Origin of the sequence: Actinomadura sp. 3N508, from assembly GCF_044326375.1 — a bacterium.
Taxonomy (GTDB): Bacteria; Actinomycetota; Actinomycetes; order Streptosporangiales; family Streptosporangiaceae; genus Spirillospora.
This window is the reverse complement of record NZ_JBIRAX010000007.1, coordinates 57,672-171,683: the sequence shown is the minus strand read 5'-3', so window position 1 is coordinate 171,683 and position 114,012 is coordinate 57,672. Positions and strand designations below refer to the sequence as shown.

The following is a 114,012-nucleotide window of genomic DNA, read 5'->3' as shown; positions in this document are numbered from 1 at the left end:
CTCCGTAGCCGGTGCGTTCGTGACCGCGGTCGGTGCCGGCCTCACCGCGGCCGGCGGCATCGGGTTGATCGGAGATATCGCCGCACTGGCCCAGAACGTCGGTGGCTCAGGAGGCTCCGGGGCGGACAACTCCGGTAACAGCGGGGGGCAGCCCGAGCCCCGAACGCCCTCCGGCAGCGAAGGCGGGCCCGGCGAGTGGGTTCAGACTCAGCGCGGCGTGAACCCCACCAACTGGCGTCAGAAGGTCGCCTACCGGTATCAACAGCAGGTCACCAAGGTGAAGGCAGGCTACGAGTTCCGGCTCACGCTCCGCAACCCCAAGACCGGCCGCCCGATCGATATGGATGGCTACGACCCGACACGTCGCGTGCTGCAGGACGCCAAGATGGGTTACGGTGGCGAGCGCTGGATCAACCCCACTACCGGAAAGCTGACCAAGGCGGCCAAGGACAAGTTCAAAGAGCAGGCACAGCGCCAGTCCGAGGCCGCCGGTGGCACAAAGATTGAATGGGTCTTCTCGAACAAACAGGTCGCTGATCTGGTCAGTAAATTCTTCGATAAGGAAGGCATCAAGATCTCCGTCCGTTATCAGAAGTACGTGACGAAATGAGGTGATCCTACTGGAAGACGAGATCGTGGTCCGGAGCTTCTGGGGCCCGCGCGAGGAATCGGTGGAGGCTGCCGTGGAACGGTGGGTCGAACTGTCTGGGCGGCTGACCGGCATCGGGGGGACGGTGTTCTCATCGTGGACGAATGCGGATGATGAACCGCAACCGCTGGAGTTCAGTGTGGAGGGTCTTCAGCGGGAGTTGGCTCATCGTGAAGAGAAGTTCGGTCCTCGCGGTCGATTGGGATTTTCGATGTCCGCACATATCGACGATGGTGACCTGCCTCGGGTGTCCCTCTCGTCTACGGTCGGCGCATGTGGGTCATATGTGGGCAACAGCCTGGTTCTGACGCTTTACGTCTGGGAGCAGAAGCAGGGGGGCCTGTGGACGCCGATGGCGGGCGACCTGTTGCGGGCGGTGGCCGAAGCGTGCGAGCCCGACTGGGGGGAGGTGCGCAATGACGCACTCGCCGATGCCCAGAACGAGAACCCGCAGATCACCGTTGGGACGCCGCGAGCGGGGTACGTTACGTACCTGTCGTCGAACCGCCGTGCGCGGGTATCCGGTGAGGTGCCCGGACGTACGCGGCAAGCAACCGATGGCGGCTTGCTGATCGACATGACCGAGGACGGCCGGTTCCCGGAACTGGATGCCGTGGCGGAGCTCGACCGGCGGCTTCGAGACTCGGGCGCGTTGGTCGAAATCCCGGAATCCCAGGAACGGCTGTGATGCCCGATGGAGCCGACGCTCGTCATGGCCCTCTGCCGGGGAACGCCCCGCAGTTCCCCGTGGGCATCGTCCAAGCCACTCGCGGGGTCGACCGGACCACTCGCTGAGCGGACTGGATCACGTGGACGGCGGCGTCCCGGTTTCGCTGAGAGACCGGAGACATAACGGAGGTTGGTGCAGTGGATCTCTCATTGAAGTACGAGCCGGTGCCGGCCAACGCGTCCCGTTTCGCCGTCGACATCGTGCAATCCGCCTCTGACATTTCCGGTGTGCGGTTGGACTACACGGTGGCGAGCTTGGACGCGGTCGATGGCATCGTCCAGGAGATCCGGCAGGACGGGTCTCCCGTGGAGGCGGTCGCCGAGACCCTCTTCGGGTTCGGCTGCTACGTGGGGGAGGTTCTTGTCAGGGAGGGCGGTGGCCATTGGGTCGCGCCCGATGAGCGCGAGGCCGAACTGGTCGCCTTCCCCTTCGTCGTCAGCTTCCGTGACGGCCGGTGGGCCAACCCGCTCGGCAAGGTCTTCAAGCGCTTCGAGGAGGGCGCGGATCACAACGTTCGCTACTTCGCCACCGTCATGCTGGACTCCAACGCCTGACGTGCCTGGTCAGCCCCTCGCGGTGGCGCCGCTGAGCTGGCGGACTGGCTGAGTGCCCGGGGTGCCGTGTCGGCGGACCGCCGGGGCTGACCGCTCCCGGGCCGGGATGGGCGGATAGCCTGCGGCCGGGCCATCGAGCCCAAATGGAGCATCGCGTGCCGGACGATGGTGAACTCCGCGGCGACCGGGACGACCTCGCCGTTGGGGTGGGTGGTCGCTATTCGCCAGCGACCTCGTGGTCGCCTTAGAAGTTGCCCAGGTTGCAGAGCTGTCGTACGTCGGGCACGGCGACGCTGGGTCACATCCGGGACACCACGGCCGCGGGCGGGTCGAGGGAGGTGATGCCGTCGTGCCGGGCGACTCGATGCTGTCGCTTCATAAAGCTGTTGGGTTCGCGTCAAGTACGTCGTGGCCTCCGGTGGTTGTTCAAGGCAGCTGATGGCAGCGGCGTTGCGAGTGGCTACTTCCAGCTCAGAAGTGACTCCGGCGTTGGCCCCGAACTGACATCGTAAAATCGAGTCAGTCAGATCAAGGGGTGGCGGATGAGCCAATACACCTCCGACCCGGAACACTGCACGCGCCCCACGCTCCAGCTCCGCCTGCTCAGCCACGGTCACTGAAAACGGCGCCTTCGGCTGCCCTGCCCTGGCCATCCATCCAGCCCGGACTTACAAAAGGCATTTCAGGCGCAGAACACTAGGGCTCCTCGTTCACTATTCCCAACCAACGGGCGGCTTCCGCGTACCTGCCCGTGTCGTTAAGAAGGACCCCCAGTGCGGCGATCGCAGGCTGGGATCCCCGGTGAGCGCCGTGGAGGAGGTGGCCGGGCAGCGCGCGGAGCACCTCCGCGAGGAGCGCCGGTTGGCTGGCGACGCCCTGGCGGAGGCGGAGCGGGAGCTCGACGCGACCACCCGAGACCATCCGGCCGTCCGGCAGGCGCGGGGCGCGGTCCACGCTGCCCTGGGGAGCCGCGACGCGCTCCGGCCCGCCGTCCAGAAGGGGGCGCGCGAGGCGCGGCTTGCGACGGCGACGGTGAAGGCGCCGCCGCCCGTCCGCGAGGACGCCGGTGCCGATGCCCTCGAACGGGACGCGAAGGCCCTGCTCGGCTGGCTGCGCGCGAACCTCGGGCCGCTGCGCGGGCGGGCCGCGCTGCTCGCTGAGTGGCGCGCCGACGTCGCGCGGGAGGCCGAGCCGCTGTCGTCCGAGCTGGTCCGCTACGCCGACGTCGTCGCCGCGACCTGCATCCCCCTACAGGGCGCAGGCGCGGCAGATCGCGCGGAGCGTGGCGCGCGGCATCGGCGTTACCGAGAAGGCCGCGCTGAACGTTGGCACCGTCGACTCGTTTCAGGGCGGTGAGCGCGAGGTGATCCTCTACGGGTTCACCCGGAGCAACGACGCCGGACGCGTCGGCTTCCTCAGGGAGCTTCGCCGTGCCAACGTCGCCTTTACCCGCGCGCAGTTCCAACTCGTCCTCGTCGGCGACCTGACCACCCTGACCACGACCGGAGCTTCCGGGAGCTGGCCGTCGCGCTGCGCGCGCACGGCCCGGCACAGCGAGATCCTGCAGTACCGGGACGTCCACGCCCAGGTCACCAGGCTCAATGAAGAGGAGGGCCGGGCATGACCGGCAAGTGGCTCATCCCCTACCCGGAGGAGCGCGCCCTGGAGGACGCCGCGTACGCGCGCGGCGAAAGGCCCACTCGCATTTGCCACCTGCTGCTTCCGGTGTGGCTTGTCGAGATCCGGGGGACGGTCACCGAGGCCGAGCCGTACGACCTGATCGACTCTACCTCGAACGCGGCATCCGGGACTGCGCCCTCGACACCACGGTCGAGCTGGCGGACTTCTTCTCCTGGACGAGACGCTCGTCGACCGGGCGCTGCGCGTGCTGGCGTGGATCGGCCACGTACGCGACGACGGCCGCGGCCGGGACGCGCTCACCGAAATCGGGCTGCGGTCCGTGCAGGACAGGTGGCGCTACACCGTCGTGAGCCGGGACCGCCGCGAGCTGTACTTCGACGGCCTCGGCTCGCAGCCGCTCCCGCGCGCGTACTACGACCCCTCCACCGTCACATTGCTCGCCGGGGAGGATCTGACGGACGTGGTGAACCGGCGCACCGGCGGCCCGGCGTTCCGGCCGGTCGTCAGCCAGCGGATGTTCCGCGACGAGGCGCTGGCCGAGCTGGCGGCGCGCCGCGACCGAGACCGGTTCAACCTGCCTGCCCGGATCGATGCACCGGAGCGCGTCGCGCCGCCCGTCCCCCTTCTATATGCCCCGCCTATATGCCCCGCCTATCTGGTGCGGACGGTCGCGCCCGATGGCAGCCCGCGGCTGCTCGCCTACACCCAGGCGGGCGACACGGCCGACGAGGACGTTACGGCGGGGCTGACCTCGCCGTGCTGATCGAGAACGAGGAGTCCGCCGCTCGGGACGGCCGCGACGAGACCCGGGCGCGCGACTGGCTGCGCGACCGCGGCCTGGACGCCGTCCACCCGCGGCGACAGCCGGACGGCATGCTCCGCGTCACCCTCCCCGCGTCGGCGTTCGAAAGCAGCGACCCGGTGCCGCTGTACAAGCTCGGGTCGTTCGTCGTGGGGCACCGACTTCTTCCAGGTCTGGTGCGAGGACGAGACGGTCCGCCGGGCGCTGCTGTACCGGATCGAGTCCTACAGCCGGCCGAACATCAGGCGCGCCGACCTCGACCAACGGATCGCCAGGATTGGTCGTCAGGTCGGGCTCGACGAGGTCGACCTCGCCGAGCTGCGCCGAATGGCGGTGCGCGGGGAAACGCGACCTGGTGTCCCTCCTCGACGAAAATCGGCGAGCGCCCATGACCGCCGCGCACGGGCGCTCCGGGCCGCGCCGCCGCCGGACGATCGACGGCGCGACGGTCTCCCGACTGTTCTTCGGGCTGCCGTGGTTCCTGACGAGCCTGGTCGTCGTCCTGGCTGGTGGTGCTCGGCTGGCTCGGGTCCGGCGCGGTCGTCTTCTGGGGCCGTGCCGAGTCCCGGTTCGCCCGTCAGTGCTGCGCTGCCGTCCTTCGACCGAGGAGGAGCGTGACCGGTTCGCGCCGGTCTGGGACGAGGTCCCCCGCCGCGCGGGCCTTGATGGGTCGCGGTACTCGCTGTGGAGCGAGCCGGCCGCTGGGATGAGCGCGCAGGCGGGCGCGGGGCAGGTCGTCGCGGTCACCGACTGAACGCTCCGCACCCAGCACCCGCGCGTCCTCCAGGTGCCGCCTTACTAGCGGTGGCCTAGGCCCGTCAAGGGATCTGCTGGACATTTTCCGCCACAACGATTATGTTGTGTACATGCTTCCCCCGTTGACATCCGCAGGCGTCCTGCCGTCTGGGGTGCACGAGGCCTCATGGGATGAGGTGGTGCGGCGCTTCGGCGGTTCTCCGCGGCGCGAGTGGCTACTTGTTGGGCTGCTTGCGGCCGCCAAGAGTCTCAGGGCGGCCAAGATCGACCGCATGTGGTTGGGGGGGAGCTTTGTGACCGCCAAGGAGGACCCGACGGACTGGGACGGCGCTTGGGATCCGGTGGGCGCCGATCTGACCAAGATCGATCCCGTTTTCATCGACCTCGCCGACCTTCAGAATGGACGGTACCGGCAGAAGGCCAAGTACGGCGGCGAGTTGCTTGCGGGGTTTGAACTCGCAAGCGGGTTGTCGTTTTGTGAGTTTTTCCAGCACGACGAGAACGGTGATTCGAAGGGAATCGTGCTGCTTGACCTAAGGACACTCCCATGATCCGCAATGAGCGTCAGTATCGCGCGACGATGCGCCAGCGAAATTTGCTGGCCCAATCCCTCGACGAACTCATCAACCGCAACGCCGCCTTGGCTCTTGACGTCCAGCCCGATCCGAACGCCTCGGGTGCCCAGGTCCTTGAGCTTCAGCGTGCTTCCATCGCGGGGCAGCTCGCCGACTTGGACAGTCAGCTCATGCAGTACCAGCAGCTACAGGAGGGGCAAGTCGCGGCAACTGGTGTCTCGTCTCTTGAGGAACTGCCCGATGCACTGATCCGTGCACGTATCGCAGCGGGGATGTCTCAGCGCGATCTGGCTGAACGGCTCGGCATGAAGGAGCAGCAGATCCAGCGATACGAAGCTGAGCGGTACGCCAGTGCTTCGCTGACCCGGTTGCGGGAGATTACGGCGGCGCTTGGTGTCGAATTTGTGGGAGATCTGCAGCTGCCGGTCAACGAGGCGCCTGTGGCTCGACTGCGCAAACGCTTGCTCTCGTTGGGCTTCGACCGACGCGTGGTCGATCGCCGGTTGCTGCGAGACGTGCCTGGAGGCGCCGGGCCGGCCAAGGTGTTGGCGGCTGCTGAGCGCGCAGCTCGTCTGCTCAACATTCCAGTAGAGCAGCTCCTTTCATCTGGACCGGCGCCCGCACTTGCGACTACGGGGCGATTCAACGCCCCTCGCAACGCTGCTCATGGTTCGTTGGACGCCTACACCCGCTACGCCGAGAGCCTGGCCGACCTCGTGCTGCGGGCGACCGAGCACCTGTCACGGCCACACCTTCCGGGTGACGCGCAATCCGTTCGCGCTGCGATCGACGCCATCGCCGCCGCTACGCGGCCCGACACGGTGACGGTGCCGCCCGATTCCCAGGAACTCTTCCTGGCGACCTTGCGCTACGCGGCTGACATCGGCGTTCCTGTGTTGGCGTTGCGGGATCCCGGCGCGTTTCACGGCGCTTGCTTCAGCCGGGAGGGGCGCAGCGTCATCGTCGTCAAGCACAGCAGCGATTCGGTGGCGCGATGGCTGGCACTCCTGCTGCACGAGCTCTGCCATCTGGCCGATCGCACCCGTGGCGAGCTGAGGACTTGGGTCGAGCTGGGAGACATCGATACCTGGAGCGACAATCCTGAGGAGCAGCGCGCACACGCATTCGCAGCCGATGTGCTGCTGTTCGGGCGTGGCGACGCAGTCCTTGCCCAGGCTGTACAGGCGGCGGAAGGATCCGTCGAACGCCTCAAGGCTGTCGTCCCGGCGGTCGCCGACAACGCCGAGGTTCCGGTAGACATCCTCGCCAATTACCTAGCCTTCCAACTCGGTCGGCGTGGGATCAACTGGTGGGGTACGGCCAGCACCTTCCAGATCCAGCGCAACCCATGGCGAAATGTCACCGACCAGCTACTGACCCAGCTCGATTTCAACGCCCTCGATTCCGTTGATCGCTCAGCGCTCTTTGACGCCTTGGCGTCATAGGGGCACATTCACGGAAAGCTCGCGCCGGCTAAAGACCGACGCCTCATCGTCTGAGGGAGGTGCCCGATGACCGGCCACCACGATGACACCGGCCGACCCCGCACAGCCGCGAATCCGCCAGACAGCCTGCCTTTCCCCACCAAACCCCTTCCCGAGCTCCCGCCCAAATGGAGCGCCTCGGCCGCCGACGCCTCTCCCGAGGGCGTATGGCGCGACTTCGACAAGGTCAAGATCCGCTGCACCATGACCTCGTGCGGCCACGGCCTGCACTGCTATCGGCTGACCAAGAAGCTGGCTCGCCTGCTCGGACCTGGCGCTTGCCGCGAATGTCATCAGCCCCTCGTGTCGCTGGAGCGCACCGGCCAGCGCGACATGGCCGACATCGACCACACGTTCGCCGCACTGCAAACCGAGGCGATCCGCCACTACTTCTGGCACGTCCCATTCGGACAGAAGGCCCTTGACTACGCCTACCGGGCCGGCAGCCGAGAACTTCACGCCAGGATCCCTAGATTCGTTCGTAGCCGGATCGGCAAGGCCGAGCCCTTCCGAGATGGCACACAAACTCCGACGTCGCGAGAGAAGGCCAACGCGATCGACTACGCGCTGCACGCCGTCGCCGCCTGTTGCCGAACATGCGCGCAGTATTGGCACGGCATCGGCAAGGGCCGCCCCCTCACCGATGCTGAAATCTCCTACCTGTCTGAGCTCGCCCGCCGCTACCTCAACGCACGACTCCCTGACCTGCCCGAGGATGGGCGGTACATCCCGCCACGTCGTCGCACAGCCGCAAATGCGCACAGCAACCTGCGCATGCTCCCCACAGGGCCGGTGCTCAACATGAAGGTCACCGACCTCGTCCACCCCCATGCCTCGTAATCATGCGCGACCCTGACACGTTCGCTGAGCGACTGCGCGAGGCCGCTATCGACCCCAGCCGCCGCCGACTCCTGGTATCCGTCCTCGCCAACTCCGACCAAGAGCCCGACCTTTCCGAAGCGGTGGTCTGCGAAGGACTCGGCCGCATCCGCCATTTCCGCCAAGCCACCTCAACCGGCTGGCCCAACAATCCTTTGCCCATCGCACCGGCGGCGCAAAAGCTCGGCTTACCCCGGCCACCCCAGATGATGCCCGCGCTCGTATACCAGAACGCGGTCTGCAACTGGCGATGCTGGTACTGCTTCGTGCCATTCAATCTGCTGGCCGGACATCGGGACCACTCCCGCTGGGTTACCGCTGAGCACCTGGTCGCTCTGTTCCAGCAGCTACCCGCAAACCACAGGCCTGCGATCATCGATCTGTCCGGCGGTCAACCCGACCTAGTTCCCGAATGGACCGTCTGGATGCTCGATGCACTAAACGACGCAGGACTCGCCACTCAGGTCTACCTCTGGAGTGACGATAACCTCAGTAACGACTACCTGTTCCGCTACCTGCGCGACGAAGAGATCAGCAGGCTCTCAAACACTGCGAACTACGGCCGCGTATGCTGCCTGAAAGGATTCGACCACGACTCGTTTGCGTTCAACTCCGGAGCGCCCACCAAACATTTTGACCGGCAATTCGGGCTTCTGCGCCGCCTAGTGCGAACTGGAATGGACCTCTACTGCTACGTCACGCTTACTACCCCAACACCGCCGGTAGCGCCACTCGATGTGATGCGGCGGTTCGTCGATCGTCTGCAAGACATCGACGAGTACCTTCCCTGGCGGGTGGTCCCTCTTCAAATCACCGTCTTCGGTCCGGTTGGGCCACGGATGCGCGCACCCCATGAGGAAGCGCTAGGTGTCCAGGACCAGATGGTCGATGCGTGGAACACCGTCCTTGCTGAGCGATCCCACGGCCCGGCCTACACCTCCATCGTCAACGTCCCCCTTGGGGACAAGCCACAAGGCAGGTAACTCGACAATGACCATCGTCCCGGCCGTCGCCTATGACCGGTTCGCCGAAATGCGTGACCGCCGGGTCGCGGTTGCGGCCGCGACCATTGGCATCTCCGCTGGCAGCGTTCCTTCCGAAGAACAACTCGCCCACCTCGCCTGGCACGTTGGGGTAGTGGAGCCCAGCCAGTTGGCTCCGCTGTTGTCCCGCTATCCCATTCCTGTGACCACCGCGCGTTGCACAGCCGCTCACCGCCAAGTACCAGATCCGCTCCAGGAGCTCCTTCCGCTGCCGCATCCACTGGACTACGAGTGGCGGTTCGAACCACGTACACGCGCTCTTCTCGCCGACCGTTGCCACGACTTCGCCGGCGACAGCGGCGCAATCGCTTTGCTGGGAACTCCCACCCTTGTCCCACACTTTCGCGGTCGTACCAGGGACCTGCTCCTCGTTGACTCGAATGCTGGCGTCATGTCAGCGCTCGACAGAGCTGACCTACTCGGCACAGTCGAGCGATCATTGGCCGACCTACGAAGCTGGAGTCCGCCACGAGCGTGGGCTCACCGAGCAGACGTTGTGATCGGCGATCCGCCCTGGTATCCCGGCGGCTTCGCCACATTCGTCCACACAGCCGCTCTACTGGTCCGTCCTGGCGGCACAGTTCTGCTTTGCGTCCCCGACGTGCTCACCAGACCATCCGCCGCTCCCGAACTCCAGGATGTCCAAGCCCTCGCCGAACGTGTTGGCCTGAGTCTGCAGCAAGTTCAGCCTCGTAGCTTGCGTTACCGGACACCGTTCTTTGAGTACCGAGCCCTACACGCTGCCGGTGTCACGCTGGTCCCTCATGACTGGCGCGCTGGCACCCTATGGCAACTGACTAAGCGGCCCGTTGTGGCAGCGCCTGAACCTCACGCGGACTCACTTTCCGCCCCATCATCACTGACCTGTGCCGAGAATACCGAGGTGGCCCTCGGTAATGTGCGCCTGCGCGTGCTCGACCTTCCTAGTCGAGCTTCGGGCAACCTGGCATTTAACACACTCGTACCAGGCGACACGCTCCGTAGCGTCAGTCGGCGCCACTCAGTTCGCGCACGGGCCAATGTATGGACGTCAGGCAACTCTGTGCTTACATGCCCCGACTCTCGCCTCGCCGCCACGTTCCTGTACCAACTCGGTGCCCGTACCTTTCCGCTCACACTACGAGACGCCACAGACACGATCGTCGAGTTTGGCATTCGCCATCACATTCCTCTGGAAGACATGCGCCAGGCGATCACCAAGATCGACGAAATCGTTACAGCCGAGCAAGCCGCCTACCAGACATACTGCTCGGGCATCTAAGCGACACACCCTCAAGATCCTTGCCCTGCGGCACAGGACTGACAGGGTGTGGCCATGCACCCGCCACCCGCCCCCTCGATCGGTCTCAACGAGATCGACAAGCTCGCTGCACCAGTCGCTGAGGCCCGCGACAGCCCGGAGTGGCTACACAGGTGGGCACAGGACGTACTAGCCAGCATCGACCGCGGCACGCACCTTGCGGTCATGTCGGGGCCATACCTCGGACTGCTCCTTGATGGCCGCAAAACGATCGAGTCACGCTTTAGCCGGCATCGGGTCGCACCCTTCGGGCAGGTTACAGCAGGAGATGTCATCTTCTTCAAGAAAACAGCAGGCCCGGTCAGTGCAGTCGGCCTCGCCGGTGAAGTCCGCCACATCGAACTCGACAAGACCCCCCTTGAGGAGGTCGCAACCCGGTATGGCGAAGGCATTGCCCCCGCAGATGATGGCTTCTGGGCCGACCGCTCCCGTGCCCGCTACGCCACTCTTATTACCATGGCAAGCATCACCACCATGGAGCCATTCAGCATTCGGAAAAGAGACAGACGTGGCTGGGTCGTCATCGCCGGCTCCGCAACGCCAACAGCTCAGGGGATCCTCTTCTAGGGCTCTGCGAGCAGGGTCGCCAACGCGCTCAGTGCTGGTGTGCTGTCCCCGGTGCCATCGACCAAGAGGTCGGCCATACCACGCAGCTCTGGCAGCTCGCTCTCTGTCGAGTGTGCCATGATCTCATCCAAGCCAGGCTGATCGAAAGCATCGCGCAAGAGTCGGCGACGACGAATTCGCGGTTCAGCGTCCACGAACACGAGTACCGTCTTACGCCCCTGCGCCCGACGAACCAACAAGGCGTACACTTCGATGTGGCGTACGCCATCAACAATTATACGCGGTGCATGCACAACCGGGGAAAGAACCTGTTCACAGAGCCCAACAGGGTCAGACCGCACCCACTCCTCACCGACGTGCTGCCAAGACCTGCGCTCAGCCGGAAGCCCAAGTTCCGCCGCCCGAGACCGCACCACATCCCCGAATCCAACACACACACCCCCAGATCGATCAACCACCCTTCGAGCGAAAGTCGACTTTCCGGAGCGCACCGAGCCGGCAACTATCACCATCCACCGAATATCAGCCACGCCTAGACAATAGACGACGGGAGTAGGCGTTACTGCAGTTATGGCCTCTGGTGGCAGCTTCTCCTCAGAGCCAACTCGGGCTTCCCCTCGTAGCGTGGAGACCTGAACCAGAGAGATGGTTGGTCGTGGGAGACAAGAAAGGCCGGTTCGATCCGAGAGTTCCGCGCGGGAGCGGTACGGATCGTCTAGGAGACCGGTAAGCCTGTTGCGCAGGTCGCGCGGGAGCTGGGGATCAGTCCCTACACGTTGCACAACTGGGTGAAGAACGATCGGGCGCAAAGTGGTGCCGACAGCGGGGAACTGGGCGAGTCCGAGCGCGAGGAACTGGCGCGGTTGCGGGCCGAGCGGGCGGTCTGGGAGAAGGAGAAGGCCGAGCTTGAGGTGGAGCGTGATGTCCTCAAGCGCTCTGTGGTCCTGTGGGTGAAGGACTCGATGAACCGGTGATCGTGGCGGAGTTCATCGCGTCCCAGAGGACCACTTTCGGTATCCCGCATGCGATCGCCTGCCGGGCCTTTGGGGTCTCGCAGTCCTGGTTCTACAAGTGGATCAACCGCGAGCCGACCGCCCGCCGGCAGCGGTGCGCTCGGCTGGATGAGGAGGTCAAGCGCCTGTTCACCGCCTCGGGTGACACATATGGATCCCCGCGGATCACCCGTGACCTGCACGAGGCGGGCTGGAAGGTCTGGTGAACACGGTGGCGGCGCGGATGGCCGGGCTCGGGCTGGCCGGACGTCCGCCCAAGTGGAGATGGTCGCTGACCCGTCCGGGACGCCGGCCAGCCGCGCCCGATCTGGTGCGCCGTAACTTCACCGAGGTGGCGCCGGACGTGCTGTGGTGCGGGGACGTCGCACAGCTCGGCACCGCAGAGGGGCCGATCTACCTGGCCACCGTGGAGGAGTGGTTCTCTCGCCGGATCCTCGGCCACGCCATGTGCGCCCACCACGACGCGGCGTTGGTGGTCGCGTCGCTGCAGATGGCGGCCGCGACACGGGGCGGGGACGTGGACGGGGTCATCTTTCATACCGACCGCGGGTCGGAGTACACCGCTGCCCGCACGGCGGCGGCCTGCCGGGCGCTGGGGGTGGTGCAGTCGATGGGGCGGGTCGGGTGCGCGCTGGACAACGCAGCCGCCGAGGCGTTCAACTCCATGCTCAAGGTCGAGTTCGTCCACCGGCACCACCCTGGCCACCCGGGGTGAGGCGCGCATCAAGGTCACGACCTGGATCACCGACCTCTACAACACCACCAGGAGACACACCGCCAACGATGGGCTCGCCCCGATCGGCTTCGAGGGTCAGATGGCAGAAGCACGGGGAACTTCAACGGCCCATTTCAGGGCCGAAGTGACATAACACCGTCTCCACGCTTTCAGAGGATTGACAACTGGCTCCGGGACGATAACGCACCACTTCCTGGAGCACACCACCGACCCGCCCACCGAACTCGACACCGTCGTCAAGGTGCTGCCGTCCCGGGGGCCACCTGCTAATCGAGTTGCCCGATCCCGAGTCCTGGTTCGGCCGTGCCCTGCGCGGCTTCTGTGCCCCAGGCTCGCGCCCTAGCAGCTGAACACGGTCCCCATCGAGAACCTGCGCGGCGCTGGCACATCGTGGGAGCTTGTAACTTCAGGTGTGGAAAGAACTTGCAGGTAGAAGGCCGGTTTTGGTTTACCTGATGCGTCCTGGATAGGCGACAGCGAGTTCGTTGAGTGCTTCGCGCCAGGGCGTCCGAGCCGTGCCCGGCGGCCCGGTAGGTGACGCCCGGCTTGGTGACCAGCGGCGTCAGCGCCTGCTGGACGGACTGCGCGCGGCGCCGACGAGAGCGGCTCGTTGATCGCGTCGTCGTCGGTGTATCCGTCGATCTTGACCACGGTCGCTTTGGACGAGTTGATCCGCGCCGCCACGTTCGGCAGCGCCGACCGGGCGCGCGGGCTGAGATCGGCCTTGTTGACCGCGAACAGCACGTCCGCCGACAGCCTGACCTCGACCGTCTGGTCGTTCTCGGTCTGCTCGCCGGACCCGTCCAGCGCCTCGGAATGGTCGATGAGCGGGACGATGTCCGGTTCGGCGAGAGTGACCTTCGCCGGGTCCCGCTCCTCCTGCCCGGGCGGCGGTTTCACCGGGCCAGGCCGGTCGGTGATCGGTACGTTGATGAAGCGTGTTCGGCACCATCAGCATCACCTCGCGCACCGGCGGCACGGGAAGCCGGCGAAGCACTCGAAGGTCTCACCCGGTTCCCTAGCGCGCCGGGCTCGTGCGGCGCCTATCCGGTCGATCATTGAGGGGATAATTCGTCAATCCGAAAAACGGTCCTCAGCCTCATTGCCGGGCGGATCATGCGCAGGTTCACGGGCACTGGCGGTGCCCGGCATGGGACTTCTCAGAATGATCAATGGGGTCGGCGTTCACTGGATTTGATCACCAGCGGAACTCGGCGTCGCCGGGCGGTGGTGAATTCTGGCGGCCAGCCTGAACGGGCGGCGGCTTGATCGGTATACTGGAAACGTCGATTGGGCGCTACTTCGCCTGACCCGTGTGGCATTATCTCCGCAGCCCGGAGTGACAAATGCAGCGGGCGGTTTCCATGCGACCGAGTTCCCCCCGAGGAGTCTTTGATGGGTTTCCCCGACGACCGGGCTGCCGGTGAGTTCGTCCGCGGCTTCCGGACGGCGGTGGCGCCGGAGTACCGGAACCGGTCGGGCCTGGCGACCAGCCCGCCGCCGTTCATCCTGCGGGTACCGGAGTCCGCGTACCCGGACGGCGTGGACCGCGTGGTCGGAGCGCTGAACGCGGCGCTCACCGACAACGGCAAGCTCGTGCCGTTCGCCCACCTGCCCGCCGAGGACGACTCCGCCCTGCTGTCCGACACCGCCGGCGTCCAGATGATGATCGGCACACCGGAGCACATGACGCCAGACCGGTATCCGAATTTCCTCGTCATGCGGGACCTCATCAACTATGCCCGGCAAAATCCGGATGCCTGGCAAAGCGGCCCGCAGGCGCGCGAACTGCGGCGGTACGCGAGCGAGCAGCGGGCCCAGCGCGGCGGCCCGCTGAGTTTCACCAGAATGGAGGGCCCGAGTCCGGATGGGCTCATGGGCTTCCTGATGAGGATCAGCTGGCTGTCGTTCGTCCAGCGCCTGCCCAAATGGCTGTGGGCCCGCTGGAGGTCCCGCACGGTGATGCGCCGCTGGCTGGGCGCCGAACCGATCGCCGGAGGAGGCAAGAACCTCTTTCGCGTGATCGACAGCGCCGCCGGACTGTGGAGTTCGCAGCTACGGAACGACCCGGAGCATGAGGAGGCGCTTCAGCAGCTCGACCAGCTGCTGTACCGCGCCCTCCTGGAGGATCTGCGCACCCCGGCCGTCGGCGGCGTCCTGCCCCGCCGGCGGCGCAGGACCGCTCGTCCCGTCGTCCTGGTGGAACTGCCGCCGGCGGGCGAGCGGGGCGCCCGCGCGGCCGAGCGTTTCCTGCGCTCTGCGCATGGCGCGCGAGAAACCGCCCGGCCGCCGGGGCCGCTCATCGTGGCCGTCGGACGGCCGTCCGAGGCCCTGCTCGCCGACCTGGACAGTCCCGCCGAGCTCACGTTCGCACAGGCCAGTGTGCGTCTCGCCGAGAAGGACGGGCCCCCGGTCCTGGTCACCTTCACCGAGGAGGCGTTCCAGAGGCAGGGGCAGGGCCTCGACCTGGACAAGGTCGCGCCGAAGACGTTCAAGCTCAGCTGGACGGTCCCCACCGCGATCACGGCCTGCGTGATCCTCCTGATCCTGCTGGGCAGCGGAGGCACGATCGTTCCGCGGGTCCTCGAAGATCACAGCTGTGTTGGCGGCACCGAGTCCGTCGCCGAGTCCGCGCGGACCGCTCCCGTGCCGACCGATCCCAAGGCCTGGTACGAGGCGGTCGTACGGAAGATCGACGAGCAGAACGCGCAGGCGGAGAACGCGGCCCGCCAGGACAAGCACAAGATCGTCCGGACCGTGGTGGCGTTCGAGTCCAACGTCCCGACGGACAAGGAGAAGACCCGCTTCGACGGCACGATCCCGGAACTGCGCGGCATCGCGCTCTGGCAGAAGAAGCTGCTTGAGGCCGCGGTGTCCGACGACAAGGCCGTCGCGCTCCGGGTCCTCATCCGGCCCACCGGCGAGGAGTTCGCGAACGCCGAGGCGGAGGCGCGGCGGCTCGCTGCGGAGGTGAAGGCGCAGGCCGCTGACGACAACACCCCGGCCTACGCCCGGATCGTCGGCGTCCTCGGCTACGCGCAGAGCCGGAACGAGACCCAGGCCGCGCTGCGGGTCCTCGGCGAAGCGGGAATCCCCACGGTCGGCACCACGGCGACCGCCGACGAGATGCCGACCGGCAAGGCGAACGCCGGCTACTGGCCCTTCACCCCGGCCAACTCGACCGAGGCGCGGATCGAGGCCGACTTCGCGAGCGGCCAGAACATCGTCGTCGACCGCGGCTCCGACGACCACTGCACCCCAGCCCGCCAGGCCCTCATCATCGAAAGCTCCGCCGACCTCTACAGCCGGAGCCTCGCCGACAAGTTCCGCGGCGGGTTCGGGGGCACCTCCCAGGTGTTCAACTTCAACCAGGAAGGCCTCTTCGAGAACGCGCCGCAGACCGTCCCGGCGAGGAACATCTCCAGCGCGGACCAGCTCGCGAGCGCTCTGTGCGACGCGCTCAAGGCCGAACCGGCGTCCGTCGTGTACTGGTCGGCGCGGGCCCGCGACTTCACGGCCTTCATCAACGCCATGGACAGCCAGGGCACCTGCATCGGCCACGACATCACGATCCTCGGCGGAAACGAGCTCACCAACGTCGCCCTCACGGGCGCCTTCAACGACAAGGACTGGCTGCGGCTCTACTACTCCGCGCATCGGCTGCCCGCCACGGACAAGCGGGCCAGTGACAAGACCCGCAAGTTCGTCGACGAGTACAACGCGATGGTGAGGGAGACCACGAAGGGCACCGACCCCTGGGTCCAGGACGGTCATTCCGCCGTCTCCTACGACGCCTTCCATGCCCTGTCACGGGCCGTCGACCAGGCCGGCCGTGTGCTGAACGGGAACGTCACCCCCCAGTCCGTGCTCGTCGCCCTCGGCGGAGGCATCACCTTCGACGGCGCCACCGGGTACGTCTCCTATCGGAAGGACATCAACGCGCCACCCGCCGACAAGACACTCGTTCTGCTCCGGCAGCTTGCGGACCGTCCGGAGGCCGTCGTGGTGTGCGGTGCGTACAAGCCGGGGACGTCGAGCGGCAAGCAGGGACCGCCCTGCGCTCGCTGAGAAGCCGTGTTCCGGACGCGAACCCGGTTTGAGCGCGGAATCGGCACGTTATTGGTTCGGGCAGGATGGTCGGGTGTCCGAGTCCTCGCTGCCTGGTGGTTTGGTGAACGTCAGCGTCCGTGTTGGTGACACGGTGCGGCGACGGCCTGGCACTGACGCGGAGTTCGTCCATCGGCTCCTTGGTCTGTTGGAGCGGGGCGGCTGGGACGGGGCGCCACGGTTCTTGGGAATGGACGAACGAGGCCGGGAAGTGCTCAGCTTTGTCGACGGTCATGTGGCGTGGGAGCCGGTTCAGCCGCCTGAGGTCGACAGTGACGAGAGCTTGATGCGGGTCGCCGAGCTGGTCCGGGAGTTTCACGACCTGACGGCCGCGACGGACCTGGCCAGGGACGAAGAAGTGGTGTGCCACAACGATCTGTCGCCGAAGAACACGGTGTATCGGGATCTGGGCGCGGGATTGCGGCCGGTGGCCTTCATCGACTGGGACCTGGCGACTCCCGGACGCCGAATTCATGACGTCGCGCATGTTTGCTGGCAGTACGTGGGCTTGGGGCCCGGCATCTCCGATGTCGGGGAGACGGCTCGGCGAGTCCGGTTGGTCTGTGACGCCTATGGGCTGATCGACAGGCGCGAACTGATCGATGCGATTCTGTGGTGGCAGGATCGCTGCTGGCGCGGCATCGCCGCCGCCGCAGAAGCCGGTGACGAGGCAATGGTCCGCCTTTGCGAGGCCGGGGTCGTGGGCGAGGTACAGGCCGACTACGCGTGGGTCGAGCAACACCGCGCCGAATTGGCATAAGCCTTGAAGAAGGTGCTCGCCGCAGGTCGGTCGGGGACATCATGGTGCGGGGGCGGCCAGGAGGGAGGTGGCGGACGGTGTCCCAGATCCGGTGGAACGCGGACTCCACCTCGGGGAACGGTCGCCGAGCAGGCGGGCCCACGCCCCCGCGTCCTGGGGCAGGACGCTCGCGCCGCCGAGCAGGCCGGTCGCGGCGATCGTCTCGTGCATCGCGTCGGCGATCTCCCGCGACCGGGGCGGAGGTCAGCGCAAGGTAGTACAGGCCGCGGTCGAAGTCGGCGACCTCGGCGAATCCGAGCGAGAACGGGACGGTCAGCAGAAAGGCGAACAGCACCTGCACCCCGGTGACCGCGACCCGGGCCCCGTGCAGGAGCCCGACGAAATTGCGGTCCGCACGTTCACCGGTGTTCTCCCGCGGCGAACCCGCCGGGACGGGCGTCTGTTCAGCGTTCATCATCGAACTCCTCGGCCGGCGGTCCGGCCGGCCGCGGCGAGCTTGGCGGGCGGGCGGCATTCATGGATGCACCTGGAGGACCGCGATAACCGCTGGCGATGGGCATCACGCACGGCACTTCAGGGGCAGGGCGCCGGACCGCTGATGGCGCGGGCCACCGCGGCCGGCTGCCGGGCGGAGCGAGTCATCCGCGCCCGGCCCGACGTCCGGAGCGTCCGCCCGCACGTCGGCCGGAGCGCCGGCCGTTGCCGCGCCCACTGCCGCGTGAGGTGATGAGGTGGTAGGCGAGCAGGAGAACCGTCGATCCTGCGATGGCGGTGATCCAGGTGGAGAGGTCGAAGGATCCCTGGACGCCGTCGACGTCGAACAATCGGGTGGCGAGGAAGCCTCCGAGCAGTGCTCCGGCGACGCCGATCAGGGTGGTGACGATCAGTCCTTGGGGGTCTTTGCCGGGGATCAGTGCTTTGGCGATGAACCCGGCCACCAGGCCGAGGATGATCCAGGCGATGATGCCCATGACCGAACTCCTGGACGAGCCATGATTCGGCGCCCACATTGCTCTCCTGCTGCTCGGTGAACTTCCAGAACCGGACATCGGGAGATGCTTCCCCGCCGTGCTGAGGCAGATCCCGAAGTCCCCGCGTGGCCGCAAGTAACGCCGCGACCGTATCCGGCAGATGGCTTAGGTCTGTCGCGGCGTTGGCCAGCATCTCCGCACTTTCGTGCAGCCTGTGCAGGTCCTTAGTCGCGTGATATAGCATCTCCGCGCCGCCAGGCAAACGGTCCAGATCCCTGGAGGCGAAATGCGACATCTCCGCGCCGCCCGGCAAGTGATGCAGATCCTTGGAGGCATGGTGCAACATTTCCGCACTCTGAGGCAGCCCGGCGAGGTTCTGGGCGGCGTCGTGGAGCATGCCGATCGATTCAGGGTCCAATCGCGGATAGTGCTCCATCACGCCCCGCAGGAGCTGAGCAAGTTCGGGGAACTTGTCGGTGACAGCGGCCATGTCCGCCCGAATCTCACCCATCGCGTCGTCGAGCATGGTCTCCATGGAGGCTTGATCTAGATCCCGCAGTCCCGCAAGGCTTCCCCGAGGCTTCTTCTCTCGGTTGGCCTTCCACTCCCTCAGAAGGTCGGCATGGTACGTAACGACATCATGATCAACTATATCGTGGCATGGATCGCAAAGCAGGATCAGGTTGGGGAAGGCGTTCCGCTCAGGTATCGACATCGTCTTAATCGCCCGAGGACCGTCGTCCTCAAAAGCATGGATGTGGGCCACTACGACGTTCTTCTTGAGGACCCCATTCCTGAATCTGATCGTTGGCTCGCCACACTCCGGGAAGTAGCAGCCTCCTCCCGAGAGTAGATGGAGGGCTTCGACAACCCCTGCACTGTACCTACGAGTGGCCATCCGCAACCCCTGTCCAGTCGAGCGGAGCGCGCTGACTTTCGATGCTCGGGCCAAACATAACCACGACCCCTGACAGTCCAGCCGGTTTAGATCAGGGTCCACCAGGAGGGCGATGTTGCGGCGTCGCCTGGCGCCTGTCTTGTGGGAGACCGTGAGCTCCCGCAGTGGCTAGGAGCCTGCGGTCCAGGGCATCATCCGGTGATGATCGCGCTTGTCAAACCGGTCAGTCCGGCAAAGGAAGCATAGGCGTGCAGGGCGAAGTGATGCGGCTGGTCCCCAATGCGTCTACGAGCAAATCCAGCAGGCGTCCGGGGGGGGGGTGGGTACCCGTCGGCCTGGGTGATGAGGTAGTCGCGGGCACGATGCTTGCGGGCCTGGGCGGTAAGTGCGTCCCGGTAGGCGGGGTTGGCGTTGATGCGCTGTACCAGGTCGGGGAGGCGCTGTTCGGCGTCGGCGTAGTGACGTTGTTCCGCGACCATCGCCGTCTGGATTGCGCGGTCGGTCGCTCGCCACAGCACGCCCCGCGAATCAGGGGTGCCTGGTCGCGTTCAGTGTGAGGGTCAGATGGGGTCAAACGATCAAGAGGCTGGTTCTCGCCCACGGCACCCGCATCAATCCTCGATCGGTGGATCCGCCACAGCACGAAAACGACGCTCCTATGTTTGGGCAACCGGGGCCATCGTGACCTCCGGACGTGCGGTCACAGTCACGATGGGGGCGGCGGGCGGACGACCTGGCTGATGGTGCGTCGGGAAGCCGGGGCGTATTGCTGCGTGCCGACCCCGCCAAGACGGTGCCCCGTCGGTGGAGACCGGTGTCGTGTTTGGTCAGGTGGGTGGTTGGTAGGTGGCGGCGAGGTGGTCGTGGAGTTCGGCGTGGCGGAACTGGTAGAGGGGGCCGACCGCGCGGAGCAGGCCTAGGCGGTGGCAGTCGTCCAGGAACGGCATCAGCTGGCGCGGCAGCAGGCCTGCCCAGGCCAGCCGCCAAGTTGCGACCAGATACGCTGACCAGGCCCGATGATGACCGCTCAAGAGCCCGCCCGGGAATCCGACCACGAGCCCGGCGAGCCCGCCTGCGATGCCGCCCGCGAATCCGAGCGTGACCCCGCCTGTGAGCCCGAGTATGATCCCGCCCGCCAGGGTGTTGGTGCTGATGCGGACCAGACTCAGGGTCCGGTCGGCGCGCCAGTTGCCTATCGGTGTCGCGGCGTGGTGGGCCTGCGTTGGTGTCTCCGCCCAGTCCACGAACCCGCGCACGATTCCGCCCACGATCCCGGCCGCGAGGATGAGCACGAGCACGGGCGTGAGCCAGTCCGTAAGCCCAAGCACGTACCTGGCCACGAGCCCGTACACGGGTCCGAGGACGGCTGCGGGTCCGAGCACGCCTCCGATACCCAATGCGAGTTTGCGCGCGAGTTCGGCCGAGCGCTGGCGGATGCGCAGGTCGGTGTGCCCCGGTGTGTCCCGCGCCCAAGACCGTGCCGCGTGCCCGACCATGGGCCAGGCTACGGCCCCGTACAGGACCCCGATTCCGAGCCCACCCGCGGGCCCGAACATGAGCCCGGCCGCGAGCCCGGCCATGACGGTGATGAGCAGGGTAAGAGTGAGTGCGGTGGCGCGGAGGATGGTGCGCGTGGTGGTGGCCAGCTGCCACCAGGCGAAGTCACGGGTTCCCCGGTCGCCGTCGGCCGTCGCAGGTTGGCGCGTGAGGTAGCTGGCCAGGTAGCCCAATCGGCGCCGCACCTGGGCAGGGTCGTGGTGCTGGCGAGGCCGAAAGGGTTCGGCCAGGCTGTCGCTTGGCGGGCGGGTGGCGATCAGTGCGGGGATGAGCTGGTCGAACAGGTGTGCCCGTAGCGTGGCGGAGTCGGGAAAGCGGTCGGTGTCGGTCAGTTCGGATGGGTCGGCGCGAGGCGCGGAGTACACCGAGCGGAGCAGCCACAGGCCCAGCGGAGTGGCGGCGATGGCTGCCAGCGCGGCATACGGCCCGCTCGCTGCCGGGCCAGGGGGAGTCTGATCGGCGGGGGGCGTGGAGCGCAGACCGGCCAGAATCAGCTGCCAGCCCGAGCCGGGGCTGGGCGGCAGCCAGCGGGTGAGGTAATCGGCGGCGTCCACGGGAGACAGAGGGCGTGGTTCCAACACGGCGGCGGAGGTCACCACGTCGCCGGCCTGGGTGACAGCGGCGGTGAACTCAATGGTGCGGCTGGTGAGGATGAGCTGGTCGTCACCGCCCAGGGACCAGTTCAGCGCACTAATCACCGTGGCCTGAGCGGCCGGGGGCAGCTCGTCCAGGCCGTCCAGAACCGGCAGGATGTGCCCACGGGCGGTCAGAGCCCGCGCGACCTTGTCGCCCAGGTCGGGCGAGCGCAATGCCGGATAGTCGCGGATGAGTCGGTCGGCCAGCCAGTCGTGCAGCCGAGGGTATTGCTCGGTATCCCAGCCAGCCACCGGCAGCAGCACCGGGACCGGCTCGTCTTGGTGCCGGTGGCGGGTGGACAGCAGGTGCAGGAGGAGTTGCAGCGCTAGGGTGGTCTTGCCCGCCCCGGGCCCGCCCAGGATCACTAGGCGGCTCCGCCGGGTGCGGCGGAACCGGTCGGCCAGCGCGGCGATGTCGGCGCTGGAGGCCGTCCACCACACCCCGCTCTCGCTCGTGGCGGTGGGGTCGATGAGATCGGGATGGTCCATGATCGCGGCGGTGTGCGTGCCCGGCGCGGGGGTGCGCCAGCGCACAGGGATCGGGTCGGGGTCATCCAGCGACCGCCGCCGGGCCTCGTCCTTCCATTGCTCGGCCACTAACTCGGCTAGCAGGTCCTTGGCGCGCGACAGCGCATCGAGACCGGGGACAACATGCACGGACAGCTCGCGAGAGCGGTGCCGCGCCCACCGCAGCGCCAGGATCAACGGCGCTGCGGCGGCCAGCACGAACCCGCCGGTGAGCTGGGCGCGGTTCGCCGAGGTCTGCAACCCGTCCTTGCCGGATAAGGAGGCAAGAGTCCACACGCCCAGGCCCAGCACTCCAGCCAGCGCTGCCAGGACCGCCAGCCATGGCCACCAGGCCCTGCCATTGCGCATACCCGCCATCCTGGACGACTTAGCCTCGCGACGTGGACGGAGTCAAAAAGTGGCCTCCTTGGGCAACTGACTCCCCAGCCCGCATCGCTGGGGGCCCGTCCATCTACCGCCGTCCAGGCTGACCAGCCAATCATCATCCGTGGCCGCTCGCCGTCGTTCCGCCTGTCTGCCTTCCTCCAGATCTCATTGACTGTTAACGATCACCGTTGTGCGAGTGAGGACTCGGTAGATCTCGCGGGCGACGTAGCGCTCTCGGTGGGGCGCGTCCGGGCCTCGGCCTGCTGGCGGGTTGCTGGCGTCAGCCCAGCGCGCAGGTGACGATCGGCCTCCGGGGAGTCAGTCGTTCTCCGTGGCGGGCAGCGCGGAGACGGTGAGGGACTGGGTGGACATGTCCATGTCGATCACCCCGCCGCCCTGTGCACGGAGCTGCCTCCAGGCGGTGTAGCCGGTGAGGATGGCCTTCTCCCAATCGGCGGCGCGGTGGGCGCCGACCTCGACGTCCCGGCTGTCGTCGGCCAGACCGTCGACGAACCGCTGGATGCTGTCGTTGAGGGAATCGTGACCACCGGACCCGGGTACGGGCGTCAGTGGTACGTTCGTGATGATCAGAAGATTGTCGGGCACCGGGTTCCTGCCCGAGGCAGGATCGGCCCAGGCCTCAAGCTCCTCCCGGACCTGGCCCCACAACCAGGAGGCGTTGTCGGCCGGCCGGGGCGCCAAGTCCCTCTTGTGCTTGACCTGGAAGACCGTGTACCCCTCCCAGACCTCACCGGTCCGGTCTTCGGTCTTGTGCCAGATGACCGGGGCCTTGCAGTACAGGTCCCGGCCACCGTCGCGGCCCGCCCCCATCACCTGGACACCGCTGCCGAAGATCTGCACCGATAGCGCCGCTGCGAGATCCTGGAACCCGGTGGGCCCCAACTGCTCCAGGTTGTACGCCACTGAGTCCTTCCCCCTTATCCGGCCCCCTCGTCAGGAGCGAACCCGATCGACCAAACTAGCCTTGTTGCGCGCGAGCCGCCTGAACTGGCGGAATCTGGTCAATGGCCGGAGCCGCCCTCATCGTCTTGCGCTGTATCCCCTCCTCCCGTGCCCGCTCGACGCCGCATCGGGGGGCAGTGCCTCGGGTCATGCTCGCGGGCCGGCTCAACGGCTCGCGGCGGCTGGTGATCGCGTGGACGATCACTTCCAAGGTGACCTCGTGACGCGCTGGTGAAGGCATGCGCGAGGCCGAGCGGCGTCTTGACCTGTTCCGGCCTGTCCGGGGTGTAGGGCGTCCCGAAACCGCCGCGCCGCCCGGAACGAAGACCAACCTGTTCGTCGGCAACAGCAACACCGAGGTCGGGCGCGCCCTCGGCGAGGAGTTCGTCAAGAACGTCCCGCCGGGCACCAAGGGCGAGGTCGTCATCGGCCTCGCGATTCCCGGCCTGCGGCTCCTTGAACAGCGCGTCGAGGGGCTCGTCGCCGTCATCAAGAAGGAACGTCCCGAGCTGACGATCAAAGGCCCGCTGGACATGAAGTCCGAGCCGACCGAGAACTTCAACGCCTGGAACTCGGTCGTCAAGGCGAACCCGAAGGCGATCGCCTACCTTGGGGTCGGCTCGCAGGACGGCGTTTCGCTGCCGCTGATCCAGAAGCAGACCGGGCGCAAGTTCCTCGCGGGCTCCTGCGACCTCGACCCGGCCGCGTTGAAGGCCGTCAAGGACGGGCAGCTGTTCGCCGTCTCCTCGCCCGAGCACTGGCTGAAGGGTTACGTGTCGATCGGGCTGCTGATCCAGAGCAAGCGCGATGGCAGGAAGCTGCCCGAGGGCTGGTGGAACCCCGGCACCCTGATCGTCAACTCCGGCAACATCGACGAGGTCATGAAGCGGCAGGCCAACGAGCAGAGCCGCAACGCCTACTTCAAGGCCCTCGCCGAGAAGCAGGTCGGCAACCCCGGCCAGTACCTCAAGCCGCTGAACCAGGCCAACTGAGAGGGTTGTTTGTAGTGGATTGCCCTGTTGTGGGTTTGGCGGGCTGGTGAGGGCTTGGTTGCCGCCCTGTTGACGCTCGGTCCTTGCCGGGTTGCCGTGGGTGGCATGGGAGTCGAGGGCGAGGGAGCGCGCAAGCCGTATCGCAGTGATCTGTCCGATGAGCGGTGGGCGTTGATCGAGCCGGTCATCGTGGCGTGGAAGGCGCGGCACCCATCGGTGTCGGGCCATGAGGGCCGGTATCGGATGCGGGAGATCGTGAACGCGATCCTGTATCAGGAGCGGACGGGCTGCGGGTGGGAGTACCTGCCGCATGATCTGCCGCCCCGTTCGGCGGTGTACTACTACTTCGCCCGGTGGCGCGATGACGGGCTGGCCCAGACGATCCATGATCTGCTGCGCGGCCGGGTCCGCGAGGTCGCCGGACGGGCGGAGGATCCCTCGGCGGTGGTGATGGATTCGCAGACCGTGCACGCCGCGGCCGGGGTGCCCTCGGCCACGACCGGGCTGGATGTGGGGAAGAAGAGCCGGGGCCGCAAACGCGGGATCGCCACCGATGCGCTGGGCCTGCTGATCGCGGTGGTGGTGACCGCCGCGAGTGTGCACGACAACGCCATCGGGATCGAGCTGTTGGACCGGGTCGCCATCGGCAACCCTTCGGTGCGCTCGGCGTGGGTGGACGCGGGATTCAAGAACGCGGTCGCCGCTCACGGCGCCGGGCTGGGCATCACGGTCACCACGGTGCGGCCCGAACCGGGGATCAGAGGGTTCACCCCGGTGCCCAAGCGGTGGGTGGCCGAGCAGACCTTTCGGCACCACCATGCTGCACCGGCGGCTGGCCCGTGACTACGAGAAGCTGCCCGCCAGCAGCGAGTCCCACCTGTACTGGGCGGCCACCGACCGGATGACGCGCCGGCTGACCGGCACCACCACCCACTGGCGCGACACCCCGCCCCCGCCCGCGGCCCAGGTTCTGGCCGCCGGTGCGGTCGCGTGACCGGCCAGCCGCCCCCGTCGGTCCCCGGACCAGCTCCTGCGCCGCCTGGCCGACGACCGTGACGCGGCCCGCGCCCGTGTCGAGCGACTCACCGCCGAGCTCGCCGACGCCCGCCAGCAGTTGGAACGGCTGGAGGTCACGCACCAGATGCTGCTGGAACTCGCCGGTGCCGCCGGGCCGCCACTCCCGCCGGCCTACCGCGACATTCTCGATCTGCTGACCATGGCCGGCGAGGGGGACCACGATGCCCAGGCGCTGATCGGGCGCGTCCGTCAGCTCTGGGATGACCCGGCCCTGCGGCGCCTGCTGCTCCGAGAGACCGCTGCCGGATGGCCCCCGCACCTAGGGGACACAGGACCCAGACCACCGGCCGGTGACTAACGGTTCCTCGCAGTGGTCGCGGCGGACGAGGCTCGTGCCACGGTGGCCGCCGCGGCGTACATGGAGGCGGCGGACGTGGTGGGCGCGGAGGCGGGCGCCATGGAGATGGCGGCGCGCGGTGTGAAGGCCCCGGTGGACGAAGCGGGTGCCCTGCAGGTAGCGGCGGATGTCGTGGTGCGGACCCCTGCTGGAGGTTGAGCGGGTCTTCACCGTGGCGGGCGGCGATCAGTTCCAGCCCCGTTCGGTGGCCCGTATTCCGGTGCCGGCCGGCCTCGAATACTCGCGGCACCACTCGCCGATGTAGCGGCGACGCACCTCACGGAGGGCAGAGCGGATGTCGGCCACCGATCCGGGCGCACCGTCGCGACTTGTTCATCGCCGAATGCTGGGTCCCCCCGGACTCCACGCGGTACTTCGATACGAAGGGCTGACCGGCTAGCTGATCGCGCGGGTCGGCGGCGTCTCTGGACGATGCCCGCTGCGCGGTCGACGATGCCGAGACGCTTCTGTCCTGATCGGGCCTCCCGCTGGCATGGCGCCGACACGTACTCGAATAGGCGGCGGCGCTGCTGGATGTGTGCCGGTCGGCGCGGTCTTCGGCGGTTGGCGGGGCGGGCTCGCGGCCTGGTCCGTCTTCGCCGCCGCCACGCTGGCGATCTGGCTGCCGCAGACGCGCCGCGCCGCCGTCCCGGCCGAGCCCGGCGCCCGCACGGCGGGCCTGACGCGCAGCCCGGTCGCCTGGGCGGTCACCCCGCTCTTCGCGACGCAGTCCGTGCTCGCCTTCGTCGTCATGGCCTGGCTGCCGACCGTCTATCTCGACGCGGGCTTCGCGCCGGACGAGGCCGGCGCGCTCTTGGCCGCCGCGCTTCTCGTCGGCGTGCCAGTGTACTTCGCCGTCCCGGTCCTGGGAGCGCTCGGCGCGGGAACGACCGTCGCCGAGATCGCCGGCCTGACCGGCCTCCTGCTCCGCCCGGAGACGACGCCCTGGCTTTGGGCCGTGCTCATCGGCATCGGCGGCGGCGCGTTCCCGCTGACCCTGGCCCTGTTCAGCATGCGGACCCGCACTGCGGCCGACACCGCCGCTCTGTCGGCGATGGTCCAGACCGCCGGCTATCTGCTCGTCGCGTCCGGCCCGTTCGCCGTCGGCGTGCTCCGCGACGTCACCGGTTCCTGGACCATGCCGATATCGCTCCTCCTGGCCATCTGCGCCGCGCAAACGGCCCGGTTCTTCAGCGCCGGAAACCACGCTTCGTAGGAGACACCGGCTGAGCGGGACCTTCAGGGGGTTGACGTGGTCAGGGCGGCGGTCGTGCGGCGCAGCCTCGTCCGGACGATCGCGGTCAGCTCCGCATGGGCCACCGAAAGTTCCCGCGACCGGGAGTTCTCCATGCGGCGCCGGATGTTCGCGACGAGTTCTGCGCCGCTCCGTCCTTCGGCCGCGACGAGGTAGGTGAAGCCGAAGTGGTCCCGGTAGGACGCGTTGAGCCGGGCCAGTTCGCGCAGCAGCATCAGCGACGCGGCGAGAGAGGACTGTTCGAGCCGGGAGAAGTTCGCCGCCAGGTCCGCGGTTCCGGTGGTCGCGCCGATCGGCGGGTGCTTATCCACGAGCGTCGTCAGCGAGTCGTCCGGCAATGCCGCGAGGCCCGTGCGGGCCGCCTCGTCCAGCGCGTCCCAGGTGCGGTACGGCCGCCCGGCGACGAGCCGGTCCGCCCACGGCGCCCAGCCGCAGCAGGCGTACGCCAGCTCGGTGGCCCGGCGCATGCCGAGCCCGTCGAAGACCTGCACACCCGCCTCGACGGCGGAGCCGGTCACCTCGACCGGGACGGTGTCCGAACGGCCGCGCAGATCGGCGAGGGCCTTGTCGGTGACCTCGGCCACGCGTTCCGGCTCAAGCCAGCGCGGATACCGCTCGATCTCGGCCACCGCGGCATCGAGGGCACGCCGGACGGACGCCGCCTCCTCGCCGGTGAACGTCTCGCCACGGGACTCCGCCAAAGCCGCGGCCATGTCGTCGGTGCCGAGGCCGTCCCACACCCACTCCAGCCGCGCGCCGACCATTCCGGGAGCGACGCACGACGACGGCGGCGGGAAGGCGTCCGGCCCGCCGCGCAGGACGGCCGCGACGTCGCGCGGCATGTGCCGCAGGTGGGCGTACCGGCCGACGACCGGTTTGAGCGGCGGGACGGGAAGCCCCGACTCCTCGGCCACCGTCCGCGCGAGCCGGGTGAGCGCCGACAGGTCGATGCCGGTGCGCACGCCGTAGAGGGTCTCCAGGGCCAGCACCACCTCCTCCAGCGCGGCGAACCCGCACCGGTACGACACTCCGCCGGCGGCGACGTCCGGAGACGCACCGGCCGACGCGGCCGCGAGGGTGCACGCCGTGGCGAGGCCGAAGTCGTCGTGGGTGTGCATGGTCAGCGGCACGGGCGCCGCCAGCCGGTCGCGGAACTCCCGGACGAAGACCTTCATCGCTTCGGGGCCGAGACTGCTCACCGAGTCCATGAGGTCGATCCGCAGCGCGCCGAGCTCGATCGCCCGGTTGACCGCGGGCACCATCTCGTCGAGGTCGCGCAGGCCGACCTGTGCGACGGTGACGGTGACGCCGACGTCCAGGCTGCGGGCGATCTCGAAGAGCGCCTCCAGTTCGTCGAGCTGGCGCGCCCGGGCGTCGGAGGCGGCGGGGACGATCCCCGGGGCCAGCGTGTCGGCGCCGAGGTCGACCAGCAGTTCGGCCGTTTCGCGCATGCCGACCGCCGTCGCGCGCGTCCCGTCGGTCAGCCGCGTCCCGTCGGACAGCAGGGTGTCGGCGAACACGTTCAGGGTGAACCCGAAGTCGCGGGAGCCGACGGCCCGGACCAGTTCGAGCTGGCGTTCGGGCGGCGTCGTGCCGCCGGTCCAGTCGACGTTCAGGCTTTCGTGCCGCACACCGGCCGACGCGAGTTCCTCGGCGATGCGCAGGAATCCGCCGATGGTGGTGACGGTCCCGGCCGTGAACAGCGTCTTGCGGAGTGTGCTGTCGATGAGGGTGAACGGGTCGGGCCAGTCGTACGCCTCGTGAAGCTCCGGCCGGGTGTTGAAAGGGCTGACCCGGAATTCGCCGTCCACATTCCATCCACGACTGTCGCGCATTTCTGTTTCTCCCGTGCAGGCCGGCCGGAGTCAGGTCACCCGGTTCAGGACCCGGCGCTCCAGCCGGGTCGCCGCGACGAACGCCGCGACCGCGAGTCCCGTGGCGACGACACCGGTTCCCCACGCGCGGGCGTAGTGGGAGTACGACACGGAGTCGACGAACATGAACCCGAGGCCGCTCTTGCCGATGAGGAACTCGGCCAGCATCGCCGACAGGATCGTGCTCGGAGCGGCGATGCGGACGGCCACCAGCGCGTTCGGCGCCGCGTACGGGACGAGCAGCCGGACGAGGATGGCCCGCTTCGACGCGCCGAGCACCGTGAAGACGTCCAGGACGACCGCCGGAGGCGCCCGCAGACCGGACGCGACCAGGCTGAACGCCGGGAAGAACGTCACGACCACGGTGATGGCCACCACCGCGGCCCGGCCGGTGCCGAGCAACCCGATCATGACGGGCACGATCGCCACCACCGGCACCGAGCGCATCAGCACCGCCGCCGGGGTCAGCACCGCCGTCATGATCCGCGAGGACCAGACCAGGACGGCGAGCACGCCGCCGACGAGCGTCCCGGCGGCGAGGCCGGCGAGGGCCGTCCAGGTGGTGGTGAGCGCCGGCCCGAGGTAGGCGCCCGGGTGGCCGGCGATGTCGGCGGCGACGCGCTGCGGCATCGGGGCCACCAGCTCGGTGTATCCGTTCACCTTGACCCACAGCGCCCACCCGCCGACGAGGAGGACGGCCGGCCAGGAGACCTGGAGGCAGCGCTGCAGCATCCGCGGCGTACGGGCGTCGTTCACGAGATCCTCCTCATCAGGTGAACCGGCGGACCGAGGCCCCGCGGACGGCGGTCAGCGTCCCGTACGCGGCCAGGGACACCACCGACAGGCACAGCGCGTGCGCCCACAGCTGGACGATGTCGAAGTTCTGCATCGAGCTCACCAGCAGGACGCCGATACCGCGCGGCGCCCCGAACCACTCGCCCACGACCGCGCCGAGCAGGGCCGCCGGGGCGGCGAGCGCCAGCCCGTCGAAGAGGGCCGGGACGGCGGCCGGGGCGCGCAGCCGCGCCAGGGTGCTCGTCCGGGACGCGCCGAGGACCTGGAACAGGTCGTCCAGGCTCGTCGCCGGACGGGAGAACGCCGAGGACATCGCGACGAAGACCGCGAAGCCCGCGCCGAGCGCCGCGATCACCGCGGGCGTCCGCTCGGCGCCCGCCGTGGTGACGAGGACCGGGCCGAGCGCGATCAGCGGGACGGTGCTGAGCAGGACCGCGAGCTGGCTCATGCCGGCCCGAAGCCACGGGACGACGAGGCCGAGCGCGGCGGCGGCGACACCGGCGAGGGCGCCGCCGAGCAGCCCGGTCGCGGCCTCCGTCACGGTCGCCCCGGCCGCGCGCGCGAGGATCGTCCTGCCCGGCTCCCCGGTGCTGTAGGAGAGGACGGACGACAGCGGCGGCCAGGTGCTGCCGGCCGCCCCGGTCCGGCCGACCACCTCGAACATCGCTAGCAGGACGGCGCCGCCCAGCACGCTGGCGCCCGCCCTCCGCGCCGCGATCACGGCCGGCCGCCGGAGGGATCGTCGAGCAGCGCGATCAGCCGGTCGACGATGTCGTGGAAACCGTGGCCGCGGGTGAAGTCCTCGCCGCGGGGCCGGGGCGCGGGCACGACCTCGACATGCGCCACCGAGCCGGGACGTCCGGTCATCACGGCCACCCGGTCGGCGAGCAGGACGGCCTCGGCCACGTCGTGCGTCACCAGCACGGTGGTGGTGCGCCGCCCCGCCCAGACCGCCCCGAGTTCGAGGTTGAGGCGGCGGCGGGTGACGGCGTCCAGCGCGCCGAACGGCTCGTCGAGCAGCAGCACGTCGGGGTCCAGCGCCATGGACCTCGCGATCGACACCCGCTGCCGCATCCCGCCGGAGAGCTGCTTCGGACGGGCCCGGGCGAAGCCCTCCAGCCCGACCGTCGCGAGCAGCGCGCGGATCCGCTCCGCGGGCACCGCGCGGCCGGCCAGCCGGAAGGGCAGCGCGACGTTGTCCCACGTGCTCGCCCACGGCAGCAGCGCAGAGTCCTGGAACGCGACGCCGAGGCGGTGCCGGGCGATCAGGTCGGACGGCGGGCCGCCCTCCACCCGGACCGAGCCCGAGGTCGGCGTCTCCAGCCCGGTGATCATCCGCAGCACCGTCGACTTGCCGCAGCCCGACGGCCCGAGCAGCGCGACGAACTCGCCGCGCGCGACGGTCAGGTCGACTCCGTCCAGGGCGCACAGCGGCTCGCGCCGCCGCGACAGGGCGAACTCCTTGGCGACTCCGCGAAGCTCCACCATGGCGGTGTCCCCGGCCGGTTCGTCGTGCCCGTCCCTGGACGGGCGGCCGTCGCCGACCACGGTGCCGCTCACAGCTTCGGGCCTTTCGCGTACACCTCGTCGAGGACGGAGGTGTCGACGGCCTTGCCCACGACCGGCAGCCGCGCCGCGCCCGCCAGCCGGAGCCACGGATACATCCGGGACGTCAAGGTCTCCGGGTCGATGCGCAGCATCCCCTTGGACTTGGTCAGCCCGCTCTCGGTCAGCGGTGTCTGGAGCGCGTTCTGCCGGTTCTGCTGCTTCTCGTCGAGGCCGAGGTCGACGCCGTACTTCCGCAGGACGAGCCGGACCGCGGCGCCGGGATCGGCCAGGTTGTCCTGCCAGCCGCGGGCGGACGCCCGCATGAACTTCACGACGACGTCGCGCCGCCGCGCCACCGTGGCGCGCTTGCACGAGATGATGTTGGCGTAGGCCGGGCAGCCCAAGCCGCCGTAGGTCACGACCTCGTAGCCCGAACCGCGCTGCAGCCCGAACTTGGTCTCCAGCGTGATGGGCTGGTTGGTGACGAAGCAGTTGTAGGCGTCGCCCTTGCCCTGGACCAGCGCGCCTGGATCGAACCCGGCCGGGACGAACTGGAAGTCGGGCTTCAGGTTGTTGGCCTTGTACAGGCCCTGCAACAGCGGCTGCGTGCCCTGCTGGCTGAGGATGCGCCGTCCGGGCAGATCGTCCGGCCTGGTCAGCGGGTTCTTGCTCAGCGAGAGCAGGCCGTTCGGGTCGGTCTGGAACTGCGCGCCGAGCAGCACCAGGTCGTTGCCCTTGCCGATCACTTCGAGCACCTGGCGCATGTTGGGGTCGACGGCGAGGTCGACCGCGCCGGAGGCGAGCTGGACGTGCGGCAGCGGCGTGTTCGGCCCGCCGCCCCGGAACACGACGTCGAGGCCCTCGTCGCGGTAGTAGCCCCGGTCGGCGGCCAGCCAGAACCCGGCGAACTCGATGTTCGTCACCCATCCGAGGGCGACCTTGAGCCGGGTCCCCGATCCGGCGCCGGCCGCCGGGCCGCCGCCGCAGGCCGCCGCCGCGGTCCCGGCGCCCGCCAGCAGCGCCCCGGCCGCCACTGCCTTGAGGAGATCGCGGCGGGACCGGGCCGGGCCCCCCTGCGCCGGGCCCGCCGAGCCGGTAATGATCTTGGATTGGTCGATCACGGTGGCACCCTTCATGAGGTGGGGTGGGACGGGCGGGAGCCGGCGCCGAGGCGGACCAGGCCGCGCTCGGACGAGGTGAGCCAGACGGCTCCGGTCGAGGTCACCCGCGCCATGTCACCGGCGCACACGTGCCCGAGGCCCGGCACGGAGTAGTTCGGGTGGACCTCCACCACCATGCCTTCGGCGAACACCGCGTCCGCGAACCGCGGATCGGCCTGGCCGGCGCCGCTGACGGCCCGCATCGCCGGTTCGGAGTAGCTGAGCCCCAGCCCGTGGCAGAACTGGAACCGGAACGGGTCCTCGCCCGCCGGGTAGGGGCACGCGCCGTCGACGAGTTCGGCCGTGCGGGAGGCGGCGTCCGCGAGCGGCACGCCAGGGCGCATCAGCGCGGCGACCTCGTCCTGGACGGCGAGGAGGTGGCGGGCGTGCTCCTCCAGGAGCGGCTGCGGCCGGTCGCCCACCACGGCCATCCGGAGGCTCTGGCCGTAGAAGCCCTCGTGGCGGACGGTGGTCCCGATCTGGAGGCGGTCGCCGTCGGCGAGGACGTCCCGCAGTTCCCGCTGCTCGAAGTAGGTGGTGGGCGGCGCTTCGCCCGTCGCGATCCAGCACCCGGCGGACTCGGCGCCGAGGGAGCGTCCGGTCTGCTCCGCCACGACCATCAGCTCCGCGCCCGAACGGGGACGCGCGGCGGCCTCGGCGAAGACCCGCTCGATCATCGCGTCGGAGATCGCGGCGACCGCCTTCGCCGCGTCCGCGAAGTCGGCGTAGTGGCGCATCCGCATCGCGTGGAGGCAGCCGTCCACCGGGTGCGGCTCGGGCAGCACCCCGCGCAGCGCATCGGCCGGACCGGCGGGCAGTTCCGACAGGCCGGCGACGCAGGTCCGTGATCTCCGGAGGAGGGCCGTGAGCGGCTCGGCGAACGCGGCGGGCCCTGCCAACTGCCGGACGTCCGCCGTGTCGCCGAGACGTGCGCGAAATCCGCGGGCGTCATGCGGCCCGACCGCGAGCACGACCGGCCGCCGGCCGCGGCGGAGCACGACGGCGGCCGGGCTGAAGGGCGGTGCCCAGCCGGTGAGGAACCGCACGTTCCCAGGCGAGTCGGCGGCGGGCCCGAGGCATCCGGGAGCGCCGAAGACCACGACCGCGTCGGCGTCGGCGCGCTGCAGGAGTTCGTCCCAGCGGGCGGACAGCGCCTCGGTCGTCACGCCGGACACGGCACGCCTCCCTCGGTCGCGAGCGAACGCAAGTGCGCGGCGCCGGCCCGGACGAACGCCACCGCGTCGGCGTGCGTGAACGGGCGTCCCGCGAACGCGGACATCGGCTCGGCGGCGCCCTCGGCGACCCGGCGGTCGCCCTCCGCGGCCAGCCGGACGACGGCGGCCAGCTCGGCGGCGGACAGGTCCGGGTGCACGGCGTGCCAGGCCGGGTCGTACAGCTCGATCGTCAGCGGACGCAGGTACGGGTGCAGGCCGTCCGCGCCGCCGCCGGACTCCGCCGCGGAGGTGAGAGTCTCCAGGCTGAGGTTGGGCCGGGCCCCGGCGTCCCGGAGCGCCCGGAGGATCGCCGCCAGGTCGAGCGTCCCGGCGCCCACGGGCCGGAGCTGGTAGCGCAACCCGTCCGCGCCGACGCCGAGGAGGCAGTCCTTGACGTGGGTCTGGCGCACGTGCGGCGCCACCCGCCGCGCGCTCGCCAGCGGGTCCTCGCCGCGCTGCAGGAGGTTGGTGGTGTCGTAGGTGATGCCGAGGACGTCGGGCCCGACGCGCTCGATCAGCCTGACCAGCTCGAACGAGGTGATCTCCTCGTGGGTCTCCAGGTTGAGGTGGACGCCGTGCTCCCGGCACACAGGCGCGAGCAGGTCGAGGAAGCGCGCGGTCTCGTCCAACTGGGCCGGCCAGTCGACATCGCTCCGGAACCGGTCGTAGGCGAACCGTCCCGGGTAGTTCTTGTAGCCACCGGTGACGACCCACAGCTCCCGGCATCCGATCCCGGCCGCCGCCTCGATCGCGCGGCGGAAGCCGAGCACGGTGTCCCCGTCGCCCGCCCGGCGCAGCTGCGGATGCTCGGCCATCGCGTACGGGTTGACGTTCCCGACGCCGGTTTCGAGGTAGAGCCCGAGGGCGTCGGCGCGATGGCGGTACTCGATGAGGTCGCCGGCGGCAAGGGCCGGGTCCATGTCGAAGACGGTGCGGTAGAACACGCCGTCGAGGCCCAGGTCCTTGGCCAGGTCCAGGCGCTCGATGGGCGGGCGTCCCTGGGCGCCGGGCACTTTGCGGCCGTCTATTCCGACGCGCGTTCTCGTGGCGTCCGGTGTCGGAGTCATGCCGGCACCGCCGAGGGACGAGTCGCGGCGGCCACCCGGTCACGGACCTGTGTGACGTGGTCCAGGCTGCGCCGCACGGCCGCCATCGCCTCGGCGTGACCGAAACGGGCCGGTGGCGATGCGGCCCGCGGACGCCGCGACGCGTGGTCGTACACCAGGCCCGTGAACGCGGCGAACTCGGAAATGGTCAGGTCGGAATGCGAGCCGGCGAACTCCGCGTCGCGGATCGGCAGCACCGTGACCGGCGCCGGACCCGGGAAGTCGTCGCGCGACTCCTGGTTCTCGATCGTCAGGTTCACCGCCGGAGCGGTGCGCGCGAGCGTCGCCAGGACGTGCTCGAAGTCGACCAGGCCGTCGCCGCAGGGCGTGAGGTCGAATCGGAGGCCGTCCTCGACCGGGGACAGCGAGCAGTCCTTGAGCTGCGTCTGCCGCACGTACGCGGCGACCCGGTCGGCGGTGGCGTGCGGATGCTCCAGCCGCTGCAGCGGGTTGGCCGTGTCGAAGACGATGCCGTACACGTCCGGGCCCGCCGCCTCGACGAGCTCGACCAGCTCGAACGAGGTGATCTCCTCGTGCGTCTCCAGGTTGACGTGCACGCCGAGGTCGAGGGCGATCGGCCGCAGCCGGCCGAGGAACCGGGCCGTCGCCGCGAGCTGCTCCGTCCAGGTCACGTCGGTGCGGAACCTGTCCCAGACGAACCTGCCGGCGTACCCGGCCTGGTAGCCGGTCGTCGCCGCCCACAACTCGGCGCAGCCGATCCGCGCGCCGGCCTCGATCATCCGGCGGAACCCGAGCAGGATGTCGCCGTCGCCCGCCGCCCGCAGCTCGGGCGTCTCCGGTGTGGCGAACGGGTTGACCTTGCCCAGCCCCGCCTCCAGGTACATGCCGAGGTCGTCGGCGTGCTCGCGGATCTCCCGCAGCTCGCCGGCGTCGAGGGCCGGGCTCATGTCGAGCAGGGTGCGGAAGAAGACGCCCTCGAAGCCCGTGTCGCGGGCACGGTCGAGCGTGTCGTGGCACCCGCCCCGCACGGCGCCCGGGAACTTGCGGCCGTCGACGCCGATCCGAGGCGGCCACGGCGCCTCGGGGGTCTCCGCTGTCTCCGGGACGGGCTTGCTGTCGTGCACTGCTGCGCCCTCTCTGGTATTACCGGTATTACCGGAGACGGAATGTAGCAATGCGTCACGCTCCTGTCCAGGGCTTCCTCGCCGGACGGGGCGGCGGTCCGCGGCGGCCGCGGCCGGCGCGCCCGGTATGTTGCACGTGCGCCACCGGACCGTGGCCCGCGGCGCCCGCCGCGTCCGCGCGGCGGTGCGCGGCCTCCCCTGCCGCAGGGACCGGCGGGCAGCGAACGAAGGAGTCGACCCAGCGATGACGCGGTGCAGCGACGACGGCCGGAACCACCGGTGCGCTCCACCCGGCGCGCACGCACGGGGCCCCGGCGCCCCGCGACCGGACGGCGGTCACCGGTGAGCGCGCGGACGCAGCGCTCACGCGTCGCCGACCAGCTGCTCCAGGACATCAGGGCCCGGCGCTACGGCCCCGGCGAGCGGCTCCCGTCGGAGCGGCGGCTGTCGGAGGCATTCGGCGTCTCGCGGCCCGTCGTCCGCGAGGCGCTCGGCATGCTGAGCTCGCTCGGGCTGGTCGACGTCCAGGTGGGCCGGGGCGCCTTCGTGACCGCGAAGGACGTCGCCCTCCAGTCCCGGGACGTCCAGCGGTCCCTCGTCGAGGTGACCGTCATGCGGGAGGTGCTGGAGTGCGGCGTGCTCGGCGTCTCGTCCCGGCGCGGCCCGGACGCGGCGGAGACCGCCGAGGTCGAGGCGGCGCTGGCCGAACTGGAGCGGTGCGCCGCGGACGGCGCCGAGGCGACGGGCGCGGACCACCGATTCCATCGCGCGATCGTCGCCGCCGCCGGGTCCGCGACCGCCGTCCGCCTGTGGGAGGAATTCACCAGCGAGATCTCGACCGTGATCAAGATCAGCCCGAACGGCAGCACCATGGACGAGGCCACGCTCGAACGGCACCGCGTCCTCGCCGCCGGCGTGCTGGGCGGCGAGTTCGAGCCGGCCCGGCAGGCGTGCCACGACCTGCACGAGGACTACCGGCGGTTCCTGCGCGACCTGCTCGGCTGACCGCGCCGGGCCCTCGGCGGCCGAAACGTCCTTGGCGGCCGCTCCGGCCGCCAAGGGCGTTTTTCATCGGCTGCTACCGACGCATGAGGTCGACGTAGAGATTCCAGAACGCGTCACGATTGATGTCGAAGAGAATGCGGACTTTCTGAGTTCCCGCCGGGAAATTGCCGGGATCGCCGAACGACCGGCGCCGCGATTCGCCGTAGCCGATCGCGCGCCCGTAGTTCGGGCCGAGGTTGTCGTCGATGTCGACGTAGCGTTCCTCGACCTTGGTGGCGATCTCGGGCCGCAGATAGACGGCGGCCGTCAGCGCGTCCCACACGAACGAGCTGGACGCCGGGTTCCGCTCGAAGCGCGGCCCGTGCAGATCCTTGAACATCTTCTTCAAGGGCGTTTCGGGTCCGGCGACGATCCGATCGTATTCCTTCTTGGTGTAGTAGACGCGTTCGGCGATGTCGTTGGGGACGATCGTCTGCCTCTTGAATGGCGTGCGGAGCGCCATTTTGGCGGCCTCGGGATCGAACCACCAGTTGAACTCGGCGGCCGGGGACGTATTGCCGGGAATGTCGATCGCGCCGCCCATGTAGATGATCTCCTTGACCATCGGGACGATCTCCGGATGGGTCTTCACGGCGAGGGCGATGTTGGTGGCCGGTCCGATCGCGAACAGCGTGACCTGCCCCGGATACCTCTTGACCTGCTCGACGATGAAGTCGGCCGCGACCTGCCCGCTGGGCTTGCGCTTGGGATAGCCGCCATAGGGCTCCCGGGCGAGCTTGAGGTAGGACGGCGGCCGCGCGTGGCCGAACGCGCCCATGTACTCGACGTTGCCGAAGAGCTTCTCCTCGGCGGGCAACTGCTGGAGGCGCGCGGAGTTCAGCGGCTCGCCCGCCCCGGGCACGACCGGGATCCGGTGCTCCCCGACGATCTCCAGCTGGCGGAGCGCGTAGGCGGTGCCCTCCTCCGCCCAGCTGTTCCCGGCGACGACCGTCACGCCGAGCAGGTCGGCCCCGATGGCGTTGCGCAGCATGAACATGGTGATCGCGTCGTCGTTGAGCTGTCCCATGTCCGTGTCGATGATCGCTTTGCCGCGGGCCGCGGCGGCCGGCGCGGCGGGCCGTCCCGCGGGCGCCGCGGCCGGCCGCTGCGCCGGGGCGGCGGACGCGGCGACCGGGACGGCGGTGAGGCCGGCCACCAGGACGGCGGCGGCGCCGAGCGTTGTGAGGGGGATCTTCATGGGGGGTTCTCCTTGTCTCCCGTCAGGAGATGCGCTCGGCCAGCCTGCGCCGGTACGCATCGATGACGACGGCGATCATGATCACGCCCCCTGTGATCATGAGGCGTTGGAAGTCGGACACCCCGAGCAGCAGGAGTCCGTTGGTTAGCACGCCGAGCAGGCATGCCCCGAGGAAGGTGCCGACCATCGAGCCGCGGCCGCCGCCAAGGCTGGCGCCGCCGATCACGACGGCGGCGATCGCGTTCAGCTCGTAGCCCTGGCCGAGGATCGGGCTGGCGATGTTGAGCCGCGCCATGTAGGTGAGCGCGGCGACGCCGACGGTGAAGCCGGCGATCACGAAGGCGAGGACCTTGATGACGCCGGTGCGGTGCCCGGACAGCCGGACGGCCTCCTCGTTGTCGCCGACGGCGTAGACGAGGCGTCCGAAGACGGTGCGGGTGAGCACGAACCAGCCGACCGCGGCGAAGATCAGCGCCACCCAGAACACCGCGGGGACCCACAGGATGGTGAGCGTCCCGAAGTCGTTGAACTGCTGGGGAAGGTTGTAGATGGTCTTGGCGTCGGTGAAGTCCTGTGCGGCGCCGCGCGCCACGTACAGCATGCCGAGCGTGATGATGAAGGACGGCACCTTCCACGTCTCGGACACCGCGCCGTTGACCAGCCCGCACGTCGCGCCGATGGCGAGGCTCGCCAGCAGCGCGAGCAGGATGGCGACCGGTGCGGCCAGGTCGGCTTCGGTCATCACGGTGCCGGCGACCACGGCGCACAGCGCGAGGACGGAGCCGACCGACAGGTCGATCCCGCCGACCAGGATCACGAACGTCATCCCCACCGCGAGGATCGTGTTCAGGGTGATCTGGGTCATGATGTTGCGCAGGTTCTGCGTGGTGGCGAAGTCGCCCGCGGTGAGCGCGAAGACGAGCGTCAGCACGACCAGCGCGATGCCGATCCCGGCCTCCCCCATGACCTGCTGTGCGATGCGCGGCGCCCGCGCGGTGGGCTTCGGCTTGACCACCGAGGCGGCGGCGTTCGTCATGGCCGCTCGGCCTCCTTTCCATTGCGTCCGTCTCCGTCGCGTCCGTCGCGTCCGTTGCGGTATCCGGAGTAGGCCAGGGTGAGGATGTGCTCGGCGTCGAACTCCGGCCGGGGCACATCGGCGACGATCCGGCCGCGGGAGAACACGAGGATGCGGTCGCAGACGCCGATCAGCTCCGGCAGGTCCGACGAGACGACCACCAGGGCCCTGCCTTCGTCGGCGAGATCCATCAGCAGCCGGTGGATCTCGTAGCGGGCGCCGACGTCGATGCCGCGGGTGGGCTCGTCGATGATCAGCACGTCGGTGCCCGCGTACAGCCAGCGGGCGAGCACGACCTTCTGCTGGTTGCCGCCGGACAGGGTCCGGACGATCTGCCGGACGCCGGACGACCCGATCCGCAGCCTGTGCGCCAGTTCCTCCGCCGCCCGCGCCTCGGCGCCGGTCCGCAGCAGCCCGGCCCGGGTCACCTTGCGCAGGCTCGCCAGGCTGACGTTCGCGCTGATCGGCAGGCCGAGCGCCAGCCCCTGGGCCTTGCGGTCCTCGGTGAGCAGCCCGATGCCGAGGGCGACGGCGTGCCGCGGGTGACGGATGCGGGCCGGGCGTCCGCGCACCTCGATCCGCCCGCCGACGGCGCGGTCCGCGGCGAACAGCGCCCGCATCGTCTCGCTGCGCCCGGCGCCGACGAGCCCGGCCACGCCGACGATCTCGCCCGCCCGGGCCTCGAACGAGACGCCCGCCGCGGCGCCGCGCACCCGCAGCCCGTCGACCCGCAGCAGCACCTCGCCCGGCACGGCCGGCCCCCGGACGGGGAACTCCTGGCCGAGGTCGCGGCCGACCATCAGCCGGACCAGCTCCGCCGCATCGACCTCGCGCAGCGGCCGCGTCGTCACGTGCCGCCCGTTGCGCAGGACGGTCACCCGGTCGCCGATCTCGTACAGCTCCTCCAGATGGTGCGAGATGTAGATCACCGCGACGCCGCGGCCGGTGAGGCGGCGCAGGATCTCGAACAGCCGCCCGCTCTCCCGGCCGGTCAGCGTGGCGGTGGGCTCGTCCAGGACGAGCAGCCGCGCGTCCCGCGACAGGGCCTTCGCGATCTCCACGAGCTGCGCCTGCGCGATGCCGAGCCGGTCCATCCGGGTACCGCCCGGCACGTCCAGGCCGACCTCGTCGAGCAGGGCGCGGCACCGCCGTTGCAGGCGGCGGCGGTCCACGACGCCGAACCGGCGCGGGAGGCGCTGCAGGAAGAGGTTCTCGGCCACGCTGAGCCCCGGGATCGGCGTCAGTTCCTGGTGGACGACCTGGATCCCGGCGCGCAGCGCGGCGGCGGCGTTCGGCGGAGCGTGCCGGCGGCCGTCGAACGTCATCGTCCCGGCGTCCGGCCGTTCGACGCCGGTCAGGCACTTGACCAGCGTCGACTTGCCCGCGCCGTTCTCGCCGACGAGGACGTGCACCTCGCCCGGCCGGACCTCCAGGTCGACGCCGTCCAGCGCGACGACGCCGGGATAGCGCCTGACCAGGCCCCGGGCCGTCAGGAGCGCGTCCACGGGCACCTCAGCTCTGCCCGGCCGCGGTGATCAGCTTCACCTGGGTCTTCTGCCAGCCGGTGATCCGCTCGCCCTTGATCATCCGCATGGCGTAGTCGATGCCGACCGCGGCCTGGGTGGAGCCGTACTGGTCCACGGTGGCGACGACGCTGCCGTCCTTCAGGCTCGGCTGGATCGCCGGGATGTTGTCGAACGCGGCGATCTTCACCTTGCCGGTCTTGTGCGCGTCCTGGATCGCCTTGAGCGCGCCGAGCGCCATCGCGTCGTTGGCCGCGAGCAGGCCCTGCACGTCCGGGTGCGCGGTCAGCATGTTGCCCGTGATGGTGTGGGCCTCGTCGGTCTCCCAGTGGGCGGTTTTCGAGTCCAGGAGGGTGAGACCGCCCTGGGTGACCGCGTCCTTGAAGCCCTGGGCGCGCTGCTCGGCGTTGGCCGCGCCGGGATTGCCCTCAAGCATCACGACCTTGCCCCCGCGGCCGAGCTTCTTCGCCAGCTCGACGCCCGACTGGCGGGCCCCTTCGCGGTTGTCGGGGCCGACGAACGGGACCTGGAGGCCCGCCCCCTTCAGCGCGTCGTCGTCGAGCTTGACGTCGATGTTGACGACCTTCACGCCGGCGTCCGAGGCCCGCTTGAGCGGGGCGATGAGCGCGCGGGAGTCCGCCGGCGCGATCACGATCGCCGAGACCCGCTGGGTCACGCACTTCTCCACGGCCGCGACCTGGCCGTCGATGTCGGTCTCGTTCTGCGTGCCGACCGCGTCCAGCTCCAGGTCGCCGCGCTTGTTCGCGTGCGCGACCGCTCCGTCGCGCATCTGCTGGAAGAAGTCGTTGGCGAGCGACTTCATGACCAGGCACACCTTGGCCTTCTCGCCCGCCTTCGGCTGCCCGCCGGACGAGCCGCCGCCCTCCCGCCCGCAGGCCGCGGACGACGCGGCGAGGCTGAAGACGGTCAGCCCGATGAGGAGCGTTCGTCTTGCCATGGATCCTTCTCCTTACCGTGGGGGGTGGGCGCGAACGGCACGCCTGCGCGCAGGACGACGTTCGCGTAGGGGGTCGCCTCGCCCGTGCGGACGACCGCACGTGCCTGCGAGGTCAGCTGCTTGAGCCGCGCGTGCGGGACGCGGGCGGTCGGGGTCGCCGCGAGCGCGGCGTCCAGCCCGCGGCGCAGTTCCGGGTCGGCGGCCTCTTCGGCGACGGTCGCGGCCTCGGTGACGAGCTCGGCGAGGACCGTCCGCAGGACGGGCAGGAACCGCGGTTCGCCGGAGCGCCAGACCAGGTCGACCGCCTCCACGCCGGGCGGCACCGGCAGCCCGGGATCGGCCACGACGATGAGGTCGCCGTGACCGGCCGCCGCCACGATCTCCAGGAGGCGCGGGTGCCACAGGCCGTCCGGTCGCATCGTCATCGCCTCCCGGTGGGCTCGGCCGCGAGCAAGGCGTCCACGTCGGAGCGGGCGGGAAGGGAGCGCAGCGCTCCGCGGCGGGTCACGGCGAGGGCGCCGGCGGCGCACGCGCGGCGCGCGGCGTCCCGCAGCGGCAGCCCTTCCGCGACCGCGACGGTCAGCGCGGCGCAGAACGCGTCGCCGGCGCCCACCGCGTCGACGGCGGCGACCGGGAAGGGCGCGACCCGGAACGTTCCATGGTCATCGGCGCCCGCGGCGCCGTCCGCGCCGAGCGTCACCACCACCTGGCGCGGCCCCAGCCGGCGCAGCGCAGCGGCGACGGACGTCCAGTCCCGTTCGCGGGAGCCGTTCGAGCCGTCCGGCGCCGGCTGCAGGGCCGCTGCCTCGATCTCGTTGACGACGAGGACGTCCACCAGGCGCAGCAGGCGCGCCGTCGCGGTGTCCACGACCCGCGGCGCGGGCGCCGCGTTCAGCACGACCGGCATCGCGTGCCGCCGGGCCTCGGCCGCCGCCGCGGCGCACGCGGCGACCGGGATCTCCAGCTGCAGCAGCAGCGCGGACTCCGCGCCGCCGCCAGCCGCGGCCGCGGCGTCGTCCGCCCCGAGTGTCGCGTTGGCGCCGGGCGCGACGGCGATGGCGTTCTCGCCGTCCGGCCGCACCATGATCATCGCCAGCCCGGTCAGCGCCCCGGCGGCGACCCGGACGCCGGTCACGTCGATGCCCTCGGCAGCGACGGCCGCGCGCGCCTCCGCGCCGAACACGTCGTCCCCGACCCGTCCCGCCATCCGGACGGCCGCGCCGAGCCGCCGCGCGGCGACCGCCTGGTTGGCGCCCTTCCCGCCGGGCGAGCGCGCCGCGTCGCCGCCGAGGACGGTCTCGCCGCGCCCGGGCAGGCGCGGCACGCCGACCGCTAGGTCCATGTTGACGCTGCCCACGACGAGCAGCCGCACCGGCTCACTCATCGGCGCCGCTTTCGACCGTCCCGCCCGCGGCGATCTCGTGGTCGCCGCCCACGGGATCGGCGCAGCCGCACGACCCGCGGGCCACCAGTCGCGTCGCGAGGACGATGCGCTCGGGGGCGGCATCCCCGGACGTGCCTCCGGCGGGGTCGCGTCCGGCGAGGAGAAGCTCGACGGCGGTCCGGCCCAGCTCCGCGAACGGCTGGCGCATCGTGCTCAGGGACGGGATCGCATAGGCCGAGGCGGCCACGCCGTCGAAGGCGAACACCGCCAGGTCGCCCGGGACGGCGACGCCGAGCTCGGCGGCGGCGCGCAGCACGCCGATGGCCTGCTCGTCGCTCGTCACGAACAGGGCGTCGACGGCGGGCCGCTGCCGCAGCAGCCGGCGTCCGGCCAGGTAGGCGGCGGCGCGCCCGAACGGCGCATGCGCCACCGGCATCGTCGCCGGATCGAAGCCCGCCTCCGCCAGCGCGCGCCGCCATCCGTTCACCCGGTCCAGCGTCGGGTGGAGGCCGTCGGGCCCGGCGACGCACCCGATCCGGGTCCGGCCGTGGCCGATCAGATGCCGCACCGCCGCCGCCGCGCCGCCCTCGTTGTCGACCAGGATCTGCACGGCGTCGACGCCCTCGATCTCCCGGTCCATCACCAGGCACGGGATGCGGGCGTCCGCCAGCTCCGTCCGCCAGCCGGCCGGGCCGTGCGACGGGATGAGGACCAGGCCGTCGACCTGCCGGTCCAGCAGCGTGCGGACCTGCGCGACCTCCCGCTCGTCGTCGTCCCTGGCGTTGGCGAGCAGCAGCGTGTGGCCGTGCTCGAACGCGACGTCCTCGATCTCCCGCGCCAGCTCGGCGAAGAAGGGGTTCGCGTTGTCCGGGACGACGAGGCCGATCGTGGTCGTGCGGTTGCTGCGCAGCGACCGGGCCACCGCGTTCGGACGGTAGCCGAGCTCGCGGATCGCCTCCAGCACCCGTTCCCGGGTCGCGGGCGCGACATTGCGTGGCCCGTCGTTGAGGACGTAGCTCACCACGGCTTCTGATGTGCCGGCACGTCGCGCGACATCACGGCGGGTGACCATGGGCTCCCTGTTCAACTCGTGTTGGCAACTCGTGTAGATGGAGTTTCCGCGCCATCCCGGCCGATGTCAATGAGCACTTTCAGAGAGCTTGGCCGGCCGAGATCGCGTGCTCGCGCAGCAGACCGGCAGTGGCGTTGTCGATCTCCCCGTCGACGCGCACCACCACGATCCGGCCGCCCGGGCGGGGCTCGGTGCGTACCTTCAACCGCGTCCCAGGCGCGGACGGTGACCGCCCGACGGCATCGTCGCTCACACTGGTCACCTCCGTCGGGGTACCGGCCGATACCCGGCCCCGCCTGCGGGAAACGCGCCGGACCAGTGACGGGCAGACCGACCACGACGCCCCGGGGCTCAAGCGCCGAAGGCGAACCGCTGAGACGGCCGCCACGTTCTGGCCGATTGACGACGGGCGGTGGCGTGTTTCATAGGTGATCGCCTATGAAACACCGCGCAGCAGGTGGAGCGACCTGGCCGGATTTCGTTTCATGAGTCGTTGCACCCGGGTGGCGCTGCAACCACACACATGCTGTGCAAGCCGGAGCCGGTCTGGGTCGAGCTGCCGCATCCTGCGGCCACCGGGGCGGCATCGGCCGGGCATGCGCGGATCGGCTACGCCCGCGCGGTCGTGCACGCAGCGATCGGGTACCGGACCCTTTGGAGGTCCACACCGAGTACCTGAGCCGGCACCAGGCCGCGTAGGACCCTCATCAGGACGCTGTCCGGAAAACGCAGGGCCCCTCACAGCCAGCCCGGGCTGTGTCGTCGTGTTCCGCAGTCGGTGATCATGATGCGGGCGGTCCGGGTCTCGCGATCGTTCTTGTGCTCGTGCGGGTCTGGGCGGTGACGGCCGGTGGGGTGGGGTGGTCGTGGAGGGGGACGGCGATTCGGGGCAGGCCGTCGGGGCCTAGGGTGATGTCGGCGTCGACCTGGTAGACGGTGCGGAGCAGGTCGGTCTCGCTCCAGACCCAGGCGGCCGGGCCGCCCACGGACCGTCGACTCCTTCCGGGCTCTTGTCCCTTCGCCTGGTGCGGAACCTGGTCATGGACCTGGAAAACGCGGGTTGCCGGGCACTGTTCCTGATCTGTGACCGGACGGCAAGTTCCCGGATCTGTTCGACGCCGTCCAGGCCGATGCCGGCATCAGGGTGGTGCTGACCGGGGTGCGGATGCCGAGGATGAACGCGGTGAAGGAGCGGTGGGTGCAGACCAGCCGCCGTGAACTCCTGGACCGCACGCTGATCTGGAACCAGCACCTGCTCCACGCCTCCGCGAGTTCGAGACCTTCTACAACTCACACCGCCCGCACCACGGCATCGCCAACTCACGCCCGTTGAAGCCGCCGCCTCCACCGATCACCGAACCAGACCAGATCGCCCACCTGGACATCCGACGAAGGCAGCGCCTGGGCGGAATCCTCAACGAGTACGAACGTGCTGCTTGACCTGCGCGGACGTAGGTTCCGGCAAGTGCAGGGTTCTCGGGCGGTCGCTGTGGAGCAGGCGCGATGAGCGTCCACCGCCTCGCCTTGGTGAGGTGGGGCTCGTCAGTCGGGCGGCTTGCCCCCGTTCTCGGCGTTCTGGGAGCCGGGGAGCAGGGACGCGTAGACGATGATGTTGTCGTCGTAGTGGCCCCGCTCGCGGTCGAAGTTGCCGCCGCAGGTTACGAGACGCAGTTCCGGCCCGCCTTCGTCTCCGTAGACGCTCTCGGTCGGAAACCTGTCCTTAGAGACGCCCTTGACACCGTCGACGCGGAAGACCGCTGCCGTGCCGTCCTTGCGGACGACTTCGATCCGGCGTCCCTGGCGCAGCGCGCCCAAACTGTAGAAGACACCCGGCCCCTTCTTGGAGTCGACATGGCCGACCAGGACGCTGCGACCGTTCTCGCCCGGCGTCGGCCCGGCCCTGTACCAGCCGACCTCGTCGACGCGGCTTAGCGGTGGTACCCCAAGCGCCCCGTCGGGCTGGACGTCGACCGGGACGACCGGTGCGTCGACCTTGATGGACGGAATCCTGATCTGTTTCGGGACGGATGCGGGAAATGCCTGCTCCGGGTTAGGGGCCGGAGCCTTGGGCATGTCCGCGACCGACGCGGGCGGTTGCGGTGGCCCGTCTGGGCCGGTCGGCCGGAACCCGACGACGCACAGGGCGATGCCCGTCGAGGTGATCACGACGGCCAGCCAGTACCGCAGATGGACCGATCGGCTGCTTGGCTTTGCCTCGCTCATGGGCTCAGCCGAGACCCTTTGTACTGCTGCGGACCCGCCGCCCAGCGCGACGCGGTGTCGGTCCGCTCGCGGCCCCCGCCACCGCGAGCACCGTGCCGGTGCACGTTCTCAACTTCATTTCTCCCCCCGAACTGATGACATCCCTTAACCCGGCAGCACCAAAGAATTCTCACGTTCAATGTAAACTATCCTCCTTAATAGGGGGCCGACAATTCATCTATCTCGAATGCGGCGGAACATAACCGATCCGGGAGGCGGAAGGAGACGGCGGCCGGTGGCCACCTTGGGTGGCCGGCCGACCGCCGAACGGTCCGCTTCGCACCTCAGGCGACGTTCCTCGCCTGGCGGCGCCGCGCGGAGATCGCGATACCCGCGCCAAGGACGAGCGCGCCGATGCCGGCACCGGCCAGCGTCGGGTTCGCCACCACGGAGGTGCCGCCGCCACCGGCGGAGACGCCGCCGACTGGCTTGATCCGCTTCAGGTACTTTGCGAAGACCCAGCCATGGCGCTGCTCCACCGGCACGTCCCCGCGCAGCTCGACCCAGCCGCCGTGGCTCGTCTTGCAGTCCGCGTTGACGTGCGAGCCGAACTTCAGCGCCGGCGGGATCACCTTGCCTCGCGGCGTCTGGTGAACCCTGAGCCCGTGCCGCGCGGTGACCTCGTAACGGCAGATGCTGCCGACAGTGGGCTTCTCCGGCGATGCGGTGGTCGTCGCCGCCAGGGCGGTGGCACCGCCGCTCAGCATGGTCAGGCTGCTCGCCGCCCCGGCCACCGCGACCGCCATGCCGGTACGCGCGCTACTCCTCATTTTTTCTCCCTCGAACAAGTGATCTCGGCGTTTGCCGGAGGTGTCCGGCATCGCCTTTCCTGATCACGCTGCCCGGAGGGATGCCACACATGTCACTCTGGTCGCAAATACTGAGAATAGTGATCGGTAGGAATGGTGAAAGCCCCCGCCCAGGCGGATCTCGAATCGATAAACCGATCATGTAGGGAAACGGCGACATTTCTGGCGCTCCAGCCGTACTTGGGGTTTTCGGCCTGATTGGAGATCGTTCATTCTGAATTTGCTGGTCACGGGGGTGGCCTGGGACGGGTTTGGTGTGATCTGGCTGCTTGATCGCTGTGCTGGCGAGTGATGATCGTTTGCCGGTGGGGTGATTGCGGGAGTTAGCCGCCGGGGGTGTTCAGGTTGACGTAGTGTGCGGACACGCTGGGCCGCGGTGTGGTGGGTGTTCCGGTCGAGGCCATGGTGAGCTGGCCGGACGCCTCTTGCCGGGCTGGGCGGTCACGGTTATCAAGGTGTGGCGGGCCCGGGTGGTGCCGATCGCTCCCCGGGTAAGGCTGCGCCCCAAGGACACGCGCCGGTTCATCGATACGATCCACGCCCAGCTCGGCGGACAACCCCACGAGGAGAACCTCCGCATCACCGATTCCCCCACCGCCGATCGCTACCGGCAGATGTCCAGACTCGCCACCGCCAGCACACGATATGTCCAGATCGTGTGCTGGTGGTGCTCCCACGTACACCGAGTTCGGCGTCAGCCGATACGAGAGGGATGGTCCGATGGGCTGGCACACGGATGGCCCTCTACCAATGTGCCATCGCGGCAGCAGGCGGTCCCGAAGCGGTGCCCAGCGTCTAGTCAAACAGGCTGGCCTCAATGGGCGTCTCGGCCAGGCTAAAGCGCAATAGCCACGCCGTACCCCATCCGTACGATTCCCGAATGCGACATCAGAGCGGCAGGGAGCGCGGATACCTTGCGGCTAAGGTCCCCGGAGCTGCACTGGGCAGGGCGAGCGCGGATCGATGCCGCGCTGGAAGGCACCTCCGAACGCGTTCCAGATCGCCTTTGAGGACCGCCTGGCCCCGATTAGCAAATGACATCTCAACAACCGAGATCAGCCGTTAAGATGACACACCCGGCCGGTCACCTCGGTCACATGGACGCGCACCATGGTCGTCTCTCCGACGCGAGTGTTCCCGCAGTTTGGGCAGATCGCGTCCATGCTCGTCGTCAAGAAGTCGGCGGCCCGCCAAACTCCGAACCGTGACCTGCCGGGTTTGAGTCTATTGAAGTGGGCCTCCACGGCCAGCGTCCTCGTGTTGGCTGGCATCGCCGCAGTGATCAGTTATAAGCACATGTATCAGCTGGTGCTGCGGTACGGAGAGACGTCGTGGACGGCGGCGCTGCTGCCCACCCAGGTTCAGCTGATGGTGGACGTCTCGACGAACTCCGGTTGGCGGCTATGGGGAGAGGCGACCACGTTCGACTCAGAGCCCTGCCGGGAGCCGGTGCGCCTGCTCGGACCGGTGGCGTTGCACGCGGTGCTGGCCGCCGAGGGCTGCTCCGACTTCGACCTCAATGCGCGGCTGTCGATCGTGAAGGCCGACGGCAGCGTCCGGCAACTGACCGAAGGGCGGCTCCGCGCATCGCACCGTGCGCTCGACGAGGGCCGCAGCGAGTCGGCGCCCGGCGGCGAGGTCGTCCTGCCCTGGCACCCGCACGAGGCGGCTGAACCTGTGCCGGATGCTCCTACCGGAGACCGTCCTCCTCCTCCCACACACCGCGATGGCCGGGCCGGAGACGGGCTGAACGTCCGCGCCTTGGCGCCCAGAATGGATTCGCGCTGTTCGCTACTGCCAGAGATCGACTGGCAACGTGACGTAGATCAATCGGTGGAATGATCAACCATTGTTTGGTGCGGAGCGGGATTTTCGGGCGTGTCGTGCGCCGCGTACGGTTGAGGTGTGCGATGGGGGAGGTTAGTGCGATGCCGCAGGTGAGCGGGCATCCTGAGAGGTGGCCGTGCTGGATCGAGCTGGCAACGCCGAACCTGACGGGGTCCCAGCGATTCTACCGGCGCCTGTTCGGCTGGGACTGCTACACCCTCACCCTCACTGGGCAGGGTGAGGTGGAGGTCTTCACCCTGGGGGGCATCCAGGGCCCGGAGGTGGCCAGTGCACGGGTGCTGGCCGACGACACTCAGCCAGCGTCGTGGACCTGCTGGTTCCGCAGCGACGACCTCGAGGGCACGATCGCCGCGGTGCTGGCGGCGGGCGGGCTGGAACTGGCCGAACCCGACGATGTCGCCGACCTGGGCCGCTTCGCGTTGTGCGCCGACTCCCAAGGCGCCGATTTCGCCGTGTGGAGCCCCTACCATCTGGCCGGGGTGGGTGTGGTGGACGAGCCGTCCGCGCCGTGCTGGATCGAGTTGGCCGCTCGCGACGTGGCCGCGGCGCGCCGTTTCTACCAAGCGGTGTTCGGCTGGCGGCCGGTGGATCGCGGCGGTTACACCGAGTTCAAGGTCGGCGAGCAGTCGATGGCAGGCCTGCTGCCCCTAGGCCCGCGGCGCAGGGGACTGTGGCCAAAGAAGCCGTGGGCAAAGGACCAGCAACGGCCATCGCCGCACTGGATGCCGTATTTCGAGGTGGCCGACTGCGACGACGCTGCGGCCCGCGCCGTCGCGCTCGGCGCCACGGTCCAGATCGCGCCGACCGACGTCACAGTTGGACGGTTCGCCATCCTGACCGACCCCGGCGAGGCCCGGCTGGGCCTGATCACACCCAACGACCCCGAGGTCAGAGCCGGTTTTCGCCGACCCATCTGACTCTTCTCTGTTGTGGCCGATCTTAGCCGGGCACACCAACAGTTCCACCCGTGGCCGCGTCGATGCCCTTCTCGTTTCGCGAATCGATCGGGGGCGAGCAGTGAACACATCAGCGGGTCACGCGGTTGGCGTATGTCGGCGCCTGTGAGCTGCTGGTGCGGCAATTCAGGCACACCTCTGTCAGAAAGCCGAGTGCGACAGCACTGACCTCGGTGTCGGCTCCGCGGTGCCACTTAGGGCCTCTGAGAACGCTCAATGCCAGCGATCGCGGATGCCACGGTGTTGGCCCGCGCTCGCGCCGGCTCGTCCTTCTCGACGAGGTCGGGCAGTTGTTCTCCGACTTCGACGAGGAAGTCGTGCGCGAGCTGTCCTAGCAGTTCGAGCAGCACTGCCTCGCGTGATTCGAAGTAGCGCAGCACGTTCGACTTCGCCAGGCCGACGCGGCGGCTGAGCTCGTTGAGGCTCAAGGCGGAGACGGGCATCTCGGTCAGCATCGTCGCCGCGGTCTCCAGGATGGCCTGGCGCCTGATCTCGCGCTGGAAGGTGACCACGGTCCTGGCCCACCTGGCCCACGCTGCCGCGCTCATGCGGAGCATGGCCGAGGCCACCGGAATCCCGGCCGCACTGGGACTGTCCCAACTGGCCGACGGCACCCTCGCCCGACCCGGCGTCCACCCACCCGAAGCGATCATCGACCCGTGCCGATTCTTCACCGACCTGGCCCATCACGCCCCACCGCTCAAGGTGACGACAGAGACCTCCCACGAGCAGCCAGATTCAGGTTGCCGCCCGTCAGCACCCTGAAAGCGGAAGTCCTTTGCAGATCGGGTGATCCGGTGGGTTTCCACGGCCAGCGTCATCGTGCTGGCCGGGATCGCCGCAGTGATCAGCTACAAGCACATGTTCCACCTGGTTCTGCGATACGGAGAATCGTCCTGGACGGCGACGCTGTTGCCGGTGAGTGTGGACGGGATGATCGCGGTGGCCTCGATGTCCCCACCGGTCGGCTCCCGCCGGGGCCACCGCAGCGGGCTGCTGCCGTGGTCGCTGCTGGTGCTGGGTAGCGCCCCCAGCCTGGCCGCCAACGTCGCCGAACCATCGGTGGGCGGATGAGGCAGATCAGATATACCGCTGTGGAGAGTGCCGGGCGCGATGATTGCGCGTTCAAGGCGTTGCTTGTGTGGGCGGCGGCGTGTTCGACATGCCTCCGGAAGGCGACATCATTGTGGGAGATCTTGAGGCGACGACGGCGAGCAAGGCCGGGCAGGGACTCTCTTCGGGCAACCGGGTCAGACAGCTGGCTCGGGTCTTGCCCGCCCGAGTGCGGTGCCGGCCACGTACGCCTTCGGCTGCGCGAGCTCTCCGTGGGGCATGTCCTGGAGGAACCGGCGCTACGCTGTCGATTCAAAGCTTGTGGACATGAGCGAGGGGTTTGCGACATGGCGCCAACTGGCGGGGCGCTCGCGGAGCTGCGACGTACGAACCTGGAGAAGGTCGTTTCCGCACTGCGACAGGGCGGTACGTTGTCGCAGTCCGAGCTTGCGAGGGTGACGGGGCTGTCAGAGGCTACCGTTTCGAATCTTGTCCGTGTACTCGTTCAGGACGATCGAGTCAAACTCTCGAAGGGACGGCGGAACGGCCGGAGCGTCAACCTGGTCGAACTGGACGCGGCCGCCGAGGAACTGGTGCTGGCGGTCACCGTCGGGCGGGAGACGATCACGGCGGCGGCGGTCGACTACGAGGGCGCGATTCTGGTGGAGCGGTCGCGTCCGCGGGTCCCCGAGTCCCCGTACGACGAGGAACGGTGCATCCTCGTGAAGTTGATCGAGGAGCTGCGCGCCGTCGACGGGGTGTCGCCGCGGCCGATCGCCGGCGTGGGGTTGGCGCTGTGCGTCTCGATCGACCCGGTCTCGAACACCGTTCCGGAGGGGTTCGGGCACCGTCTGCCGGCGTTCGACCCTTCGTGGTATGGCGTCGACGTGACGGGTGAGCTGGGCGCTGAGATCGGCCTTCCGGTACGGCTGATTAATGATTGCGACGCCGCGCTGCTGGCCGAGGCACGGTGGGGAGCAGCGCGAGGTTGCCGGGACGCGCTCTACCTGCACCTGAGTTCCGGGGTCGGCGGCGCCATGCTGCTCGGCGGGCTCCTGTACCGCGGGGGGCCGGGCGGGATCGGGGAGCTCGGGCATTCCTCCACCGACACCAGCGGCCTGCTCTGCGTTTGCGGGAACCGTGGCTGTCTGGAGACGAAGGTTGGCGGGCCGACGCTGTTGAGCCACGTCGCGTCCCTTCACGGGGACGACCTCACCCTCGGCCGGCTCGCCGAGCTGGCTCGTTCCGGCGATCCAGGGTGCGTCCGGATCGTCTCGGACGCGGCGCAGGACATCGTCGCCGGGTTGGCGAACGTCGTCGCGGTGCTCGCGCCCCAGCGCTTCATCTTGGGCGGTGAGCTGGCGGACGCCGGGAGCGCGCTCCTGGATCCGGTCAGCCGCGGGATGCAGCGGATGGCGAGCCCGCGCAACTGGCGTGGATGCGTTGCCCTGGCCGAACTCGGCGGGCAGGCCATAGCGCGCGGAGCGGCGCGGTTCGCCTTCGAAAGCTCCGCGAATGTCTTCAGCCTTTGAACTGTAGATCCTGATTTCACTTTTTATTCTTTTAGACCTTGCGGTGGCGGTCAGACCCGTCTTACGGTGTGCGGACGGTAACTGACCTGCAATGAAGTGGCATCGGCCCTGGTTGCGTGTGAGTCGCTACCCCTCGATTGGCTTCAAAGCATGGAGAGATCGTGGTCGACAAGAAGTTCCACCGATCGGCATTGCCGCGCCGTGTCCGCACGGCTTGGATCCTGGGCGTCGCCCTGCTGGGGGCCGCGTTGGCCGCCTGCGGAGGCGGTGGCGCCACGGGCAGGCCCGCGGCGCAGAGTCCCGAGACGCTGACCATCGCGGTCGCGGCGCCGCCGCAGAGTCTGAACCCCGCACTGGCGGGTAACGGCGACCCCCTGATCATCCCGGTGGAACTGGCGTACGACCCGCTGATCTACCTCAAGCCCGACGGAAGCCTCGCCCCCGGACTGGCGACCAAGTGGGGATACGTCGGCTCCGGCAACAAGGTCTTCGACCTGACACTGCGCTCAGGCGTGAAGTTCAGCGACGGATCGAGCTTGACCGCGCAGGGAGTGGCGGACTACTTCGCCTACTTCGCCAAGGCCGGGGGCCTCGGTGCCTCTCGCGTTCAGAACTTCGAGAAGGTCGCCGTCACCGGGCCGCTGAGCCTGCGGATAACGCTGAGATCGGCGAACCCCGAACTGGCGTACATCCTGACCCAGGGCTTCGCCATCGGCGACGTGATCAGCCCGAACGGCCTCAGGGACCCGAACAAGCTCGGCACCTCCACCGCCGGAGCCGGTCAGTACGTGCTGGACGCCGGCGAGAGCGTCACCAACCAGACGTACGTGTTCACCCCGAACCCGAATTACTGGAACCCCAAGGCGATCAACTGGAAGAAGGTCGTCGTCAAGGTCATCACCGACTCCAACGCCGCCCTCGGCGCAATGCGCGCCGGCCAGGTCGACTACATGATCAGCAACAGCAAGGGCGCCGACGCCGCGAAACAGGCGGGCTTCAACGTGAGCACCTGGCCGTACCTGTTCGGTCACATCCAGCTCTTCGACCGCGGCGGAACGCAGGTCAAGGCGCTCGGCGACGTCCGGGTCCGGCAGGCGCTCAACCATGCGATCGACCGGAAGGCGCTGGTCAAGGCGCTTTTCGGAAAGTACGCCTCCCCGAGCGACCAGATCCTCCTGCCCAAGGCGGACGGATACGACGCATCGCTGGACGGCCACTACACCTACGATCCCGCCAAGGCGAAAAGCCTGCTCAAGCAGGCCGGCTACCCCAACGGGTTCTCGCTGGTCATGGCGGCCTACAACCTGCAGCCGGGGGAGACCGACGCTGCCCAGGCCGTCGCCGGCTACTGGTCGAAGATCGGTGTCAACGCCAAGATCGAGGTCCCGGTCAGCATCAGTGCCTACACCAGCGGCCTCACCAGCAAGAAATACCAGGCCCAGATGTTCGAATACGGCGGCCTGCCGATGTATCTCGTGGCCGATCAATTGCTCAGCACCGGAAGCCTGTTCAACCCGTTCAACAACAGCAATCCGGAAATCACGGGGCTGATGCGCGAAGGAGCCGCCGCCGACGACGCGTCGCGCCCGGCGATCTACAAGCGACTGCAGAAGGTCCTCGTGGAACAGGCATGGTTCGTTCCCTTCGCGAGCATCGACAAGGTCACGGTCTCGCGCCCCGGACTCCAAGGCGTCACATCCACGCCGAGGGGCCTCGACCCCAATCCGGTGTTCTTCACCGCGGCCAAGAGCTGAACCCTCTTGCCACGTCATCGCTGAAGGGAGGAATGCCCGATGATACGCATCCTGGTGCGCAGGCTTCTGCTGTCCGTGCCGCTGTTGTTCGTGGTGTCGATCGTGGTCTTCGTCCTGCAGTCGCTGATTCCAGGTGATGCCGCCAGCCAGTTGGCGGGTCTGCAGGCGACGCGGGCGGACGTCCAGCGGCTGCGGGAGCAGCTCAGTCTCGACGAGCCGGTCTGGGTGCAGTACTGGCACTGGCTCGACGGCGTGTTCCACGGCTCGCTCGGCACCTCGCTGACGAACAAGGAGGCGGTGACGGCCGCGCTGGGCACGAGGCTTCCCGTGACGCTTTCCCTCGTGCTCGGCGCGACGCTCCTCGCCACCGTGCTCGGCGTCGTCCTGGGTGTGTTCAGCAGCAGGGCCGGTCCGCTGGCCGGGCGCATGGTCGGCCTGCTCAGCATCGGCGGTCTCGCGGTTCCGAGCTTCTGGCTGGGCCTGCTGCTGATCTCGCTGATGAGCGTCAAGCTCGGACTCCTCCCTGCGACCGGATACGTCAAGTTCGCGGATTCTCCGAGCGGATGGGCGCAATCGCTGCTGCTCCCCGTCGTCGCGCTCGCCCTGGCCGGAGTGACGGCGATCGCGAAGCAGACGAGGGAGGCGATGCTCGACGTGCTGCGCCGCCCCTACATCGACAATCTGCGGGCCAACGGCGTCCCCGAACGGAGCATCGTGTTCAAGCACGCGCTGCGCAGCGCGGCCATCCCGATCTGCACGATGTCGAGCATCCTGCTGGTCGGCGCGCTCGGCGGATCGATCGTGATCGAGCAGGTCTTCGGGCTCCCCGGGCTGGGCAGCCTGGCGGTCAGCGCGACCGGTTCGAAGGACATTCCGGTCATCCAAGGTGTCGCCGTGTACTTCACGCTGCTGGTCGTCGCCGCCAACCTCCTGACCGACATCGCGTACCTGCTGATCGACCCCCGGGTGCGAGCCTCATGACCGCCATCACCAGGACGGAGCCCGCCACCAGCGCCCCATCCGGGCGCCCGGGCCTGGCGCGCCGCCTGCTTCGCCGTCCGCTCGCGGCGGGCGCGCTCCTCTACCTGGTCGCCGTCGTCGTCCTCGCGGTCTGCGCGCCGATCCTCGCCCCGCACGGGCCTCAGGAAGGCGATCTCGCCCACGTCCTCGCGACGCCGTCGGCCGACCACTGGCTCGGCACGGACTCGCTGGGACGGGACATCACCTCCCGCCTGATGTACGGAGCGCGTCCGGCACTGGTCGGCGTTCTCGTGACCGTCCTGGTCGCGGCCGCCATCGCGGTCCCGGTCGGGCTGGCGGCGGCGCTGGCCGGCGTCGCGGACCGGACCGTGTCGCCGCTGGTGGACCTGCTCATGTCGATCCCGGCGATCGTGGTGCTGCTGATGGTGCTGGCGACCTTCGACCAGAGCCTCGTCGCCGCCATGGCCGCGCTCGGCGTGCTCACCGCGCCCGGCCTCGTCCGCGTCGTCCGCGCCGCCGCGCTGACCGTGGCCGGGGAGCCGTACGTCGCCGCCGCCCGCGTGTACGGGTTCGGCTGGTTCACCATCGCGCTCCGTCACGTGCTGCCGCGCATCGCCGGCCCCGTTCTGGTCAACCTGTCGCTCGTTGCCGCGACCGCACTGCTCACCGAGACCGGGTTGAACTTCCTCGGCCTGGGAGTGCACCTGCCGGAGGCGAGCTGGGGCGGCATGGTCGCCGACGCCTCGGCGGTGATGAGCCAGCAGAACTGGATGCTGGTCCCGACCGGCGCGGTCGTCGCTTGCACGGTGATCGCACTGGTGCTGCTCGGTGACGGCATCAGGGACGCGACGGCGGAGGGCTGGGCGCGTCCGGCCGCCCGCGCACGGACCAAGGCGTCCCGCGACGCCGTGCGGGGAGGGAGGTCCGATCGGCCGGAGGGCGGCGTCGCACCGGCGGACCGGCCGCCGATCCTGCTGCGCGTCGACGGCCTGACCGTCGCGTTCCCCGGAGCCGACGGGCGGCCGGTGCCGGTGATCGAGGACGTGTCGTTCGAACTGGGCGCCGGGGAGACGCTGGGCATCGTCGGCGAGTCGGGATGCGGAAAGACGATGACGGGGCGCGCCGTCCTCGGCCTGCTGCCCGACGGCGCGCGCGTCATCGGCGGCTCGGTCCTGGTCGACGGCGCTGACGCCGCCGTCATGAGCCGACACGAACGCGCCGGGCTGCGCGGCTCGACGATCGCGTTCATCTCCCAGGAACCGATGGCGGCCCTGGACCCGCTGTTCACCGTGGGCGGCCACATCGCGGAAGCCGTCCGCACCCACACCGGGGCTGGACGGGCCCAGGCCCGCGAACGCGCCGTCCAACTGCTCGACCAGGTTCGCCTGCCCGATCCGGACCAGGTCGCGAAGCTGTACCCGCACCAGCTGTCCGGCGGCATGGCGCAGCGCGTCGCCATCGCGCTCGCGCTCGCGGGCGGGCCCAAGCTGCTGATCGCCGACGAGCCGACCACCGCGCTCGACGTGACCGTCCAGGCGGAGATCCTGCGGTTGCTGCGCGCGTTGCAACGGGAGACGGGGATGGCGATCCTGTTGATCAGCCATGACTGGGGAGCGGTCGGCGAACTCTGCGAACGGACCCTGGTCATGTACGCGGGCCAGGTCGTGGAATCAGGACCGACCGCGACGATCATCACGGTGCCGCAGCACCCCTACAGCGAGGGCCTGCTGGCCGCCAATCCCCAACTCGGCACTCCGGGTGTGGCGCTCCGCGTCATGCCGGGCGGCGTCCCGTCGCCGGGCGAGTGGCCGCTGGGCTGTCACTTCGCGGCCCGCTGCCCCCACGTGATGGACGAATGCAGCACGCACCCGATCGCCGTGGCGGGGACGGACGAGCACGCCGGCCGCTGCCTGCGGGTGGTGCCCTCGCTGAAGATCGAGGCCAGACCATGACCGAGCCGCTGCTGTCGATCGACGACCTCACCGTGCGGTACCCGCGCCGGCGCGGCGAGCCGGTGATCGCGCTGGACGGCGTCTCACTCACCGCCGGGCACGGACGCACCGTCGGCCTGGTCGGGGAGTCCGGCTCCGGAAAGTCGACGCTCGGCAAGGCGATTCTCGGCCTGGTACCGGTGGCCGGCGGGTCGATCACCTTCGACGGCCGGGACATCACTCGGGCCGGGCGGCGCGAACGCCGGGAGCTGAGCGGTCAGATCCAGGTGGTGTTCCAGGACCCGTACGGCTCACTGAACCCGGTCAAACCGATCGGCCGGACGCTCAGCGAGCCGCTGCGCGTCCAGCGGACCCTCGGCATGCGCGACGTCCGGGCCCGGGTGCTCGAAGCGCTGGAGCGCGTCGGTCTCCCGGCCACGGCGGCGGACCGCTACCCGGCCGAGTTCTCCGGCGGCCAGCGGCAGCGCATAGCGATCGCCCGCGCCGTGGTCATGCGGCCGCGGCTGATCGTCTGCGACGAGCCGGTGAGCGCCCTCGACCTCTCCCTGCAAGCGCAGATCCTCAATTTGTTCAACGAGCTCAAGGCCGACCTCGGCGTCGCCTACCTGTTCATCTCGCACGATCTCGGCGTGGTCCGGTACCTCGCCGACGACCTGGTCGTCCTGTACCGCGGCTCCGTCGTCGAATCCGGCGCCACCCAGCCGGTGTACGACCGTCCCCGCGCGGACTACACCAAGCGGCTCATCGCCGCGATCCCCAGGGCCACCCAGATCACGCCACACGAGAAAGCTCCTTCATGCAGCAGCGAGTCATAGTCGACACCACGTCCGGGAAGGTCGGCGGCGTCCGGCATCGCGGGGTCGCGTCGTTTCTCGGCGTCCCGTACGGCGCGCCCACCGGCGGCGCGGCGCGGTTCCGGCCACCGGAGCCGGCGAAGCCGTGGCCCGGCGTCCGCGACGCGACGGTCTTCGGCCGCGCCGCGCCGCAGAACGACATCCGGCTGGCGGCGACCGGCTCGTGGGTCGAGGCGATCGACTACCTCTACCCGCGGACCGGCTCGGCGCTCGAAGGCGTCCCGATGGGTGAGGACTGCCTGGTCCTCAACGTCTGGACGCCGGAGGCGACGCCGCCAGGACGGCGGCCGGTCATGGTGTGGCTCCACGGCGGCGGCTACCAGCACGGCGCCGGCTCCGAGTCGATGTTCCTGGGCGATCGCCTCGCCCGGCTCGGCGACGTCGTCGTGGTCACCGTCAACCACCGGTTGGGGATCTTCGGCTATCTGGCCCTGGAGTCGCTTCTCGGCGCGGAGTTCGAGGACGCTGGCATCGCCGGGCTGCTCGACCTCGTGCTCGCCCTCGAATGGGTGCGTGACAACATCGACGGTTTCGGCGGCGACCCCGGCAACGTCACCGTGTTCGGCCAGTCGGGCGGCGGCGACAAGGTACGCATCCTGATGTCGATGCCGTCCGCGTCCGGCCTGTTCCACAGGGCGATCATCCAGAGTTCGCCGGGCCCGCTGGCGACGTCCGCGGAGGCCGCCCATGACCTCGCCGCGAAGGCCGTGCGTCTCTCCGGGCTGAGCCCGTCCAGGGCCCGGGAGCTGACCACCTGGGACACCGGGCCGCTCCTCGAACTCCAGCGCGCCCTCACCGGAGACGTCATGGGCGGCTTCACCCTCGACCAGGACCTTCTGGACGCAGCCCACGCGTCCTTCGCGCCCCACCTCGACCCATCGCCCGCTCCGGACGGCGCCGGGGTTCCCGTCCTCGTCGGCCACACCAGCCACGACGCCTCGCTCATCCTGTGCAACGCGCCGGAGTACGCGACGTTCTCCGATTCGCAACTGCGCGCTTGGACGGAAGGCCGGTTCGACATCAGCGCTGACGCCCTCGCCACCGCCTACCAGGACCGGGTGGGCCCCGAACCGGCGCGGCTGCGCCTGGCCCGGATCGTCACCGACACGACCTTCGCACCGGCCGCGATCGACCTCGCTTCGCAGTTGTCGGCGAGCCGGACCGTCTACTGCTACGAGTTCGCCTACCGGACGCCGATCCTCGGCGGGCTGCTCGGAGCGACGCACAGCCTCGACCTGCCGTTCGTCTTCCACAACGCCGAACTGTCACCGCTCGCGGGCGACCGCGGCGACCGTGGTGAGGTCTCCACGCGCATGGCATTGGCGTGGACGTCCTTCGCACGGAACGGCGAACCCGGGCATGCCGACATTCCGACCTGGGAGCCCTACACCCCGGAAACGCGAGCGACGATGTACATCGACAGCACCTGGAGCCGGCAGACGGGCCAGGACCCGCGCGACCTTCCGACCAGGTCCCGCGTATGACCGGCGCACTCACAGCAGAACCGCCGCCGAGCGAACCGGGCCTGCCGCCGAGCGAACCGGGCCTGCCGCCGAGCGAGCCGGGCCTGCCGCCGAGCGAGCCGGGCCTGCCGCCGCGTCCCCGGCGGATCACCGGCACGGCACCGCCCCACGACCTGTACGCGGACGCCGTGGTGGCGCGGATCCCCGGCTACCGCGACCTGACGCTCGACCTGCTGCGCCCGGTCGGCGCCGAGCCGGTCCCGCTCGTCGTCTGGATCCACGGTGGCGCCTATCTCGGCGGCACGCACCGGGAGATGCCCCCGCCGCTGCAGGCGGCCTGCCTCGACGAGCACCTGCTCGGCGCCGGTTTCGCCGTCGCGCACGCGAGCTACCGCTTCAGCGGGGAGGCGCGGTTCCCTGCCCAGATACTGGACATCCGCGCGGCGCTCCGCTGGCTGCGCCGTCATTCCGGCGAACTCGGAATCGACGCGACACGCTTCGGCGTTTGGGGCGAATCCGCGGGCGGCCATCTGGCGGCACTGGCCTGCCTGGCGCCGGACGCCCCATTCACCGGCGACGACGACGGAGCCTCGCGCGGCGTCGAGGAGGGAGTGCCGGTCGGCGGGGCGGCCGTGCAAGCGGGAGTCGTCTGGTACGCGCCGAGCGACTTCCGCACGATGCAGGGCCAGTCCGGCCCGGACGCGGTCATCGACCACGACGCCGCCGACGCGCCCGAGGGCCTGCTGCTGGGTGCGGCGATTCCGGCGGCGCCGGCCGCCGCCCAGGCCGCCAGTCCGGTGACCTACGCGCACGCCGGAGCGCCGCCGCTGCTACTGGCACATGGAGCCGCGGACCGGGTGGTCCCGGTCGGGCAGAGCGAGCAGTTGCACCGCGCGCTCGACGGTTGCGGCGCGGACAGCCGCCTCACGATCGTCCCCGGGGCGGACCACTGTTTCCTCGGCGTCGACGTCGAGCCCCTGGTCGCGCAGGCGGTGGCGTTCTTCGCCGAGAAATTGGGCGTGGTCCCTGCGGGAGAGGCCCCGCCATTGATTGAAGGTGAGGATTCGCGTTGACGGAAACCGCGCATGCCTGCCAGATTCCCCAGCCGCTGCTGCTCGCCGTCGAGATGAGCGACGGGGCACGCCTTTCGGTGCTCCGCTATCCGTCGTCGACCGGCGCACCGGCCCCGGCGGTCGTGGTGATCACCCCGTACCGCAAGGAATCGGCGATGCACATGGAATTGCTCGCCCGCCCCATCGCCGAAGGCTACGAGGTGCTCGTGGCGGATGTCCGCGGCTTCGGCGGCTCCACCGGGGCCTACAGCGGTGTCCTGTCGCCGCGTGAGATCGACGATGGCGTGGAATTGCTGGAATGGATCGCCGCCGCCGATTTCTGCACCGGCCGGACCGCCCTGGTCGGAGGCTCCTACTCGGGACTGAACCAGCTGCTGATCGCGCAACGCGAACCCCGGGGCCTGCGCTGCATCGCACCGTGGGTGGCGCCCGCCGACACCTACCGCGACATGTGGAAACGCGGCGGCATCCCCTCGCACACCGCCTGGGGCGCGGGCGTGTTCCTGAACAGCCAGCGCCCCGAAGCCCAGGCGGACATCCTGCGAGCGTTCTACCAGGACATCGTCGGCGCCGAGTTCGACGGCGACCTCTTCCGGGCCAGTTCGGCCGACCTTGCCTCGATCCGCACTCCCGCCTTCTTCGGAACCGGCTGGTTCGACTATTTCCTGGCGGGGACCGTCCGCGCGTTCCGGTCGCTGTCCGGCCCCAAGCGCCTGCAAATCGGCCCGTGGAGCCATGAACCGTTCCTCAGCGAGGAACGACGGCTGGAACTGTCGCGATGGCTCGGCTACTGGCTGCGCGACATCGGTGAGAACCCCTGCACGCCCGACGACAACGCCGTTCTGTGGTGCGTTGGGGCAGACGAATTCCACCCGCGCGGAGGATGGCCCGCCACCTCCGATATCGACTGGTGGCGATGGGCGCCCGTCGGCGAACCGACCGCGATACCGATCCTGCCGTCGATCACCAGCGTGCCGCCCCCGCCCCCCACCCAGGTTCACCTGATGGTGGACGTTTCGACGAACTCCGGTTGGCGGCTGTGGGGAGAGGCCGTCACGTTCGACTCAGAGCCTTGCCGGGAGCCGGTGCGCCTGTTCGGACCGGTGGCGTTGCATGCGGTGCTGGCCGCCGAGGGCTGCTCCGACTTCGATCTCAATGCGCGACTGTCGATCGTGAGGGCCGACGGCAGCGTCCGGCAACTGGCCGAAGGGCGGCTTCGTGCGTCGCACCGCGCGCTCGACGAGGATCGCAGTGAGCATTCGCGCGGCGGCGAGGTCGTCCTGCCGTGGCACCCGCACGAGGCGGCTGAACCGGTGCCGGATGGCGAACCGGTGCGGCTCGTGGTCGAGATCTACCCGATCTACCTGCAACTGTCGCCCGGAGAACGGCTGCGGCTGGGGCTGACCCTCTCCAGAAGCGACGACAGCGACGTCCCGGCCGACGCGATGCTCCTACCGGAGACCGTCCTCCTCCTCCCACACACCGTGTCCTAACCGGAGACGGCCTGAACGTACCCGCCGGGTCTCCAGGACGGATTCGCGCTGTTCGCTACTGCCAGAGATCAACTGGCACGTGGCGTACGGCCCGTCCGGCTTCGTCCAGGATCCAGCCCATGCGCTTGGTGTTGGCCAGGGTGAGCGACCGTCCGATGACGGTCACTTCGGGAAAGCGTTGGGAGATGAATGATTCCAGGCGGTGGCTATCGGGAATTGAGCGAACCCAGCCGTTGATGACCAGGTTGTGTTGTGAGGTCACTGAAGCGCACATGCGTACCTCGGGAATCGCCGCGATGGCCGGGCCGATCCGGTCGAGGGCGTCGGACGCCACGGTGGCATGGTAGGTGACGAAAACCGGGTACGGTGACACGCCTTGCGCGAGTTCGCAGCGTGCCATGACGATCTTGTTCTGCAGGAGCCGGTTCATTCGGCGCCGTACCGTCGATTCGCTCATTCCGGCGAGGTCGGCGAGGTCGGTGTAATTCATGCGTCCGTCCGCGCCGAGTGCGAGGAGTATTTTCCGGTCTTCGTCGTCCGGGGTGATCAGCGGCATGCCGTCGGCATGGGCGATGGAATCGCGGATCAGTTCGCGCTGGTCCTTGCTGATGGCGCCGATCTCCCAGCTCGACCCCTCGGTGAAGAACCGGGTGACGACGTGGCTGTGGACGGCGCTGACCCCCGCGAGGCGTCCGATGTCGGCGTGCAGCCGGGGAAGCGCGGCGAGTCCGGACGTCATCACCGTCAGCAGCAGATCCTGCCGGCCGGATGCGTACTCGATGCTGGCCACGCAGGGCATCTCGGCGAGCTTGCCGGTGACATGGGGGATCTGGGCCGGGACGCAGTCGACGTCCACGAAGGCGAGGCAATGGTCTTGGTAGACGAACGGTCCGCCGTAGGCGGTGACCCAGGCCAGGCCCCCGGCGCGTAGTCGTTGCCAGCGGCGCGCGGCGGTGATGGGGCTGATCTCGATCGCCTTGGCGATCACGGCCCACGGCGCGCGTGGAGCGACCTGGAGTGCATTGACCAACGCCAGGTCGAGCTCATCCAGCTTGGCGGAATCCTTCATGATGAGGCTGGCTCCGACGATTTCTTTAAGTTTGTTCTGTATTTGCGTCGCAGAGTCTCATGCTAACGGCACTGTTTGGCACTGGCCCAGGTCAGATGCCTTGTCGGCACTGTTACGGAGGCCCTCGTGCGCCTTGCATCGCTCGTCCTCGCCGTGCCCGTGGTGGCCATGGTCGCGACCGTGTGGCTGCCCTTCGTCAACGGCCCGCACCTGTGGTTCGGGCTTCCCTCGATGCTGGTGTGGTCGGTCGGGTGGATCCTCGCGGTGACGCCCGCGCTGGCCTTCGTCGAGCGGCGCCGCGGGGCGGGTGACCGCTGATGTCGGTCATTCTCACGGTGGCGCTCGCCGGGATGGTCGTCATCGGCGCCATCGGTCTCCTTGGCCGTCGCAGGCCCGCCGCGAACCTGGAGGAGTGGAGCGTCGGCGGGCGCAACTTCGGGTCGCTCACCACCTGGGTCCTCCAGGCGGGTGAGATCTACACGACCTTCACCTTCCTCGGCCTCGCCGGGCTGGCCTACACCGCGGGCGTCGCCGTCACCTACGCGCTGCCCTACCTCCCGATGGCCTACATCGGGCTGTACTTCATCGCCCCGAAGGTGTGGCGGATCGGACGTGACAGAGGGCACGTCACGCAGGGCGACTTCTTCGCCGACCGCTACCGCAGCCCCCTGCTCGGACGCCTCACCGCCGCGCTCGGCGTCGTGTTCCTGCTGCCGTACCTGCAACTACAGATCGTCGGCCTCGGACTGGTCGTCGGCCTGGTGACCGGGGACGAAACGGCCGGCGACGCCGCGATGATCGTCGCGTCGGTGCTGGTCACCGCGTTCGTGCTGTGGTCGGGAATCAACGGCGTCGCCAAGACGGCCTATCTCAAGGACGCGCTGATGCTCATCATCCTCGTCGTCCTCCTGATCGCCGTTCCGGCCCATTACGGCGGCTTCGGCGAGATCGGCGGCAAGCTCCTGGACGACCACGCGGCACTGCTCTCGGTGCCGGACGCCGGCACGCACAACAAGGTGTGGTTCTTCACCGCGATGGTGACCAGCTTGATCAGCGTGTTCTTCCTGACGATGCCGCAGCAATGGCCGGCCGTGCTGTCGGCCAGGAACGAGAAATCGCTGCGCCGCAACAGCATCTGGATGCCCGTTTACGGCGCCACCCAGGCGATTCCCATCCTCCTCGGGCTGGTGGCCATCGCGGTGCTCACCGCGCCCGCCGAGGCGAACGGAGTGCTGCTGACCCTGGTGTCGAAAACGTTCCCGGACTGGCTGGTCGGCCTGGTCGCGGTGGCCGTGGCCGCGACCGCCATGGTGCCCGCGGCCGCGATCGTCCTGGGAATGTCCACGATGGTCACCCGCAACGTGCTCGCCGTGCGCGGCACCCGGTCGGGGTTGCTGGTGAACTACGCCACGGTGATCGCCGCCGTCGCCGTGGCCCTCGTCCTGGGAATCGCGCGGCCGGACGCGCTGGCGAACCTGCTGCTGCTCACCTACGGCGGGCTGGCGCAGATGGCACCCGCGACGGCCTGCGCTCTGGTGCGCCGCGCCCGGCCTCGGTCGACCTCGGTCATCGCCGGGATCGTCGCCGGTGAGGCCGTGCTGGTGTGGCTGACGTTCGCCGCCGACTACAAGGGCGCCTTCAACTCCGGGCTCATCGCGCTCGGCTGCAACCTCCTCGTCGCCATCGTCGTCGAGGCGGGGTTGCGGGTTCACCGCGGCCGTACGTCCCGAACCGCCGGACCGGAGAAGGGACCCGAGGCCGTGTACGCGCCGTGATCTCCGGACGGCCGGTCGGATCGTTCGCTACTGGAAAGGTCACCATGGAGGAAATCGTCCATCCGCTTCGACTCGTGTCGGCCCGCCGGGTCATCACCATGACCGCGGCCGACACCGCCGGCGCGGCCGACGGCAGCGGACCGCAGGCGCTGGTGTGCCTGGGCGAGCGGATCGTCGCAGTGGGCGGCCGGGAAGAGCTGGCCGCGCGGTTTCCCGGCGCGGCCCACGTCGACTACGGCGACGGCGTGATCGTCCCGGGCCTCAACGACGCTCACATGCACCCGTCGATGGTCGCCGAGGACGCCCTGCACCTCGACCTGTCACCCGACATGGTCGCCTCTCCGGAGGCGCTGGCCGCCGCGCTGCACGCCCAGGCCGCGCGCACACCCCAGGGCGCGTGGATCAGGGCGTCCCGCTACGACCACACCAAGACGACGGGCGGACGGGTCATCGACCGGCGTGACCTGGACGAGATATGCCCCGACCATCCGGTCCTGGTGATCCACATCGCCTGCCACTGGGCCGTGGCCAACTCCGCCGCCCTGGCCGCCGGCGGGCTCACCGACGACTCCGCCGACCCGCCCGGCGGCGGGCTCGGCCGCGACCCGGCCGGGCACCTCAACGGGATCCTGTACGAGCAGGCGCTGTTCGACTACGCGGTCGCGTCCATGGCCCACGGCGGGGCGCCTGTCGTCCCCGAAAGCGGGCCTGACGACCGCCGCCGCGCCCTCGGCCAGGTGCTGACCTCGTTCAACGCCGCCGGGATCACCTCCGCGGGGGACCTGCTCGCCGGGCCGACAGACATCGAGATGTACCAGGCGGCGCAGCGACACGGGCCCCTGCCGGTGCGGCTGAACCTGATGGTCGCCTACCCGCACCTGGACGCACTGCGTCGCCTGGGACTGCGCAGCGGGTTCGGCGACGCCCGGCTTCGGTTCAACGGGATCAAGGCGTTCGTGGACGGCGCCATCGGCGGCGGCACCGCCCTGCTGGCCGAACCCTACGAGGGACGTCCCCACGACCACGGGCAGCAGGTCATCGGCAACCGCGAACTGGGCGACCTCGTCCGCGCCGTGCACGCGGCCGACACGCGCATCGCCGTGCACGCCAACGGCGACCAGGCGATCCGCCTGCTGCTGGACGCCTACGAGCAGGCGCATGACACCTACCCGCGTCCTCACCTGCGGCACCGGATCGAGCACTGCACCGTGGTGACCGACGACATCGTCCGGCGCATCAAGCGGCTGGACGCCGTCGTGGTGCCCTTCGGAAGCTACGTCGGCTTCCACGGTGACAAGCTGCCCGGCTGGTACGGGGAACAGCGCCTGGAACGGATGTTCGCCCACCGCTGGCTGCTGGACGCCGGCATCACCGTGGCCGGCGCCTCCGACTACCCGTGCGCACCGTTCGAGCCGCTGCTGGGCATCCAGAGCTGCGTCACCAGGACCACCGCCGACGGCGAGGTCCTGGGCGGCGGGCAGCGGATCACCGCCCGCGAGGCACTGTGGCTCTACACCGTCGGTGCCGCCGAGGCGTCCGACGAGGCCGCGGTCAAAGGCCGGCTGGCCCCCGGCTACCTGGCCGACTTCACCGTGCTCGGCGACGACCCGCTCACCGTCGCGCCGCACACCATCGCCGCCGTCCCAGTCCTGGCCACCTGGGTGGGCGGCGAGCAGGTCTGGAGTTCCGACACCTCTCACCCCGGAGGCCCCCGATGAAACGACCCCCGACCCTTCCCATCGCCCGCTTGGCGGCCGCTCTGGCCGTGACCCTTCCGCTCAGCGCGGGCACGCTACCGGCCGCCGCCGACGAACCGGGCCGCACCGGCCCCGACAACGCCATCACCGACGTCCCGGGCATCCAGGTCGGCCACTACACCGACCGCGAGAACATCACCGGCACCACCGCCCTGGTCATCCCCAAGGGCGCCACGGCGGGGTCGGACGCTCGCGGAGGAGCGCCCGGCACGATCAACACCGACGTCCTCGACCCGGTCGCGCTGGAGCCCACCGTCCACGGCCTGCTCCTGTCCGGCGGAAGCGTGATGGGCCTTTCGGCCTACTCCGGCGTCGTCCAGTACCTGCGCGAGCAGGGGCTGGGCATGCAGTTCGGCGGCAAACCCGTCCCTGTGGTGCCCGGCGCGATCGTGTTCGACCTCGGCCAGGGCGCCGACGCCGACGACCGCATCGAGAAGACCCCCGGATTCGACGCCGGCTACCGGGCGGCCAAGGCCGCCAAGCCCGGACGCGTCGAGATGGGCAGCGTCGGCGCGGGCACCGGCACCGGAACCGGCGGCCCTCCGGGCATCCGCTTGAAGGGCGGCGTGGGCACCGCCAGCATCCAACTCGGCGACGGCTTGGTCGTCGGCGCGCTCGTGGTGCTCAACTCCGCCGGCAAGGTCTACAACGAGGCCGCGGGTTGCGAGCTGTACACCCTCTATATGGAGGTCGGCAACGAGTTCGGCGGCACCCGCCGCCCGCCGCGCGGCTGTAAGACCGCCACCTCGACCCCCCAACATGCGCCGCGTTCCGGCCCCACCGACCCCCATCTCGACGAGAACACCACCATCGGAGTGGTCGCCACCAACGCCAAGCTGACCGTCGCGCAAGCCGAGAAGCTCGCCCAGGTCGCGCATGACGGCCTGGCGCGGGCGATCCGGCCCGCGCACACCATGGGCGACGGCGACACCACCTTCGGCCTCAGCACCCGCACCGCCGCCGCACCCGACGGCGCCGCCTTCGGCGCGCTGCTGGACGCCGCCGCGAGCACCTTCAGCCGGGCCACCGTGCACGCGGCCCTGGCCGCGACGCCACTCGGCGGCCGCCAACCCTACTGCCAGGTGTTCGCAGGCGCCTGCGACCGCCGCCACACCCCGGCCACCAACGGCAGCGGCGCCTCCCAGCCACTCGCATTCAGACCCGCCAGCGGCACATCCATCCCTCCGTCCGCCACGACCAGCGGATACGCCGCACTGATCACCATTCCCGCGCTGATCGGCGCGGGGACGTGGACGCTGCGACGTCGACGGCGGGCCGGGCTCGCCCGCCGCTAGGCCGGTTCCGAATCGAGTGACGACGCCAGTGTGCGACGAAAGGCAGCGAGGTCTCCGGCGGCTGGTTCATCGATCAGAAGGAACCGCCTCCCGGAGACCTCGTGGCCGCATGTGCTGCGGAAAGTCGCTCTTGCATCCATGTATACGTGTTGTATACATTACGTCTATGAGTCGCACACAACGAGTCCGTCCTCGGGAGAGCGCGCAGGATGTCACGTACCGGTGGCTGAAGCGCCATATCGGGTCGCTGCCGCGGCAGGAGGGGACGTTCCTCACCGAGGCGGAGGTGTGCGAGGCGACGGGGATGTCGCGCACCCCGGTGCGGGAGGCGCTGCTCCGGCTGGAGACCGAGGGCTTCCTGAAGATCATGCCGAAGAAGGGGGCCTTCGTTCCGCCGGTGTCGGACGCCGAGATCGAGGCGGTCATGCAGGCCCGCGAACTCGTCGAGGACTGGTGCGTGCGGCACGCCGCGCCGCTCGCCGAGGAGCTGGCGCCCGAGCTGGCCGAGCTGGTCGGCCGCCAGGAGGAACTGCTGGACGACCCCGTCGAATTCATCGAGTGCGACCGGGCGTTCCACCGCGCGATCGTCCGGACGGCCGGGAACCCGGTGCTGGCCGAGTTCTACGAGTCGCTGCGTGACCGGCAGGTCCGGATGGGCCTGCGGGCGATCGCGGCGGCCGAGGACCGGGCGCGGGTCGTGCTCGCCGAGCACGGCGCGATCGTCGAGGCGATCCGGTCCGGTGACCCGCTGCGGGCGGCGCAGGCCCTCGCCGCACACCTTGATGGGACGCTCACGGTCCTGCGCCTCCCCTCGGTCGCGAACTGGGACGGCCGATGACGCGCGTCGCGCTCGTCCAGGTCGAGAGCCCCGGCACGGAGCCGCCCGCGCGGCGCAGAGAGCGCGTCGGGCGGATGGTGGCGGACGCCCACGGCGCCGAGCTGGTGCTGCTGCCGGAACTGTGGCTCCCCGGCTACTTCGCGTTCGACCGGTACGCCGAGCTGGCCGAGCCACTGGACGGCGACACCGTTACCGCGGGGCGAGAGTGGGCCCGTGACCTGGGCTGCTTCCTGCACCTCGGCAGTGTCCTGGAGCGGACGTCCGAAGGACGCCTGCACAACACCGCCGTGCTGATCGACCCGGTCGGGACGGTCGTCCACACCTACCGGAAGATCCACGTGTTCGGGTACCGGTCCCGGGAGACCGAACTGATCACGCCCGGCGACACGGTCGGCACGGTCGCCTCCCCGCTCGGGACGATGGGCGCCACCACCTGCTACGACCTGCGCTTTCCCGAGATCTGGCGGGTGCTGGTCGACGCCGGCGCCGAGACGGCGGCGGTGCCGGCCGCGTGGCCCGCACGGCGCCGGGGCCACTGGCGGCTGTTCACTGAGGCCCGCGCGGTCGAGCAGCAGATGCTGATCCTGGCCTGCAACGCGGTGGGCGTGCAGGAGGACGTGGCGCTCGGCGGGGCGTCCCGCGTCGTCGACCCGTGGGGGACCGTCCTCGCGGAAGCGGGCGACACCGAAGAGATCCTGCGCTGGGCGGTCGACCCGGATGTGGTGAGGCGAACCCGGGAGGAGTTCCCCGTCCTGCGCGATCGCCGCGCGTCCGTGCGCGTCCAGGCCGAGGTCGCGGAGATCGGCCGGTGAGCGAATTGACGTTGCGGGTCGGCGCGGACGAACTGCGCTGCTCGCCCCGGTACTTGATCGTCGCCGGCTACACCGGGCGCGACGAGGCCGCGACCCGTGCCCACATCGAGGAGCTCGCCGCGATCGGCGTCCCGGAACCCCTGTCCGTCCCGGCGTTCTATCCGCTCGACCCGGGGCTGCTGACCAGCCGTCCCGCGATCACGGTGGCGGGCCGGAACACGTCCGGTGAGGTGGAGCCGGTCCTCGTCCGCCGCGCCGGGCGGCACTACCTCGGCGTCGGCTCCGATCACACCGACCGCGACATCGAGCGAATCAACGTCGCGGGCGCGAAGGCCGCCTGCCCGAAGCCGGTCGGTGGCCGGTTCGTGGAGCTGCCCGAGGACGACGCATGGGACGGCATCCGCGTCGAGTGCAGCGTCGACGGCCGTCCGTACCAATCCGGCTCCCTCGCCGAGCTGCGGACCCCCACCGATCTGCTGGATCGGCTCGCCGCGGAGTTCGGCGACCTGGACGGAGACCTGGTCGTCTTCGCTGGAACTCTGCCACTGCTGGACGGCGGGTTCGTCCCCGGCCGCCGCTGGCGCCTCTCCCTCACGATCGACGGCACCACCCTGACCTGTGACTACAAAACAGAACGGAGGGCTCAGTGATGCGCACGGGAGCCGAGTACCTCACCGCGTTGAAGGACGCACGCGAGATCTACCTCGACGGCGAGCGCGTCGCGGACGTGACGGACCATCCCGCGTTCGCGCCGATCGCCGCGACGATGGCCGAGCTGTTCGACCTCGCCGCCGACCCGGCCAACAAGATGACCAGCCACGCGCCGGAGACCGGCGCGGAGGCGAACCTGGTGTTCACGATCCCGCGCAGCCGCGACGACCTGGCCGCGCGGCGGCACGCGATCGAGACGTGGGCACGGCACACCCACGGCTGGGTCGGCCGCAGCCCCGACCACGTCGGGTCGTTCCTCGCGGCGTTCGCCTCGTCCCCCGAGTCGTTCACCACCGAACGGCGCGACCTGTCGGCGAGCGTGACCGGCTACCACCGGCGGCTCCTGGAGGAGGACCTGTACGTCTCGTACGCGATCATCCCGCCGCAGGTGTCGCGGGCGACGACCGCGCACGCGTGGGAGGGCGACTTCATCCAGGCCGGTGTCGTCGAGGAACGCCCGGACGGCATCGTGGTGCGCGGCGCGCAGATGCTCGCCACCGGCGCGGCCGTCGCCGACGAGATCTTCATCTCCTGCATCAAGCCGCTCACCGCGGACGACCGGGACTTCGCCGTCGGCTTCACCGTTCCGGTCTCGGCGGACGGGCTGAAGCTGTATTGCCGCCGCCCGTACGCCACCACCGGCAGCCCCTACGACTACCCGCTGTCCACGCGCTACGACGAGACCGACGCGCTCGTCGTCCTGGACGACGTGTTCGTGCCCTGGGAGCGGGTGTTCGTCGACCGGGACGTGGACGGCCTGCGCCGCCAGTTCTTCACCACCGGCGCGCACGTCCTCGGCAACTGGCAGGCCCAGATCCGGTTCACCGTGAAACTGCGCTTCATCGCCGGGCTCGCGGGAAAGATCGCCGACGTCAACGGCGTCGGCCGGATCCCCGGCGTCCAGGAGAAACTCGGCGAACTGGCCGGGCTGGCGTCGCTGGTCGAGTCCGCCGTCCTCGCCGCCGAGTACCGCGCCGCGCCCGACGGAAACGGCATGTGGCGGCCGGACGCCCGCGCCGTCTACGGCGCGATGGGCCTGCAAGCCGAGCTGTACCCGCGCGTCCTGGCGATCCTGCGTGACCTCGCGGGCGGGGGAGTGCTGCAGCTGCCGTCCAGTGTCGCCGACCTGCACAACCCTGCGATCCGCGCCGACATCGACCGATACGTCCAGTCGCCGGGGGTCGAGGCCGTCCAACGGGTGAAGCTGTTCAAGCTCGTCTGGGACGCGATCGGATCGGAGTTCGCGGGCCGCCACCACCAGTACGAGATGTTCTACGCCGGCGCCCCGTTCGTCGCGAAGGGCTACGCCTACCGCAACTTCGGCTACGACCAGGCCATCGCGGACGTCGACGCCTTCCTGGCCGGCTACACCGACACCGGCAAGACCGGAACCGGCACCTCCGCCGCCTGACCCGCCTGGAGACCACCATGGCCAAACCTGAACACGAGTTCTTCCCCGCCGACAAGATCGGCTTCACCCCGTGCGAGGGGGACGTCCCACAGCTCACCGAGCGCATCCTCGCCGCGGACGCCGTGTCCGGCGTTGCGACCCGCATGCTGCGCTTCGAACCCGGCACCGACACCACCCCCAACGGCGTCCAGGCGCACGACTTCTGGGAGGAGGTCTACATCCTCGAAGGATCGATCACTGACCTGCGGCTCGGGGAGACGTTCACCGCCGGGACGTACGCCTGCCGCCCGCCCGGCATGGAGCACGGGCCGTGGCGCAGCGACAACGGATGCCTCACCTTCGAGGTCCGCTACCGCGTCCAATGAGCGCCTATCGAAAGGCACCGCCATGTCCGCAATCGCAGGCCCCATGGGCCGTGTCGTAGACCCGGCGACGATGCGCCGCGTGATGGGACGCTTCGCCACCGGGGTCGCCGTCATCACCGCACTGGACGGGCGCGGCGACCCGCACGGGATGACCCTCAACTCACTGACCTCGGTCTCCCTGGAACCGCCGATCCTGCTGGTCTGCTTCAACGCACGCGCCCGCACGGCCGTCGCGGTCGCCGAGTCCGGACGCTTCGCCGTCTCGATCCTCGCCGCCCGCCAGGAACCCATCGCGCTGCGGTTCGCCGGACGGGGTGAGGACCATTTCGCCGGCCTGCCGCTGACCTACGGCGAGCACAACGTCCCGGTCGTCCCGGACGCGCTCGCGCACCTCGAATGCACCGTCGACCGCAGTGTCACGGCCGGCGACCACGTCGTGGTGTTCGGCGCCGTAGACCGAACCTGCGACCGGGACGGCCCACCGCTGGCCTTCCTCGGCGGCCGCTTCGGCGACTTCACCAGCAGAGGCCACCAGCCCCAGTCCTGGTTCTTCTGACCGAGTACCACCTCGCCTTCGTCCACCCCGCCACAACCGGCGATCTGGGTGCCGAACTCCTCGATGGAAAGACAGTCGGCGGCGGTGAGCCTCCGCATGACGGTCGACGCGGCCATCAGCGCGGCCATGTCGCCGATGCTGTCAAGTTGAGAGCCTTGTCGCTGCAATGTCGACGATGGTCACTGGCACGTCCGCGTGGGCCCGAACCTTGATCGTCTTATCGCTGGCCATGGAGATCTTTCCCGGTTCGGCGTCATGGCGGCTGGCCCGGCTCGTCGGAGGAGGGGGGCCGAGACGGCGGGCCGGGGAGGGTTAGTGACGGGTGCAGCAGGTGCGGTGCGTCGGCAGGCCGCTGTGGCGTTCGGGGACCGGATCGGTCGGGCCCGGTGGAGGACGCCACGCCTTGGGAAGGGTCGTGCGGACTCGCCGGGGTTCCGGTTTGCGTTCTATGGGCGGATGTCGACGGTGGAGTATCAGGATCGGGCGTCGTCGTTCGGCTGGCAGCGTGAGGCCGCCGAGGAACTCGTCGCGGGCCAGGGTGTGATCGTGGCGGAGTTCTTCGATGCGGGATGTTCGCGGCGGTTGCCGTGGGCGCAGCGCCCGCAGGCCGGCGCGCTGCTGTCGGCGCTGGCTGATCCGGACCGCCTGTTCGATGCGGTTGTGGTCGGTGAGTACGAGCGGGCGTTCTCCGGCGATCAGTTCATCGAGATGGCGCCGCTGTTGCAGCGGCTTGGTGTGCAGGTATGGCTGCCCGAGGCGGGTGGACCGGTGGAGCCGGGAAGTCTGGAGCATCGGGTGTTGATGAGGGTGTTGGGTGCGCAGTCGCAGCGGGAGGTGCTGCGGTCTCGGCATCAGGTGCTGGCGGCGATGCGGGCGCAGGCGTGTGAGCAGGGCCGGTTCATGGGAGGCCGGCCGCCGTATGGGTACCGGCTGGTGGATGGCGGCCCGCATCCGAACCGGGTGCATGCGGGGTGGGGGCGGCGGCTGCGCCGTCTAGGAGCCGATCCGGTGACTGCTGCGCATGTCCGATGGATCTTCGCGCGCCGGTTGGAAGGGTGGAGCATGGCCGGTATCGCGCGTGCCCTCAACGAGCGGGGCGTGCCGTGCCCATCCCATGTCGATCCTGACCGCAACCGGCACCGCAGCGGTGAGGCATGGACGCTGGGCACGGTCGCGGCGATCTTGGGGAACCCGCGCTATACCGGGCGTCAGGTGTGGAACCGGCAGCGAACCGATCGCGACCCGGTCAATTCCGGCAGCGGAAGCGAAAGTCCGGTCCGGCGATGGAACCCGGTGCAAGAATGGGTGATCTCCGAGCACCCCCTGCATCCTACGCTGGTCAGTGACGAGGACTTCCTGGCCGCGCAGACGATCCGTGCCGCCAGGCCCACGCGGGACGGGGACTACCGCGTCTATGCGCTGGCCGGGTTGTTGGTGTGCGGGATCTGCTCGCGGCGGATGGACTCTCACTGGGTCAACGGGCGCGCCGGGTATAGGTGCCGCCACGGTCACACCAGTGCCAAGCTCCGCAAGCCGGATCAGCCGAGGAATCTCTATGTGCGTGAGGACCGGCTGCTCGCCGTCCTCCCAGGGCTTCTCGCTGACCTCGATCACAGTCTGGACGACGCCGGATCGGGCGAGATCGCGCTTTTCCTCCGAGCCAACGCGCTGAAGATTACCTGCGACCACTCAGCCTGGGCCATCGGTGACGAAACGGAACTGGTGCCGTCACGTTCTTCTCGCTGAGTCTCATGGGGTAATTCTGTGTCCGAGGCGACACGCACCGACAGCACATGGCCAACACAATCACCGCTCGGCGCACCTCACCGCATTCCAGTTGGCGCCTAGCCGGAAGTGCCGACTGAACCCGCCTGGAGGCTTGATTGTATCGTCATTACCGGACCTGCGGAGGAAGACAGAGGTAAAGTTTCGTTCCTCGCACCGTCGTCTACGCCCGTTCAACCAATAGGGCTAGTCGCAGGTGCTGTGACCCTGCGGAGCATCTCCTCTCCAACCGCCCGCCCAAAGACATCCTGCTCTCCTCTGGAGCTCCGACAATTGGAACCTGTCCCCGGTAACTACCGGATGACCTGGCAAGGCGAGCGCGGATGGAGTCGCGGTCAGTGCCGGGAGGTGGATGGGTGCGACCGATCCACGGCTACCCGCGGCGGGGCCGTCAATGCCAACCCTGATCTGCTGGCGTACCACGCCCCGCAGTTCCTCACCGCTTCTCTGAGAGCCAACTCTGTGATTACCGACTGACCAGGCTGAGGAAAGGTTCATGCGGTTGGCAGGTGCTGTTCCTCCGGATATCGTCAGCGGCATTCGGCGTTGACCCAGTCCGGTTTCCGCTTCGGCTGCTGCGGCTTCGGACCCACGGGCGCGAGACGGGCTCCCTCTCGCGCCCGCGATGTCCACCATCGCGAACACGTGGCCCGTTTGTAGGGCGCTGAGGCGGTGGGCCTTGGCGAGCTGGCGGATGACCGCCCACTCCACCAGCCGTCGTTCGTCCACCCAGATCACCGCCTTGGTCTGCTCGGGCGTGCGCACCACGCTGGTGGCCGAGCCGAGCGGCCTATGGATTTATCACCCTGGAGGCCAGCTCGACGCGGGAACTCGGGCGGGTGTGGTGAGGGCATGGCGAACATCTTCCTGATGATCGTCTGTGACCTCAGGGCAAGTGTCCGGAGGACCGGGGGAACCTCACTCTTAGTGTGTCCCCCGCCGGGTTGGTGAGGTTTCGTTGGCTAGTTGTGCTAGGACGCTGATGTGGTCGGCGTCATGTCCGCAGGCGATAGCCTGCTCGACTTGCTTGTGGAGGGTGTCCAAAAAGCTGGCCTCGACGCCGCTGTGGCGTGCCTACCGGGCTAGCTCCTGAAGTGCCTCCTTGTGCACGCTTAACGTGTTGTGCTCGCCTGAATGCCGGCCCGTCTCGATGTTGCTGCCGGTGTCCTGGGCCGTCTCCAGCAGGCTAGGGAACTGGCTCTCGATGACCTGGCTCAGCAGCTTTCCGTCAATGCCGCTGGCGGCGGTGATGTGGGCACCGGCCAATGCGCCGGCTATGACGGCATAGTAGAGGGTGCAGCCGAGAACGTAGTATGCGTTGGCTGTCCTTGGATCTTCGCCAAGGTAGCGGCCCCCGCGAAGTGCGTCCAATAGGGGCTGCGCGGCGTCGAGAAGGGCCTGGGGCCCGGCGTGGGGCACTCGAGCGGCGTTGGTGCCTAGTTCTGTTGGATAGCACAGCAGAACCGCTTCCAGGTAACCCGCTCCGGCCGTTTCGACCCTGTGAGCCAGGGCGTCGACGTCCGAGGGCAGTCCGCAGCTGGACTGGATGACCAGCTTGCCGGGCAGGGCGTCCGCCGCCGCGTCGATCACCTCATGGGTCGCCGGATAATTGAGCAGGCAGGTCAGGACCACAGGAGCCGCGGCGACGGCCTGGGCGGCGGTGGGGTGGACTTCGACTTGCGGACCGGCCAGGGCGGCTGCGCGTGCGGGTGTACGGTTCCAGACTGCGACGGTCATACCGGCCTGGCGCACGGCCCGAACGATCTGCGCGCCCATGTGCCCAACACCTAGAACCGCCACGTCAGTCATTGCCTGCTCGCCGACCGGGGGATGAATGGTCTTCTTTGTCGAAGGTCATGATGAAAGCGCCGATTTCTGGTGCATTTGCCCAGGACCTTGAAATTTGCGATGAGCACGTCAGCTTTGTCCACTCCGTAGTGCCGGGCGATCTCGGCGCGATCTGAGCTGAGTACATCAGCCAGGCGGTGGAACGATGGGCTGACTCCCGTTGTGATGTCTTCTATGGTCATCGGGGTGAGGCCATGTTTTCGGGCGTGCCCTCGATAGGTCTCGACCGTGTGTAGCGACCCTCCGCCCAGCATCTGGACGAAGGCTTCTATCGCCGGATCTGGCTGGCCATTGTCAGGGGAATTCAGACACGGCGTTTCGATGACCAGGCGCCCACCGGACGCCAACACCCGCGTCAGTTCGATGAAGAAGCGGTCGAGGTCGAGTTGCGGTGTGCTTTCGAAGGCCAGCGCGGCTGTGAAATAGCCGTCGGGAACGGGTAGGTCGTAGCCGTCGCCCGTCAAGAAGACGACGCGATCCTCGACCCCCTGGTGGCGTGCGTGCTCGCGCGCCCGGTCCAGCGCGGCGGCGTTTGACATCGACGGCGGTGACCCGGGCTAGGCGGCGCTTGGCGATGGTGGCGGCGGGACGGCCGTTGCCGCAACCGAGATCCAGCACCCGGTCACCGCGACCGACATCGAGGCGTTCGATCACCAGATCGGTCAGGCGTGCGGTCGCGGTTCGGAAGTGCGACGAAGGTGTCGGCGGCCGGGGTGATGGGGAGCGGTTCGGCGAACATGTCGGCACGGCGCTGGTCGTCGCCGATGGCGTGCCGGGCGTAGGCCCAGACCGTGTCCACTAGCTCCTCGTCGGCCGGGTGATCGATCTCGGCGCCCTGGGCGATGTCCCATCCGTGGACCAGCGTTTCGAGCAGCGCCTCGAACGCCGCATCGTCACCGGAGCGCGCGGCCGCCAGCAGCCCCGCCACATCGGCGTCCGCCGTCTCGGCAGCATCCATCTCGGCAGACTAGCCGCTGGCTACGACACGACCGATGAATCAGCCGCCCTTCGAGGATCGAACAGCACATGACACCAGAAGAGCTGTTCTGGGACCTGGTCGAGCCGACGCTCACCGATCCCGCCGTCATCCGGTCGACCATGATGAGCCTGCCATGCGTCCGCCACCGTGGACGCTTCTTCGCCGCACTGAATACGCGTAACCAGACGGTGCTGGTCAAGCTGCCGCGGGAACAGGTCGCGCGACTCATCGCCGAAGGCGTCGGTGAACCATTCGCACCGGCGGGACGGATCTTCCGCGAATGGGTCGCCTTGCCCGCCCCCGACCAGCGGCTCTGGCAGAGACTGCTGGACGAAGCCCGAGCTTTCGCCACCACCCCGACGACCTGCTGGCCCCGCAGCGGCAGCCCGCCTGCTCGATCAAGCCGCCTTGGTGACAGCTCCGCTTCGCCGTGATGGGCGAGCAGGTCCGGCGGGCGCATAAGCACACGCTCGTTCGGACAGTGCAGGCCGCGCCGAGCGCCGCCGACGAACCGCCCGCGGCCGCCGGGTCCAGCGGACGCAGCGCCCGGCGATCGGGCATCGCGGGCGATCAGCGCCCCGCCCGGCGCCGCCGCCCGTCCGATCTCGGCGAGCGCCTGAGGGACGGTGTGAGGATCATCGCTGCCGGTGATGTTCGGGTGATCGTGCTGTGCGGCCACCGCGGTGAAGGAATTCGCGGTCGGCGGGGGTGGGGGCGAGGGCTGCGGCGCGCTGGTAGGCGGTCGCGGCCTCACGAGCGCGGCCGAGTCGGCTCAGGAGGTCGGCGCGGGTGGCATGGAAGAGGTGATAACCGTCCAGGTCCAGGTCATCCACCAGGACCAAGGCGACAGCGGGACCGTGGATCTCGGCGATCGCCACAGCGCGGTTCAGAGCCACGACAGGTGTCGCGGCGATGGTGAGCAACTGGTCATAGAGCGTGACGATCTGCGCCCAGTCGGTCCGCTCGGCCGTCGGAGCGTCGGTGTGGACGGCCTGGATGGCGGCCTGGAGCTGGTAGGTGCCTGGCCGGTCGCGGCGGAGGCACCAGCGGACCAGTGCGTGTCCTTCCTCGATCAGTGCACGGTCCCACCGGCTTCGGTCCTGTTCGGCGAGCAGGACCGGGGAGCCGTCGGGACGGGTGCGCGTCGATCGCCGGGACTCGCTGAGCAGCACCAGGGCGAGCAGCCCGGCGACCTCGGGCTCGTCGGGCATGAGAGTCGTCAGCGTCCGCGCCAGGCGGATCGCCTCTCCGCACAGGCTCGGGTCTCCGCCGGACACGCCGCTGGTGTAGATGAGGTAGACGACGGACAGCACCGGGGGAAGCCGGTCGGGCAGCTCGTGCTCGTCCGGAACGCGGTACGGGATCCGAGCCGCCTTGATCTTTCGTTTCGCGCGCACAAGGCGCTGGGCCATGGCCGGCTCGGCCACAAGGAACGAGCGTGCGACCTCCGCGGTCGACATGCCGCCGAGGAGCCGCAGCGTGAGCGCCACCTGGCTCTCGGTCGGCAGAGCGGGATGGCAGCAGGTGAAGATCAACCGAAGCCGGTCATCGAACACGTGATCCACCTCCTTTGCCGGCGACGTCAGGATTGCCGCGTCGCCGAGCAACCGCCGTTCCCTGGCCTGGCGGCGAAGCCGGTCGATCGCATGGTTGCGGGCGGTGGTGGTGATCCAGGCACCCGGGTTGGGCGGCACCCCGGCGGCAGGCCACTTGCGCAGGGCGATGGCGAACGCCTCCTGCACCGCGTCCTCGGCCAGGTCGATGTCGCCGATGGCGCTGATCAGCGCAGCGATCGACCGGCCGGACTCCACACGGAAGATCTGGCCGACGAACGCCGCATCGATGATCACCCCTCGGGCGGGCCGGCGAAGGGCCGGACCTCGATCGGCGCGCCAACGATCGAGGTGACCTTCGCGGCCCAGGACAGCGCCGCGTCGAGATCGTCGGCCTCAAGGACGTAGAAGCCGCCGAGATGCTCACGTGCTTCAACGAACGGTCCATCCGTCGTGATCACTTGCCGCCCCGACGCGCGCACGACCGTGGCGGTGTCGGGACCGTGCAGACGCCCGCCGAACACCCAGACGCCCGCCTCCTTCATCTCCCCCTCCAACGCGAGCACCTGTTCGGTGACCTGCTGGATGTCCTCCGGGCTCATCGGCGGCGGGGACTGGCCCTCCACGCTGTGGGCCGACAGCATGTACTTGGTCATGACGGTGCTCCTCGTGCCGAGCGGGCCCTTCCCGCCCTCATCCCACAACGAACGGGGCTCACCACATATCGACAACTGGGCCGCAACGTTTCCCAAAAGCCTTCAGCCAGCCCCGGCGGCGGCCCCCGACAGGGGCCGCAAGCCGCCGGGTTCCTCGGCATCCCGACCCCGCCCTGGATGGTGACGTCGGGCTTCATCCCAACCCATGGGGGATCCGGCCACGCGCGTGTATCCGTCGCGAGTGACCGAATGCGGCCGCTGGTACCGATAACCGCCGGGAGCCCTCCTGCCCGAGGGCTCGGCGGATCGCCATCCTGGGCGGCCAGGGGTCGGCGAGATCGGCGACTGACGGTGGCCGAATGCCGCCTGACCTCGGCGTGCTCACCCCAGGCGAGCCACACGATTCAGCTTGGACGGGGCCGTGAGACGCTCAGCGGGACGGGGGTGGATCTCGTCGGCGCGGTGGCCGGCACGCTCGTGGACGCGCTGTACGGCGGCGGCGTCGGGAGCCTCCGAGAGGCAGAAAACCGTGCCGGCCTCCGGGTCCGCCCAGGCCCAGTCGAAGGAGACGCCTTCCTCACCCTGGAGGGCCAGATCGGCCGCGTGGGCTTCCCTCAACTGGTCGCCAGATAGCCCGTTCATCCCGTGGTGAACGTCCATGAACTTGGACATTGCCGCCCCTCCCCGGTTGGAACCCCGGCTCAACGCCGGGTTCATCACCAAGACGGACCCCGTTTTCCTGGACCGATCACCGCTTCCACAGTATCGCCGCCCTGCTGCTGAGCGTCATGGCAGGGTGTGGTGATATGTGATCACGCTTTCGCGATCTCGTCGGAGGAGCCGCCCTGTTTCGATCGAGTCGGCTGACGCTTCGCCGGGGTCCGTGGGGGTCGGCGCCGCTGGAGCGGTTCCAGCACCCGGCGCAGGTCGTGGTGACCGTGTTCGTGGTGACAATCACGGCCGGGACGCTGCTGCTGTCGCTGCCGCAGGCGGCGGCGCGGAGGGGGCGCATTCGGTGATCAGGCGGCCGTCCGGACCGAGGACCCTGGAGACCCGACCGGTCCAAGGCGCAGAACCAGACGCCCAGCCTGGAGTTTGGCTACCAGGTCGCCGCGCGGCGCTGGTGCTAGAGCTTGTCGGTTCGGCTCCGTTCGGACCAAAGCCAGGATGGCCGACCGAAACAGCACGAGCACAGAGGGTAGAGGGCCAACCTCACATGCCATGCGCGAATTCTGGCACCCCGCAGGGATCACGCCACGCTCTGGGATCGTATGGCGCGACGAGCCGCCGGGCACGACAGCGATGTCGAACCAAGGGCCGTTGTGTTCTCCAGGTGGGGTCGCGCGACAGGGCGCCGCTTGGACGCGGGTCATGCGCGGAGGTAGGCGAGGACGGCGCGGACGCGGCGGTGGTCTTCGGTGCTGTCGGCGGGCAGGTCGAGTTTGGTGAAGATGGCGTTGATGTGCTTGCCGACGACCTTCTCGCTGACCGTCAGCCGTTTGGTGATCGCTGCGTTGGAGCGTCCTTCGGCCATGAGGGCGAGGACCTCCCGTTCGCGGGGGGTGAGGCGGCCGAGGGGGTCGTTGCGGCGCGTGATCAGCTGGCGAACCACCTCCGGTTCGATGACGCAGCCCCCGGCGGCGACCCGTTCGACTCCCTCCACGAAGTCGCCGACGTCGAGCACGCGGTCCTTGAGCAGGTAGCCGACGCCGCCCGAGTCGGTCGACTCCAGCAGCTTGGCGGCGTACGCGGTCGCCACGTACTGGCTGAGGACGAGCACCGGCAGGCCCGGCTGCTCGGCGCGCAGGGCGACGGCGGTGCGCAGTCCCTCGTCGGTGAAGGTCGGCGGCATCCGCACGTCGGTGATCACGACATCGGGCCGGTGTTCGGCGACGGCGGTGGCCAGCGTCGCCGAATCGCCCACCGACGCGACGACTCGGTGGCCGAAGCGGTCGAGCAGGGCGACCAGGCCCTCGCGGGGAAGGACCGCGTCGTCGGCGAGCACTATCCGGAGCATGGCAGCTCCAGCCGGACGGTGGTCGGCCCTCCCCGGGGGCTGGTCAGGGTCAGGGTGCCGTCGAGGGCGTCGACGCGGTCGGCGAGCCCGGTCAGGCCGCTGCCCTTGGCGGGGTCCGCGCCGCCGGTCCCGTCGTCGTGGATCTCGATGCGCAGGAGCTGGCCGGTCAGCGTTGCGGTGATCTCGACGCGGGACGCTCGGGCGTGCTTGGCCGCGTTCGTGAGGGCCTCGGCGACGACGAAGTAGGCCGCCGACTCGACGGCGGCGGGTTGTCGGCCGGGCAGGTCCAGCTCGACGGCCACCGGCAGCGGCGACCGGTCGGCCAGCTCGGCGACCGCCGCCGGGAGGCCGAAGTCCGTGAGCACCCGCGGATGGATGCCGCGTACCAGCTCACGCAGCTCGGTGAGGGCGGATCTGGCCTCGCCGGTGGCCTCGGCGATCAGGGACCTGGCCGCCTCGGGGCGGGTTTCGAGCTCCATCTGGGCCCTGACGAGGGTCATGCCGAGCTGGAGCAGGCGTTGCTGGGCGCCGTCGTGGAGGTCGCGTTCGATCCGCCGGCGTTCGACCTCGAAGGCGTCGATGAGCCGAGCCCGGGAGCGGGTCAGCGTGCGGATCCTCCCGTCGTCGGCGGACAGCAGCAGCCGGGCCAGCTCTGCCTGGAGCATCGCGGCCGCGGCCGTGGCGTAGCCGAGCAGTATCACGGTCGCCGCGACGGCGAGGGCCGCTCCCCCCGCGATGAACGGCGCCCCGGCGCTGGCGCCGGGTCCTGCCGACGCCGACCCGTCGCCTGCTCCCGACTCGACGAAACTGGCCGCGCCGCTGGCGAAGATCAGCGCCGGGGCGAGCCCGACCACCAGCGCGATCAGGTTGATGAACAGCAGGACGCTGCCGTTCAGCACCAGGAAGGCCAGTTCCCTCCAGGTGACGGCCTCGGTGTAGCGGCCGCGCAGCCACCGGGCGAAGCCGGGCCGCTCCGGCGGGAGGTGCGGGTCCGGCAAGGCCGGGCCGCCCAGCAACATCACCCGGCGTCGCTCGACGGCCACCAGCGGCCGGACGAGCTCAGGCGTGAGGATCACTCCTCCGGCCAGCAGCGCGGGCGGCAGCCAGACCACGGTGGCCAGGCCGGTCAGGACACCGGAGACGGCATAGCCGAACGTCCGCAGCGGCCATGCCGACAGGACGAACCGAAACGGCCGATGGCGGATCGCCTCCGCCGCGGTCGTCATCTTCGTCCTGCCGGAGGCCGCCATGCCCGCCATGGTAAAGGGGCGGCCGCCGCTGTTCGGTAGGGCTGGCCCTCCCGTAAAGATGGAGCCACGGCCTCCTGCGCCGCGCTCGGGCGCTGGCTTTGATGGTTGCCGTGAACGCGAATCGACGAGACGCCGCGCCCACGATCGAGGTCTGTGGCGTGCGCAAGCGGTACGGGCGTGTCCTCGCGGTGGACGGCCTGTCCTTCACCGTCCCGCCCGGGAGGGTGACCGGGTTCGCCGGCCCCAACGGAGCCGGCAAATCGACGACGCTGCGGTTGATCCTCGGCCTGGACGCGCCCGATGGGGGCAGTGCCCTCATCGGCGGCCGTCCCTACCGCGGCCTGCCTACCCCCCTGCGCGAGGTGGGGGCGCTGCTGGACGCCGGCGCGATCCATCCGGGCCGGCGCGCCGACGATCACCTGCTGTGGTTGGCGCATAGCAACGGGCTGCCCGTGCGGCGGGTCCGGGAGGTCCTTGAGCAGGTCGGCTTGGCGCAGGTGGCGCGGCGCCGGGCCGGCGGCTTCTCCCTGGGGATGAGACAACGCCTCGGCATCGCCGCCGCGCTTCTCGGGGACCCGCCGGCACTGATGTTCGATGAGCCGGTGAACGGCCTTGATCCTGAGGGCGTGCACTGGATCCGCGGGCTGCTGCGCGGCCTGGCGGCCCAGGGCCGGACCGTGCTGGTCTCCAGCCATCTGATGAGCGAGCTCGAGGACACCGCCGATCACCTCGTCGTCATCGGCCGGGGACGGCTCCTGGCCGACGCCGCCGTGCGCGACCTGCGCGACGCCGCCTCGGAGGGACGCTACCGCCTGCGGACCCCGCGGCCGCCCGAGGCGGCCGGCCCGCTGCGGTCCGCCGGTGCCGCCGTGACCGTCTCCGGCCCGGACTCGCTGATCGTCGGCGGCCTGTCCGCCGACCGGATCGCGGCGCTGGTCACCGCGGCCGGGGTGACGTCCTCGGAGCTCACCGCGCACCGGGCGTCACTGGAGGAGGCATATCTCCGCCTCACCCGCGCGGCCACCGACTACACCGCGTCGGCGGAGGAGCGGCGGTGAGGGCCGGACGGCGGACGGCGGGGACCGGCTTCGGCGGCCTGATGCGCGCCGAGTGGACGAAGCTCCGGTCGGTGCCGTCCAACCTCTGGTCGCTGCTCGCCGCGATGGGGCTGATCGTCCTGTTCGCCGTCATGATCTCGTCGGGGAGCCCGGGCACCTACGCCGAGACGCCCTACGTCGACCGGTTCCGGTTCGCGCACCAGACGCTCACCGGCGACGGCTCGATCGTCACCCGCGTACACGAACAGCACTCTGATCATCCCTGGGCCATGGCCGGTGTGATGATCAAGCAGAGCGCCACCGCCGGGGCGCCGTATGCGGCTGTTGCGATCACCCCCGGCCACGGCGTCCGGATGCAGGCGCGCTTCACCACCGACATCGCCGGCGGCGCGCACCGCGCACCGCACTGGCTCAAGCTCATTCGGGCGGGCGCCACCATCAGCGGATACGAGTCCGCCGACGGGCGCACGTGGCGCCGCATCGGCGCGGTCAGCCTGCCCGGGCTGCCGCCGAGCGCCGAGATCGGCCTGTTCGCGACCGCGCCGGGCGGGGAGCGCACCGTCCCCATGCGGCCGGCGCTGATGAAGACCGGGCCCGCGAAGGCCACCTTCGACAACATCAGCGTGACGACCCCCGCCCTTCGGCCGCCGTGGCGCGTGGACGACGTGGGCCGCGAGGATTCACCGGAACCCCCGGCCACCGCTCTGCCACCGGACGACGGCGGCGCCTTCACCCTGGCCGGCCTGTCCGGAGACATCCTCGGGCAGACCGACGACGGGAGCCGGGTCATCGCGGCGGTCGCGGGCAGCGTCGCGGGACTGGTTCCGCTGCTGGCGCTGGGCGTGTCCTTCATCGCCTCCGAATACCAGCACGGTCTGATCCGCACGACCTTCACCGCCAGCCCGCGGCGCGGCCAGGTGCTGGCCGCGAAGGCGGTCGTGCTCGGCGGCGTCACCTTCGCCGCCACGCTGGTGGCCGTCGTCGCCGCGTTCCTGGCGAGCCAGCCGCTGCTGCGCCGGCAGGGCATCGGCCCACCTGCCTACCCGGACCCCTCGCTCACCGACCCGACCGTGTTTCGAGTGCTCGTCGGCACCGCCGCGTTCCTGTCGCTGATGACAGTGTTCGCCCTGGGCCTCGGAGCGGTACTGCGTCGCGTCGCGGCGGCCGTGCCCGCCGCCGTCGCCATGGCCCTCGCGCCGATACTGGTCACCCCGTTGTCCGGCAGTCCCTGGCCGCAGCGACTGGCGCCCCTGGCCGCGCTGTCGATCCAGCAGGTCAAGGAGACCGACGACGCCTTCCTGCTGCCGTGGGCGGGCCGTCCCTGGACCGGGCCGGCGCTCTTGACGGCCTATGTGGCGGCCACGCTCGCCGTGGGCTGGCTGCTAATGCGCCGGAGGGACGCATGAACCGCGCATTGCTCGCCGAATGGACCAAGATGCGCACCGTGCGGAGCACGGCCTGGACCCCGTGGACGGCCGCCGGCCTGACGATGGCGCTGAGCCTTCCGATCGTCGCAACCGCAGGGCCGGACACCACCGCCTGCGGCGCCGCAACGGGATGCGATCCCGTCCGGCTCAGCCTCACCGGCGTCCAACTGGGCCAGATCGCCGTCATCGTAACGGCCGTCCTGACCATGAGCGCCGAGTACGGCACCGGACTGATCGTCCAAACGCTCACCGCCGAGCCACGCCGCCTGCGCGTCCTGACCGCCAAGGCGATCACCGTGACGGCGGCGGCGCTGGGCGCCGGTCTGGTGAGCGTGGCCGGCTGCCTGATCGCCGGTCATGTACTGCTGCGCGGCAACGACCTGTCCTCACCACTGACCCCGATCACCGTGCCCGCGATGCGGGCGGCCGGCGGAACCCTCCTCTACCTCGCCCTCATCGCGCTGTTCAGCCTCGGTCTAGCCGCCGCCCTACGCGACACCGCCACAGCTCTTTCGACCGTCTTGGGGCTGCTCTACATGCCCGGGATCCTCACCCGGTTCATCGCCGACGAACGCTGGAGCATCCTGGTGGACAGGTACGCGCCCATGTCCGCCGGACTCGCCGTCCAGAGCACCGCCAGCCCGTCCGCCCAGTCAATCGGCCCGTGGGCCGGCCTGGGCGTCCTCGCCGCGTATGCCACCGCCGCGATGGCCGCCGGCGCCGTTCTGTTCCATCGCCGCAACGCAAGCATGAGCCTGTGACCACTACGGGCTTCACTCTGTCCGGAGGGAATACCTCGTGGTGGAGGGTGGAACCGTGAACGCTGGCCAGCGTCTGGAGGAGATCCCCGGCTGACCTACCGTCAACTTGGCCGCTGGACATCCGCCGCTTACCTGCACGCGAATCAGGCGGAACCTGGCTCTGGTCACGCCCGCGACTACTGCGAGTCCTAGGGGCGTCCGTACGGGGCCCTAGTCGAGGAAGTGGACCTCCAGCTCACCGTCGAGCAGGCTCGTCGCCCGTCCGAGGAAACCGGTGATATGCGGGGACTCCAGGTTCGCGGCGTGGTCCTCGGGGCGGCTCCACACCTCGTAGAACCAGAAGCGGGCGGGCACGCCCACCTCGGTGTGGAGGTCGTACGTCAGGCAGCCCGGCGCCCGCCGGGTCGGTGCGACCAGCGCCGACAAGGCGTCGTGCAGGGCGGCCTCGCAACCGTCCTTCGCGCGCATCCGCGCGATGACGGTCAAGGGGGTGTTCGTCGATGTCACGGCGTTCTCCTCAGTGGTACGGGCCGTAAACAGGCCGATCCAGAGGTTATGGCGAAGTGGTCCGGTGGTACAGTCCACTCAAATGTCATCAAACCAGGCCAATCGCATCACCGGCCTTCTCCTCGACGTACCGGACGACGAGCGGCCACTGCACGAACGCCTGACGGCTGCGATCAGAGCCGCCGTTCTGGCGGGCCGCCTGGGCCCCGGTGACGCGCTGCCCCCGAGCCGGGTGCTCGCCGAAGAGCTGAGCTGCTCGCGCTGGGTCGTCAACGAGGCGTACGTGCAGCTCATCGCCGAAGGGCACCTCACGGCACGGCAGGGGTCGGGCACGCGGGTGGCGCCGGGCGTGTCGACGCGGCCGGCGGCCCCGCTGGCCAGGCCCTCCGCGCGGGCCCCCTCGCCGGTCATGGCCGATCTACGGCCCGGCGCGCCCGACGTGGCGCGCTTCCCCGCCGCCGCCTGGAGCCGGGCGATGCATCACGTCCTCACGGCCGGCGAGGGCGCAGACGTCTTCCCCCGGCCCGGGGGCGTGCAGCGGTTGCGTGAGGTCGTATCCGGTTACCTGGGACGAACCCGGGGGGTGGCGGTCGCGCCCGAAGAGGTGGTCATCACCTGCGGTGCCACGCACGCGGTGGGGCTGCTGGCAGGCGTCCTGGCCCGGCGCTCCGCGTCACGGCTGGCGGTGGAGGATCCCGGATGGAGCCGGCTGGGTGATGCGGCCGCCCACGCGGGACTGGCGGTCGAGCCGGTGGCCGTCGACGGCGAGGGCATCGACGTCGGGAGACTGAGGCGAACGGGCGCGGACGCTGTGCTCTGCTCGCCCGCCCACCAGTTCCCCACCGGCGCCGCGCTGTCGGCGGGGCGGCGGCGGGCGCTGCTGGCGTGGGCGGCGGAGCGCTCGGCCGTCGTGCTGGAGGACGACTACGACGCCGAGTTCCGGTACGACCGCAAGCCGATCGGCGCGCTGGCGGCCCTCGACCGGGACAACGTCGCCTACCTCGGCTCCGCGAGCAAGACTCTGCACCCGGGCCTGCGGATGGGATGGATGGTGCCTCCCGCTCCCCTGAGAGAGCCGGTGATCGAAGCTCTCGAGAGGTCGGGCGCGGGACCCGGTGTGTTCGACCAACTGGCGCTCGCCCGGCTCATCGGCGCTGGCGACTACGACAGGCACCTGCGCCGTGCCCGCACGCTGTACCGCGAGCGGCGTGAGGCGGTGCTCGCGGCTCTGTACGGCCACACGGTCATCCGCGACGCCGGTCCCGTCGAAGGGATCGCCGCGGGACTGCATCTGGTGCTCTCGCTACCGCCGGGGCACGACGACCGTGATATCGCCGACCGGTTGGAGCACCGGGGCGTGGCCGTGATGCCTCTGTCGCGCTACACCCGGCGCCGCCTCCGGCCGGCCCTCGTCATCGGTTACGGCCGGCTCTCGCCGACCCGGGCGCCCTTCGCCGCGGCGGAGATCGCGGCGGTGCTCGAAAACCGGGCCCGCCGGTGATACGGCGACGGCCCGGCCGTCCCGCAGGACCGGGGGGCACGCCGCCGCGATCACCGTCCGCACGACCTTTCCGGCTGTTCACGGCGTAGACGGAGGGAGATCTCGCCGCCGTGCGCAGGACACGGGTCCCCCGGATCCCCCGTCCCGCGCGCCGCCGGGCGGCCTACGGCGCGGCGGCGTTGTCCGGATGGAGCGGCGGGCAGGGGGTTCGCCGCCTCGGCGATCGGCTCGGGCACCACGATGGTCGGGTCGCCGTTCACCAACGAGAAGTATGGGGTCGGACTCAGGAAGTGATGTACCCCGAGTTTCGTGGTGTCGGGATACCGGAATCTCATGCGAGTTGTTGGGCTGCGTGGAGTCTTTCGTACTCGATGGGGCTGAGCATCCCGAGGGCGCTGTGGCGGCGTCGGCGGTTGTGGAAGATCTCCAGATACTCGAAGATCGCATTGGCCAGTTCGATGCGGGTGCGCCAGCGCTGCCGGTTGAGCAGTTCGGTCTGCATCCGCCCCCAGAACGACTCGATGACCGCGTTATCGAAGCAGTCGCCGACCGAGCGCATCGAGGCCACCAGACCGGATGCCTTGGCGCGCTGGGTGAAGACCCAGGAGGTGAATTGCACTCCGTGATCGGAGTGGATCAAGGTGCCGGGCCGGGGTTGGCGGTTCTGGATCGCCATGCCCAGGGCGTTGGTCATCAGCGTGGCGGTCTGGGCCGAATCGATGGACCAGCCGACCACTTTGCGGGAAACGGCGTCCAGCACCACGCAGCAGTAGACCTTGCCCTCACGGGTGGGATGCTCGGTGATGTCGGTAACCCACAACCGGTCGGGTCGATCGCGGGTGAACTGGCGATCGACCAGGTCGGCCGCGGTCGGGGTCTGGTGGACCAGGCGACGGCGACGGAAGCCGGGCAGGCCGCGAAGGCCGGCGCGGCATCAGCATCTCCACGGCTCCGTGTCCAACCTGGATGCCCAGGCCGAGGGTGAGTTCGGCGTGCACGCGCTGGCCGCCGTAGGTGCCGCGGGACTCGGTGTGCACCCGAAGGATCTATTCGGTCAGCCAAGCGTGCCGGATCGCTCGCATCGACGGTGGCCGCTTGCGCCACATATGGAACCCGGACTCCGACACGCCCAGGACACGGCAGCAGACCTTGATGGGCAGCCCCTCGCCGGCCATCACTGCGATGGCTTCGAAGCGTCTTTTGGGGGCACCGCCTGCTTCACCAGCTCGACCGCTCGGCGGGTGACGGCCAGTTCGGTCTCCAGTTGGGCGATCCGGCGCCGGGCAGCGACCAGTTCGGCGTGATCGGCGGAGGTCAGCCCCGGCTCCGACCCGGAGTCGATGCGGGCTTGGCGCAGCCAGACATAGGTGGTCTGACTGGGCATCTGTAGATCCTCGGCCACCTGCCTCACCGGACGACCGGCCTTGACCAGATCCAGGACCTTGCGACGGAACTCAGGGGGATAACTTCTGGGCACCTGGGGGCACTCCTCATGATCGAAGACACGAGGATCCCAGTAACGCGACCCCACAAAAGCCGGGGTACATCATCACCAAACCCGGGGCACTTCACCAGCAACACCTGGACTGCGGCTGCTACCGCGCCCTGCTCGCTGAGCGACTCGTGGCCCGCCGCCGTCCCCAGCGAGGGAGACCTGCTGGAGGCCAGCAGCAGGTCCTCTCGGCGGTGTGGGAGATCTCCATCGACCAAGCGCTGGGGCTGCTGCACCGCTACGGCCCCTTGAACCACGACCGTGCCGCCGCCCATCGCCAGGTCCGCATCCATCGACTTGTCCAACACGCAGCCCGCGAACCTCACCAAGGGATGAGCGCAGCCGTGCGGCGCCGATCGACGTCTGCTACATTTCTGTCATTCCGTAAATACGGAACAACAGACTAGGATGTCATGGGATCATTCGAAGAACGGATCGCAGAGCTTGAGCGCCGGATGGCACGCCTGGAGGAGCCACCCTCCGAGCGGCCGTCCCCCGCGAACCCGTCTCCGCGTCCTTCGGCCGACGCGTCACTCAACCTGCTCGATCTGATCCGCGCCAGAGCCGGAGCCGGTCGCGGAGACGGGCGAGGTACCGGCACGATCATGTACGGCGGCTCGGTGACCTTCGATGACCGCGAGTACGTATGGGCGATGGAACACGCGGCCGACGAGGTGGCGGGCGCGCGGTGGGCTGCGGCGGCCTCCCTGCTCGAACGCCTCGGCAGCGCGCCGCGCCTGGCCTTGCTGGCCGCCCTTCTCCGCGGCCCGCGAACCCGCAGGGAGCTGCAGGAAGCGCTCGGCGAGACCTCGACCGGGCACCTGTACCACCACCTCAAAGACCTGCAAGGCGCGGGCCTGCTCGTACGGCCGGGACGCGGCGAGTATGCGATCGCCCCTCACGCCGTCGTGCCTCTGATGACGATCGTCGCCGTGGCCACGGACCTCGGCTCCGCCGAGGTGTCCCAGGAGGACCTCGAATGACAAGGTCTGTCGGCCGACTGCTGGACGGGGCGGCGCGGCATGCGTGGCAAGCCTGGTCCAACGGCGATGTAGAGGCGTGCGAGCGCCTCACCGAGACGCTGTCGGGGCCCTCTCGGGATCATTTGCTCTTCCTGTGCTGCTACGTAAGGCAGTCCTACGAGAGGGCGTTGGCGCACTACGACGCCCTTGCCTCAGACGACCGGACGCCGGGGACGCTGGACGAGCCGGTCATTGAGGCCTGGCTTCATCTGGGCCGTCCCGATCGGGCCGTCGAGCATGTACGGCGACGCCGCACCGGCCGGTCACGCATCGGCCGGTCACGCATCGGCCGGTCACGCATCGGCCGGTCACGCATCGGCCGGTCACGGGCCGTCGAGCAGGCGCTGCGGGTGCTCGAGCTGAGGCTGACCCGCCCGCTGGGTGTACGGCTCGACGGCACCACCGCGCTTGCCTTCGTCGACCATGAACTCGCGCCGTACCTGCCTGCCGTGGCGGCGACAATCGACGGCGTCGACGTACGTGCCCACCTCGACACCGGCGGCGCTTTCGTGGTCATGGGACCGCAACGCGCTGCGGAGTTGGGCGTGGTGACGTTCCCGGGCGGATCAAGTCACCACGGGCTCCAGCGCACCGAGGTACGCCACGGCACCATCACCGAACTGCGCCTGGGCGCCGCGTCGCTGACCAACGTGCCGGTCGAGGTCCTGTCCACCCTTGTCGGTGCACAAGATCTGGTGATCATTGGGACCAACATCCTGGAACAGTTCCTGTCCACCGTTGATCACCCGCGCAGCCGCCTCATCCTCTCCCCCCGGTACCGCCCGGACGCCGCCGCCGACCACGCCCGCCTCCTCGCCGACGCCCCCGCGACGACGGAGATCGACTTCTACCTCTGGTCGGACCACTTCATGTTCACCCGTGGTGGCTTCGGCGCGCGCGACGATCTCAACTTCTTCATCGACTCCGGCCTGGTGTACGTGGTGCAGGACGACGACGCGTCTGCGCCGCAGCAGGCCTGTCTGCTGGCCGGATCCCGCCACTACCGCACCTGGGGCGTCCCGCGCGCCTTGGCCGATCGCCCGCACTTCGACAGCCCCGAACCGGTGTCGCTTGGCCCGCTCGCACAACGACACCGATTCGTGGCCACCACGCGGTCCCGCACGACCCCCTGGCGATCCTTCGGCGGCGTACGCATCGACGGCCTGCTGTCACACGCCTTCCTCAAGGCCTACGCATGGACGCTGGACTTCGACAGGGGAAAGTTCGTGTTCCGAGACCGCTGACCCGCCCACGGCCCGGGTTGATGAAGGTCGACATCGGCCGGGACTGCCAGGGACGAACACTAGACGCCGTTGAGGAGCAACTGGCGGCAGTTTGGAGATCGTCACCGAACGTGCGGCGGGTCGACGTGCCGATGATCCACCGTCACCAGCCGCCCTCGTGTCGCATCCGACCGGCGGGCCCGCCCTGCGCCGGTCCGCAGGGACCGGCACCGTCGTCGGCAACCTCACCGCCGCGCTGACCGCCCTGTTCGGATCGGTCGCCGTCGCGATCGTCGCGCTCATCACCTTCCGGGACGAGCTGCGCGCCCGGCTGCGCCGCACCTGGCCCGCCGGCGTCCCCGTCCTCACCGAGGCCGCCGAGATGATCGCCGCCTACCTGCACGGCGAGCGGGAACTGGGCCGCCTCGACGCCGCCGCCGACGTCGACACCCTCGCGTTCACGCTGATCGGCGCCGGGCACATGCTGTTCGCCGACCGGCAGGCGGCCCCGCCCGACGCCGAAGCCGTCCGCCGGACGGTGACCTCCGTCGTCGCCGGCTCCCTGACACCGCAGCCCTGACACCGCAACCCTGACACCGCAACCCTGATCCCAGAGCCCTGATCCCAGAGCCCTGATCCCGGAGCCCTGACGTCGGGGCCGGGTCAGCCCCGGCGGTCCCGGCCCGGCCAGATCGGGTAGTCGACGTAGCCGCGGGCGCCTCCGCCGTAGCGGGAACCGGCGTCGTCGGCGGCCGGCGCGTGCCCGAGCGCGAACCGCGACACCAGGTCGGGATTGGCGATGAACGGCCCCGCGAACGACACCGCGTCGGCGATCCCCGCGTCCACGACCGCGTTGCCGGTGTCCCGCCCGAAGCCGTGGTTGACGATCAGCGCGCCGCCGAACACCTTGCGGAACCGGGCGAACTCCTCGAAATCCGGGACCGCGCCCGGACGCGGCAGCGCCCGCCCCCGCAGATGAAGATACGCCAGCGGACACCGGTCCAGCTCCGCCACCACCGCGTCGAAAACGGCCAGCGACTCCTCGTCGGCGGTGTAGGCGTAGGGGGCGTCCCGCGCCGGGACATCGCCGCGGTCGCGGGAGGTCCAGTACGGCGAGAGCCGCACGCCCACCCGCCGCCCGTCCCACCCGGCCGTCACCGCGTCGACGACCTCCAGCAGCAGCCGCGCGCGGTCGGCGCCGTAGGCGTCGCGGCGGCGGTTCAGCCGCGGGTTCAGGAACTGGGCGATCAGATACGTGCCGTTCGCGGCGATCTCCACCCCGTCGAACCCGGCGCGGCGCGCGTTCGCCGCCGCCGCGCCGTAGGCGGCGACCGCGCGGGCGATGTCCGCGCCCGTCATCTCCCGCGGCGTGACGGTGTCCTTGAAACCGCCGGGCGTCAGGCACACCTCCCCCGGGTCGATCGGGGACGGCCCCGCGGGCAGAGCGCCGCCCAGAAGGTCGGGATGGGAGTTCGCGCCGGCGTGCCACAGCTGCAGGACGATCCGCCCGCCCAGCGCGTGCACCACGTCGGTGACCCGCCGCCACCCGGCGACCTGTCCCTCGGTGACGATCCCCGGCACGCCCGGGGACCCGATCGCGTCCTCGCCCACCCACGCCGCCTCCGCGACGATCAGCCCCGCGGTGGCGCGCTGCGCGTAGTACGCGGCGTGCAGGTCCGTCGGCGCCAGCCCGGGACCGGACGCCCGCGCCCGCGTCATCGGCGCCATCACCACCCGGTTCGGCAGCCGCAGGTCCCCGGCCCGCATCGGGGTCAGCAGTGGCTGCCGCCCGCCGCTACCCTGCTCATATAGGTTCATCGGCCTGTCTCCCTGTCGCTCCGTCCGACGGTTGCCCACCTGCAGACGGACCCCGACGAGGAAAGGTGACCGATGGACGAGCACGGCGCGCTGGCCGAGCGGTTCGAGGCGCACCGCGGGCGGCTCCGCGCGGCCGCCTACCGGATGCTCGGCTCGGCGGCGGAGGCCGACGACGCCGTCCAGGAGGCGTGGCTGCGGCTGGCTCGCACCGACCCCGCCGGCATCGACAACCTGGAGGCGTGGCTGCGGACTGTGGTGTCGCGGCTGTGCCTGGACATGCTCCGCGCCCGCGCGGCCCGCCGCGAGGAGCCCTACGGGTGGCGGCCGCCCGTCCGGGCCGGCGACGGCGGCCCCGAGGACGAGGCCGAGCTGATCGACCAGGTCGGGCGCGCCATGCTCGTCGTCCTGGACACCCTCGGGCCCGCCGAGCGCGTCGCGTTCGTCCTGCACGAGGTGTTCGCCGTGCCGTTCGCCGAGATCGCCCCCATCCTCGGCCGCAACCCCGCCGCCACCAAGAAACTCGCCAGCCGCGCCCGGGCACGCGTCCGCGGCGCCGCCGCCGCGCCCGCCGCCGAACTCGCCGGGCAGCGCCGCGTCGTCGAGGCGTTCCTCGCCGCCGCCCGCGACGGCGACCTGGACGCGCTGCTCGCCGTCCTCGCACCGGACGTCGTCCGCCGCGCCGACGCCGCCGCCCTCCCGCCCGGCCGCGACCCGGTCGCCCGCGGCGCCGGCACCGTCGCCCGCGAAATAGGGCTGTTCGGACGCCGCGCCCGCCACGCCGAACCGGCCCTGGTCGACGGCCGCGCCGGAGCCGTCGTCGCCCCGCACGGCCGCCTGCAGCTCGCCATCGCGATCACCGTGCGGGACGGCCGCGTCGCCGAATACGAGCTCATCGCCGACCCCGTCCGGCTCCGCGGCCTCGACCTCGCCGTCCTCGACGTCCTCGACGCGCACTGACAGGCCGGACCGGACAGGCCAGATCGGACAGACCAGATCGGACAGACCGGGGCCGGGCGGGCCGGGGCGGGGCCCGATCGGAACCGGTCCCGGCCCGCCGTGCGGATGCGTTCAAGGCGCATGGTGCTGGGATGCTGGGGCGATGATGGAGTTCGCGGACGCCGCCCAGTGGGAGGCGTGGCTGGCCGGCCACCACGAGACCGAAGGCGGCGTCTGGCTGAAGATCGCCAAGAAGGGCGCCCCGGCCACCCTGATCACGATCAGGGAGGCGCTGGACGTCGCGCTGTGCTACGGCTGGATCGACAGCCAGCGCAAATCCTGCGACGAGCACTCCTACCTGCAGCGCTACTCCCGCCGCCGCAAGGGCAGCCCCTGGTCGCGGGTGAACGTCGAACGCGTCGAGGAGCTGACCGCCCAGGGACGGATGCGCCCGCCGGGCCTCGCCGAGGTCGCCGCCGCCCGCGCGGACGGGCGCTGGGACGCCGCCTACGCCGCCCAGCGCGACGTCACCGTCCCCGACGACCTCGCCGCCGCGCTCGCCGCGCACCCCGAGGCCGCCGCCCGCTTCGACGCGCTCGACAAAACCCGCCGCTACCAGGTGATCCTGCCGCTGCTCAAGGCCCGCACCCCGGCCGGGCGCCGCGCCCGCCTCGACAAGGCCATCGCCGCCCTGCTGGACGGCCGCCAGACCTGATCGTGTCCGCCGCTTGATCGTTTTTGTCGGGGCCGCGCCTACCGTGTGGCGGCATGGACGAGGACACCCTGACGATCCCGGCGTCCTGGCGGCGCCGCCTGCACCCCCGCCGCGGCCGAACCAGCTCGGCGACGGCGACCGACCGACCGACCATGGCCCTGCCCGCATCCGATCGCAACCGCGGCGGCGGCGCGGACATCGGCGCCGAGGCCGTCCACGATGCTGCTGGCTTAGCGGCCTAGTGGTCGTTGTCGGCCCTGGTGGCGCCGGGCCGGGACATGGTGCGGGCCGGTTTCAACCATCCGCCAGCGGTCCTCGGAGATAGCGGCCGCAGTCTCGGTGGTCTCAGGGAGTGTCTGGGCGGGGCTAGCTTGGGATCTGTCGGGGCCGGTGTCGCAGACGTGGGAGACCCTTTCGTCACCGGGTTCGACGATCTGCTTGTGGTAGAGGGGTGGCCAGGTCAGCAGGATCCGGCGACCGCAGGTGGGGCAGGTCCATTCCTCAGGCCCGGGCTTCTGGACCCGGACCTGGTGCATCGTATGTGTCCGCACGGCCCGCCCCCCGCCACGTTACAGCGACGGCTTTAACACCTTCATCGCCAGAATCGGCCAGGCCAATCAATCGCTGGGAAAGATCTACCGGACCCGAACCCCGGCAAGGTCTGCCCAAGCCCGGTCCCGGTGAGCCATGCATGGTCGCACTCGGTCGTCTCCGGGTGGCGGTTCATCTGACTTTCTGAGAATCCCAGGACGGTCGGTGATGGTCTCTGTACTGTGAGTTGGCGGGGCGGTGGAGGCAGGAGACCAAGGGATGTATGCGAGTGACTCTCTAGTCACTGACCTGCGATCACAACGTTCTGCGGCTCGTGCGCTGGCCGCGGCGCTGCAGGAGCGCGGCTTGGCCGCGACGGTGCGGCGACAGGGGGTGGTCGGGGTGTTCAACCCGGCGGGCGAGCCGGCCGTCGGCGGCGGTGCTGGTGACAGTGCCGGTGACGGGGGTGGGCGGGCGCTCGGTCCTGGGCTGCGGCAGGAGGTGCGGTGCGCCGAGCGGCAGGGAGGCGCACTGTGGTGGTTCTGGGTGTGGTGGGACGGGTCCGGGCAGTCCTGCCCTGATCTGGAGCCGCTGTGCCCCGCCGGTGAGATCGAAACGGCCGCGGAGCGCATCGCGGCCGTCCTGGCGGTGTCCCCGAGCTAGCTAGCGCAGCCCCGCGCAACGAGCGCCCAGTACGGGGACATATCAGGCCCCCGGCCAGGGGTGTTCGGCCTTGTCCGCAGCCCGGCCCGGGGCAGTAAGAGGGGGGCGAGGCGGTCGTGCCCGTCGCGACGGTGGCGCGACCGCCTCGCTGGCGCCGCGACGGCTCAGCCCCGATCGATCGGCGAGCGATCGGACGGCGGCGTGATGGTCACGATACCCCCGTGGGCATGGGACACAGCAGGTCGTTCAGGTGTCTGTCGGACGGGGCCGCGCGGGCCGTCACCGGGTTGACAGCGGCCATGAAAAGCGGTTCTGATCAACTTGTTGTGAAACGATCACGCAGCGTCGTTTAATCCGGAGGTCTTGGCTCGTGTGACTGCGAGGCGCTATCTCCCCTTTCCGGCCACCTTGAGTGCGTGGCAGTCGAGCAGGTCACGGCCGACGGGCCGGCCCTGACGATCTCCGCCCGGACGACCACGTCCGAGGCGAGGTGCCCGACCTGCGGGACCGTGTCCAGGCATCGCCACGGCAGGTATCGCCGCAGGCTGGACGACGTGACACTGACCGGTCGGCGGACCGTGATCGACCTGGCCGTACAGCGTTTCCGGTGCGCGGCGGACGGATGTCCACGCCGCACGTTCACCGAGCAGACCGACGGGTTAACCGAGCGGTTCGCGCGCCGAACCCCGCGGCTTCGGCACGTCTTTGAGCGCCTGATGCAGATGCTGGCCGGACGCCCCGATGCGCGGCTCACCAAGCATCTGGCGATCCCGGTCAGCCCCGACACGCTTCTGCAGCTGCTGCGTCGTCGGCCGGAACAGCCGCGGACAAGGGCGCCGCGTGTGCTTGGCGTCGACGACTTCGCGACCAGAAAGGGCCATGTCTATGCGACGATCTTGTTGGACATGGAGACCGGCGAGCGGGTGGATGTGCTGCCCGACCGGACCGCCGACACCCTAGCCGCATGGCTACGTGAGCATCCCGGCGCCGAGCTGGTATGCCGCGACCGTGGTGGGGCGTATGCCGAGGCCGTACGGACGGCCGCACAGGACGCCGTCCAGGTGGCGGACCGCTTCCATGTCTGGAAGAACTTGTGCGAGGCGGTGGAGAAGTGCGTCGTGCTCCACCGCGCCTGCCTACCCGAGCCGACCAGCGATAACGAGCCGGACCAAGCAACATCCGTCCCGCCAGAGGCGACCGCCTCTGCGGCTGTTCCCGCCGAGTGGGAAGGTGTGCGGGTCGCCAAGCGCCGGGAACGGCACGCGGCGGTGCACGAGTTGCTGGCCAAGGGTGTGGAGATCTGCGCGATCGCCGATGCGCTCGGCCTGGATCGAAAGACCGTGCGCCGCTATGCCTGTGCCGCCACCCCCGAGGACATGGCACCCGCCGGGGGTGGACGGCGCGGATCGCGCGTTGACCCGTTCCTGCCCTACCTGCACGAACGGTGGAACCAGGGCTGCACCGACGCCGCCCGCCTCTTCGGCGAGATCCGTGAACGCGGCTACTCCGGCAGCCAGCGCACCGTCCGCCGACACTTGGAGTCCGTCCGCGCCAGTGGGAAACCCGCGCCCAAAGTCACCAGGCAACTCAGCGTCCGCCGTGCCACCCACCTGATCACCAGCCACCCTGACCGTCTGGACGGGAGCTCGACTTTCCGGCTGAAGAAGCTGCTGGCACGCAGTCCCGAGTTGGAAGCCGTCGCCGCCTGCGTGGAGTCCTTCGCAAAGATGATGGCCGAACTAGACGGACGCCGGTTGCCCGACTGGCACGACCAAGCCGAAGCCACCGGCTTCCCGTCCCTGAAAGCTTGGTCAACGGCATCCGCCAAGACTTCGACGCGGTGACGGCGGGCCTGAGCATGCAGTGGAACTCTGGTCGTGTTGAGGGCAATGTGAATCGGATTAAGCGGATCAAAAGAGACGGCTACGGGCGTCCTTCGATCTCCTTCGTCTCCAGATCCTCCACGCAGACTGATGACTCACTCGGAGTGATCGGTTCACAACAATCGGATCAGAACCGCTTTTCATGGCCGCTGTCACCCGGCGCGGCCGGCCTGCTTGACGAGCCGTCCCCACCGCTCACTGCGCCCGAATTGGCTGCCGATCACCTTCCCTCGGTGGCAGACCCCGCTGACATGCGATTGGCCACCGCCCACCGCCACGGACGCTGCTGGACGTCCAGATCTGCCGTTCTCGCCGAACGAGATAACGGTGCCCGGCTGCTCCCGCGCGCCATCGGTCGCGTCACGCCCGGGGGACGGTTCCGAGGAATATACGAGATCAAAGCCGCGGACGTTATGAAACCTCTCTGAATTCTTGGCCCGAGCGGCCGGCTCTTCAGAGGCTCATCTGCGGACACCGTGGCCAGGCGAGAATCTCTAAGAGACTCCTCAGAGGCTCGACGAGTCGCCGTGGAGTCCCTATGAGCAATCTCCGAGGTCTTATGTGCCGCCTCAAATGTGATGTTAGAGGGCTTGGCTGTCTCGCTCGAGTACCTTCACGGCTGTGTACCGGATCTGTCGCATCAGCAGCTCATAGGCGCCGATCAGGGTGCAGCTTGGCCAGGCGGCGATAAGACGGCCGATGACCGATGGTTCGGCGACGGGAACGTTGGCGGCCAGACTGGCTGCACTGCCCAGCGCCAAGAGCCCCCGCGGAAGTAGACCACTACGGCGACCGTTTCTTGAGCCGGTCAGCAGCGACATCGACGCGACTGCGATCAGCCCATCCACCGACAGAGAGAGCAGCGCTGATGACTGCGCGATCGCGGCCAACAACACCACGCTGATCGTGGTGATCGCGCTGATCGTTCGATCCTCCCAGAAAACTTGACCGCCTCCCATCACGACTCGTCCTCCAGCTCGGAGTCCGCAGCGGTGGCCTGTCGCTGCTCCGCTGCGCGGATCGCGTGGATTCCGCGCGGCGCACGCACCAGCGGAACGGTCTCTTCGATCACCAACTCGCGCTGTATTTGCAGGTCAGAAGAGTTTCCGTTGTTCTGCGTGCCCTGCCGAGGGCTCACACGTACCGGCTAGCCAACCAGCCACCCGTACAACGGTTCCTGACCAAGAGCGGTGGGTTCGCGCATTCCGAAGGGTCGGCCACCGGGAACTCAAGGGTGTTGAGGCCTGGTGAGCGAGTCCAGGCACTTGGGTTCAGGAACTGGAGCGCTCGCGGGCCGACGTGCCCGGGTCCAGAGTGAGGGGACCGAGGATGGCCGCGACCTCCTGGTGGCTGGGGTCATCGAGGTGCCGGTTGCCCTGCTGGCATTGCTCCAGCGGGGTTCGGTTCTGGTTGGGGTCGCGGAGGTTGGGGTCGGCGCCGTGGGCGAGCAGTCGCCGCACGCTGGCGGGGCGGCCATTGCCGGCCGCGACGTGCAGGGGCAGCCGTTGCCATTCGGCGTCGGGTTCGTTGACCGGCGTTCCTGCGTCTATCAGCTGGTCGATGACGTCCAGTCGCTGGTGGTGGGCGGCGAACACCAGCGCCCGGATCTGGCTTTGTGTGGGGAACCGGTGCAGTGGCCAGCCGGTGATGTCTCCCGCGGTGGCGGCCATCTCCAGGCTGTCGATCCTGGCGCCAGCGGCGACGAGGACGTCCACGACGGTGGTCATGCCGAACACGGCGGCGTGCCGCAGCGCGGTTCCGCTGGGGACACCCCCGGAGTCGGGTGCGGAGATCGCCTCGATGTCGGCGCCGGCCTCGATGAGCATTTGGGCGACCTCGGCGTCGCCGTAGCTGGCCGCAGTGATCAGCGGTGTTTCCTTGTCGCCGGGATGCCCGTCGACGGGTGCGCCCACCTCGATCAGGGCCCTGGCGACCGTACCGGTGCCCGGCAGGTCGGCTGGCAGGCCGAGCCGGTCGTGGTCGAAACGCAGCATGGCCATGTAGCCGAGCGGGTCAGCGCCGTTCGGGTGGTCGCACCAGTGCTGCATCTTCGTGGTGGCCAGGTCGGGGTGGGCGGCCAGGAGCCGGGCCAGGCGGGAGATGTCACGGCTGTTGAAGATCTCGCGGCGTTCTACTTCCAGCTTCAGCTTGGGCCAGCTGGCGAATCCGTATTCGCGGGCGATCGTGAGCTGGGCCGCGGACAGGGTGATGCGGTCGGCGACCGAACCGATCCGGGTGATGGCGTCCGGGTCGCCGCGCTGGGCGGCGTGGAGCAGGTCTTTGGCCTGGTGGCGCAGCTGGTCCAGGTTGGGCTGGGCGGGCAGGTCGGTCATGGCGTTCTCCTCGTTGCCCCGTGGTCCGCGGCGAGGCCGGAAGAGATCGTCATCGGGTCGGCCTGTTGGTCTGGGGATGGAGGTGGACTCTGTCCTGCCCGCGGACCCGGCGGCGCCCTCCAGCGCCGGCCACTCACCCTACCGCGTCCATTCGCGCTGCGGCTTCGCGGCCGAGGCCTGCGCGGCCGCACCGGTGGCGAACCTGCGCGTCGCCCACGCCTGCGCCAGGGCATGCTCGTCCAGCGGGGTCGGGGTGAGGCCGTTCTGGGCGCGGATGAAGGGCGGCCCTCCGTACGCCCTTTCGATCCGACCGAGTTGGGCGCTGAGGGTTGGCTGGGAAACCCCAGGCGCGCGGGTGATGCTGCCCGTGCGCGACGCAGGGTGCCCCATTCCGCCACGGGCGGCGATAGTTGCGCCTTGTGGCCGCCCTGTCCCCGCCACAGGGCGGCTTCCGCGCGGCGATGAGGCATGCACCAGGGAGACGTAACCATGCCTCGGCCGCGAGCCTCTCCGGACCCGTCGGGCTGGCAGCGCACCGACGTCGGTGCGGGTCGGAGGGCCCGTCCTCCTGAAACAGACTGCGCACATCCCTGGCCAGGGTGCAGAGGACCGCGAGTCTCATTCCCGCTCTCCCCAGGCGTTCGATCCGAACGCGGTACGCCAACCGGTACAAAATGATGCCGTACCGTGGCCCGCCAGCTCTCCGCACGGCACCGCGGTCGCCGGAACCGAGATGCACCTGTCCGACGCCGGCCGGGGCCTCGACGCGGGTCTCCGATGGCCTTCTCGACGGCCTTCTCGAACGCGCTCACCGGCTGCGTACCGAAGAACGGCTCTCGCTGACATGCTCCCGGGCTGACGCCCCGCTACGTGATTCGACGAACGAGAACAGGCCCCTGATTCGAACTTGGGTTCTAAAGGTGATCGCAACACCTGACCCCGTGGGGTGTTGCCATGACCAAGGCGCGTCGCGCAGGGTGGGTTCCAATTCTTCTCGCAACACTTCTGGTACGTGAAGGGGTGTGGATTTGGGGTGACGGGGACGCAAGCGGCAGTTGGAGCTTGACGCGGTCGCCAACGGCCTGCGCACCGGCACCCCATCCCCGACCTGCCGTTCGTCGGGCACTCCCACATCCCGGTCGACGACGGCGAGCAGATCGAGAAAAGATCGGCCGCCACAAGGACGGCATGCGGGCGCCATGACAGCTGCCAGGACGGCGGATGGGGTGCCTTCGCCACCGGTCCCGAGCGCATGGACCTGGCCGGGGTAGTCCGCCACCACACCGAGCACGGCTGGTCGGTCGTGCTCTACCGCGACCAAGACGTCTCCCGGTGGACCGTGCTTATGTCGGAGGAACCCACCGCGCTGCTGTATCGCGCCGGCGGGTACTGGTGGGACGGCACCACCTGGTACCGCCCCTCCCCCCAGCTGACCGTCTTGGCGGTGTCCCCCGAGCTAGCGCGGCCCTGGGCGCAACGGACGCAGGTGCGGGGACACACAAGGCCTCTGGCCGAGGTGTGTGGCCTTTGACCGCCGCGCGGCCCGGGCGGTACGAGGGGGCGAGGCGACGGCTGAGCCCCGATCGATCGGGGAGGCGGGTGATGACGGCGGCGTGGTGGTCACGATAGCCGTGGGTATGGGCCACACACGTGGTCGCTCGGGCGCCGGGCGGGCCGTGTAAGCGGTCTCCCGGGTCCGAGTTCAGCGTGGGGGCAGCCTGTCGATGCGGCGGGTCGGTAGGGCCAGCGCACTCAGGGCGCTGCGCAGTTCGGCGCGTTCTGTCGCATTGACCGGTGCGTCTCTCATGTACAAGGCCATGACCAGCAGATCGATCGCCTTCTCCCACTGTCCGCTGGCGGCGGCGCTCGTGATGCGCTGCAGCGCCAGCGCGGGCAGCCGATCCTCGAAGCGGCCGGGCAGGCGCCGCATCGCGTCCGCCAGCTCCCGCTGCTCCTCCCGCTGCATTGTGGCGGCCGGCGGTCGGCTGGAAACCAGAACATCGGCGGGCTGGGGGCCGCTGAGGCCGAGTAACCGCAGGATCTGTTCCATCACGCCCATCGGGCGTCCCCTTTCCACCCTGGCCCTGGTGACCTCGGGCGCCGGGGCACGCCAAACGTGGGCCCCTCGTCCTGGCGAAGCATGAGCGTTGTCATGTGCTGCTTCCCACGACAACACTGCAACACACCCACCGCAATCAACTCATGACACTAAGGTTGTTATAGATCATGCGTTCGGTCAGGTGAGGATCTGTCCCGTGGCCTTGCCGGTGCCCTCTTGGCCCAGCGGCCGGGGCGTTTGTCGGGCGGGTCGCTTTGGGCCGCCCAAGCGACCCGCCACCGCCATCGAAGCCCGCCCGCATCGGCCTGCCGGCACTGGCCAGCACCTCCAGCACGTCGCCATACGCACGCGGCAACGCCGACGGCGTCGGATCCGGTTCCCATGGCGGCACCGGGACCACACCGCGGGCGCACCACTGCGACCGGCTGCTCGGGCTCAGCCTCCTGCGTTCGACCTCGCCCTCACCCACCGGTCCAGGTGCAACAGCAGAGCCCGCCGACCGGACCCGAGATCGATCTCCCCCCTGGTCCCCAGGTGATCTCCAGCCGGGAGACCCGGTCCTCCTCGGCCTCCAGACGTTCGGCCACCTCGGCGAGTTGCTCGCGAAGCTTGGCGATCGGCTACCGCGACTCGGCCAACCGTCGCGCCGACTCCTCCTGCCACGATGAGCTTTGCCACCACCGCCTCGCGCGGCTGCACCCACAGTCGAAGCCGATCCCGCGATCAAACAGCCCAGGTCACAACAGCCCGGCTCAGAGCCTTACCGCGTTCGGGCCAATACCCAACTAGTCACCCCCTCAGCGCTCGGCCGCGAGCCTGATGCCCAGGCCGACGAACACGCTCCCAGCCGCGGCGTCGATCCGGCGCCGCGCCGCTTGGCGTGCGCGCAGCCAGACGCCGATCCGTCCGGCCAGGACGCCGACCGTTCCATCCGCCACGAACTCAAGGACGATCAGGATGCCGCCCAGGACGGCGAACTGCAGCCAGACGGGCCCTGCCCCTGGATCGATGAACTGGGGAAGGAAGGCAACCATGAAGGTGAACGTCCGCGGGGTTGGCCAGGGAGGAGACCACACCGTTGAGGAAGGCGTGCCGACCCGACATCCCACCGGCGACCGGATCGTCGCTCTCGCCGTTGTAGCGGTTGCGGATCATCTGAACACCCAGGTAGATCAGGTACGTGGGCACCGACGATCCGAAGCGCCGTGAACACGACGGGAAACGCCGTCAGCAGCACGGCGAGCCCAGCTGCGGCCGCGGCGATGTACAACGCGTCACCCATGATCACACCGACCGTTGGCCAGCAGTCCAGCACGGGCGCCGCCCCGCACGCCACACCCGAGCACGAACAGCATGTCGGGACCGGGAGTGACCAGGCGACAAAGGTCGTCGCCGTGAACACGGCGAGCAGATGCGGATCGATCAGCATCCGACACCTTCTCAACGCCGCCAGCGCAGTTCGCCGGGGTTCGAGAGAGGCCTGCTGAGCTGGATGAATAGGTCCCTGCAAAGAGCCACACCCATGCCCTAGTGGAGCGACTCCGCGCACCAAGCGGTCTCAAGCCGTCGTCAACCAGTATGGGCCGTGTACTCGGCATCCGCCTCGACCGGCCAACTTCGATCTCGGTCGGGGCCGGTGCGCGTGGGAAGCGGATATATCCCGGCACTCACGCGTCCAGAGCCGAGGCCTCCGGATGTCGGCCGAGGTGCGGCAGGCGGTTCAAGATGTCCTCCAACCGGCTGATCAGCATCCGCACGGCGCACCCCAACAACCGGCACATGCCCCGCGTTAGTTGCTTCACTGAACTGACCCGCCTAGAGTTGGTAGCGTTAGTGAACTTACCGGTTAGGGGTCCAGACGTGCCGATGATCGACCTCACACTTCCGCACGGTGTGCTCTCGGATGACGCCAAGGCCGAGCTCATGCAGACGCTCACTCGCACCCTCCTGAAATGGGAGGGAGCGAAGCCGGGGAACAAGGCGGCCGAGTCGATCGCCTGGACGTTCCTGCACGAGCCCGCGCTGGTCACGGTGGCCGGACGGCCCGCACAGCAGCCCCGCTATCGGGTCGTGGTCGGAGTGCCGCAGGCGACGCTCGACGACGACGCCAAGGCGGGCCTGGTCGCGGAGGTGACCGATCAGGTACTGCGCGCCGAGCAGAACGGCCTGGATCCGGCCCCTGAGGACGGCTTCCGCGTCTGGGTGATCGTCGACGAGATCACCGACGGCAACTGGAGCGGCGCAGGTCGCATCTTCCGGCTGCCCGACATCCTGGCCTTTGCTGGCGCGAGCGAGGAAGAGATCCAGCGGCGCACGGCCCGGCTCCAAGCGAAGTAGCGCAGTCGGTGAACTGGGCCTCTACGCGGTTCAGCCAGGAACTGTCGGCCGGTGTGCTGGCGAACTCGGCTTTGACGGCCGCGGCCCAATCACCGACCCGGTGTCTTTTCTTCGTGATCAGGTGCGGGGGAAGCTTGTCGAGCACGATCGCTATCTGGGCCGCGGCCAGGTCACTCCCGAACCGGTACCTGTGCGGGTGATCCGCAGCAGGTGCCGGCCCATCATCGTCATCGATCTCGTGGACGCGTACTCGTTCTGCCGTCTGCACCAGTCCTTGGCGCCCATGGCGTTCACGGTGACTCTGCTGGATGGGTATGACGACCGCCGCTGGTGGGGCGGATGTGGGTGGGACTCCTTCGGCATCAGCGCCGCCCCTATCTGGACGTCCGCGTCGACACGGCATGTCCGCAGTGCGGAGCCCCGATCAGTTTTCAGACCGGCCCGGAGACTCCGCCTCCCCAGGGCTCGCCGTCCGCTTTCCGCGGCCCGCTCAGGAGTGGTGGGATGGCGTGGTCGGCACGTGCACAATGATCCGCATGTTCTGTGACGGTGGGCACGCTGGGCAGTGGACGACGGACAACGCGCCGGGCAGCGGCTATATCGCTGACGCGACGCGCGTCTGGCGACTGGCCGGTCCGTGGTACGGCGATCGCCTGACCCAGAGTTTCGACCGCGCAGGACTTCATTCGCCGGGTTCGGCCTCTCCCTGGGCAGGGTCGGGCTTCATCCTTTCGCGAAGCAGTTCCGCGAGGTCGTCGGGCAATCCCGGGCCGGGCGCCGCGACGATCTGGCGAATGTCGATCGGGCGGCCCGTTCCCGCGTCGACCACCTCGATGTCGATCGGCCGGCCCGTCGCGCGGTCGTGCAGCTCGATGGGCGGCCCGTCGGGACTGGAGAGCCAGTGGTCTCCCCAGCGGATCATCGCGGCGAGCACCGTGAAGAAGTCGCGGCCCTTCTCCGTCAGCCGGTACTCGTGCCGGACCGGGCGCTCCTGGTAGGGGACGCGGTCGAGCATGTCCTCCCCGACGAGGCGGTCGAGGCGCTGAGTGAGGACGTTGCGGCTTAGGCCGAGCCGCTGCTGGAACTCCTCGAAACGGCGAGCTCCGTAGAACGCCTCGCGCATGACCAGGGGAGTCCACCAGTCGCCAGCGAGATCGACGGTGCGAGCGATCGAGCAGTGCCAGGTGTCGAAGCGGGTGCGGCGCATGCACCCATGTTAGTTGCTGTAATGAACTGATTGGGTCTACGCCAAGCGGCTGCCTGACGGTTCACCATCGTCCCGACCAACGCGTTCGCCTACGGCACCGCCGACCGGCGTGAGGTCTGGCGTGCTCTGGTCTCCACCTCGGAGAGCACGCTACGACTTCGGCAGCACACGCCCGGGATCCTGGCGGCGATCGCCGAACACCTCTACCAGCAGAGCGGCGGAATGATGGCATCCTGTCCCAGTTCATCCGCGGAGCGGCGATCCTGGCCATGGAGGACGGCACCGAGAAGATCAGCCGGGAACACCTCGACTTTCCTCCTCGACTACGCCGCACAGACCGCCTACGCCGCTTCGACGACCCGGCGTTGTCTTGCACTTCGCTGGACTGCACGAGGTGGCCGCTAACCATCGATGAATTCAAGTTCTTCTGCCGACCCTGCTGCGGCCGCCGGCACCGCCGCCGTGCTGAGGGTCGCGCTGCCGACGAGCCCCTCTCAGGATTAGGCGGAGCGTAGGACGGCGAACAAGGCGTCCAAGGCTGCCGGGTAGCCGCGTTCCGATGGGGCGGCGAAGCCGACCAGGAGTCCTTGGGGGCGGCCGTCGGGGTCATGGTGGAGCTCGGTAAGGCCGCGGATCCCCAGGCCATGCGCCGCACACCGATCCAGGACTTCGGCCTCGGTCGGCCCGATGGCGGAGAGGGTGAGCAGACTGTGTAGCCCGGCAGGGACTCCGTGGACAGCGAGGCCGGGGACGGCGGCGACACGGTCGAGCAGAAGGGTGCGGCGGCGTCGGTAGCGCAGGCGAGCGGCGCGGATGTGGCGGTCGTAGGCGTAGCCAGCGATGAGGTCGGCCAAAACCAGCTGGCTGAGGGTTTCGGTGAACCGGTCGGCGTCCTGCTTGGCCTGCACGACCTTGCGCACGAGGTGCGGCGGTAGGACCATCCACGCCAGGCGTAGGGCTGGGCCGAGCGTCTTGGAGGCCGTTCCGCAGTAGACGACGTTTTCTGGAGCGATCCCCTGCAAGGCTCCGATGGGCTGGCGGTCGTAGCGGTACTCGCCGTCGTAGTCGTCCTCGACGACCACGCCGCCGGTGGATCGGGCCCACGCGCACACGGCCTGGCGGCGGCCGGCGTGGAGCGGCACGCCGGTCGGGTACTGATGCGAGGGAGTAAGGAACACCGCCCCGGTGCCCGGCGGCACCATGTCGACTCGGGCGCCCTGCTGGTCGACCGGCAGAGGCGTAGTAGCGACCCCGCCACGCTGGACGGCCTGCCGGAAGACGTTGTGGCCAGGGTCTTCCACGGCAGCGCTTGTCACGCCTCCAGCGGCCAGCACGCCGCTGAGCAGGATCACGCCCTGGTGGTAGCCGGAAGTGATCACGATCCGATCAGGCGCGGCGACGACGCCGCGGGTGCGGCCAAGATAGTCGGCGAGCGCCTGACGAAGCTCGATCCGACCCTGGGGATCACCGGCCGCGAAGATCTCCGGGCGGGCGCCGGTCAGCACCCGGCGGGTTGCGGCGAGCCAGGCACTGGTGGGAAAGGCGCTGACGTCGGGGAGTCCGGGCCGTAGGTCGTGGCGGAGACACGGCGGGGCCGGCGGGGACGGCTCGGTCGCCAGAGCGCGCGAAGCCAGCCCTACCACGGTGGTGCCCGACCCCGGGCGGGTGGCCAGGAACCCCTCCTCGACCAACTGGCCATAGGCGGCCGTAACGGTGCCCCGTGAGAGGCCGAGGTCGCGGGCCAGTCCCCGGGTGGACGGCAGGAGCGTTCCAGCGGGCAGGCGTCCGTCCTGTATCGCCGCGCGCAGGGCGGACTCCAGACCCGACCGCCGCTTGGCGGTGACCTGGAGGTCGAGATGAAGGTCGAGGCCGAAACTGGACCAAGAACGTGTCATGAGACTGGATCTTATTTCTGGTCCGGTTGCCTCCTAGTCTCATGATCCGGCATCTCCCCAAACGAAGGGACCGCAGCGTTGATCGTGATCGCCCATGTCAGCGACGTTCACCTCGACACCGGTGAGCGCAGCACCGAGCGCACCCGGGCCGTCATGGCCTACCTCGAGCACCTCCCCTACGACCTGGACGCCGTCCTGATCACCGGGGACGTCGCCGATCACGCCCGGCCAGAGGAGTACGAGCTGGCCCGCGAGCTGTTCGCCTCGAGGCATCCGGTCATGATCTGCCCCGGCAACCACGACGACCGTGCCGCTTTCCGGGAAATCCTGCTCCGGCAGCCAAGCTCGACGGCGCCGGTCAACCAGGTGCGCCGTGCGGGCGACGCCGTTATCGCGCTCTGCGACTCCTCGATACCAGGCAAGGACGAGGGACTCTTGCAGGAGGAGACACTGGCCTGGCTGGCGCAGGTGCTGGCCGAGGCGCCGGAGACAACACCCGTCCTCGTCGGATTCCACCACCCACCGGCCCTGCTGCACGAGCCCTTCATCGACGGCATCCGCCAGTTCCGTACTGAACGCCTCGCGGCCCTCTCCGACCACCATCCCAACCTCACGGCCTTCCTGTGCGGGCACGCCCACACAGCGGCGGCGACCACCTTCGCCGGACGACCGCTGCTTGTGGCGCCAGGAGTGGTCTCCACGCTCCGCCTTCCATGGGAACAGCGCTCCCACCCACAGGACCTCGTCCACCTCGACCAGCCGCCTGCATTCGCGTTCCACATCCTGGACGACACAGGACGGCTGACGACGCACTACCGGTGCGTCCTCGCTAACCACACGGCAAGCGACCTGGAGCTTACGCATGTCCCAGAAATTGATGATCTTTGACAACGACGGGGTACTCGTTGACAGCGAGCCCATCGCGCACCGGGTGCTGGCCGGCTACCTGACCGAGCTGGGCTATCCGACGACGCTGGAGGAGTCTTTCCACTACTTCCTCGGCAACGCCGCGCGCAACGTCCACAGGGTGATCGCGGACCGTTACGGCGGCCGCTTGCCCGAGGACTTCACCGCCCGCTACCACGAGCGCGTCTTCGCCGCCTTCCGGCAGGGGCTTACCGCCAGCCCCGGGGCTGCCGACCTGCTCGACGAACTGCGCCGATGCGGCATCCCCTACTGCCTGGCCTCTTCCTCCGACCGCGCCTGGATCGACCTCGCCCTCGACCGGACCGGCCTGCGCGCCCACTTTCGCCCCGAGGCTGTTTTCAGCGCCCAGGACATCGGTGGCGTGGGCAAACCCGCGCCCGATCTCTTCCTTCACGCCGCAGCGTCGTTCGGCGTCGATCCCCGCGATTGCCTGGTCCTCGAGGACAGCCCCAACGGGGTCCTGGCCGCTCGCGCAGCGGGCATGGACGTACTCGGCTACACCGCCCTGACGCCCGCCGAACGGCTCCTCACCGCCGGTGCGACGAACCTGATCTCTAAACTGTCCGAGGTCATAGATCATCAGTGAGGGCGCCGGCGGTACCGACCCACGCCGACAGGAAACACCCATCCAAGGGCATCCCGAAGGATGTTCTTAGATGCCATGTTGAGCCTGCGCGAAGCTGGAGTTGCAATGCCGTACCGATCGGGAGACCCACCGAAGCCGCAGAGTTAGTTGCGAACAAGATCACCGGCCGATGTTTGGACCTGTTTTCTCAACCCGCAGGTCAGCGCGTCGGCCGATGAAGCCTTCGCGCGGCGCGTGGCAGTTGATGTGCGGTGCTTGCCGAAGGGCGAGGCTGTGGAGCGGCTCAGCCGAGCCGCACCAGGAGGTCGGCAATCCCGCGCTACTTTCTGAACAGCCAGCGCCGCCCCGTTGGGCCTGCCGTCGCAGGGTTGGCTGCGGAGGGCGGGGCGGTCTGCCCGAGCACGGCGGCCCGGATCGCCTCCCAGTCCGCTGTGGCCCACCAGTCGAACAGCTGTCGGCTGCTCAACACCACGACCCTTAGGGCTCGGACGAATTCCGGCCGGGTGAACACCTCGGCGGTCCGCTCATCGGGATGAAGCCTGTGCTGGTGGTTCACCACCAGCACACCCGGCCCGTTGATCGGCTCGGCCGGGCGAAGCTCGGGCCACGTCGACAGGTGGCGTTCCAGGGAGTCCGCGACCTTCTCGCTCGCGCTCCCTGAGGCGGCCTTGACCTCGATCATCCGTCGTTCTGTTCCGTACGTCACCAGCAGGTCAGCCGATGCCGTCCTGCCCAGCTCCTCGTCGAGGTCGGTCACGTTGAACCCCGCCGCACGCAGCACGTTGGCGGTGGCCTTCTCCAACGTGGCTCCCGTTCCGTACAGCAGCCCGTACCGGATTGGCTCGGCCTCGGCTGTCGCCGCGTCCAACTCGCCCTGGAGCCTCGCGAGGTCGGCGGCGTACCGGGCCTTCAGCTCATCGAGCGCAGAGCGCGCCTGCGACTCAGCCGTGGTCTGCAGACTCGGATCGGTAAGCCACGGGGACCGGACCCGTCGAAGCGCCCCCGGGACGTATTCGGAAAGCGCCTGCGAGACGAGCCACGCCAGGACCGTATCCGGGTCCGTCCCATAAGGGACGGCGTAGACCCGCTGGTCCTCCTCCGGCGACACCCACACCGCCACCACCGGCACGCCCAGCCCATCGACCAGGATCGGCACCAGCGTGCCCTCGGGTTCGTGCGTGACGGCAGGGCCGCCGGCTCCTGGCTGCAGTGTCGCGCCGGCCAATCGGAGCCCCCACCACCCTTCGGGGGGCCTGGACAACAGCCGCTTTCCGAGATCACGTTCCGCCTCAGGAAGGTCGGCGACGAGGCGCGGTTCACTGCCGATGGGCAGCTTGGTACTCGTGATGCTGGTTTCGATGCCGCTGACGTGGATCGACTGGTTGAGGCCGGTACCGTGTCCCCGTACGGTCGGGCGGCCGAGCGAATCGGTCGGGACGCCGATCGTGGCGACCATCAGGGCGACCTCGCCGCGCTGGCGGGCCCCATCAAGGAAGCGATTCTGCTCGTCGGCTCCCCGCCCGTGGGAGATGCTTGGGTCAAATGCCGCCGCGCAGTCGCTGGTCTCGCGCCCCAACCAGCGCGGCTCAAGATCGTGCTCTGCCCAGTTGACCTCTAGACTGGCAAAGGTCAGGGGCTCCGGTGGTCTCGGCTCCGGCGGGCTGGAAATCGGTGGCGCGGACGAGGCGTAGGGACTGCCGGGGAAATCCCCTCCCGAGGGCCCGGTGGGGAACCTCTCGGAGGGCGCGAGGGCCCCCACGTGGACTGGCACAAGCTCAGAGGACACATCAAGCACGATATCGGCGTGAAGCCCCCCCACTCAGTTCGTTTTCGGGACCCCTCCGGCTGCAGGTCGCTGTGTGATGGTTCAGCTTTCGGCGGTCGCGTGGCTTCGCCACAGACGCGATTGGCGCCTTACATCCGTGAACCTGTCGAATCGGCCGTATCTCCTAATACGCCGTCTTAGACGTGAATCAGCGGGGGTCGATGGGCGCGACACCTGTGCGGGGAAGGCATGGAAGCGCTTAGATCTGCGTTCGTAGCGGCAGTGCACATGGCGGAAGACGCTCAGCCACGACTGCGCTCAACTAACCAACGGTGTCGGCGAGCCGATCGGAGCGTTTGAAGGCACGCCAGGCTCTTCCATTACCAGAGCAGAAACAGTCATCGTTGGTCCAGCCACACAGGTAAGCCTCGTATGACCCGATTGGCCCTCGCCATTATGCCTTGGGCGTGTGACCGTTGTTGCTGTCACGGGCGCGGATCAGCCTGCACCCGGGGCTTCTTCGCTTGGCGATCTTGAGAGGTCAGCGGTAGTGGAGGCCGTAGTGGGCTCAGATAGTGCCGTTCTCCTTGGCGAGGCCATCAAGACCGCCCGGGTTGCACGTGGTTGGAGTCAGGCGAGACTTGCGGAGGTGTTGCATAGGTCGCCTTCTACGGTTTCGCGGTGGGAGACCGGTGCCCAGCGACTCACCGATGTCGAGGATTTGCGCGCGGTGGCGGATGTCTTGCGAATACCGTACGAAGACCTTGGACTCGCTCCTACCGGCGACTCGGCAGCGAAGGATGATGACCCAGTGCGGCGACGGCAGCTTCTACGGAGTTTCGCGGTGGCGGCTGCGGCGTCGGCGGCGCCCGGTGGTTTGGCGGGTGTTGCCGGCGCGAAGGAGCTTGGTTCGGCGCCTGGTGAGCTGTTGGTGGGCAACCTGCGTGATGCGTTGCTGGGGTCGACGCCATCGGTCAGCTTTAGTACCCGGTCCGAGGCGGCGCGGGCTCTGGCACGCGCCAGACGCGGTTTTCAGGCGTGTCGGTATGAGCGGCTTGCTGTCGAGCTGCCTCGGCTGATCGCGGGGAGCGCTGAGCTGGCGAGCTCGGAGGATCCGGCTGACGTGGCATTGCTCGCAGAGGTTTACACGTTGGCGACCCGTATGCTGGTCAAGCTGGACCGTACGGATCTGGGCCTGGTCGCGGCCGATCGAGCCCGTCGAACCGCGGAAGGGGCGGCGGACCCGATCCTGCCGGTGGAGGCGGCGCGGAACTTGGCAGTCCTCACTCGTAAGGCCGGGTGGCACGACAAGGCGACGCAGATCGCGTTGTCGGCCGCGGCCGACCCCCGGCTGCGCGGTCCTGACCCTCGGTTTAAGGCCCAACGCGGATTGTTGATCATGTCGGCGGCCTACACGGCGGCCAAGATGCACGATCGACGTGGAATGCGTGAACTCACGACAGAGGCAAATTCGATCGCCGCTACGTTGGATGATCGGGGAATCGTGCTGAGCCACGGCACTGGGTTTGGGACCTGGATGGTGGATTCTCACCTGATCTCGGGGAACAACGCTTCTGGTGATCCTGTGGCTGCGCTGGCTGTTGCCCGCCGGATCGACCCCCGTGCGCTGCCGACGGTGGAGCGGCGCAGCCGGTTCTACGGGGACGTGGCTACCGCCCACGCGCTGCGGGGGAACCGGTCGGGATGCCTGGAGGCTTTGCTTGCCGCAGAGCGGGTCGCGCCTGAAGAGACACATGCCCGCCCAGCGATCCGCACGCTGGTCAGCGGCCTGTTGACGACGGGACGAATCACGCCCGATCTGCGCCAGTTCGCCACGCGCTGCGGCGTCAGGTAGCTGCTCCCGGGTCAAGGGGATATGCAGATCCTGCAAGTCGCTCTCGCGCGGAGGCAGGAGCGCGTTGACGCGTGTTGTCGTCGACGGTGAGTGTCGGATGTGACCGACTCACTGGAGGTGCAACATGGTGCAATCCCCGGACGTTGCCGACGCTGTGGTCGTTACCTTCTACTGCAAGGACCCCGACTCGCAGGGCGACCAGATGTGCGAGACCTTCTACTCGACCGATGTCAACGGCCAGTTGTTCGTCCCCGCTGACGGCCAGATAGTTGGAACGCTCGTGGCCATTTAGCGGTCCCCAACGGCGGCCAGATATTGCCCCGCTGTGGATGGTGGTCTGGTCAGGTGAAGGGCTTCACCCCCTGACCGGAGGTGGCTTGGGCGAGCCGGTAGCTATCACCCTGGGTGACGACGATGTGGGCGTGGTGCATGAGCCGGTCGACCGTGGCGGTGGCCAGGGTCTTGGGCATGATCTCGTCGAAGCCCGACGGGTGCAGGTTGGAGCTGACGGCCAGGGCGCGGCGTTCGTAGGCGGCGTCGACCAGGCGATAGAAGCCCTCGGCGGCATCTGGTGAGACCGGTAGCAGGCCGAT

The 114,012-nt window shown here is 69.4% G+C and carries 110 protein-coding genes and 6 pseudogenes (2 of these 116 running past the window's edge); 68 read left to right on the top strand and 48 right to left on the bottom strand.

Annotated features, from left to right (window positions below; genetic code table 11):
- The 13 genes from ACH34S_RS25200 to ACH34S_RS25140 all read left to right on the top strand — a co-directional run.
- Positions 1-610, top strand: partial view of a DNRLRE domain-containing protein gene (locus ACH34S_RS25200; RefSeq protein WP_395955252.1) — the final stretch only. 8,126 nt of this gene lie to the left of the window's left edge; only the last 610 of its 8,736 coding nucleotides appear in the window; its start codon lies beyond the left edge, outside the window; the stop codon is at positions 608-610.
- 1 nt (position 611) lies between these two features.
- The gene (locus ACH34S_RS25195) at positions 612-1,337 is read left to right on the top strand and encodes an Imm52 family immunity protein (RefSeq protein WP_395955251.1); all 726 of its coding nucleotides are present in this window, start codon (positions 612-614) and stop codon (positions 1,335-1,337) included.
- A 179-nt stretch (positions 1,338-1,516) separates the two neighbouring features.
- A complete protein-coding gene (locus ACH34S_RS25190; protein ID WP_395955250.1) occupies positions 1,517-1,933 on the top strand; it encodes a hypothetical protein in 417 nt (138 codons plus the stop codon).
- 801 nt (positions 1,934-2,734) lie between these two features.
- Positions 2,735-3,289, top strand: coding sequence for a hypothetical protein (locus ACH34S_RS25185; RefSeq protein ID WP_395955249.1), 555 nt, complete (start codon positions 2,735-2,737; stop codon positions 3,287-3,289).
- Entirely contained in the window at positions 3,216-3,557 is a 342-nt protein-coding gene (locus tag ACH34S_RS25180; RefSeq protein ID WP_395955248.1) for an AAA domain-containing protein, read from the top strand. The genes ACH34S_RS25185 and ACH34S_RS25180 overlap by 74 nt, the downstream gene beginning before the upstream one ends.
- A 261-nt stretch (positions 3,558-3,818) precedes the next feature.
- Entirely contained in the window at positions 3,819-4,337 is a 519-nt protein-coding gene (locus tag ACH34S_RS25175) for a hypothetical protein (RefSeq protein WP_395955247.1), read from the top strand.
- 427 nt (positions 4,338-4,764) lie between these two features.
- Positions 4,765-5,130, top strand: coding sequence for a hypothetical protein (locus ACH34S_RS25170; RefSeq protein ID WP_395955246.1), 366 nt, complete (start codon positions 4,765-4,767; stop codon positions 5,128-5,130).
- A gap of 112 nt (positions 5,131-5,242) precedes the next feature.
- On the top strand, positions 5,243-5,683 hold the full coding sequence (locus ACH34S_RS25165) for a DUF6932 family protein (protein WP_395955244.1): 441 nt from the start codon (positions 5,243-5,245) through the stop codon (positions 5,681-5,683).
- Entirely contained in the window at positions 5,680-7,152 is a 1,473-nt protein-coding gene (locus ACH34S_RS25160; protein ID WP_395955243.1) for a helix-turn-helix domain-containing protein, read from the top strand. Before ACH34S_RS25165 ends, ACH34S_RS25160 begins: the two co-directional genes overlap by 4 nt.
- A 66-nt stretch (positions 7,153-7,218) precedes the next feature.
- Positions 7,219-8,031, top strand: coding sequence for a DUF4186 family protein (locus tag ACH34S_RS25155; protein WP_395955242.1), 813 nt, complete (start codon positions 7,219-7,221; stop codon positions 8,029-8,031).
- A gap of 2 nt (positions 8,032-8,033) precedes the next feature.
- Positions 8,034-9,053 (top strand): hypothetical protein, encoded by a 1,020-nt coding sequence (locus ACH34S_RS25150; protein WP_395955241.1) that lies wholly within the window; start codon positions 8,034-8,036, stop codon positions 9,051-9,053.
- A 943-nt stretch (positions 9,054-9,996) separates the two neighbouring features.
- Positions 9,997-10,374: a hypothetical protein gene (locus tag ACH34S_RS25145; RefSeq protein ID WP_395955240.1), complete on the top strand. Its 378-nt coding sequence runs from the start codon at positions 9,997-9,999 to the stop codon at positions 10,372-10,374.
- A gap of 54 nt (positions 10,375-10,428) precedes the next feature.
- Positions 10,429-10,980, top strand: coding sequence for an ASCH domain-containing protein (locus ACH34S_RS25140; RefSeq protein ID WP_395955239.1), 552 nt, complete (start codon positions 10,429-10,431; stop codon positions 10,978-10,980).
- Here ACH34S_RS25140 and ACH34S_RS25135 read toward each other — a convergent pair.
- On the bottom strand, positions 10,977-11,492 hold the full coding sequence (locus tag ACH34S_RS25135) for an AAA family ATPase (protein ID WP_395955499.1): 516 nt from the start codon (positions 11,490-11,492) through the stop codon (positions 10,977-10,979). The genes ACH34S_RS25140 and ACH34S_RS25135 overlap by 4 nt on opposite strands.
- 219 nt (positions 11,493-11,711) lie before the next feature.
- Between ACH34S_RS25135 and ACH34S_RS25130 the strand changes: the two are divergent.
- From ACH34S_RS25130 to ACH34S_RS25120, 3 genes and pseudogenes are all read left to right on the top strand, one after another.
- A pseudogene (locus ACH34S_RS25130) lies at positions 11,712-11,954 on the top strand (transposase); the annotation flags it as partial.
- Complete coding sequence (locus ACH34S_RS25125) at positions 11,951-12,199, top strand: IS3 family transposase (RefSeq protein ID WP_395955238.1); 249 nt, start codon at positions 11,951-11,953, stop codon at positions 12,197-12,199. The pseudogene ACH34S_RS25130 and the gene ACH34S_RS25125, both read left to right, overlap by 4 nt.
- Positions 12,196-12,708 carry a DDE-type integrase/transposase/recombinase gene (locus ACH34S_RS25120; protein WP_395955237.1) on the top strand — a complete coding sequence of 171 codons (513 nt, stop codon included), beginning with the start codon at positions 12,196-12,198 and terminating at the stop codon, positions 12,706-12,708. The genes ACH34S_RS25125 and ACH34S_RS25120 overlap by 4 nt, the downstream gene beginning before the upstream one ends.
- Before the next feature lie 360 nt (positions 12,709-13,068).
- Here the strand turns inward: ACH34S_RS25120 and ACH34S_RS25115 are convergent, their stop codons facing one another.
- Positions 13,069-13,629, bottom strand: a complete 561-nt coding sequence (locus ACH34S_RS25115; protein ID WP_395955236.1) for an OmpA family protein — start codon at positions 13,627-13,629, stop codon at positions 13,069-13,071.
- A gap of 495 nt (positions 13,630-14,124) precedes the next feature.
- Here ACH34S_RS25115 and ACH34S_RS25110 point away from each other — a divergent pair, with 495 nt between their 5' ends.
- Complete coding sequence (locus ACH34S_RS25110) at positions 14,125-16,797, top strand: hypothetical protein (protein ID WP_395955235.1); 2,673 nt, start codon at positions 14,125-14,127, stop codon at positions 16,795-16,797.
- Positions 16,742-17,596, top strand: a complete 855-nt coding sequence (locus ACH34S_RS25105; RefSeq protein ID WP_395955234.1) for a phosphotransferase — start codon at positions 16,742-16,744, stop codon at positions 17,594-17,596. The genes ACH34S_RS25110 and ACH34S_RS25105 overlap by 56 nt, the downstream gene beginning before the upstream one ends.
- A gap of 39 nt (positions 17,597-17,635) precedes the next feature.
- Here the strand turns inward: ACH34S_RS25105 and ACH34S_RS25100 are convergent, their stop codons facing one another.
- The 6 genes and pseudogenes from ACH34S_RS25100 to ACH34S_RS25075 all read right to left on the bottom strand — a co-directional run bounded on the left by ACH34S_RS25100 (position 17,636) and on the right by ACH34S_RS25075 (position 23,475).
- A complete protein-coding gene (locus ACH34S_RS25100; protein ID WP_395955233.1) occupies positions 17,636-17,806 on the bottom strand; it encodes a hypothetical protein in 171 nt (56 codons plus the stop codon).
- A gap of 31 nt (positions 17,807-17,837) precedes the next feature.
- Positions 17,838-18,050, bottom strand: a pseudogene (locus tag ACH34S_RS25095) (DUF6328 family protein); the annotation flags it as partial.
- 184 nt (positions 18,051-18,234) lie between these two features.
- On the bottom strand, positions 18,235-18,567 hold the full coding sequence (locus tag ACH34S_RS25090) for a GlsB/YeaQ/YmgE family stress response membrane protein (protein WP_395955232.1): 333 nt from the start codon (positions 18,565-18,567) through the stop codon (positions 18,235-18,237).
- Positions 18,568-19,656: 1,089 nt separating this feature from the next.
- Positions 19,657-19,983: a hypothetical protein gene (locus ACH34S_RS25085; RefSeq protein ID WP_395955231.1), complete on the bottom strand. Its 327-nt coding sequence runs from the start codon at positions 19,981-19,983 to the stop codon at positions 19,657-19,659.
- 309 nt (positions 19,984-20,292) lie between these two features.
- Entirely contained in the window at positions 20,293-22,533 is a 2,241-nt protein-coding gene (locus ACH34S_RS25080; protein WP_395955230.1) for an NACHT domain-containing protein, read from the bottom strand.
- A 336-nt stretch (positions 22,534-22,869) separates the two neighbouring features.
- Positions 22,870-23,475, bottom strand: a complete 606-nt coding sequence (locus ACH34S_RS25075) for a hypothetical protein (RefSeq protein WP_395955229.1) — start codon at positions 23,473-23,475, stop codon at positions 22,870-22,872.
- Positions 23,476-23,753: 278 nt separating this feature from the next.
- Between ACH34S_RS25075 and ACH34S_RS25070 the strand changes: the two genes are divergently transcribed.
- The 5 genes and pseudogenes from ACH34S_RS25070 to ACH34S_RS25050 all read left to right on the top strand — a co-directional run bounded on the left by ACH34S_RS25070 (position 23,754) and on the right by ACH34S_RS25050 (position 27,136).
- Positions 23,754-24,506, top strand: a complete 753-nt coding sequence (locus ACH34S_RS25070) for a sugar ABC transporter substrate-binding protein (RefSeq protein WP_395955228.1) — start codon at positions 23,754-23,756, stop codon at positions 24,504-24,506.
- Positions 24,507-24,611: 105 nt separating this feature from the next.
- Positions 24,612-25,500: pseudogene (locus tag ACH34S_RS25065) on the top strand (IS5 family transposase).
- A 120-nt stretch (positions 25,501-25,620) separates the two neighbouring features.
- On the top strand, positions 25,621-25,881 hold the full coding sequence (locus tag ACH34S_RS25060; RefSeq protein WP_395955227.1) for a hypothetical protein: 261 nt from the start codon (positions 25,621-25,623) through the stop codon (positions 25,879-25,881).
- A gap of 12 nt (positions 25,882-25,893) precedes the next feature.
- Entirely contained in the window at positions 25,894-26,079 is a 186-nt protein-coding gene (locus ACH34S_RS25055) for a hypothetical protein (RefSeq protein ID WP_395955226.1), read from the top strand.
- Between the two features lie 379 nt (positions 26,080-26,458).
- On the top strand, positions 26,459-27,136 hold the full coding sequence (locus ACH34S_RS25050; protein ID WP_395955225.1) for a hypothetical protein: 678 nt from the start codon (positions 26,459-26,461) through the stop codon (positions 27,134-27,136).
- Positions 27,137-27,159: 23 nt separating this feature from the next.
- Here the strand turns inward: ACH34S_RS25050 and ACH34S_RS25045 are convergent, their stop codons facing one another.
- Genes ACH34S_RS25045 through ACH34S_RS25010 form a run of 8 tightly spaced genes read right to left on the bottom strand, consistent with a single transcriptional unit; the run spans position 27,160 to position 35,957 of the window.
- Positions 27,160-29,010, bottom strand: coding sequence for a 2-oxo-4-hydroxy-4-carboxy-5-ureidoimidazoline decarboxylase (locus tag ACH34S_RS25045; protein ID WP_395955224.1), 1,851 nt, complete (start codon positions 29,008-29,010; stop codon positions 27,160-27,162).
- A 30-nt stretch (positions 29,011-29,040) separates the two neighbouring features.
- The gene (locus ACH34S_RS25040) at positions 29,041-29,805 is read right to left on the bottom strand and encodes an ABC transporter permease (protein WP_395955223.1); all 765 of its coding nucleotides are present in this window, start codon (positions 29,803-29,805) and stop codon (positions 29,041-29,043) included.
- A 13-nt stretch (positions 29,806-29,818) separates the two neighbouring features.
- Positions 29,819-30,565 (bottom strand): ABC transporter permease, encoded by a 747-nt coding sequence (locus ACH34S_RS25035; RefSeq protein WP_395955222.1) that lies wholly within the window; start codon positions 30,563-30,565, stop codon positions 29,819-29,821.
- The gene (locus ACH34S_RS25030; protein WP_395955221.1) at positions 30,562-31,404 is read right to left on the bottom strand and encodes an ABC transporter ATP-binding protein; all 843 of its coding nucleotides are present in this window, start codon (positions 31,402-31,404) and stop codon (positions 30,562-30,564) included. Before ACH34S_RS25030 ends, ACH34S_RS25035 begins: the two co-directional genes overlap by 4 nt.
- A complete protein-coding gene (locus ACH34S_RS25025) occupies positions 31,401-32,513 on the bottom strand; it encodes an ABC transporter substrate-binding protein (RefSeq protein WP_395955220.1) in 1,113 nt (370 codons plus the stop codon). Before ACH34S_RS25025 ends, ACH34S_RS25030 begins: the two co-directional genes overlap by 4 nt.
- A gap of 11 nt (positions 32,514-32,524) precedes the next feature.
- Positions 32,525-33,727, bottom strand: a complete 1,203-nt coding sequence (locus ACH34S_RS25020) for a M24 family metallopeptidase (RefSeq protein WP_395955219.1) — start codon at positions 33,725-33,727, stop codon at positions 32,525-32,527.
- Positions 33,715-34,833, bottom strand: coding sequence for a sugar phosphate isomerase/epimerase family protein (locus ACH34S_RS25015; RefSeq protein WP_395955218.1), 1,119 nt, complete (start codon positions 34,831-34,833; stop codon positions 33,715-33,717). Before ACH34S_RS25015 ends, ACH34S_RS25020 begins: the two co-directional genes overlap by 13 nt.
- Positions 34,830-35,957 carry a sugar phosphate isomerase/epimerase family protein gene (locus tag ACH34S_RS25010; protein ID WP_395955217.1) on the bottom strand — a complete coding sequence of 376 codons (1,128 nt, stop codon included), beginning with the start codon at positions 35,955-35,957 and terminating at the stop codon, positions 34,830-34,832. Before ACH34S_RS25010 ends, ACH34S_RS25015 begins: the two co-directional genes overlap by 4 nt.
- Positions 35,958-36,299: 342 nt before the next feature.
- On the opposite strand from ACH34S_RS25010, the gene ACH34S_RS25005 reads away from it, so the two are divergent.
- Positions 36,300-36,962: a FadR/GntR family transcriptional regulator gene (locus ACH34S_RS25005; RefSeq protein WP_395955216.1), complete on the top strand. Its 663-nt coding sequence runs from the start codon at positions 36,300-36,302 to the stop codon at positions 36,960-36,962.
- 73 nt (positions 36,963-37,035) lie between these two features.
- Here ACH34S_RS25005 and ACH34S_RS25000 read toward each other — a convergent pair whose 3' ends face one another.
- From ACH34S_RS25000 to ACH34S_RS24950, 11 genes are all read right to left on the bottom strand, one after another.
- The gene (locus ACH34S_RS25000; RefSeq protein WP_395955215.1) at positions 37,036-38,199 is read right to left on the bottom strand and encodes a nucleoside hydrolase; all 1,164 of its coding nucleotides are present in this window, start codon (positions 38,197-38,199) and stop codon (positions 37,036-37,038) included.
- Positions 38,200-38,221: 22 nt separating this feature from the next.
- Positions 38,222-39,235 (bottom strand): ABC transporter permease, encoded by a 1,014-nt coding sequence (locus ACH34S_RS24995; protein ID WP_395955214.1) that lies wholly within the window; start codon positions 39,233-39,235, stop codon positions 38,222-38,224.
- Positions 39,232-40,779, bottom strand: coding sequence for a sugar ABC transporter ATP-binding protein (locus ACH34S_RS24990; RefSeq protein ID WP_395955213.1), 1,548 nt, complete (start codon positions 40,777-40,779; stop codon positions 39,232-39,234). Before ACH34S_RS24990 ends, ACH34S_RS24995 begins: the two co-directional genes overlap by 4 nt.
- A 7-nt stretch (positions 40,780-40,786) precedes the next feature.
- Positions 40,787-41,755, bottom strand: a complete 969-nt coding sequence (locus tag ACH34S_RS24985) for a sugar ABC transporter substrate-binding protein (RefSeq protein ID WP_395955212.1) — start codon at positions 41,753-41,755, stop codon at positions 40,787-40,789.
- Positions 41,725-42,180 (bottom strand): D-ribose pyranase, encoded by a 456-nt coding sequence (gene rbsD, locus ACH34S_RS24980; RefSeq protein WP_395955211.1) that lies wholly within the window; start codon positions 42,178-42,180, stop codon positions 41,725-41,727. Before rbsD ends, ACH34S_RS24985 begins: the two co-directional genes overlap by 31 nt.
- A complete protein-coding gene (locus tag ACH34S_RS24975; protein WP_395955210.1) occupies positions 42,177-43,139 on the bottom strand; it encodes a ribokinase in 963 nt (320 codons plus the stop codon). Before ACH34S_RS24975 ends, rbsD begins: the two co-directional genes overlap by 4 nt.
- The gene (locus ACH34S_RS24970) at positions 43,132-44,211 is read right to left on the bottom strand and encodes a LacI family DNA-binding transcriptional regulator (protein WP_395955209.1); all 1,080 of its coding nucleotides are present in this window, start codon (positions 44,209-44,211) and stop codon (positions 43,132-43,134) included. The genes ACH34S_RS24975 and ACH34S_RS24970 overlap by 8 nt, the downstream gene beginning before the upstream one ends.
- Before the next feature lie 79 nt (positions 44,212-44,290).
- Positions 44,291-44,464, bottom strand: coding sequence for a hypothetical protein (locus ACH34S_RS24965; RefSeq protein ID WP_395955208.1), 174 nt, complete (start codon positions 44,462-44,464; stop codon positions 44,291-44,293).
- Positions 44,465-44,993: 529 nt separating this feature from the next.
- Positions 44,994-45,197 carry a hypothetical protein gene (locus tag ACH34S_RS24960; protein WP_395955207.1) on the bottom strand — a complete coding sequence of 68 codons (204 nt, stop codon included), beginning with the start codon at positions 45,195-45,197 and terminating at the stop codon, positions 44,994-44,996.
- A gap of 556 nt (positions 45,198-45,753) precedes the next feature.
- Positions 45,754-46,434, bottom strand: coding sequence for a class F sortase (locus ACH34S_RS24955; RefSeq protein ID WP_395955206.1), 681 nt, complete (start codon positions 46,432-46,434; stop codon positions 45,754-45,756).
- Between the two features lie 323 nt (positions 46,435-46,757).
- On the bottom strand, positions 46,758-47,294 hold the full coding sequence (locus tag ACH34S_RS24950) for a hypothetical protein (protein ID WP_395955205.1): 537 nt from the start codon (positions 47,292-47,294) through the stop codon (positions 46,758-46,760).
- Between the two features lie 1,098 nt (positions 47,295-48,392).
- Here ACH34S_RS24950 and ACH34S_RS24945 point away from each other — a divergent pair.
- Entirely contained in the window at positions 48,393-49,124 is a 732-nt protein-coding gene (locus tag ACH34S_RS24945; protein WP_395955204.1) for a CocE/NonD family hydrolase C-terminal non-catalytic domain-containing protein, read from the top strand.
- Between the two features lie 86 nt (positions 49,125-49,210).
- Positions 49,211-50,047: a VOC family protein gene (locus tag ACH34S_RS24940; protein ID WP_395955203.1), complete on the top strand. Its 837-nt coding sequence runs from the start codon at positions 49,211-49,213 to the stop codon at positions 50,045-50,047.
- Between the two features lie 233 nt (positions 50,048-50,280).
- Here the strand turns inward: ACH34S_RS24940 and ACH34S_RS24935 are convergent, their stop codons facing one another.
- The gene (locus ACH34S_RS24935) at positions 50,281-50,598 is read right to left on the bottom strand and encodes a TetR/AcrR family transcriptional regulator (RefSeq protein WP_395955202.1); all 318 of its coding nucleotides are present in this window, start codon (positions 50,596-50,598) and stop codon (positions 50,281-50,283) included.
- A gap of 277 nt (positions 50,599-50,875) precedes the next feature.
- Between ACH34S_RS24935 and ACH34S_RS24930 the strand changes: the two genes are divergently transcribed.
- The 9 genes from ACH34S_RS24930 (at position 50,876) to ACH34S_RS24890 (ending at position 62,241) form a co-directional block, all read left to right on the top strand.
- Positions 50,876-51,160, top strand: coding sequence for a DUF2637 domain-containing protein (locus tag ACH34S_RS24930; RefSeq protein WP_395955201.1), 285 nt, complete (start codon positions 50,876-50,878; stop codon positions 51,158-51,160).
- 251 nt (positions 51,161-51,411) lie between these two features.
- Complete coding sequence (locus tag ACH34S_RS24925) at positions 51,412-52,671, top strand: ROK family protein (protein WP_395955200.1); 1,260 nt, start codon at positions 51,412-51,414, stop codon at positions 52,669-52,671.
- 161 nt (positions 52,672-52,832) lie between these two features.
- Positions 52,833-54,425 carry an ABC transporter substrate-binding protein gene (locus ACH34S_RS24920; RefSeq protein ID WP_395955199.1) on the top strand — a complete coding sequence of 531 codons (1,593 nt, stop codon included), beginning with the start codon at positions 52,833-52,835 and terminating at the stop codon, positions 54,423-54,425.
- Between the two features lie 39 nt (positions 54,426-54,464).
- Positions 54,465-55,406, top strand: a complete 942-nt coding sequence (locus ACH34S_RS24915; protein ID WP_395955198.1) for an ABC transporter permease — start codon at positions 54,465-54,467, stop codon at positions 55,404-55,406.
- The gene (locus ACH34S_RS24910) at positions 55,403-57,358 is read left to right on the top strand and encodes a dipeptide/oligopeptide/nickel ABC transporter permease/ATP-binding protein (protein ID WP_395955197.1); all 1,956 of its coding nucleotides are present in this window, start codon (positions 55,403-55,405) and stop codon (positions 57,356-57,358) included. The genes ACH34S_RS24915 and ACH34S_RS24910 overlap by 4 nt, the downstream gene beginning before the upstream one ends.
- Entirely contained in the window at positions 57,355-58,173 is an 819-nt protein-coding gene (locus ACH34S_RS24905) for an ABC transporter ATP-binding protein (protein WP_395955196.1), read from the top strand. The genes ACH34S_RS24910 and ACH34S_RS24905 overlap by 4 nt, the downstream gene beginning before the upstream one ends.
- A complete protein-coding gene (locus tag ACH34S_RS24900) occupies positions 58,155-59,696 on the top strand; it encodes a carboxylesterase/lipase family protein (protein WP_395955195.1) in 1,542 nt (513 codons plus the stop codon). Before ACH34S_RS24905 ends, ACH34S_RS24900 begins: the two co-directional genes overlap by 19 nt.
- Positions 59,693-60,748 carry an alpha/beta hydrolase fold domain-containing protein gene (locus tag ACH34S_RS24895; protein ID WP_395955194.1) on the top strand — a complete coding sequence of 352 codons (1,056 nt, stop codon included), beginning with the start codon at positions 59,693-59,695 and terminating at the stop codon, positions 60,746-60,748. The genes ACH34S_RS24900 and ACH34S_RS24895 overlap by 4 nt, the downstream gene beginning before the upstream one ends.
- Positions 60,745-62,241 carry a CocE/NonD family hydrolase gene (locus tag ACH34S_RS24890; RefSeq protein WP_395955193.1) on the top strand — a complete coding sequence of 499 codons (1,497 nt, stop codon included), beginning with the start codon at positions 60,745-60,747 and terminating at the stop codon, positions 62,239-62,241. The genes ACH34S_RS24895 and ACH34S_RS24890 overlap by 4 nt, the downstream gene beginning before the upstream one ends.
- Positions 62,242-62,296: 55 nt before the next feature.
- Here ACH34S_RS24890 and ACH34S_RS24885 read toward each other — a convergent pair whose 3' ends face one another.
- A complete protein-coding gene (locus ACH34S_RS24885) occupies positions 62,297-63,310 on the bottom strand; it encodes an Lrp/AsnC family transcriptional regulator (RefSeq protein WP_395955192.1) in 1,014 nt (337 codons plus the stop codon).
- 126 nt (positions 63,311-63,436) lie between these two features.
- Here ACH34S_RS24885 and ACH34S_RS24880 point away from each other — a divergent pair, with 126 nt between their 5' ends.
- From ACH34S_RS24880 to ACH34S_RS24830, 11 genes are all read left to right on the top strand, one after another.
- On the top strand, positions 63,437-63,628 hold the full coding sequence (locus ACH34S_RS24880; protein WP_395955191.1) for a hypothetical protein: 192 nt from the start codon (positions 63,437-63,439) through the stop codon (positions 63,626-63,628).
- A complete protein-coding gene (locus ACH34S_RS24875) occupies positions 63,628-65,085 on the top strand; it encodes a sodium:solute symporter (protein WP_395955190.1) in 1,458 nt (485 codons plus the stop codon). Before ACH34S_RS24880 ends, ACH34S_RS24875 begins: the two co-directional genes overlap by 1 nt.
- Before the next feature lie 44 nt (positions 65,086-65,129).
- Entirely contained in the window at positions 65,130-66,803 is a 1,674-nt protein-coding gene (locus tag ACH34S_RS24870; protein ID WP_395955188.1) for an amidohydrolase, read from the top strand.
- The gene (locus ACH34S_RS24865; RefSeq protein ID WP_395955187.1) at positions 66,800-68,137 is read left to right on the top strand and encodes a P1 family peptidase; all 1,338 of its coding nucleotides are present in this window, start codon (positions 66,800-66,802) and stop codon (positions 68,135-68,137) included. Before ACH34S_RS24870 ends, ACH34S_RS24865 begins: the two co-directional genes overlap by 4 nt.
- A gap of 166 nt (positions 68,138-68,303) precedes the next feature.
- Positions 68,304-68,975, top strand: a complete 672-nt coding sequence (locus tag ACH34S_RS24860; protein WP_395955186.1) for a GntR family transcriptional regulator — start codon at positions 68,304-68,306, stop codon at positions 68,973-68,975.
- Positions 68,972-69,787: a carbon-nitrogen family hydrolase gene (locus ACH34S_RS24855; protein ID WP_395955185.1), complete on the top strand. Its 816-nt coding sequence runs from the start codon at positions 68,972-68,974 to the stop codon at positions 69,785-69,787. The genes ACH34S_RS24860 and ACH34S_RS24855 overlap by 4 nt, the downstream gene beginning before the upstream one ends.
- Complete coding sequence (locus tag ACH34S_RS24850) at positions 69,784-70,437, top strand: DUF2848 family protein (RefSeq protein WP_395955184.1); 654 nt, start codon at positions 69,784-69,786, stop codon at positions 70,435-70,437. Before ACH34S_RS24855 ends, ACH34S_RS24850 begins: the two co-directional genes overlap by 4 nt.
- Positions 70,437-71,909, top strand: coding sequence for a 4-hydroxyphenylacetate 3-hydroxylase family protein (locus ACH34S_RS24845; RefSeq protein WP_395955183.1), 1,473 nt, complete (start codon positions 70,437-70,439; stop codon positions 71,907-71,909). Before ACH34S_RS24850 ends, ACH34S_RS24845 begins: the two co-directional genes overlap by 1 nt.
- A 17-nt stretch (positions 71,910-71,926) precedes the next feature.
- On the top strand, positions 71,927-72,274 hold the full coding sequence (locus ACH34S_RS24840) for a cupin domain-containing protein (RefSeq protein ID WP_395955181.1): 348 nt from the start codon (positions 71,927-71,929) through the stop codon (positions 72,272-72,274).
- 22 nt (positions 72,275-72,296) lie between these two features.
- A complete protein-coding gene (locus ACH34S_RS24835) occupies positions 72,297-72,830 on the top strand; it encodes a flavin reductase family protein (RefSeq protein WP_395955179.1) in 534 nt (177 codons plus the stop codon).
- 255 nt (positions 72,831-73,085) lie between these two features.
- Positions 73,086-74,576, top strand: a complete 1,491-nt coding sequence (locus ACH34S_RS24830) for a recombinase family protein (protein WP_395955498.1) — start codon at positions 73,086-73,088, stop codon at positions 74,574-74,576.
- Between the two features lie 1,113 nt (positions 74,577-75,689).
- Here the strand turns inward: ACH34S_RS24830 and ACH34S_RS24825 are convergent.
- The 3 genes from ACH34S_RS24825 to ACH34S_RS24815 form a co-directional block, all read right to left on the bottom strand.
- A complete protein-coding gene (locus tag ACH34S_RS24825; protein ID WP_395955178.1) occupies positions 75,690-76,424 on the bottom strand; it encodes an NAD(P)-binding domain-containing protein in 735 nt (244 codons plus the stop codon).
- On the bottom strand, positions 76,421-77,002 hold the full coding sequence (locus tag ACH34S_RS24820) for a class I SAM-dependent methyltransferase (protein ID WP_395955177.1): 582 nt from the start codon (positions 77,000-77,002) through the stop codon (positions 76,421-76,423). Before ACH34S_RS24820 ends, ACH34S_RS24825 begins: the two co-directional genes overlap by 4 nt.
- An 83-nt stretch (positions 77,003-77,085) precedes the next feature.
- On the bottom strand, positions 77,086-77,421 hold the full coding sequence (locus ACH34S_RS24815; RefSeq protein WP_395955176.1) for a hypothetical protein: 336 nt from the start codon (positions 77,419-77,421) through the stop codon (positions 77,086-77,088).
- A gap of 68 nt (positions 77,422-77,489) precedes the next feature.
- Between ACH34S_RS24815 and ACH34S_RS24810 the strand changes: the two genes are divergently transcribed.
- Positions 77,490-77,876 carry a hypothetical protein gene (locus tag ACH34S_RS24810; protein ID WP_395955175.1) on the top strand — a complete coding sequence of 129 codons (387 nt, stop codon included), beginning with the start codon at positions 77,490-77,492 and terminating at the stop codon, positions 77,874-77,876.
- Between the two features lie 201 nt (positions 77,877-78,077).
- Here the strand turns inward: ACH34S_RS24810 and ACH34S_RS24805 are convergent, their stop codons facing one another.
- The 5 genes from ACH34S_RS24805 to ACH34S_RS24785 form a co-directional block, all read right to left on the bottom strand.
- On the bottom strand, positions 78,078-79,292 hold the full coding sequence (locus tag ACH34S_RS24805) for an RNA polymerase sigma factor (RefSeq protein WP_395955174.1): 1,215 nt from the start codon (positions 79,290-79,292) through the stop codon (positions 78,078-78,080).
- The gene (locus ACH34S_RS24800; RefSeq protein WP_395955173.1) at positions 79,289-79,651 is read right to left on the bottom strand and encodes a YciI family protein; all 363 of its coding nucleotides are present in this window, start codon (positions 79,649-79,651) and stop codon (positions 79,289-79,291) included. Before ACH34S_RS24800 ends, ACH34S_RS24805 begins: the two co-directional genes overlap by 4 nt.
- 381 nt (positions 79,652-80,032) lie before the next feature.
- The gene (locus ACH34S_RS24795) at positions 80,033-80,323 is read right to left on the bottom strand and encodes an SCO4226 family nickel-binding protein (RefSeq protein ID WP_395955172.1); all 291 of its coding nucleotides are present in this window, start codon (positions 80,321-80,323) and stop codon (positions 80,033-80,035) included.
- Between the two features lie 697 nt (positions 80,324-81,020).
- Positions 81,021-81,668, bottom strand: coding sequence for a response regulator (locus ACH34S_RS24790; RefSeq protein WP_395955171.1), 648 nt, complete (start codon positions 81,666-81,668; stop codon positions 81,021-81,023).
- Entirely contained in the window at positions 81,656-82,918 is a 1,263-nt protein-coding gene (locus ACH34S_RS24785; RefSeq protein WP_395955169.1) for a sensor histidine kinase, read from the bottom strand. The genes ACH34S_RS24790 and ACH34S_RS24785 overlap by 13 nt, the downstream gene beginning before the upstream one ends.
- Positions 82,919-83,028: 110 nt before the next feature.
- Here ACH34S_RS24785 and ACH34S_RS24780 point away from each other — a divergent pair, with 110 nt between their 5' ends.
- Genes ACH34S_RS24780 through ACH34S_RS24770 form a run of 3 tightly spaced genes read left to right on the top strand, consistent with a single transcriptional unit; the run spans position 83,029 to position 86,164 of the window.
- Positions 83,029-83,976, top strand: coding sequence for an ABC transporter ATP-binding protein (locus ACH34S_RS24780; protein WP_395955168.1), 948 nt, complete (start codon positions 83,029-83,031; stop codon positions 83,974-83,976).
- Positions 83,973-85,382: an ABC transporter permease subunit gene (locus ACH34S_RS24775; RefSeq protein ID WP_395955167.1), complete on the top strand. Its 1,410-nt coding sequence runs from the start codon at positions 83,973-83,975 to the stop codon at positions 85,380-85,382. The genes ACH34S_RS24780 and ACH34S_RS24775 overlap by 4 nt, the downstream gene beginning before the upstream one ends.
- A complete protein-coding gene (locus tag ACH34S_RS24770; RefSeq protein ID WP_395955166.1) occupies positions 85,379-86,164 on the top strand; it encodes an ABC transporter permease in 786 nt (261 codons plus the stop codon). Before ACH34S_RS24775 ends, ACH34S_RS24770 begins: the two co-directional genes overlap by 4 nt.
- Before the next feature lie 210 nt (positions 86,165-86,374).
- Here the strand turns inward: ACH34S_RS24770 and ACH34S_RS24765 are convergent, their stop codons facing one another.
- Entirely contained in the window at positions 86,375-86,671 is a 297-nt protein-coding gene (locus ACH34S_RS24765; protein ID WP_395955165.1) for a putative quinol monooxygenase, read from the bottom strand.
- An 82-nt stretch (positions 86,672-86,753) separates the two neighbouring features.
- Here ACH34S_RS24765 and ACH34S_RS24760 point away from each other — a divergent pair, with 82 nt between their 5' ends.
- Positions 86,754-88,172 (top strand): PLP-dependent aminotransferase family protein, encoded by a 1,419-nt coding sequence (locus ACH34S_RS24760; RefSeq protein ID WP_395955164.1) that lies wholly within the window; start codon positions 86,754-86,756, stop codon positions 88,170-88,172.
- A gap of 331 nt (positions 88,173-88,503) precedes the next feature.
- Here ACH34S_RS24760 and ACH34S_RS24755 read toward each other — a convergent pair.
- Positions 88,504-89,649 (bottom strand): annotated as a pseudogene (locus ACH34S_RS24755) (IS3 family transposase).
- Between the two features lie 428 nt (positions 89,650-90,077).
- Here ACH34S_RS24755 and ACH34S_RS24750 point away from each other — a divergent pair.
- The 3 genes from ACH34S_RS24750 to ACH34S_RS24740 all read left to right on the top strand — a co-directional run bounded on the left by ACH34S_RS24750 (position 90,078) and on the right by ACH34S_RS24740 (position 92,489).
- Complete coding sequence (locus ACH34S_RS24750; RefSeq protein WP_395955163.1) at positions 90,078-90,647, top strand: hypothetical protein; 570 nt, start codon at positions 90,078-90,080, stop codon at positions 90,645-90,647.
- 167 nt (positions 90,648-90,814) lie between these two features.
- Positions 90,815-91,930 (top strand): retropepsin-like aspartic protease, encoded by a 1,116-nt coding sequence (locus ACH34S_RS24745; RefSeq protein ID WP_395955162.1) that lies wholly within the window; start codon positions 90,815-90,817, stop codon positions 91,928-91,930.
- A gap of 157 nt (positions 91,931-92,087) precedes the next feature.
- A complete protein-coding gene (locus ACH34S_RS24740) occupies positions 92,088-92,489 on the top strand; it encodes a hypothetical protein (protein ID WP_395955161.1) in 402 nt (133 codons plus the stop codon).
- A gap of 83 nt (positions 92,490-92,572) precedes the next feature.
- Here the strand turns inward: ACH34S_RS24740 and ACH34S_RS24735 are convergent, their stop codons facing one another.
- Positions 92,573-93,727, bottom strand: a complete 1,155-nt coding sequence (locus ACH34S_RS24735) for an alkene reductase (RefSeq protein ID WP_395955160.1) — start codon at positions 93,725-93,727, stop codon at positions 92,573-92,575.
- 72 nt (positions 93,728-93,799) lie between these two features.
- Between ACH34S_RS24735 and ACH34S_RS24730 the strand changes: the two genes are divergently transcribed.
- From ACH34S_RS24730 to ACH34S_RS24705, 6 genes are all read left to right on the top strand, one after another.
- A complete protein-coding gene (locus tag ACH34S_RS24730; protein ID WP_395955159.1) occupies positions 93,800-94,684 on the top strand; it encodes a sigma-70 family RNA polymerase sigma factor in 885 nt (294 codons plus the stop codon).
- 142 nt (positions 94,685-94,826) lie between these two features.
- Positions 94,827-95,378 (top strand): YdeI family protein, encoded by a 552-nt coding sequence (locus ACH34S_RS24725; protein WP_395955158.1) that lies wholly within the window; start codon positions 94,827-94,829, stop codon positions 95,376-95,378.
- Between the two features lie 53 nt (positions 95,379-95,431).
- Entirely contained in the window at positions 95,432-95,620 is a 189-nt protein-coding gene (locus ACH34S_RS24720) for a hypothetical protein (protein WP_395955157.1), read from the top strand.
- 655 nt (positions 95,621-96,275) lie between these two features.
- On the top strand, positions 96,276-96,572 hold the full coding sequence (locus ACH34S_RS24715; protein ID WP_395955156.1) for a hypothetical protein: 297 nt from the start codon (positions 96,276-96,278) through the stop codon (positions 96,570-96,572).
- A gap of 416 nt (positions 96,573-96,988) precedes the next feature.
- Positions 96,989-98,416 carry an ISL3 family transposase gene (locus ACH34S_RS24710; protein WP_395955155.1) on the top strand — a complete coding sequence of 476 codons (1,428 nt, stop codon included), beginning with the start codon at positions 96,989-96,991 and terminating at the stop codon, positions 98,414-98,416.
- Entirely contained in the window at positions 98,380-98,883 is a 504-nt protein-coding gene (locus ACH34S_RS24705; RefSeq protein WP_395955154.1) for a hypothetical protein, read from the top strand. Before ACH34S_RS24710 ends, ACH34S_RS24705 begins: the two co-directional genes overlap by 37 nt.
- A 153-nt stretch (positions 98,884-99,036) precedes the next feature.
- On the opposite strand, the gene ACH34S_RS24700 is transcribed toward ACH34S_RS24705, so the two are convergent.
- The 4 genes from ACH34S_RS24700 to ACH34S_RS24685 form a co-directional block, all read right to left on the bottom strand.
- On the bottom strand, positions 99,037-99,414 hold the full coding sequence (locus tag ACH34S_RS24700; protein ID WP_395955497.1) for a DUF2637 domain-containing protein: 378 nt from the start codon (positions 99,412-99,414) through the stop codon (positions 99,037-99,039).
- 312 nt (positions 99,415-99,726) lie between these two features.
- Positions 99,727-100,788: an ankyrin repeat domain-containing protein gene (locus tag ACH34S_RS24695; RefSeq protein WP_395955153.1), complete on the bottom strand. Its 1,062-nt coding sequence runs from the start codon at positions 100,786-100,788 to the stop codon at positions 99,727-99,729.
- 1,702 nt (positions 100,789-102,490) lie between these two features.
- Positions 102,491-102,847, bottom strand: coding sequence for a hypothetical protein (locus ACH34S_RS24690; protein WP_395955152.1), 357 nt, complete (start codon positions 102,845-102,847; stop codon positions 102,491-102,493).
- Positions 102,848-103,644: 797 nt separating this feature from the next.
- Entirely contained in the window at positions 103,645-103,881 is a 237-nt protein-coding gene (locus ACH34S_RS24685; RefSeq protein ID WP_395955151.1) for a LysE family transporter, read from the bottom strand.
- Between ACH34S_RS24685 and ACH34S_RS24680 the strand changes: the two genes are divergently transcribed.
- The 3 genes and pseudogenes from ACH34S_RS24680 to ACH34S_RS24670 all read left to right on the top strand — a co-directional run.
- A complete protein-coding gene (locus ACH34S_RS24680; RefSeq protein ID WP_395955150.1) occupies positions 103,880-104,056 on the top strand; it encodes a hypothetical protein in 177 nt (58 codons plus the stop codon). The two genes, ACH34S_RS24685 and ACH34S_RS24680, sit on opposite strands and share 2 nt — an antisense overlap.
- A 651-nt stretch (positions 104,057-104,707) precedes the next feature.
- Positions 104,708-105,184, top strand: a complete 477-nt coding sequence (locus ACH34S_RS24675) for a 4-oxalocrotonate tautomerase family protein (RefSeq protein WP_395955148.1) — start codon at positions 104,708-104,710, stop codon at positions 105,182-105,184.
- Positions 105,185-105,492: 308 nt separating this feature from the next.
- A pseudogene (locus ACH34S_RS24670) lies at positions 105,493-105,771 on the top strand (hypothetical protein); the annotation flags it as partial.
- Positions 105,772-105,866: 95 nt separating this feature from the next.
- On the opposite strand, the gene ACH34S_RS24665 reads toward ACH34S_RS24670, so the two are convergent.
- On the bottom strand, positions 105,867-106,391 hold the full coding sequence (locus ACH34S_RS24665; protein WP_395955147.1) for a winged helix-turn-helix transcriptional regulator: 525 nt from the start codon (positions 106,389-106,391) through the stop codon (positions 105,867-105,869).
- A 500-nt stretch (positions 106,392-106,891) separates the two neighbouring features.
- On the bottom strand, positions 106,892-108,286 hold the full coding sequence (locus tag ACH34S_RS24660) for a PLP-dependent aminotransferase family protein (protein ID WP_395955146.1): 1,395 nt from the start codon (positions 108,284-108,286) through the stop codon (positions 106,892-106,894).
- Between the two features lie 84 nt (positions 108,287-108,370).
- Between ACH34S_RS24660 and ACH34S_RS24655 the strand changes: the two genes are divergently transcribed.
- Complete coding sequence (locus ACH34S_RS24655) at positions 108,371-109,174, top strand: metallophosphoesterase (RefSeq protein WP_395955496.1); 804 nt, start codon at positions 108,371-108,373, stop codon at positions 109,172-109,174.
- Positions 109,149-109,799: an HAD family hydrolase gene (locus ACH34S_RS24650; protein WP_395955145.1), complete on the top strand. Its 651-nt coding sequence runs from the start codon at positions 109,149-109,151 to the stop codon at positions 109,797-109,799. The genes ACH34S_RS24655 and ACH34S_RS24650 overlap by 26 nt, the downstream gene beginning before the upstream one ends.
- 319 nt (positions 109,800-110,118) lie before the next feature.
- Here ACH34S_RS24650 and ACH34S_RS24645 read toward each other — a convergent pair whose 3' ends face one another.
- Positions 110,119-111,375 (bottom strand): hypothetical protein, encoded by a 1,257-nt coding sequence (locus ACH34S_RS24645; RefSeq protein WP_395955144.1) that lies wholly within the window; start codon positions 111,373-111,375, stop codon positions 110,119-110,121.
- Between the two features lie 658 nt (positions 111,376-112,033).
- Between ACH34S_RS24645 and ACH34S_RS24640 the strand changes: the two are divergent.
- The 3 genes and pseudogenes from ACH34S_RS24640 to ACH34S_RS24630 form a co-directional block, all read left to right on the top strand.
- Positions 112,034-112,318, top strand: a pseudogene (locus tag ACH34S_RS24640) (multiprotein-bridging factor 1 family protein); the annotation flags it as partial.
- A 90-nt stretch (positions 112,319-112,408) separates the two neighbouring features.
- A complete protein-coding gene (locus ACH34S_RS24635) occupies positions 112,409-113,419 on the top strand; it encodes a hypothetical protein (protein WP_395955509.1) in 1,011 nt (336 codons plus the stop codon).
- Positions 113,420-113,573: 154 nt separating this feature from the next.
- The gene (locus tag ACH34S_RS24630; protein WP_395955143.1) at positions 113,574-113,711 is read left to right on the top strand and encodes a hypothetical protein; all 138 of its coding nucleotides are present in this window, start codon (positions 113,574-113,576) and stop codon (positions 113,709-113,711) included.
- A gap of 49 nt (positions 113,712-113,760) precedes the next feature.
- Here the strand turns inward: ACH34S_RS24630 and istB are convergent, their stop codons facing one another.
- Positions 113,761-114,012, bottom strand: partial view of an IS21-like element helper ATPase IstB gene (istB, locus tag ACH34S_RS24625; protein ID WP_395955142.1) — the 3' end only. It continues 540 nt past the right edge of the window; the window shows 252 of its 792 coding nt (coding positions 541-792); its start codon lies off the right edge, out of view — the gene reads right to left on this strand; its stop codon occupies positions 113,761-113,763.

Excerpts from the sequence above, each read along its gene's own strand:
- ACH34S_RS24910 (WP_395955197.1), top strand. The coding sequence starts at position 55,403 with ATGACCGCCATCACCAGGACGGAGCCCGCCACCAGCGCCCCATCCGGG.
- ACH34S_RS24820 (WP_395955177.1), bottom strand. The coding sequence starts at position 77,002 with ATGTCAAACGCCGCCGCGCTGGACCGGGCGCGCGAGCACGCACGCCAC.
- ACH34S_RS24680 (WP_395955150.1), top strand. The coding sequence starts at position 103,880 with ATGAAGGTGAACGTCCGCGGGGTTGGCCAGGGAGGAGACCACACCGTT.
- ACH34S_RS24665 (WP_395955147.1), bottom strand. The coding sequence starts at position 106,391 with ATGCGCCGCACCCGCTTCGACACCTGGCACTGCTCGATCGCTCGCACC.
- ACH34S_RS25155 (WP_395955242.1), top strand. The coding sequence starts at position 7,219 with ATGACCGGCCACCACGATGACACCGGCCGACCCCGCACAGCCGCGAAT.
- ACH34S_RS24895 (WP_395955194.1), top strand. The coding sequence starts at position 59,693 with ATGACCGGCGCACTCACAGCAGAACCGCCGCCGAGCGAACCGGGCCTG.
- ACH34S_RS24750 (WP_395955163.1), top strand. The coding sequence starts at position 90,078 with ATGGGATCATTCGAAGAACGGATCGCAGAGCTTGAGCGCCGGATGGCA.
- ACH34S_RS24785 (WP_395955169.1), bottom strand. The coding sequence starts at position 82,918 with ATGGCGGCCTCCGGCAGGACGAAGATGACGACCGCGGCGGAGGCGATC.
- ACH34S_RS24795 (WP_395955172.1), bottom strand. The coding sequence starts at position 80,323 with ATGTCCAAGTTCATGGACGTTCACCACGGGATGAACGGGCTATCTGGC.
- ACH34S_RS24790 (WP_395955171.1), bottom strand. The coding sequence starts at position 81,668 with ATGCTCCGGATAGTGCTCGCCGACGACGCGGTCCTTCCCCGCGAGGGC.
- ACH34S_RS24905 (WP_395955196.1), top strand. The coding sequence starts at position 57,355 with ATGACCGAGCCGCTGCTGTCGATCGACGACCTCACCGTGCGGTACCCG.
- ACH34S_RS24770 (WP_395955166.1), top strand. The coding sequence starts at position 85,379 with ATGAACCGCGCATTGCTCGCCGAATGGACCAAGATGCGCACCGTGCGG.
- ACH34S_RS24700 (WP_395955497.1), bottom strand. The coding sequence starts at position 99,414 with ATGGGAGGCGGTCAAGTTTTCTGGGAGGATCGAACGATCAGCGCGATC.
- ACH34S_RS24800 (WP_395955173.1), bottom strand. The coding sequence starts at position 79,651 with ATGACCAAGTACATGCTGTCGGCCCACAGCGTGGAGGGCCAGTCCCCG.
- ACH34S_RS25000 (WP_395955215.1), bottom strand. The coding sequence starts at position 38,199 with ATGAAGATCCCCCTCACAACGCTCGGCGCCGCCGCCGTCCTGGTGGCC.
- ACH34S_RS24810 (WP_395955175.1), top strand. The coding sequence starts at position 77,490 with ATGACACCAGAAGAGCTGTTCTGGGACCTGGTCGAGCCGACGCTCACC.
- ACH34S_RS24735 (WP_395955160.1), bottom strand. The coding sequence starts at position 93,727 with ATGAACCTATATGAGCAGGGTAGCGGCGGGCGGCAGCCACTGCTGACC.
- ACH34S_RS24900 (WP_395955195.1), top strand. The coding sequence starts at position 58,155 with ATGCAGCAGCGAGTCATAGTCGACACCACGTCCGGGAAGGTCGGCGGC.
- ACH34S_RS24985 (WP_395955212.1), bottom strand. The coding sequence starts at position 41,755 with ATGGCAAGACGAACGCTCCTCATCGGGCTGACCGTCTTCAGCCTCGCC.
- ACH34S_RS25110 (WP_395955235.1), top strand. The coding sequence starts at position 14,125 with ATGGGTTTCCCCGACGACCGGGCTGCCGGTGAGTTCGTCCGCGGCTTC.
- ACH34S_RS25150 (WP_395955241.1), top strand. The coding sequence starts at position 8,034 with ATGCGCGACCCTGACACGTTCGCTGAGCGACTGCGCGAGGCCGCTATC.
- ACH34S_RS25160 (WP_395955243.1), top strand. The coding sequence starts at position 5,680 with ATGATCCGCAATGAGCGTCAGTATCGCGCGACGATGCGCCAGCGAAAT.
- rbsD (WP_395955211.1), bottom strand. The coding sequence starts at position 42,180 with ATGACGATGCGACCGGACGGCCTGTGGCACCCGCGCCTCCTGGAGATC.
- ACH34S_RS24835 (WP_395955179.1), top strand. The coding sequence starts at position 72,297 with ATGTCCGCAATCGCAGGCCCCATGGGCCGTGTCGTAGACCCGGCGACG.
- ACH34S_RS24815 (WP_395955176.1), bottom strand. The coding sequence starts at position 77,421 with ATGGATGCTGCCGAGACGGCGGACGCCGATGTGGCGGGGCTGCTGGCG.
- ACH34S_RS25135 (WP_395955499.1), bottom strand. The coding sequence starts at position 11,492 with ATGGTGATAGTTGCCGGCTCGGTGCGCTCCGGAAAGTCGACTTTCGCT.
- ACH34S_RS24730 (WP_395955159.1), top strand. The coding sequence starts at position 93,800 with ATGGACGAGCACGGCGCGCTGGCCGAGCGGTTCGAGGCGCACCGCGGG.
- ACH34S_RS24825 (WP_395955178.1), bottom strand. The coding sequence starts at position 76,424 with ATGACTGACGTGGCGGTTCTAGGTGTTGGGCACATGGGCGCGCAGATC.
- ACH34S_RS24915 (WP_395955198.1), top strand. The coding sequence starts at position 54,465 with ATGATACGCATCCTGGTGCGCAGGCTTCTGCTGTCCGTGCCGCTGTTG.
- ACH34S_RS25165 (WP_395955244.1), top strand. The coding sequence starts at position 5,243 with ATGCTTCCCCCGTTGACATCCGCAGGCGTCCTGCCGTCTGGGGTGCAC.
- ACH34S_RS24970 (WP_395955209.1), bottom strand. The coding sequence starts at position 44,211 with ATGGTCACCCGCCGTGATGTCGCGCGACGTGCCGGCACATCAGAAGCC.
- ACH34S_RS24725 (WP_395955158.1), top strand. The coding sequence starts at position 94,827 with ATGATGGAGTTCGCGGACGCCGCCCAGTGGGAGGCGTGGCTGGCCGGC.
- ACH34S_RS24855 (WP_395955185.1), top strand. The coding sequence starts at position 68,972 with ATGACGCGCGTCGCGCTCGTCCAGGTCGAGAGCCCCGGCACGGAGCCG.
- ACH34S_RS25080 (WP_395955230.1), bottom strand. The coding sequence starts at position 22,533 with ATGCGCAATGGCAGGGCCTGGTGGCCATGGCTGGCGGTCCTGGCAGCG.
- ACH34S_RS24690 (WP_395955152.1), bottom strand. The coding sequence starts at position 102,847 with ATGGGCGTGATGGAACAGATCCTGCGGTTACTCGGCCTCAGCGGCCCC.
- ACH34S_RS24685 (WP_395955151.1), bottom strand. The coding sequence starts at position 103,881 with ATGGTTGCCTTCCTTCCCCAGTTCATCGATCCAGGGGCAGGGCCCGTC.
- ACH34S_RS24940 (WP_395955203.1), top strand. The coding sequence starts at position 49,211 with ATGCCGCAGGTGAGCGGGCATCCTGAGAGGTGGCCGTGCTGGATCGAG.
- ACH34S_RS24845 (WP_395955183.1), top strand. The coding sequence starts at position 70,437 with ATGCGCACGGGAGCCGAGTACCTCACCGCGTTGAAGGACGCACGCGAG.
- ACH34S_RS24865 (WP_395955187.1), top strand. The coding sequence starts at position 66,800 with ATGAAACGACCCCCGACCCTTCCCATCGCCCGCTTGGCGGCCGCTCTG.
- ACH34S_RS25045 (WP_395955224.1), bottom strand. The coding sequence starts at position 29,010 with ATGCGCGACAGTCGTGGATGGAATGTGGACGGCGAATTCCGGGTCAGC.
- ACH34S_RS24840 (WP_395955181.1), top strand. The coding sequence starts at position 71,927 with ATGGCCAAACCTGAACACGAGTTCTTCCCCGCCGACAAGATCGGCTTC.
- ACH34S_RS25090 (WP_395955232.1), bottom strand. The coding sequence starts at position 18,567 with ATGGGCATCATCGCCTGGATCATCCTCGGCCTGGTGGCCGGGTTCATC.
- ACH34S_RS24695 (WP_395955153.1), bottom strand. The coding sequence starts at position 100,788 with ATGACCGACCTGCCCGCCCAGCCCAACCTGGACCAGCTGCGCCACCAG.
- ACH34S_RS25170 (WP_395955246.1), top strand. The coding sequence starts at position 4,765 with ATGACCGCCGCGCACGGGCGCTCCGGGCCGCGCCGCCGCCGGACGATC.
- ACH34S_RS24955 (WP_395955206.1), bottom strand. The coding sequence starts at position 46,434 with ATGAGCGAGGCAAAGCCAAGCAGCCGATCGGTCCATCTGCGGTACTGG.
- ACH34S_RS24650 (WP_395955145.1), top strand. The coding sequence starts at position 109,149 with ATGTCCCAGAAATTGATGATCTTTGACAACGACGGGGTACTCGTTGAC.
- ACH34S_RS24830 (WP_395955498.1), top strand. The coding sequence starts at position 73,086 with ATGGCGGCTGGCCCGGCTCGTCGGAGGAGGGGGGCCGAGACGGCGGGC.
- ACH34S_RS24975 (WP_395955210.1), bottom strand. The coding sequence starts at position 43,139 with ATGAGTGAGCCGGTGCGGCTGCTCGTCGTGGGCAGCGTCAACATGGAC.
- ACH34S_RS24720 (WP_395955157.1), top strand. The coding sequence starts at position 95,432 with ATGGACGAGGACACCCTGACGATCCCGGCGTCCTGGCGGCGCCGCCTG.
- ACH34S_RS24660 (WP_395955146.1), bottom strand. The coding sequence starts at position 108,286 with ATGACACGTTCTTGGTCCAGTTTCGGCCTCGACCTTCATCTCGACCTC.
- ACH34S_RS24860 (WP_395955186.1), top strand. The coding sequence starts at position 68,304 with ATGAGTCGCACACAACGAGTCCGTCCTCGGGAGAGCGCGCAGGATGTC.
- ACH34S_RS24870 (WP_395955188.1), top strand. The coding sequence starts at position 65,130 with ATGGAGGAAATCGTCCATCCGCTTCGACTCGTGTCGGCCCGCCGGGTC.
- ACH34S_RS25140 (WP_395955239.1), top strand. The coding sequence starts at position 10,429 with ATGCACCCGCCACCCGCCCCCTCGATCGGTCTCAACGAGATCGACAAG.
- ACH34S_RS25015 (WP_395955218.1), bottom strand. The coding sequence starts at position 34,833 with ATGACTCCGACACCGGACGCCACGAGAACGCGCGTCGGAATAGACGGC.
- ACH34S_RS24885 (WP_395955192.1), bottom strand. The coding sequence starts at position 63,310 with ATGAAGGATTCCGCCAAGCTGGATGAGCTCGACCTGGCGTTGGTCAAT.
- ACH34S_RS25100 (WP_395955233.1), bottom strand. The coding sequence starts at position 17,806 with ATGCACGAGACGATCGCCGCGACCGGCCTGCTCGGCGGCGCGAGCGTC.
- ACH34S_RS24760 (WP_395955164.1), top strand. The coding sequence starts at position 86,754 with ATGTCATCAAACCAGGCCAATCGCATCACCGGCCTTCTCCTCGACGTA.
- ACH34S_RS24945 (WP_395955204.1), top strand. The coding sequence starts at position 48,393 with ATGGTCGTCTCTCCGACGCGAGTGTTCCCGCAGTTTGGGCAGATCGCG.
- ACH34S_RS24950 (WP_395955205.1), bottom strand. The coding sequence starts at position 47,294 with ATGCCGGACACCTCCGGCAAACGCCGAGATCACTTGTTCGAGGGAGAA.
- ACH34S_RS24995 (WP_395955214.1), bottom strand. The coding sequence starts at position 39,235 with ATGACGAACGCCGCCGCCTCGGTGGTCAAGCCGAAGCCCACCGCGCGG.
- ACH34S_RS25070 (WP_395955228.1), top strand. The coding sequence starts at position 23,754 with ATGCGCGAGGCCGAGCGGCGTCTTGACCTGTTCCGGCCTGTCCGGGGT.
- ACH34S_RS24875 (WP_395955190.1), top strand. The coding sequence starts at position 63,628 with ATGTCGGTCATTCTCACGGTGGCGCTCGCCGGGATGGTCGTCATCGGC.